Source organism: Variovorax sp. 05L425 (genome assembly GCF_056397705.1).
In genome coordinates, this window is the sequence record NZ_JBFTNY010000011.1 from 1 (window position 1) to 114,471 (window position 114,471).

The window sequence follows — 114,471 nt, forward strand, 5'->3', positions numbered from 1 at the left end:
CGAAGCGCGCAGCCTCAGGCGGATCAGGGCCGCGTGTGTCTGAGCGCAGCGAGTTTCACGCGGACCCCGCCTGAGGCGAGCACTGCAGGGAAGCCCGAAGGGCCGGCGCAGCGGGGTCGCACAGCCCGCACCGCATACCGGGCGGACCTTCAAGAGAACCCGAAGAACCGCCTAAATCATCCCGCCATTGATCGAGATCACCTGCCCCGTGATGTAAGCAGCGTCATCACTGGCAAGAAACCCCGCCAGCGCCGCCACTTCCTCCGGCTTGCCTGCGCGTTTGGCAGGAACCATCTGATTGATCATCGCCGCGTCGAACACCCCGTCAGCCATCGGCGACGCAATGATCCCCGGCGCAATCGCATTCACCGTCACCCCGCGCGCAGCGACTTCCAGTGACAGCGCCTTGGTCGCACTGTTGAGTGCACCCTTCGCAGCCGCATAGTTGACCTGCCCACGATTGCCGGTCAAAGACGCCACCGACGAGATGTTGAGGATGCGCCCCCATCGCGTGCGCAGCATAGGCAACAACAAGGGCTGCGTCACACGGAAGAATCCGTTGAGCGACACATCGATCACCTTGTGCCACTGCTCGGCCTGCATGCCCGGCAGAACGGCGTCGTCGTGCACACCGGCGTTGTTCACGACGATCTGCACCGGTCCGCTTTCGAGCATGCGCTCGCAGGCGGCGCGTGACGCCTCATCGCTGCGGAGGTCGAACACCACGCACTCGGCGTTGCCACCCCCTGCGGCGATGGCGGCGGCCAACTGCTCGACCGATTCCGGCCGCGAGTTCGCATGCAGCAGAACGGTGGCTCCGTCGCGGGCAAGACGTTGGGCAATGGCCGCGCCGAGCGCGCCGCTGGCGCCGGTGATCAGCGCGCGTTTTCCTGTGAGACTCATGATGTGGCTTCCTTGGCGAGCGGTGTGTTGAGGACGACGACCGCCCGCCCCTCTGCGAGCGATCGGCCGTCGGCGTCCTTCACCGCGAATTCGTAAAGAATCTGGCTCGCATCGCCAGAGATCCGCTGAGCATGCACATGCAACGCGCCGGCGATGTCGTCAATACGCTCGACAGCCAGGCGGACATTGCGCGCACTCGCCAGAAACCCGGCCGAAGGCTCGCTGCCCTCCACCGCGAGCAAACCACCGTGCAAAGCCATCGCCTGGGCGGCGTATTCGATGAGATTCGGCGACAGCAGGCCGCTCGCAGTACGAAGCGGATTGTCGTCACGCGCATGCGTGGTCGTCGTGCAATGGATGGCGTTTGCATCCCATGACTCCAGCAGCTCCAGCAGACACATCGTGCCGCTGTGCGGAATTCGCCGGGCGATACCTGCCTGGTCCAATGTTTGAGGTGCGGTCATTCGACTTCCTTGAGATCGGCCACCAGCAGAACATTGGCAAAGGGCGTGCCCTTGCTCATCGGGATGCTCTGCACGGAAAAACCCAGGCGCTCCAGCAGCGCCATCCAATCCATGAGCGTGCGGCCCCACGTAGGCGACACGCGATGCCCCCGAACACGCGTCACCGTTCGATCGACCCACTGGCTGATCGCGAAGCCGCGACGGCTGGCCGCGTCGCCGACGCGCAACAGCAGTCGGCCACCCGGCTGCAACGCATCGCGCACTCGGCGCAGGACGCCTTCCTGGGCTTCGAGATCAACGTAGTGCAGCACGTCGAGGATGACCACCAGATCGCTCGGCGGCAACTCGGCCTTGCACATGTCGGCGCAGACAAACCGCGGCGCAGGCTGCAGATGCCCCACCGAAGCTTCGGCGCGCGCGACATCCTTCGGCATCAGCTCGATACCGGTGTAGCGGGCATCTTTCGCCGTGGCAGGCCATGACACAGGCCATTCGCCCGGCTGCGCCTGCATCGTGCTCATGGCCGACAGCAGACTCGCAAACAGTCCCTGCCCGCACCCGATGTCGACCACGCGACCGCGCGCTTCACCGATCAGGCCGAACTCGACGAGCCCACGAAAAACCGGATCGCGACCCAGCTTGCCGCGTGCGAAATGCCATGCAAATTTGCCAGCCTTCCTGTACGGCTCGGTCGCGCGCTCGTGCAATCGACGCCACGCGGCGTCCGTCGGGGTCCCCGCGCTCATGCGGACAAACCTTCCGGCAAAGTCACAGCGCGCAATCCCTCAGTGCGGATACGCGCCAGCAGCGGCGGCAGGACCTCCAGCACGACAGCGCGCCCCGCCGCGCTACGAGCGGCATGGCCGTCGTGCAACAGCAGGATGTCGCCCGCCTTCAAATCGTTCGTCAACCTGCCGAGCACCGTCGCCGCATTGCCTTCGCGTGTGTCGAAGCCACGCCGCGTCCAGCTGACCAATGACAGCCCCATGCGATGCAGCACCGGCGCCAGGAATGGATTGCGCAAACCCGCAGGCGCCCGGAAACACGTCGGGCGCTGCCCGATGACCTCTTCCAGGACCTGCTGCGCCTGCGATATCTCCGCAGCAAAGCCGCGAGGCCCGAGCAGCGAAAAATTGTGGCGATGCCGCGCCGTGTGGTTCTGGATGCTGTGGCCGCGCGCAACGATCTCGCGCGCCAATGCCGGATGTTCGAGCACGCGTTCGGCAATGCAGAAGAAGGTCGCGCGCTGTCCATGCGCATCAAGCAAGTCGAGCACCTGCGGCGTCACTTCCGGATCGGGACCGTCGTCGATGGTGATGGCAACTTCCCGCCGATCGACGGCCGCCTGCGGCAGCCGCGTGACATTCGGCCCCAGAAGGCTGCTGCGCGGCGTCAGCCCGGCCGCGGTGATCACGACATGGTTCAGCACGATCGCACCGATCGCCCAGGGCGCCGCGCCGGGAACAAACAAGGCTGCACCGATGGCAAGAAGATGCCAGCCGATGCTGGCGCGAATGATCGGCGGCCAAGGCCAGGATCCGGGGACTGATGCAGGAAGAACTTGCGGCATGAATCTCACGAGCGTAACGCGGGGCTGTGCGGATTTTCCCATCAGCGCTGTGCCGCAGGGCCCGCCACCTTCGGGCGCATGAACGCCGCCGACAACAGCAACGCCAGGAACGCGCCAGGAGCAACCACGCGGCCGATCGACGACAGCGCCGGGATGTTCGAGATCGCGATCAATCCGAACGAAATGACCGTGGTGAGATTGGCCAGCATCAGCGAGGCCAACGTGTCTTCGTCGGCCCGGCCGGTCTCGCGCAACTGGTCGAAGAAGAGCGCGTAGTTCGAGCCCACGGCCACGATCAGCAAGAGCCCGACCAGATGCAGGATGCCCAGCGGCACCTGCAGTGCCGCCATGCCGCCCAGCGTGAGCACCACCGCGACCACCAGCGGTTGGCACACCGCGAGCAGGCGTCGTCCCGAGCGCAGATAGGCGGCCAGCAGGACGACCACCGCCAGCGCACCCAGCATGACCTGCATGAAGGCTTCGTGCAGGTAGCGCTTGTAAAGGCTCGAAAGCTCCTGTCCCACATTGACCACCTGCACGTCGGGCAGCCCGTCAAGCGCGGATGCGAGGCGGCCGGTGTCGAAGCTCGCACCCGGATGCAGGGCGATCAAGGTCGACCATCCGCCGGCCTGCCGCTCGAACATCAGCGCGCCGACGACGGCATCGAGCGGGCCGCCCTTCAAGTCGGTCCGCTGAATGACGGGCTGCTTCCTGGCCACCTGAACATCCGCGATGAAAGGTTCGAGCCGCGACGCCGACAACGGCAGACCGCGCGTGGCCTCGACCAGGCGCGCGCGCAAGGTCTCTGCATCCGGAAGACTTGCGATGCGCGCTTTCTGCGCGGCCTCGCTCGGCAACAGCCGGGTGACGGATTCGAAGCCGGCGAGGTCGCCCTTGTCCACCAGTGCTTCCAGGCGCGCCCCGGCCGCCTCGGCACTGCGCAGCGTGGCCTGGATGTCCGCGCCGTGAACCACGATCAGCGTGCCGCCGTCGCTGGCACCGATGTCGCCGCGCAGCTCGGCATCGAGTTCCTGGGCAGCCTTGGGCACGGGGCTCATCGCGCCGAGATCGGCCCGCCACAGATGCCCGCCCTGCCACACGACCAGCGCCAGCGCGGCCACGCCAAGCCCGACGAACACATAGCGCAGACGCGGCAGGCCGCGCACGAGGATGCCAGCGATCCTGGCCATCTGCCCCCGCATCCCCATGCCAGTCGCGCCGTCCGGCGCGAGCACCGGCAGCACATGGCGCGCGACGAGTGCTGCCGCGATCAGCCCGGCCAGCGAGAACACGCCCAGTTGCGCCAACCCCGGGAACCCGGAGAAGACCAGCGCTGCAAAGCCGCAGACCGACGTCAGGAGCCCCAACCGTACCGTAGGCCAGTGAATGTCGCGCCAACGTTGCCAGCCCATGCCCGGCACAGCGGCGCCGCGCGCCTGGATGAGGTAGTAGATCGCGTAGTCGACGGTCTCGCCGATCAGCGTGCTGCCGAAGCCCATGGTCAAACCATGCACTTCGCCGAACACCAGGCTCACCGTTGCAGTGCCCGCGACCACGCCGGTCGCGACCGGCAGTAACGCCACGACCAGCGCGCGCGGCGAGGCAAAGGCCAGCAGCAGCAAGGCACCCATCACGATGCCGCCGATCAAGGCGAGATGAATCGCTTCGGACTTGATCTGGTCGCGGCTTTGCACCGAAAAGACCGGCGCCCCGGTCATCTGCAGTTGCGGGCCGGCGCCCGCAAGCCCCTGCGTGGCGGCATCGAAGGCGCCTTGCACCTGCTCGATCGCTTTCGCGACGGCATCGAGGTCACTGCCCGCCGCGTGCGTCGTCGCCAGAATCAGCGCACGCGGTGCGGTACGCGACACCCATACGCCCTCCTCGCTGCGCGGCGAACTCGCCGGGATCAGGCTTTCGGCGATGCGCTGCGTCTCGCCGGTCGGGTCACGCTCCAGCAGCGGCTTGAGAGCGTTGCCGGCAGGTGTGCCGAGCATCGACAGCGCGTCGAGGATCGCGTCGCGCAGGCCATCGGCTGTGAATCGCTGCGGCGTCACGTCGGTCGCGATCAGGTAGCGATGATCAAAGATCCAAGTGCCCGACTCCTTCCACTCGCTGGTGTCGCCGTTCTGCACCTGGTCGAAGAGATGGCTGTCGCGCATCGCCGAAGCCACGGCGCGCGAAACGACGGCGCGTTGCGCGGCGTCCTTCCCGCCTTCGATGCCGATGAAGATCGTGCGTGACGCGATACCGCTCTGCAATTGCTCGATCAGCACCCGCTGCCGGGCATCGGGGTTCGCCGGAAGAAAGGCCGAGAGGTCCGCGCTGAAATGCGTACGCGCGATCAACACGGCACCGGCCAGCATCAGCGCCAGCCAGATCGACAACACCAGCGCGCCACGGCGCTGGCCGGATGCTGCGATGGTTCGCGTCACGGGGCCGACCGCGCCGGCGTCCGGGCGGGACCGCCTGCGCCGCGTTCGGGCGTGATGTTCATCACCGAGCGATCGCCGCCGATGAACTCCATTTCGATGCCGAGCACTTCGCCGTCGCGGCCGGTCAGGCGCATGGAGCGCACCTGAGCGGCCAGCCGCTCGTCGATCGGCTTCAGTTCCAGCGCCCAGTTGTTGGTTGAGCCGGTCAGCGTGCTGCGGAAATAACGCTCCAGATTCTGCGAATTCCCGGTCAGAGTGCCCCGCATGGCTTCGACCATGCCGAGAAGCTCCGGCATGCTGTCGAGCGTCACCGTGCGGGTGCGACCGCCGCGCGACAAGGTCAGCGTGTTGCCTTCCACCGACATCGATTCGGGTCGCGGTGTGAGGGTGCGGCGCACCAGCCGGTCCGGCGCGGTGAAGCTCAGCTCGCCGCTCGCATTCAGCGGGCCGTCGAGGCCGCGCACGAAACGCTGCTCGGTGAAGGTCGCGTCGCCGCTCTTCTGCCGCGCCAGAAGGCCCATCAGTTCGGGCAGATCGAAGGCCCAGGCCGGCGAAGTCGACAGCGCGAGCGCCGCCAGCACCGTCCTGCACCAGCGGTCAAACCGAATCTTCGAGCCAGAAATCATGAAAATTGAACCAGTTGTGCGGATACGCGTGGCACAGCGCTTCGAGTCGCGCGACATAGCTTTCGAGGGCGGCCCGAATGCGCCGTTCCCGCTCTGCCGGGTCGCTCACGCGTTCGCTGAAATCGGCCAGCGGCTCGAACAGCACATCGTAGCGGGCGCCACCCACATACAGGCCCGCCATGAAAAACACCTTGCGTCGCAGCAGGGCCGCGAGACGGAATGGCCCGTCGTTGAAAAGCGCCGGATGGCCCAGGAAGAGAATCTCGATGCTGCTGCCGCGCTGCTGCCCCGCTTCCTCCGGACCGGCCAGCGTGCGGTCCGCCAGCAGGCCCGCCAGACCACCCGAATCGAGCCAATCCCGCAATTCGAGCATGGCATGCGGCCGGCCGAGGCCGATGATGTGCGGTCGCAGTTCGGGCAGGCTGATCGCCTCGAGCACGGCGTTGATCTGCTGCGCGTTCTCCTGGTACATGAGCATCGCGAGCCGAAGGCCGGCCGGCGCGCCGCTGTGCTGCCTGGTCGCGCCCAGCGCCTCGAAGCTGCCGACGTGCGCACCGAGCATGAAGGCGCCTCGGCCCGCATACACCTCGGCGTCGACCGGCTCCTGACCCAGCACCCGGATGTCGAAGAGATCCATCCGCCCGCGCAGGAAGTAGAGGCGATCGAGCACCGTCGAAGCGAATGCATGCAAAAGTCGGTAGCCATCGCGCCACCCCGCATGCGGTCCTATGGCGCGAAACAGATAGCGCTTGATGTGACGGCGCGGCGTCGGCGAGAAGAGCAGGAAATAGAGTGCGATCGGGTGCAGGATGAGCCGCGTCACCCTGCGACCGCACTTGATGGCGATCCAGCAGATGACACGCAGCGCGAGCATGTTGCTGCGCTCCGGCGCGCGCAACCACTCGGCCTGGCGCGATTTCGCGTCGCCGCTCTCTGGCGGCGAACCGCTCATGACGTGGCGCCGACGCCGGGAGTCCAGCGCCCGCTTGCGGCGACGACGTTTCCGCAGCGCACTTCGAAACGCAGCCCGCGCGCGGCGCCGGTTTCGGGGGTGAGATCGATCAGGAGCGTGCTGCCCGGACGCACCGGCGCGAGGAACTTGGCCGCTGCGAGCGTCGGCTGCCGGCCAAGACGTGCCGCCAGCGCAGGTACGCCATGAATGGCCTCCAGGACTTCCGACACGAGGAGCGCCCCGGGCAGGAGCGGCTGGCCGGGAAAGTGGCCGGCGAACGCCGGATGATCCTCGGGCACTTCACGCGTCAACTGGACCGGCGTGTTGTCGGAGGCCAGATGCGCCAGCGCGAACTCGCGCAGCGATCGCGCAGTGAGCTTGCCGGTTCCCTCGCGCGGAAACGCGGCCACGTGCACCACGCGCCGCGGCACGAACACCGCTTCGACGCGCTCCCGCAGCGCCGCGATGATGGCGTGCGCATCGAGCGTCGGCGCCACGACGAAGGCAACAGGCCGCACCACGCCGTCGGCCACATCGTCAGGCAGCCAGAAGGCGCCGTCCTCGATGCCGGGAATGCTGTTGAGGTGGTGATTGAGATAGCCCAGCGAACTGCGCCGTCCCGCGACGTGGATCAGGTCGTTGGCACGGCCCAGCAGACGGAAGCTGCGCGCGTCGACCAGTTCCAGGATGTCGGCCATCGGCGTCGGCTCGGCAATGTAGTCGCCCGAGAAGATGAAGCGCTCGCCGTCGTCTTCGTCGTGTTCGACGTGCACGCGAACGTCGCCGAAGGTCTCCCAGACTTCCCCTTGCGTCGGTCGTCGCGTCGCGACCTGGCCGGATTCGGTGCTGCCGTAGATCTCGATCAGCGCGCCGCCCATCGCCTGCTCCGCCTGTGCGGCAAGCTGCGGCGAAAGCGGTGCGGTCGCCGACAGGATCAGGTCGACCTGCGGCAGGTCGATGCCGGAGAGCAGCAGCGTCTTCAAATGAAACGGCGTGGTCACCAACGCGCGCGGCTGCGGAACCGACGCCAGCGCCTCCGCCACGTCGGCCGGGAAGAACGGCCGGCCGCTGTCGAAGGAAGCTCCGCCCAGCAGGGCCAGCAGGACGGATGATTCCAGTCCGTAGCTGTGTTGCACCGGCACCGTCGCAACCAGTGTCAGCCCGGACAACGAGGGGCGGCCCAGCAGGCCGGACAGACGCTTCACCGCCGCCTCCACGCAGGCCACCAGCGCGCCCCAGCTCTTGGCGTGAGGCTTGGGAGCGCCTGTCGAACCGGAGGTCAGCAGGCTCACGGCGTGCATGCGCCGATCGAAAGCGGGCACGGCCGTATCGGACAAATCTGCCGCGACGCGACGGTGCTCGAACAGGACACGCGGCAACCCGGGCGTCTCGACCGCCATGCTGTCGACGACAGCGAACGCGGGGTCTCCCACCTCGTGCAGCCGCGCCAGGGTATCGGCGCGCGCATCGGGCGGCAGGAAGCTGGTCTCGCCACGGACCAGGGCGGCGGCAAGGCTCACCGCAAAGGCGTAGCGATCGACGCAAAGATTGACGACCGGACCGCCGTCACGCAGTTCGGGGGCGAAGCGTGCGACGTCGGCGAGAAACTCGCGCGCGCTCACGGGTACGCCGGCGCGCCAGGCGACGGGCCGGTCGAGATCGCGATCTGCAATCAGCGGCAGGAAGGAAGAAAAACTCACCGTCGGGTCCGGTTTATCGCCGGGCGGTGCTCTTGACCGGGGCGCTGTAGAAGGCACGTACCGCGTCGACCAGACGGGTGCGTTCGAATTCAGGATGCAGCCGATAGCGCAACAGATACTCGCCGAGGAATAGCGCCCCGACCAGCAACGGCGTCATGAGATTGGCCAACACGGACCATGCGGCGAACGAGAAACTCGCATACACCACGATCGAGGCCACGACCATCGCCGCGAAATAAAGCGTCCAGACCAGCGTGACCTGAGCCGTGTACTTGACCATGGCCGGCGAAAGAGGATGCACACGTTCGGCGAATTGGCCGATGAGCGAAAGCCGGCCGCCGCGAAGCGAACCGCCGAACCATCCGCACAGCAAGGCGTTGATGCCCACGTGCTGGAGGACATAGAGCCGGTTCGTGTCACCCGCCTCACCGAGCATGACGAGTGCGAACAGCGCCACGCCGATCAGGCTTGCCACTGCGAGCCCAGCCTTGCCGAAGCGGCTGCCAGCGAGACCCAGCGCCGTCAGCCATAGGGGCCCCAGCAGCACCGCGATCGCCCACGGCTCCGCCGCGTGGTAGAGCATCATCCAGTGGGAAACGCAGGCATAGGTCACCCCCGCGAGCAGCAGGAGCGCCATGCGCCATCGGGACATGGATCAGGAAGCGCCGCGATTCTGCGCGACGTGCGTGGCCAGGCTGCGCAGCGATTCGAAGATCTGCTGATTGCGCTCGTCGTCCGAACGCAGCTGGAAGCCATACTTGCGGGACACCTCGAGCGCTACTTCAAGGATGTCGATCGAATCGAGCCCCAAACCCTCCCCATAGAGCGGCGCCGTCGGCACGATGCCGGAAGGCGCGACTTCCAGATTGAGCGATTCGACCAGGAGGACGGCCAATTCATTCTCGAGAGGTGACTGTTCGGAAGCGTCGCCAGCGGCGGGAATGGGGGATTGGGCAGTCGAAGGCAAGTCAAAACTCCGGATACTGAAGGGAACTATCACACGGGCCGGAGATTATAGGAGTCCGGCTTCGCTAGACTTGTCACCTGCCAACGACCGGAATTCACCCATGGCCGACCCTCTCTTGATCGCCCGCCACGACACCATCGAATGCAGCCTGCTGCCGGGCCTCATCAACCGCCACGGCCTGATCACAGGTGCGACCGGCACCGGCAAGACCGTCACCCTTCAAACCATCGCCGAGAAGCTCTCCGGCATCGGCGTGCCGGTGTTCATGGCCGACGTCAAGGGCGACCTGACCGGCGTCAGCCAGAAAGGCTCCATCGGCGACAAGATGGCCGCTTCCCTCAAAGAGCGCGGCATCGACGCACCGGCTCCCCTCGCCTGCCCCGTGACCCTCTGGGATGTCTTCGGCGAACAGGGCCATCCCGTGCGCGCCACGGTGTCCGACATGGGGCCGCTGCTGCTGGGCCGCATGCTCGACCTCAACGACACCCAGGCCGGCGTGCTGAACCTGGTGTTCAAGATCGCGGACGACAACGGACTCCTGCTGCTCGACCTCAAGGACCTGCGCGCGATGCTGCAGTACGTCGGCGAGAACGCCAGCCAGTTCACCACGCAGTACGGCAACATCAGCGCGGCCAGCGTCGGCGCGATCCAGCGCGGCCTGCTGCAGATCGAAAGCCAGGGCGGGGACAAGTTCTTCGGCGAGCCGATGCTCAACATCGCCGACTTCATGCAGACCGAAGGCGGCAAGGGCGTGGTCAACGTCCTCGCGGCCGACAAGCTGATGAACTCGCCGCGCCTCTACGCGACCTTCCTGCTGTGGCTGCTGTCGGAACTGTTCGAGCATCTTCCCGAAATCGGCGACCCCGACCAGCCCAAGCTGGTGTTCTTCTTCGACGAGGCCCACCTGCTCTTCAACGAAGCGCCCAAGGCGCTCGTCGAGCGCATCGAGCTTGTCGTGCGACTGGTGCGATCCAAGGGCGTGGGCGTGTTCTTCGTGACGCAGAACCCGCTCGACATCCCTGACTCCGTGCTGGCCCAGTTGGGCAACAGGGTGCAACATGCGTTGCGGGCCTTCACGCCGCGCGACCAGAAGGCGGTCAAGGCCACGGCGACCACCATGCGGCAGAAGCCGGGCCTGGACATCGAGAAGGCCATCACCGAACTGGCCGTCGGCGAAGCGTTGGTGAGCTTTCTCGACGACAAGGGCCGGCCGTCCATCACCGAGCGCGTGTATGTGCTGCCGCCCGGCAGCCAGATCGGACCGATCACGACGGACCAGCGGAAGGCGCTGATCGCCAATTCGCTGGTGGCGGGCGTGTACGAAAAGGCGGTGGACCGGGAATCGGCCTACGAAAAGCTCAAGGGACGATCCGAGTCGGCGCCCGACGCGCCCACCATTGCCGGCAAACCCGGCGCGGCAGGTCCGCAGGCATCGGGCGGCGTGATGGGCAGCCTCAACGAGATCCTGTTCGGCACAACAGGGCCGCGCGGCGGCAAGCACGACGGACTGGCGCAGACCATGGCCAAGTCGGCTGTGCGGACGATGGGAACGACCATGGGCCGGGAAATTCTGCGGGGCGTGCTGGGCGGAATCTTCGGTTCAAAAACCAAGCGCTAGGGACCCGTTCACCACCGGAGCAGTTTGGGCCCCAGCAACGCTCCGGCAATCGCCGGCACCGCGATCCCGATCACATACCAGACCGCCAGGAACGGCGCCGCCAGCTCCTGGCAATGCAAGGCATAGACGGCCGCGCCAGCCGCGCCCGCCATGGCGCCTGCGGCAGCGCCCGTCAACGCAGGCCTCGTCGGCGCAAGGCCCTTCAGCGCCACGAGCATTGCCGCGAAGACCGGCACTGAAATGAAAGCGATATTCATCGTGCAGGTTCGCCAGGTCTGCCCCATGACCAGTGCCGGCCGCTGCTCGGCGGGTGCCGAAGCGAGCATCATCAGCGCCATCGACCAGATGACCAGCACAGGCAACACCAGCCCCAGCCACGCGAGGTGCACATGCGCACCCGGGCGCGCCAGCCGCTGCACGATCACAAAGCCGGCGACCACCATGCAGACGGGAAACGCCAGCCGCACCCAGAACATCGGCAGCGACATCACTTGCACCAAGTCGCGCCGCACCCCGTACACCAGCAGCATGCAGGCAAAGGACAACGGCAGCCCGATCAACAGCGCCGCCGAGAGCCGGAGCGACGTCGCGCGCTGCGGCACCGGCGCGGTCCCGGTGGCGAGCATGGCGATGAGGTCGTCGGTTTTCACATCGTCTCCTTGATCTTGAGCGCCAGCGCCTTCAGGCCGCGATGGATGCCCACCTTGACGGCGGATTCGGACATGCCGGTCAGCTTTGCCGTCTCCGCGACCGAAAGGCCCTCCAGCTTGACGTGCACGATGGGCAGCCGGTGCCGGTCAGGCAGCGTGTCGAGCAAACCCGCGATGTCGCGGCGCGCATCGCTCGCCTCGGTGGCCGACTCGGCGAACACGGCCAGGTCGTCGTCCAGCGGTTCATGCAGCGCCTCGCGACCGGCCTTGGCGCGCAGCAGATCGATCATCTTGTAGCGCGCGATGGCATGCACCCAGGCCGTCAGCGGCTGGTCGCTCTGATAAGTGTGGCGCTGGTTGTGCATGGCGAGAAGGCATTCCTGGACGAGGTCTTCCACTTCATCGGGCCAGCCGAACAGGCGCCGGCCCAGGAACGCGCGCAGGTGCAAGCTGAGTTTCTGCAGGAACGCGCGATAGGCCGCGGCGTCCCCGCCGAGCCCACGCATGAAGAGTCCATGCAGTTCGAGCTCGGCCTCGCTCTTCGCCGACGGGCCCTCTTTGGTCATTCGTGCTTTCGGTTCAGCCGGTTACAGGCATCGCAAAAAAGAATTCCGGCGGATTGTGCCGCCAGCTTCAACTTGGGGGGCGCATCAAGAACGACTGCGCAGCAGGCCCGTCGGGAGTTACGGCGAATGGCGTATGCCCCTGCTTGCCAGTTCTGAAAGCCCTCGATACATTGTGTTTTTTGAGGGCCTGCAATGTCTGTCGACACCGTTCCGACTCCGTCTTCCCTGCCTGTCTCCCCCGCTTCTTCCGAGCCCTCCTCTGCGCGCAAGCACATCCGGCTGACCTCCCACGCCGGCTTGTTTGGCGCGCTGCCGATCCACTGGGGTGCAGCCACCGCCATCGAGCGTGGCCCCGTCGTCGGCACCACCACCAAGCGCGCGCATCGCAACGTCATCGGCACGCACAGCGGCTCCTACAGCGTCTATCGCGCGCTCGCCGTGGCCGCAGGCGCGCTGTCGCCGCACCACAAGGCCGATCTGACGAACACCGCGCCGACCGACGTGATCGGCCCCTATCCACAGTGGAGCGAACCCGGACGGATCGTGTCGCTCGACCCCTGGGGCGCGGTGGTCGCCGACGCCTTCGCCACCGAACTCGCGGCGGGCTACGACATCCGCCCGACGATCGCGGTCACCAAGGCGCACGTGATCCTGCCGGAGGTGATCGAGGCCCTGCAGAAAGGCCGCCTCAAGGCCGACGGCAAGTTCCTCACGGCGGGCGGCGCGGCAATGGTCACCAAGGCCGCGATCGAACCGGTGTGGTACCTGCCCGGCGTCGCGAAGCGCTTCGGCTGCTCCGAAACGGATCTGCGCCGCGTGCTCTTCGAGGAGACGGGCGGCATGTACCCCGAACTCGTCACGCGCTCCGACCTCGAAGTCTTCCTGCCGCCCATCGGCGGGCAGACGCTCTACATCTTCGGCAACGCACGCGACCTCGCGAATCCGGAGGTCGAATTGACCGCGCGCATTCACGACGAGTGCAACGGCTCGGACGTCTTCGGCTCCGACATCTGCACCTGCCGGCCCTACCTCACGCATGCGATCGAGGAATGCATCCAGGGCGCGCAACGGGGCGGCGTCGGGCTGATCGCCTACTCGCGCAAGGAAGGCCGGGCGCTCGGCGAGGTGACCAAGTTCCTGGTCTACAACGCCCGCAAGCGCCAGGTCGGTGGCGATACCGCCGACCAGTATTTCGCGCGCACCGAATGCGTGGCCGGCGTGCAGGACATGCGCTTCCAGGAACTGATGCCGGACGTCTTCCACTGGCTCGGCATCCGCAAGATCCATCGCCTCGTGTCGATGAGCAACATGAAGTTCGACGCCATCACCGGCTCGGGCATCGAGATCGGCACGCGCGTGAACATCCCCGACGAACTGATCCCGGCCGACGCACGCGTGGAGATGGACGCCAAGATGGCAGCCGGCTACTTCACGCCCGGCGCGGTGCCCGACGCCGAGGAACTCAAGAAGGCCAAGGGCCGCGGGTTGGACCAATGAGCAGAGACAACTACGGACTGGACCCTGAACGGCCGACGGCGAATCCGGCCGTGCGGAGCGCCGATGCCGAGGGGCATGTCGACCCGGCCGCCGAATTCGTGGACGACACGACCCACCCCGCCGGCGCGGCCGCTCACCTGCGGACGACGCGGGAGGTGCGCAGCCGTGCGGCGGCGCTGCTCGCCAGGGCGCGCGCTGGCGACTCGCCCTGGTTCCTGATCGGCAACGACAACGTGCTCGAAGACACCGCGCGCACGGTCGCGGAAGTCACGCGCGACCGCTACCCGTGGAGTCCCATTCCGTACCACAGCCGCTGGCGCCACTTCGAGGCCGGCGGCGTCAACCGCATCAAGACGCTGGACGAACTGCTCGGCAATGCCAATGCCAGCCAGCGCGCGCGTGCGCACATCGATCTCGTCCTGGTGAGCGTGCTGCTCGACGCCGGGGCCGGACCCGACTGGCACTACATCGAGCCCGCCACCGGCCAGCGCTTCTCGCGCTCCGAAGGCCTGGGCATCGCCAGCTTCCATGCGTTCACGAGCGGCCTTTTCTCGTCCGACCCCGACCAGCCTCTGCAGGCCGACGCCGCCGGATTGCGCGCGCTGGTCACCGACCGGCTGGGTGACGCCTTCCAAGTCAATGCGGTCAATCCGCTGGTCGGCCTCGCGGGGCGCGCCACGCTCTTGCGCCGCCTCGGCGAGGCGATGAGCGAGCAGCCCGAGGTGTTCGGCGACGATGGCCGGCCCGGCGGATTGTTCGACGCGCTGGTCGGCCCCTACGGCCCGGCCGCGCCGCCCACGGCCGAAATCACCGCGCACGAGATCCTGTCGCTGCTGCTGGACTCACTGTCGAGCATCTGGCCGTCATCGAACGCGATCGACAGCATCGCGGCCGACGCCAGCGACGTCATCGGCACCGGCGATCCCAGGTTCGCGCTGGGCGACTGCTGGCGCCACAGCGCGGTGCAAGGGCCGGGTCTGACCAATGGCTGGATGCCATTCCACAAGCTCTCGCAATGGCTGACCTACTCCCTGCTCGAACCTTTCGAGTGGGCGGGCGTCAAGGTGCGCCATATCGAAGCGCTGACCGCGCTGCCCGAATACCGCAACGGCGGCCTCTTGATCGACAGCGGAATGATCGTGCCCCGCGATCCGGCCTTTCTCCAGCGCGAATGGAAGGTCGGCGACGAGTTCATCGTCGAATGGCGTGCCCTGACCGTCGCCCTGCTCGACGAACTTGCGCCGCGCGTGTGCAAGGTGCTTGGCCGCAGCGAGGAAGACATGCCGCTCGCCCGCGTCCTCGAAGGCGGCACCTGGGCCGCGGGCCGCGTATTGGCACAACGCCTGCGTCACGGTGCACCGCCCCTTCGTATCGAAAGCGACGGCACCGTCTTCTAGACTTCGGTTCTTCTCGGTTCTTCTCTTCTACCAACAACGCCAATGAGCAACGTCCACCTCGTCGACCATCCCCTCGTCCAGCACAAGCTCACGCTGATGCGCCGCAAGGAGGCCAGCACCAACAGCTTCCGGCGGCTTCTCAACGAGATCAGCATGCTGATGGCCTACGAAGTCACGCGCGACATGCCGATGCAGGACATCGAGGTCGAGACGCCGCTGGAAACCATGAATGCCAAGGTCATCGACGGCAAGAAGGTCGTGCTGGTGTCGATCCTGCGCGCGGGCACCGGCATCCTGGACGGCATGCTGAGCGTCATTCCGGGCGCGCGCGTGGGCCACATCGGCCTGTATCGCGACCCCAAGACGCTGACCGCGGTCGAGTACTACTTCAAGATGCCCGGCGAGATGGAAGAGCGCGACGCGATCGTGGTCGACCCGATGCTGGCGACCGGCAATTCGGCCGTCGCGGCGGTGGAACGGCTGAAGGAGCTCAACCCCAAGTCCATCAAGTTCGTCTGCCTGCTGACCTGCCCCGAAGGCGTCAAGACGATGCAGGACGCGCACCCGGATGTGCCGATCTACACCGCGGCGATCGATCGCGAGCTCAACAGCCATGGCTACATCCTGCCGGGCCTTGGCGACGCGGGCGATCGCATCTTCGGAACGAAGTGACGCTCGCCCCCAGGTTGGCCGCACTTCGTGTCGGCCGCCCACCCCCTGACGGGGGCAACACCAGCGGCCCGGCTGAGCCGGTTCCGCGGTGTTTCGCGAATTGGGTTGTTGTTGGGTTGAGAATATTTAACTGAGGAGAAGGCTTTGAAATCACGTCGTCAGTGGGTTGTTCGTTCGGTCGCGCTTGCCGCTGCCTTGGCGGCGGGGGCGCCTGGACTTGCGCTTGCACAGGGCAAGCTGAAGGTGGCCGCGGTTTACACCGTGCCTTTCGAGCAGCAATGGGTGGGGCGCATCCACAAGGCGCTGAAGGCCGCCGAGGCCCGGGGCGAAATCGAATACACGGCGACGGAGAACGTCGCCAATGCCGACTACGAACGCGTGATGCGGGAGTACGCGACGGCGGGAAATCAGCTGATCCTGGGCGAGGTGTTCGGCGTGGAGGCGGCGGCGCGCAAGGTGGCGAAGGACTTTCCGAAGACGGCCTTCCTGATGGGGTCGTCGCTCAAGCCGCAGGCGCCGAATTTCTCGGTGTTCGACAACTACATCCAGGAACCGGCCTACCTCTCCGGCATGGTCGCGGGGGGCATGACCAAGACGAACAAGATCGGCATGGTCGGGGGCTTTCCGATTCCCGAGGTCAATCGGCTGATGAACGCCTTCATGGCCGGGGCCAAGGAAGTGAATCCGAAGGTGGACTTCAGCGTGAGCTTCATCAACAGCTGGTTCGACCCGCCCAAGGCCAAGGAGGCCGCCTTCGCCATGATCGACAAGGGCGCGGACGTGCTGTATGCCGAGCGCTTCGGCGTCAGCGATGCGGCCAAGGAAAAAGGCAAGCTCGCGATCGGCAACGTGATCAACACACAGGACAAGTACCCCGACACGGTGGTCGCTTCGGCGCTGTGGAATTTCGAGCCTTCGGCCGATCGCGCGATCAAGCTGGTGAAGGAAGGCAAGTTCACCGCCGAGGACTATGGCCAGTATTCGATGATGAAGTACAAGGGCTCGGAACTGGCGCCGCTCGGCACCTTCGATACCAAGGTGCCGGCCGATATCGTCGCGAAGGTCAAGGCGAAGCAGTCCGACATCCTGGCCGGCAAGGTCACGGTCAAGGTGGACGACAGTCAGCCCAAGTCGACCGCGAAGTGAGACCCGCCGGAAGCCGCCGGTGACAGTCCTGTCCCTGCGCGGCATCACCAAGCGCTTTGGTGCGCTGGTGGCCAACGACGACATCTCGCTCGACCTCCAGGCTGGAGAGGTGCTGGCGTTGCTGGGCGAAAACGGTGCGGGCAAGTCGACGCTGATGTCCATCCTTTTCGGCCACTACGTGGCCGACGAAGGCAGCATCGAGGTGTTCGGCCGACCGCTCGCAGCAGGCAACCCGAAAGCCGCGCTGGCTGCAGGCATCGGCATGGTGCATCAGCATTTCACGCTGGCCGACAACCTCAGCGTGCTCGACAACGTGTTGATGGGCACCGAGCCGCTGTGGCAGCCCTTCTCCGCGCGCAGTGCCGCACGCGCACGGCTGCTGGATGTGGCGCAGCGCTTCGGCCTTGCGGTCCAGCCGGACGCGATGGTGGGCAGCCTGTCGGTCGGCGAGCGGCAGCGGGTCGAGATCGTGAAGGCGCTCTACCGCGATGCACGCATCCTGATCCTCGACGAACCGACCGCCGTGCTCACGCCGCAGGAGAGCGAGGCGCTTTTCAATACCCTGGCGCAGATGGTGGCGCAGGGGCTGTCGATCATCTTCATCAGCCACAAGCTCGCCGAAGTACTGCGGGTGTCGCATCGTGTCGCGGTGCTGCGCGGCGGCAAGCTGGTGGCCGAAGCGCGCACCAACGAAACCACGCAGGCGCAGCTTGCTCTTTGGATGGTCGGGCATGCGATCGAGGGCACGGTGCGGCGCCCTGCGCAACGCGTCGGCGATGCGGTCTGTGTGCTCGACCATGTTGGCACTGGCGGCGACGGGCATGATCGCCTGCACGATGTGACGCTCACGCTCCGGGCCGGCGAGATCACCGCCATCGCGGGTGTTTCGGGCAACGGGCAGGTGGCGCTCGCGGAGCTTCTGAGCGGCACCCGGCGCGCGACGGCCGGTACGGTCAAGCTGATGGGGCGCGCGCTGCCCGCCTCGCCTGCCCGACTGGTGCATCGCGGTGTCGCGCGCATTCCTGAAGACCGGCATGGCATCGGCGTGGTGGGCGATCTGCCGGTGTGGGAAAACGCCGTGTCGGAACGCCTGCGCGGACGCGCTTTTTCGCGCTGGCTATGGGTCCGGCGCGCAGCCGCGAAGGACCACGCGCGCAGTGTCGAGAAGGCCTACGACGTACGCGGCGGCGGACTCGATTCGCCCGCACGGTCGCTTTCGGGCGGCAACATGCAGAAACTGATCCTGGGTCGCGCATTGCTGGCGCCCGCGTCGGCCAGTGCGCAGAGCCGGGTCGCGCGACTCATCGTGGCGCATCAGCCGACATGGGGGCTGGACATCGGCGCCGTCGCGTATGTACAGCAGCAGTTGATCGCGGCGCGCGATGCCGGCGCTGCGGTGCTCCTGATTTCGGACGATCTCGACGAGGTGCTGACGCTCGGCGACCGCGTTGCCGTCATGCATGGCGGACAACTCGGCGAGCCCCGCGCGGCTTCGTCCTGGACGCGCGAGGCGATCGGGCTGGCGATGGCGGGGACGCCGGCATGAGGCTCGAGCGACGCACCAGAACTTCGCGCACGGCGCTGGTACTCGCACCATTCGGCGCCGTCGCGTTCACGCTGCTCGTGAGCGCGCTGCTCGTGCTCTGGGCCGGCGCGCCCGTCGGCCGCACGTATGCGTTGCTGCTGCAAGGCGGCTTCGGCTCGGTCTTCGCGTGGAGCGAGACGCTGACCCGCGCCATTCCGCTGATCCTGACCGGGCTGGCGGCGACTGTGGCGTTCAAGGCGCGGCTGTTCAACATCGGCGCTGAAGGCCAGCTCTACGCGGGCGCACTGGCCGCCGTCGCCGTGGGCGGCCTGCATGGCGGCACCGGATTCGATCTGCCCACTTGGCTTCTGTTTCCGCTGATGATGCTGGCCGCCGCGACGGCGGGCGCCCTGCTGCTGCTCGGCCCCGCACTCATGAAGAACAAGCTGGGCGTGGACGAAGTCGTGACAACGCTGCTGATCAACTTCATCGTGCTGCTCGGCGTATCGGCCATGCTGGACGGGCCGATGAAGGACCCCAGCGCGATGGGATGGCCGCAGAGCGTTTCGCTGCAACCGGATCTGGAGCTCGGCAAGCTGATCGCGCAGACCCGCGTCCATACCGGCCTGCTGTGGGCCGGCGCGCTGGCCGTGCTCGTCTGGGTGCTCTTCAAGTACACGGTGATCGGCTTCGATATTCGCGCCGTCGGTGCGAACGCGCGGGCTGCGGAGTTCGCGGGCGTGCCGGTCACCCGCACGGTGGTGCTGGTCGCGCTGCTGTCCGGCGCGCTGGCCGGGCTGGCGGGTGCGATCGAGGTGGCCGGCCGCACGAGCTATGTCACGCTGGACATGTCACCGGGCTATGGCTACAGCGGCATCGTGATCGCGATGCTGGCGGGGCTCCATCCACTGGGCGTGCTGGCCGCGGCGGTGTTCGTGGCAGGCGTGCTGGTCGGTGCGGACACGATGAGCCGCGCGATCGGCGTGCCCACCTACATCGCGGACGTGATCGTCGCGGCCTCGCTGATCGCCGTGCTGGTGGCGACCTTGCTCACTCAATACCGGATGCGCTGGAAATGAGCGACGTGCTCGACATCCTTTCGAACGCCGCCTTCTGGGTGGCGGTGCTGCGCATTGCCACGCCGCTGATTTTCGGCACGCTGGGCGTGCTCCTGTGCGAGCGGGCGGGCGTGCTGAACCTCGGCATCGAGGGCATCATGGTCGCGGGCGCCTTCGCGGGTTGGCTGGCGGTGTATGCCGGTGCGCCGCTGTGGGTGGGCGTCGGCGTGGCGGCGCTCACGGGCGCAGTTTTTGGGCTGTTGCATGCGTTTCTCACCGTGGGGCTGGCGTTGTCGCAGCACGTCTCCGGGCTGGGCATCACATTGCTCGCGACGGCATTGAGCTACTACGGCTATCGGGTGAGCTTTCCCAAGGTCAACACGCCGCCAACGGTCACGCCGTTCGCGCCCATGGAGTGGCTGCATATCCCGGTGCTTTCGGCGCAGACGCCGCTCACGCTGTTCGGGCTGCTGCTGGTGCCCGTCATCGCGTACATGCTCTATCGCACGCCCATGGGCCTGGCCGTTCGCATGGTCGGCGAGAACCCGCAGGCGGCTGAAGGCCAGGGTGTGTCGGTCGCGGCCACGCGCACAGGCGCGATCGTCGCCGGATCGGCGCTGATGGGCGTGGCTGGCTCGTTCCTCACGTTGTCGGCGTTCAACGCGTTCTTCTTCAACATGATCAACGGCCGTGGCTGGATCTGCGTGGCGCTGGTGGTGTTCGCGTCGTGGCGGCCGGGCAAGGCGCTGCTCGGTGCGCTGCTTTTTGCATTTTTCGATGCGCTTCAATTGCGGCTGCAGCAGTCGGGTGACGCCTTCCTGCCCTATCAGCTCTACTTGATGCTTCCCTATCTGCTGTCGATCCTTGCGCTGGTGCTTGTGGCTCGCAAGGCAAGCTATCCGCAGGCTTTGATGAAACCCTACAGAAAAGGAGAGCGCTGATGCTCGATCTCCTCATCCGGAACGCTGCCCTCCCCGACGGCCGCACCAACATGTCGATCGCCGTGCAGGATGGCCGCATTGCCGAAGTGACCGCCGGGCTCGACGCGCCCGCCGCGCAGAAGTTCGACGCCGGCGGCCTGCTCATGGCGCCGCACTTCGTCGACCCGCACTTTCACATGGACGCAACGCTCAGCTACGGCCTGCCGCGCGTCAACGAAAGCGGCACGCTGCTCGAAGGCATCGCACTGTGGGGCGAACTCAAGCCGCTGCTGACCGCGGATGCGCTGATCGAGCGTGCACTGGCCTACTGCGACTGGGCCGTCGCCAAGGGACTGCTCGCCATCCGCAGCCACGTGGACACCAGCGACCCGAGCCTGCTCGCGGTCGACGCACTGCTCGAAGTCAAGCGGAAAGTGGCACCCTACCTCGACCTGCAACTCGTCGCCTTTCCGCAGGACGGCGTGCTGCGCACGCCCGGGGGCGTCGACAACCTGAAGCGTGCACTCGACAAGGGCGTCGACGTGGTCGGCGGCATTCCTCATTTCGAGCGCACCATGGCCGACGGCGCTGCCAGCGTGAAGCTGCTGTGCGAAATCGCTGCAGAGCGCGGCAAGCTGGTCGACATGCATTGCGACGAGTCCGACGATCCGCTGTCGCGCCACATCGAGACCCTGGCCTTCGAGGCGCAGCGCCTCGGTCTGCAAGGTCGGGTGACGGGCTCGCACTGCACCTCGATGCACTCGATGGACAACTACTACGTGAGCAAGCTGCTGCCGCTCATTGCCGAAGGCGGCGTCAGCGTGATCGCGAATCCGCTCATCAACATCACCTTGCAGGGCCGGCACGACACCTACCCCAAGCGCCGCGGCATGACGCGCGTGCCCGAACTGATGGCCGCGGGCGTCAACGTCGCATTCGGCCACGACTGCGTGATGGATCCGTGGTACGGCATGGGGTCGGGCGACATGCTGGAGGTCGCTCACATGGGCCTGCACGTGGCGCAGATGACCAGCCAGCGCGGCATCCGGCAGTGCTTCGATGCAGTCACCGTCAATGCCGCCAAGGTGTTTCATCTCGAAGGCTATGGGCTCGAGGCGGGATGCGATGCGAGCTTCGTGCTGCTGCAGGCGCGCGATCCTGTCGAGGCGATCCGCCTTCGCGCGACGCGGCTCAAGGTCTATCGCAAGGGACAACTGGTGGCGGAAACGCCGGCCGCCACGGCGACACTGCACCTACCCGGACGAGAATTCGAAACGTCCTGGATGCCCCAGTCCAGAAACCCCGCGGAACCGGCTTAGCCGGGCCGCTGGGGTTGCCCCCGGAAGGGGGTGCCCGAGCCACACGAAGTGGGCGAGGCTGGGGGCGAGCCCATTCCGACGCTGAAGCCGACCGTCGTGATGCCGTCGTCCGATCGCGCAAACACGGTTCCGTTGTGCATCACCGCGACCGCCTTGACGATCGACAAGCCGAGCCCGTGGTTCTCGCCGCTGTTGCGGCGCGAGGTGTCGACGCGGTAGAAGCGGTCGAACAGCCGCGGCAGCTGGTCTGCCCCGATCGGCGGGCTGGGGTTCGAAAAACTCACCTGCGCCGAGTGATCGTGCTGCCCGATCTGCACGACCACTTGGGTGCCAGGACGCGAATGCTGGATTGCGTTCTGCAGCAGATTGGTGAGCGCGCGCCGGAACAACGATTTCTCGATGGGCGCCACGGCGTCGCCCTCGACCTGCACCGTCATGCCGGCCTCATCAAGCAACATGTCGAGAAACTCGACCGTCTTGCCCACCTCCTGCGCGATCGACGATTCGACGAGACCGCGCGCGCGAACGCCCTGCTCCGCGCGGGCCAGGAAGAGCATGTCGGCGACGATGGCCCGCAGGCGCTCCAGCTCTTCGAGGTTCGATTGCAGCACCTCGCGCAACTCGGCGGCATTGCGCTCGCGTGCCAGCGCCACCTGCGTCTGGCCGATCAGGTTCGCGAGCGGCGTGCGCAACTCGTGCGCGACGTCGTCGCTGAAGGTCGCCAGTTGCCGGTAGGCTGCATCGAGGCGATCCAGCGCGGCATTGAATGAACCGCCGAGCTTTGCCAACTCGCGCGGGAGGGCCGGCAATTGCAGGCGCTGGGCGCGGTTGTCGGGCCCGATCTGCTGGGCGTCGGCCGACAGCCTCTCCACCGGGCCAAGCCCGATCCGGGCGATCCAGTAGCCGAGCGCCGCGGACAACGCCGTGCCGGCCAGCGTCAGCATTGCGAGCGCCGTCTCGAACGTGCGCAGCGTGCCGCGGAACGGCGCCGCGTCGACCCCCGCGATGAATCGCACCGCCGGCCTGGCTGCCGTCGCGGGGAGCACCATCCCGTGCACGCGGATGCGCTGGAGTTCCTGTGACTCGCCCGTGCGAAGCTGAACGGTGTCCTGCCCCGCATCCACCGCCTTGACGACCTCATCCAGATCGTCGCCGTAGCGGAACGCCGGGTCTTCACTCCACATCCACGAACGCGTGCGCGGATCGTCAGCACTCAGGGTGTCCAGCTTCTCGCGGATGCGCTCGCCGAGATTGACCGCCCGGCCGTGCTGCAGCATGTACGACATGTCTTCGAGCCGCGCGTCGACCTGCGCCTGCTGATGGCGCGCGAGCTCGTTCGAGAGCACGCGGTGCAGCGCACCGCCCAACAGCGCGAACCCCGCCAGTGCCGCGGCGGCGAACATCAGCGCCAGCCGCGTGGCGATCGAATTTCTCATTCCGACTCCCGGCCGCCGCGGTCTTCCAGGACATAACCCATGCCCCGGATGGTGTGCAGCAAGCTGTGACCGAAGGGTGCATCGATTTTGGCGCGCAGGCGCTTGATGGCCACTTCGACCACGTTGGTGTTGCTGTCGAAATTCATGTCCCACACCAGTTCGGCGATCACAGTCTTGGACAGGATCTCGCCCTGCCGGCGCGCCAGCACCGCAAGCAGCGCGAATTCCTTGGCCGTGAGATCGATGCGCTGTTCCCGCCGGAACGCCTTGCGGCTGAGCAGATCGACGCGCAGGTCGCCGACGCGCAACAGCGTCGATTCATGGGTGCGTCCACGCCGCGTGAGCGCCTGAAGGCGCGCCAGAAGCTCGAGAAACGAAAAAGGCTTGACCAGGTAGTCGTCCGCGCCGTCCTGAAGGCCGCGCACGCGGTCGGCGACGCCATCGCGCGCCGTGAGCATGATGACGGGCGTGTTCTTGACGCTGCGCAGCGACTTCAGCACCGAAAAGCCGTCCAGTCCCGGCAGCATCACATCGAGCACGATGACGTCGAAGTCGTAGTGCAAGGCCATATGCTGGCCGTCGATACCGTCGAAGGCGAGGTCCACGGCACAGCCTTGCTCGGTCAACCCCTGGTAGAGGTAGTCCGCCGTCTTGCGCTCGTCTTCGACGATCAGCACTTTCATTCCGCGATGGCTCCTGCCGGTGTGTCAGGGATGGCTTGCTGGCTGCGCGCGGCCTTGCGGCGCACATACCAGTGGTGGGCGCGGTCGAGATAGAGGTAGATGACCGGCGTCGTGAAGAGCGTGAGCATCTGGGAGAGTATCAGTCCACCCACCATGGCGTAGCCCAGCGGGCGGCGCAGTTCGGAGCCGGAGCCATGGCCCAGCATGAGCGGCAGGCCGCTCAGCAGCGCGCACATGGTGGTCATCATGATGGGCCGGAAACGAAGGATGCAGGCCTCGTAGATGGCGTCGCCCGGCGACATGCCCTTGTCACGCTCGGCGTGCAGGGCAAAGTCCACCATCATGATGCCGTTCTTTTTCACGATGCCGATCAACAGAATGATCCCGATCAGCGCAATCACGCTCAGATCGTAACCGCCGACCATCAGGATCAGCAAAGCGCCCACGCCGGCCGACGGCAGCGTCGAGAGAATCGTCAGCGGGTGGATGTAGCTCTCGTAGAGCAGCCCCAGCACGATGTACACCGAGATCAGCGCGGCCAGGATGAGGTACGGCTGCGTCCGCAGCGAATCGCCGAACGCCTGCGCCGTGCCCTGGAAGGTGCCGCTCAGCGTGGCGGGCACGCCCATCTGCGCCTGCGCCGCGTTGATCGCGTTCACTGCCTGGCCGAGCGACGTGCCAGCCTTGAGGTTGAACGAGATCGTCACGGCCGGGAACTGGCCCTGGTGGTTGATGGCGAGATAGCCGGTCTTGCTGGTGTCCAGCTTGACGAAGGTCGACAGCGGAATCTGCTGGCCGTTGATCGGCGAAGTCAGGTACAGGTGATCGAACAGTGTCGGATCGCGCTGAAGCTCCGGCGTGACTTCGAGCACCACGTTGTAGCTGTTGAGTTGCGTGAAGTACTGCGCCACCTGCCGCTGCCCGATGGCATCGTAGATCGTGGCGTCGACCATCGCCGGGGTGATGCCGTAGCTCGACGCGCGCTGGCGGTCGATGGTGACCATCGCCGTGGGCGCGGCATTCTGCTGGTCCGAGGTCACGTCCGTGAGCTCCGGCAACTGACGCAGCCGGGTGAGCAGCTTGGGCGCCCAGGTGTTGAGCTCGTCCAGGTTCGAGTCTTGCAGCGTGTATTGGTACTGCGTTCGCGAGAGACGCCCGCCGACGTTGATGTCCTGCCCGGCCTGCATGAACAGCGTGATGCCCTGCACCGGCGCCAGCTTCGGCCGCAGCCGCCCGATGATTTCGTCGGCACTGGCAGTGCGGCCTTCGTCCTTGGGTCGCAGGCCGATGAAGAAATTGCCGGAATTGAAGGTGCTCGCGCCGGCCTGCATGCCGAAGCTTGCCACGTCGGGGTCGTCGCGAATGATGTCCGCGAGCTTGAGCATGCGGTCGTGCATCGCCTGCGACGACGAATCCTGCGCCGAGTCGGCCGAGCCGAAGATGAAGCCCGTGTCCTGCTGCGGGAAGAAACCCTTGGGGATGGTGATGAACAGGGCCACGGTCGCCGCCACCGTGATCAGGAAGCTCATCAGCGTGATGAACGGATGCCGCAGCACCACCTTCAGGCCGCGCTTGTAACCGTTCAGCATGGCGTCGAAACCGCGCTCGAACCAGAGGTACATCTTTCCGTGCTTCTCGTTGGCGGTATGCGGCTTGAGGAAGCGCGCGCACAGCATCGGCGTGAGCGTCAGCGAGATCAGGACGGACACCGCAATGGTGAGCGTCACAGTCACCGCGAACTCCCGGAACAGGCGCCCCACGATGCCGCCCATGAGCAGCAGCGGAATGAACACCGCCACCAGCGACACCGAGATCGAGATGATGGTGAAGCCGATCTCGCTGGACCCCTTCAGCGCCGCCTCCATGGGCGACATGCCTTCCTCGATGTGTCGGTAGATGTTCTCCAGCATCACGATGGCATCGTCCACCACGAAGCCGACCGCAATGGTCAGCGCCATGAGCGAGAGGTTGTCGAGGCTGTAGCCCACGACGTACATCACCGCCGCCGTGCCCAGCAGCGCGAGCGGCACCGTCAGGCTCGGAATCACCGTGACGGTGAGGTTGCGCAGGAACACGAAGATCACCGCCACCACCAGCGCGATCGACAGCAGCAGCGTGAACTCCACGTCCTTGACCGACGCGCGAATGGTCTGCGTACGGTCGATGAGCGTATTGACGGTCACGCTCGGCGGAATGGCGGCCTTGAGCTTGGGCAGCGCGGCCTGGATGCGGTCGACCGTCTCGATCACATTGGCACCGGGTTGCTTGGTGATGGCCAGCATGATCGCGCGGCCGTCGCTGATGTCGCTGCCGTCGTGCGCGGCCTTGCCCGCGTAGCCCCAGGCCGCGACCTTCGCGTTTTCCGGGCCGTCGACGGCGACCCCCACATCGCGCACGCGAATGGGCGCGCCGTTGCGCCACGCGAGCACCATGTCGTTCCATGGCGCCGCCTTGAGCAACTGGTCGTTGGTGTAGACGTTGAATGCCTGCCGGTCGCCGTCTAGCGTGCCGGTCGGCTGGCTTACCGTGGTGTTGGCAATCACGCCACGCACGTCCTCCAGGCTCAGGCCCACCGCCTTGAGCTTGGCCGGGTCGATCTGGACGCGAACCGCCGGCTTCTGCACGCCAAAAATGTTGACCAACCCCACGCCGGAGATGCGCGAGATCTGCTGGGCCAACACGTTGTCGGCGTAGTCGTTGACCTGGATCAACGGCAGCACCTTGGACTGCACGCCGAGGATCAGCACCGACGAGTCGGCCGGATTGATCTTGCGGAAGCTCGGCGGGCTCGGCAGGTTCTGCGGCAACTGGCCGCCGGCCGAGTTGATCGCGGACTGCACGTCGAGCGCTGCCGCATCGATATTGCGGTCGAGATCGAACTGCAGCGTGACCTGCGAGAGGCCGAGCGAGCTGCTCGACGTCATCTGGGTCAGCCCCGGGATCAGCGAGAACTGCCGCTCAAGCGGCTGCGCGACGTTCGCGGCCATTGTTTCCGGACTCGCCCCCGGGAACCGGCCCGTGACCTGGATCGTCGGAAAGTCGACCTGCGGCAGCGGCGCCACCGGCAGCATCGGCCACGCGACAAGGCCGATCAGCAGCAACGCCGCGGCGAGCAGCGAGGTGCCGATCGGGCGCTTGATGAAGGCGGAGGAAATGCTCAAGACTGACCTCCATCCACGGTCGCAAATTGCGCCTTGCTCTGCTTCTCGACGATGCGCGCGCCGGGGGTCAAGCGGTACTGGCCGTCCGTCACCACGCGATCACCGGCCGCCAGGCCCTTGACGATCACGGCCTTGCCGTCGACGGTGTCGGCCACTTCGATGGGCTGCACGCGCACCTTGTCGTCCGGCCCGACCACGTAGGCGAAAAAGCCGTCCTGGCTGCGCTGCACCACCGCCGACGGCACCGTGAGCGCATCGGAACGCTCGCCGAGCACGACACGCGCGTCGACCGACTGGCCCGGCCACAGTTTGTGCTCGGCATTCGTGAACTGTCCCTTGAGCGAAATCGTGCCGGTGGTGGTGTCGATCTGGTTGTTCAGCAGCACCAGCTTGCCGGTCGCGAGCACTTCGCGCGTATCGCGGTCGATGGCCTCGACCTGCAGCGGCTCGTGCGTGGCGTTCAACGCCCGGTTCACGGCCTGGAAGCTGCTCTCGGGCAGGGTGAACTGCACCGCGATGGGGTCGATCTGATTGATGACCAGCAGGCCGTTCGCATCCGTCGCGTGCACGATGTTGCCGGGGTCGACGAGCCGGGCACCCACGCGCCCGCTGATCGGCGCGGTGATGGTGGTGAAGCCGAGCTGTACCTGCGCGAGATGGATCTGCGCGTCGTCGCTCTTGATCGCCGCCTGGAGTTGATTGACCAGCGCGCGCTGCGTGTCCAGCGTCTGTTGGGTGGTCGCGTCTTCCTTGATGAGGTCGCCATAGCGCTGGAGGTCGGACCTCGCGTTGGCGAGTTGCGCCTCGTCCTTGGCTTTCTGCGCCAGGCTTTGTTCGAGTTGCGCCTGGAAGGTGCGGGGATCGATGCGAACCAGCACCTGACCGGCCTTGACGTCCTGCCCTTCCTTGAAATCCACGCTGTCGAGCTGACCGTCGATGCGCGGGCGCACAGTGACCGATGCGACCGTCATGACCGTGCCCACACCGGTGCGGGCGATCGGGATGGTTTCCTGCACCACGCGGGCGGTCGTCGCGGGGACCGACGGCGGCCCGGCTGTGGGCGCAGGGGCCGGCGACCACACCTTGCGCCATGCGCCGGTGGCGAAGACCAGAACGACAATCAGCGCAATGGCGCCGGCAATCAACCAGCGTTTGCCCTGGCGGGGGGTCGATGCAGAGGTGTCCATCTTGTTCATTTGTCTGTCGAGGCCACGGGGCCGGTTGCGCCGGGGCTGGCGCCTGTGCTGGCCTGCAGTTGGCTGGTGTTCCAGCCGCCGCCAACGGCCTTGATCAGCCCGACGCTGGCGGCAAATTGGCGGCCTTGCAATTGCAGGGCCGTGCGTTCGTTCGATAGCGCAAGCGCTTGCGCGGTGATCACTGCGAGGTACGGCGTCGTGCCGGCGCGGAACTGGGTCAGCGTCACCCGTTCGGCGTTGCGCGCCGAAGCGACCGCGCCTTCCTGCACGCCGCGCTCCTGGGCCAGGAGGTTGAGCGAGGCCAGGTTGTCCTCGACCTCCTGGAAGCCACCCAGCACGGTCTGCCGGTACGTGGCGGCGGAGGCATCGAAAACGGCGCGCGCCTGGGCGACCTGCGATTCGCGCAGACCGCCGTCGAAAATCGGACCGGCCAGTGCGGCGCCGAGCGCCCAGACACGATCAGGCGTCGAAAGCCAGCTGCCAAAACCTGCCCCGCTGAATCCGCCTGCGGCGGTGAGCGCCAGCGTGGGATAGCGCGCAGCTTGCGCAACGCCGATGCCTGCGTTGGCGGAGGCGACGCGCCGTTCGGCGGCGGCAATGTCGGGGCGGCGTTCCAGCAGTTCCGACGGCAGGACCGTCGGCACTGGCGGTTGGGTGAGCGCCAGTGCATCGGGCGGAATGGAAAGCTGCGATGGCGTCTTGCCTAGCAGCACCGCGATCGCGTGCTCGGCCTGCCGGCGCGCGATCTCGATGTCGATCGCCTGCGCCTGCGTCGACTGCAAGGTGGTGTTGGCAAGATCCACGTCAGCACGCGTCGCCACGCCGGCGCGGTACTGGCTCTGCGTGATCTGCAACGACTTCTGGTAGGCCTCGACCGTACGCGTGAACAACTGCTGCTGTGTGTCGGCCACCCGCAGCAGGATGTAGTCGTTGACCACCTCCGCCTGGATGGCAAGCCGGGCCGCCGCCAGATCCGCATCGCTGGCCTGGGCGCTGTCGCTGGCACCTTCGACACCGCGCCGCGCACGACCCCAGAGATCGGCCTCCCAGCCGGCCTGCAGCGCCCAGGCGTGGGAATTGCCGACCGACGGGCCGAGGACCGTCTGGCTTCGCGAGCGATCTACCGACGCGGCGCCGTTGAGCGTCGGAAACAGCGCGGACCGAGCGTTCTGGACCAGCGCTTGCGCCTCGCGGTATTGCGCCTCGGCGACGCGGATATCCTGATTGGCGCCATTGGCCTCTTCCACCAGCGCATTGAGCCGGGCGTCGCCGAAAGCGGTCCACCAGGGTTGCGAGGCATCGACGCTGGCGGGCGTCGCGGGTTTCCAATCGCCACTTTCCTTGAAGGCAGGCGCGTCGACGCCTTGTGGCGGGGAGGGCCGCTGGTAGTCGGGCCCGACGGCACAAGCCGTCAGTGACGCGGCCAGGGCCAGACACAGTATTCGCATGCCGTCGACTCTAGGTAGCAGGCCGGGACGCCAGCCTGTCGGGCAGATGACATTCCTGTCAGGCAGCGACGCCGGATTCTCCCCGTTGTTCGGACATCACGAACAGTGGGCACCCCTGGACGATCGCCATATGGCGGTTCCACCCCCAGCGTGGTAATTTGCGTTGCCGTGGATCGAGGTCGGGCCCGACCCGATCCGTTGCGCGTAGGAGGAGTCCCCATGACGGCCGCGATGATGCATCCTCTGGCGCCGGGCGACCCGGCCCCGTATTTCGAACTGCCGGCCGTGGCCGGATCCGACACCGTATCGCTGGCGGACTACACAGGGCGCAGCCCCCTGTTTCTCGCGCTGATGGTCGGCCTGTGGTGTCCGTTCTGCCGGCGGCAACTGGTCCGGCTCGGCGCTTTCGAGGACAAGCTGAAAGCGCTGGGCGTCGAAAGCCTGGCCGTGGTGGCGACGGAGCCGGAAAACGCACGACGCTATTTCAAGTTCAGGCCCACCCGGCTGCGCCTCGCAGCCGATCCCGAACTGTCCATACATCGCGCTTACGGGGTGCCGAAGCCCGAGGCGACCCCCGAATTGATCGAAGCGCTGGAAACCGTTCGCGTCAATCCCTTCGGCGACCTTCCGGAACCGCTGCCGATCTCCGAAGCCGCAAAGATCCTGGGGGAACTGGACGGCTACACCGGCACACCGACCGACCAGGGCGATGTGGAGCGGCAATGGCCGCAGTTGAAGGCGCTCTTCATGATCGACCGCGAAGGGATCGTGCGCTGGGTCGATATCGAGTGCAGTTCCGAAGGCCTGGCCGGCATCGGTAAGCTCGCGTCGGAAGACGAGATCCTCGGCGCGGCGCGCGCCTGCCTGCATTGATCCTTCAGGCCTGAGCGGCCAGGGGGCCCACTGCGCGCCACATGTGGACCTTTGACAGGAACGCATCGCCCAGGGCGACGGCGAAAGGTTCGACACCGAAGGACTGGAAGCCACAGCTTTCGTACAGCGCCTGCGCAGCGACGTTGCCTTCGGTCACGGTCAGTTGGACGACCTTGACGCCTTCCCGCGACCCAGCCTCTTCCAGGATGGCCTGCACCAAGCGGCGGCCGAACCCGCCTTGCCTCGCTACCGGCAGCACGTACATGCCAAACAAGTTCGCCTTGTGGCGCGCCTTCTCGCGCGGCTCGAATTGAAGTCCGGCGGCGCCGACAAGTCTTTCGCCATCGAACGCGCCAAGCACGACCTGATCGGCCAGCGGCGCAGGATCGAGCCGCTTCTGCCACCATGACAGCGGCAAGGCCGCGCGCTCCGCCACGCTGGAAGTGAAAGCATCGGGATGACGCTCGTAGCCCTCGAGCATCAAGGCCCGGTAGGCTTCGGCATCCGTGGGCAACAGGCGTCGTACGGTCATGGCGTCACTCAAATGGCCGGCGCGATGGCCTCGGCGTATTCGTACAAGGCGCCGAGAATCTCTTCTGCGCGCTCGTCGGCGGTTTCGGCGAGCGTGTCGATCTCGGCGAACAACTCGTCCACGTTGCGCGCCCCGCCCTCTCCTTCGAGCAATCGGGCGACGCGGTGCGCCTCCCAGCGTTCGGCTTCATCCTCGGTCAGGGTCTCGACGAAGTTGCGCGCACGGTAGCGGAAAAGCAGTTCTTCGAGGCGGGGGTCGTCAAAGCCGGTCCGCGCCTGCGCAAGTTGGACTGGCGAAAGGCTTCGCAACTGCGTCAGGCGCCGGCGGTCGCCGTTGCCGACGAAACCGCCGTAGAGATCTTCATCAACATCGGGCGCGCCCTCCTTCGGACGTTCATAGACCTGAGACCAGATGGCGCTCATGTCAGGCAGCGCGGCGGCGATCGCGGCGTTGCGCATCGCGGCTTCCATGTCGATGCCCCAGCGCATGGCCATGGCCGGTGCGAGCGTCCTGAGGTTGCCAACCACCATCGGCGACTTGTTCAGGTGCACGCCCTTGATCGGCAGCCGCGCGATGCCTTCCGGCAGAGCGGCGCTGCGCGTAAAAAGCCGAAGGCGCAGCGTTGCCACGTCGAGATCGCGCAATTCGCTCGGGTCATGGGCCAGGTCCCAGGCAAGCAGTTCGTTCCTGTTGGTCGGATGGCTTGCCAGCGGCCACATGACCGCGAGGCACCCGCGTTCGGCCGGGAACATCCCCGACACGTGCAGAAACGGCCGCGCCGTTTCCCGGGTCGCCGGCAGCCCGAGTTCACTGGCGACGCGGTCCTTGCGGTGCAAGCCGAAAGCGAAGTCGAACAGCTTGGGCTGCCTGTCGCGGATCAGTCGCGACAGCGCGATGGTGGCGCGAACATCCGACAAGGCATCGTGGGCAGATTCATGCAGCAGGCCGTTCGCGCGAGCCAGATCCTCCAGCTTGAAGCTCTGGCTGCCGTCTTCCTTCTTCGGCCATTCGATGCCGTCCGGACGCAGCGCGTAGGTCAGGCGCACGACGTCGAGCAGGTCCCACCGGCCGCAGTCGTTCTGCCACTCGCGCGCATAAGGATCGATGAGATTGCGCCAGAACAGGAAGCGCGTCACCTCGTCGTCGAAGCGGATCGTGTTGTAGCCCACGCCGATGGTGCCCGGCCGCGAGAAGGCCTGCTCGATCTGCGCTGCGAATTCATGCTCGGCAATACCGCGCTCCAGGCACTGCTGCGGCGTGATGCCGGTGATCAGGCAAGCCTCCGGGCTGGGCAGGTAGTCAGGCGCCGGCTTGCAATAGATCATCAGCGGCTCCCCGATCTCGTTGAGTTCGGCGTCGGTGCGGATCGCCGCGAACTGCGAAGGTCGATCGCGTCGGGGCACGGTGCCGAAGGTCTCGTAGTCGTGCCAAAGAAAGGTGTGAGGTGTCATAACAAGGGAGAAAACAAACGGGCCGAGGCATCGCCCAGACGACGCAGAAAACTCTGGTGTCGCTGGGCATGCACCGGGGACGCGTTGGCGAGATCCGTCTCGAACTGCGCGACCAGCGGCTTGGCGAGCGTCGGGCCGTAGATGACGGCACAGACCTCGAAGTTGAGCCGGAAGCTGCGATTGTCGAAATTGGCGGTGCCGATCATCGCGCAGTTGTTGTCCACCACCAGCGTCTTGGAGTGCAGCATGCGGGCCTTGTACTCAAAGACTTGAACGCCGGACGCGATCAGCTCGTCGTAGTACGAGCGCGCCGCCGCGCTCACAACGAGCGAATCGCTGCGCCGCGGCACCAGCAGCCGCACATCGACGCCGCGCAACGCAGCACTGGTGAGCGCCATCAGCGCAGGCTCGCCGGGCACAAAATACGGCGTGGTGAGCCAGGCCCGATGCACGGACGCGTGGATCGCCGCAATGTGCATGCGGTGGATGGGTTCGAGTGCATTGTCCGGCCCGCTGGTGATGATCTGGACGGGAATGTCGCCCATGCCTGCCTGCTGCGAGAGACGCGGCAGCAGGCTGCCGATGGCCTTGTGCATCTCGCGGGGGTTCTCGCCGGTCGCATAGGTCCAGTCCTCGATGAACGTGGTCTGCAGCCAGCGCACGGCGCTCCCCTCGATGCGCAGATGCACGTCGTGGTAAGCATCGGCACGCGTGCGGGCGTCCTCTTCATCCGTGATGTTGACGCCGCCCGTGAAGCCGACGCGGCCGTCGCAGACGACGATCTTCCGGTGAGTCCGGTAGTTGGTCACAGGCCGCAGGCGCCGGCCGATGCGCGTGTCGTGAAACAGCGCGGTGCGAATACCGGCGTCGTGCATCGGCGCCATGAACTTTTGACCGATGCGCTTCGAGCCGAGCGCATCGAGCAGCAGCCGCACCGTGACGCCCTCTCGCGCCCGCTCGATCAGCAGGTCGCGCAGCGCGGTACCGATGCTGTCAGGCTCGAAGATGTAGTACTCGAGGTGCACGTGATCGCGCGCCTGACGGATCGCCTCGAAGATCGCATCGAAGGTCCGCGCCCCGCCTGACAGCAGTTCGGCGGACGTCGCGCTCGACACCGGCAGGCCACAGGCGGCCATTCCCAGCGCCGCCATCTGCCGCAGGGAAGGCGGCGCGCGCTCGGCCGCGTCGCGCAGCATGACCATGTCGCCCGGCGCCTGCGCGATCGCCCGGTTGCGCAGCCGCTTCAGACGTTGCTTCTTCAGCCGTTGCGGCCCCAGGAAGTAGTAGATGACGAACCCCACGAACGGCAACAGCGCCAACGAGAGGATCCAGCTCATCGTCGACACCGGCGCCCGCTTCTGCATGACGATCCACACGGAAAGCACCGCGATGTAGCCGCTCCATGCAAGCGAGAGTCCGGTACGCCATTCCTGGCTGAGCTCGGGAAGAATCAAGGGAGAAGGGTTCTGAAAAAAAAGGCCAGTAGCCCGATGCTACCGACCTTTGTTCATTCACCAGAAATACCGCGGAACCGGCTTTGCCGGGCCGCTGGTATTGCCCCCGGCAGGGGGTGGGCGGCTACACGAAGTGAGCCAACCTGGGGGCGAGCCTAATCAGCCTGTGGCCGCTTCTTCGGCTTCCGGCTTGGCCTTGCCTTCCTTCTTGGCCAACGGCTGGATGTCCAACTGCACTTCTTCCTTGTCGTCGAGGTCGACGGTCAAGCGACCGCCCTCCTGCAGACGCCCGAACAGCAACTCGTCGGCCAAGGCACGACGGATCGTGTCCTGAATCAGGCGCTGCATCGGTCGCGCACCCATCAACGGATCGAAGCCCTTCTTCGCGAGGTGCTTGCGCAATGTGTCGGTGAACGTGACGTCGACCTTCTTTTCGGCGAGTTGCGTCTCGAGTTGCAGCAGGAACTTGTCCACCACACGCAGGATGATTTGCTCATCGAGTGCCTTGAAGCTCACCGTCGCATCCAGGCGGTTGCGGAACTCCGGCGTGAACAAGCGCTTGATATCGGCCATTTCGTCGCCCGCCTGACGCGGGTTGGTGAAGCCGATGGTCGCCTTGTTCATAGTCTCCGCACCCGCGTTGGTGGTCATCACGATGATCACGTTGCGGAAGTCGGCCTTGCGCCCGTTGTTGTCGGTCAGCGTGCCATGGTCCATGACCTGCAGCAGCACGTTGAAGATGTCCGGGTGCGCCTTCTCGATTTCGTCGAGCAGGAGAACCGCATGCGGCTTCTTCGTGATCGCTTCGGTCAACAGACCGCCCTGGTCGAAACCGACGTAGCCCGGAGGCGCACCGATGAGGCGGCTCACGGCATGGCGCTCCATGTATTCCGACATGTCGAAGCGAATCAGCTCGATGCCCATGATGTAGGCCAGTTGCTTCGCCGCCTCGGTCTTGCCGACGCCCGTGGGACCGCTGAACAGGAATGAGCCGATCGGCTTGTCCTCGCGACCCAGACCGGAGCGCGCCATCTTGACCGCCGAGGCGAGCACTTCGAGGGCCTTGTCCTGTCCGAACACAACGCTCTTGAGATCGCGTTCGATGGTCTGCAGCTTGCCGCGGTCGTCATTCGACACATTGGCCGGGGGAATGCGCGCGATCTTCGCGACGATTTCCTCGACTTCGGTCTTGCTGATGGTCTTCTTGCGCTTGTTCGCAGGAAGGATGCGCTGGGCGGCCCCGGCTTCGTCGATCACGTCGATTGCCTTGTCAGGCAGATGACGGTCGTTGATGTACTTCGCGCTCAACTCGGCAGCAGCCTGCAATGCGGCCACGCCGTACTTCACGCCATGGTGTTCTTCGAAGCGCGACTTCAGGCCCTTCAGGATGTCCACGGTTTCCTGAACCGTCGGCTCGACCACGTCGACCTTCTGGAAGCGGCGTGACAGGGCCGCATCCTTCTCGAAGATGCCGCGGTATTCGGTGAAGGTGGTTGCTCCGATGCACTTGAGCTGACCGCTCGAGAGTGCCGGCTTGAGCAGGTTCGACGCATCGAGCGTGCCGCCCGACGCTGCGCCCGCACCGATCAGCGTGTGGATCTCGTCGATGAACAGGATCGCGTTGGGCTTGTCCTTGAGCGACTTGAGCACGCCCTTCAGGCGCTGTTCGAAATCGCCGCGGTACTTGGTCCCGGCAAGCAGTGCGCCCATGTCGAGCGAGTACACGTTGGACTCCGCCAGAATCTCCGGCACGTCGTTCTGGGTGATGCGCCATGCGAGGCCTTCGGCGATCGCCGTCTTACCCACGCCGGCCTCACCCACGAGCAGCGGGTTGTTCTTGCGCCGGCGGCACAGGATCTGGATCACGCGCTCGACCTCATACTCGCGGCCGATGAGCGGATCGATCTTGCCTTCCTTGGCAAGCTGGTTGAGGTTCTGCGTGAACTGCTCCAGCGGAGAAGATTTTTCGTTCTTCTCGCCGCCGCCCTCTTCGCCTTCGCCCGAGGACGCATCGTTGTTGCCCTTGGCAGCTTCCGGGGGATCGCTCTTCTTGATGCCGTGCGCGATGAAGTTCACGACGTCAAGACGTGTCACCCCCTGCTGATGCAGGTAATAGACGGCGTGTGAGTCCTTTTCGCCGAAGATCGCGACCAGCACGTTCGCGCCGGTGACTTCCTTCTTGCCGTTGCCGGTGGACTGCACATGCATGATCGCGCGCTGGATCACGCGCTGGAATCCCAGCGTCGGCTGCGTATCGACATCGTCGGTACCGGCGACCTGCGGCGTGTTGTCCTTGATGAAGTTCGTCAGCGACGCTCGGAGGTCGTCGACGTTGGCCGAGCAGGCCCGCAAGACTTCCGCGGCACTCGGGTTGTCCAGCAAAGCGAGCAGCAGGTGCTCCACCGTGATGAACTCGTGGCGCTGCTGCCTGGCCTCGACAAAAGCCATGTGCAAGCTGACTTCCAGTTCCTGGGCAATCATGTGATTTCCTTTTGCCTTGCTGTAAATAATTTGTCAGATGGGTTGGAGGGCGATTTATTCAACCGGTTCACTGACGCATTGCAGTGGGTGCCCGGCCTGGTGCGCTGCTTCCATCACCTGGTTCACTTTGGTCGCCGCCATATCGCGGGAGTAGACACCGCACACGCCACGCCCGTCGAGGTGGATCTTGAGCATGATCTGCGTGGCGGTCTCGCGGTCCTTGTTGAAGAACTCCTGGATCACGACGACGACGAATTCCATCGGCGTGTAGTCGTCGTTCAGCATCACGACCTGGTACATCTGGGGCGGGGCTGTCTTCTGCGGCCGACGTTCGAGAACGACCGAGTCGCCATCGTCCCGTCCCGGCTTGGCAGCCGGCGGCGTCTTGGGCGTCGAGGGGATTCTGGTAGCCATGAAAATCATTTTATAGAGCAGCCGCGCGTTGCACTCGCTGTAGTGGCACAACTGGTGGCAGCTTTGTGACATTCAAGATGGATAGCCCAGGAACTGGCCACGACACCATGCAAGCCTCGTGCCTTCGCGCCACGAAAAAGCCCCGGCACCTTGCGGCCCGGGGCTCTGTTCGGCGAAGCGTTCGGGAACGCTTCCGACAACGTTTACATGTTGTCGATCATCACCTGGCCGAAGCCGGAGCAGCTGACCTGGGTCGCGCCTTCCATCAGGCGGGCGAAGTCATACGTGACCCTCTTGCTCTCAATGGATTTTTCCATCGAGCTGATGATCAGGTCGGCCGCTTCTTTCCAGCCCATGTGGCGCAGCATCATTTCGGCCGACAGGATTTCGGAACCGGGGTTCACGTAATCCTTGCCCGCGTATTTGGGGGCGGTTCCGTGCGTGGCTTCGAACATGGCCACCGTGTCACTCAGGTTCGCGCCGGGGGCGATGCCAATGCCGCCGACCTGCGCGGCCAGGGCGTCGGAAACATAGTCACCGTTCAGGTTCAGGGTGGCGATCACGCTGTATTCGGCCGGACGGAGCAGAATCTGTTGCAGGAAAGCGTCAGCGATCGAATCCTTGACGGTAATTTCTTTGCCGGTCTTCGGGTTCTTGATCTTCATCCAAGGGCCGCCGTCGATCAGTTCGCCACCGAATTCCTTGGCGGCCAGGCCATAGGCCCAGTCGCGGAAGGCGCCTTCAGTGAACTTCATGATGTTGCCCTTGTGCACGATGGTGACGCTGGACTTGTCGTTGTCGATGGCGTACTGGATCGCCTTGCGAACCAGGCGCTCGGTGCCTTCACGCGAAACAGGCTTGATGCCGATTCCGGACGTGTTCGGGAAGCGGATCTTCTTGACACCGAATTCGTCCTGCAGGAACTTGATGAGTTTCTTGGCCTTTTCGCTTTCGGCTTCGAACTCGATACCGGCATAGATGTCTTCCGAGTTCTCGCGGAAGATCACCATGTTCGTCTTTTGCGGCTCCTTCACGGGGCTGGGCACGCCTTCGAAGTACTGGATGGGCCGCAGGCACACGTACAGGTCGAGTTCCTGGCGCAGCGCGACATTCAGCGAGCGGATACCACCGCCGACGGGCGTGGTCAGCGGACCCTTGATTGAAACGACGTAGTCGCGCACCGCGTGGAGCGTTTCTTCGGGCAGCCAGACGTCGGGACCATAGACCTTGGTCGATTTCTCGCCGGCGTAAACCTCCATCCAGTGAATCTTCTTCTTGCCGCCGTAGGCCTTTGCAACTGCGGCGTCGACCACCTTGAGCATCACAGGGGTGATATCGAATCCCGTGCCGTCGCCTTCAATGAACGGAATGACCGGCTGATCAGGCACATTCAGCGAGTTGTCGGCATTCACGGTGATCTTCTGGCCTTCGGCCGGAACTTTGATGTGCTGATAACTAGACATGAGAACAAGAACTCCGCGAAATGTGGGGGCCAGAAGACACTGCGTTTCCAGCCGGCTGAATGGCTTTAGAATTTTAGACGCAACCGGAGGAGCCTGAGGAATCTGTCAACCACGGCCGCATTCGCGCCGTTGTGGGCTAACCTTCTGCTGGCCGGGAGGCGTTTTCAACCATTTCCAATGAGGATCCTGTAATGAGTAAAGTTCTCGCAGTCATGATGGCCGGCCTGTTCGTAGCAGGTGGCGCATTCGCCCAGGGCGGCTCGACCTCGCAAGAAGCCGCCCCCCCGACCAACACCAAGCCGCAGCAGCGCGCCACCGAGCGCCGCTCAACCAAGCCGCAAGGTGAAGTCCGTCCGGCAGGCGGCGATCAGCGCCAATCTTCCGAAGGTACCGGCGGCGTAGTGCCGAGCAAGGCAACCGCGGCAGGCCAGGCTCGCGCCGACACCCGCAGCGATCGCCGCCGCGATCGCCATGGCAATGTCCGCAAGATGAACCCGCAAGGCGGCACCCCCCAATAATCGGGACTCTTCCCAATGTAAAAGGCGTTCCTCCGGGGGCGCTTTTTTTTCGCTTGCCCGGCCTAACTCGTCAGTCAGGTTCAGATCGGATAATTGGCCCAATAGGGGCCGAAGCTCCTTGGCCGATTTGTGGTCTTGCCCGCATGCGCGGGCATTCTTGTTTCTATAGCCGCCCTGAAAGAGTTGCCCATGTTTCAGCGTTTTTTCGCCTTTATTGCCTTGTCTCTTGGATTGCTGGGCCTGGCGCATGCCCAGGAACCGCAAAGCGGTCTTCCGCGTACCCGGATCACTGCGGGCATGTATCAAATCGACGCACAGATCGCGAACACGCCCGCACAGCGCGAGACCGGACTCATGTTCCGCAAGGACATGCCCCAGGCCGAAGGAATGATCTTTGTCTTCGAGCAACCGGCCACACAATGCTTCTGGATGAGGAATACCGTGCTGCCACTGACGGCTGCTTTCGTGGCGGAGGACGGCCGCATCGTGAACCTGGCGGACATGAAACCCATGACAGAGGATTCACATTGCTCAAAGGAGCCGGTGCGGTTCGTGCTGGAGATGAACCAGGGATGGTTCGCCCGCAAGAACATCAAGGCAGGCGCGAAGCTCGGCGGGGAACTGTTCGCCCAACGGCGCTAGGCGCACGCGCAGGAAACAAAAAGCCGACCCCAGGTCGGCTTTTTGTTGCTGCGGAAGATCGGATCAACCGAAGTTCTTCGCCGCGAAATCCCAGTTCACCAGCTTCGCGAGGAAGGTCTCGACGTACTTGGGACGCAGGTTGCGGTAGTCGATGTAGTAGGCGTGCTCCCAGACGTCGACCGTCAAGAGCGCCTTGTCGGCGGTCGTCAGCGGCGTGCCGGCGGCTCCCATATTGACGATGTCCACCGAGCCGTCGGCCTTCTTCACCAGCCACGTCCAGCCGGAACCGAAGTTGCCCACGGCCGATTTGACGAATGCTTCCTTGAAGGCTGCATAGTTGCCCCACTTGGCATCGATGGCCTTGGCGAGTGCCCCCGTCGGCTCGCCGCCGCCGGCGGGCTTCATGCAGTTCCAGAAAAAGGTGTGGTTCCAGATCTGGGCCGCATTGTTGTAGATGCCGCCGCTGGACTTCTTGACGATTTCCTCAAGCGTCATGTTCTCGAACTCCGTGCCCTTTTGCAGGTTGTTCAGATTCACGACGTAAGCGTTGTGGTGCTTGCCATAGTGGTACTCGAGAGTTTCCTTGGAGTACTCGGGCGCGAGCGCGTCCATCGGGTATGGCAGGGGAGGAAGAACGTGTTCCATGTTTTAGCTCTCGGGTTGGTTGTGGGATGGCCGATTCTAGAAAGGAAATCAGACACCCGACGTCGGACGCCTTCCTTTCATTTCCGTCTTCAACACCGTCAATTCGGCCGAGCCGTCGGCCAGTTGCGCCCGGACGTCCTCGCCGGGCGAAAGGCCCAGGACGCTCGTGACAGCGTTTCCCTGTGCATTGGTGATCCACGCATAACCACGTTGAAGCACCAGCGCCGGATCGAGCAATTGAAGTCGCAGTTCCGCGCGGTCGAGACGCTCGTGGTGCCGGCCGAGCACTGCTCGAAACCTCGACGGCAGTTCGACCTGCAACGCTTGTTGAGCCTGGGCAAGCCGTTCCGTCCGCGACAACACGGCAAAGTGCAGCCGCTGCGCATGGTGCGCGAGGCGCAATCGCTGACGACCCACCAGTGCCGACGGGCGACCGAGCCGCCCGGCTGCCAAGTCGAGGCGCTGGCTCGACGCGTCGACCCTCATCAGGATCGCTTCGCGCAATCGCTCTTCCAGCAGTTCGAGCGCGTCGAGCCACATGTCGCGCGGAGCGGCGACCATTTCGGCGGCGGCGGTCGGCGTGGGGGCACGCACGTCGGCGCAAAAATCGGCGATCGTGAAGTCGGTTTCATGGCCGACGCCGCTGATCACCGGAACCGGACTCTGCACGATGGTGCGCGCGAGCGATTCATCATTGAAGGCCCACAGGTCCTCGATAGAGCCACCTCCCCGCACCAGAAGGATGACATCGACCCGGGGCTCCAAGGCGTACAGCGCCTGCAGCGATCGCACCAGTTCGGCGGGCGCACCCGCGCCCTGCACCGCCGCAGGCGCCAGCACCACCGGGATCTGCGGCACGCGACGGCGCAGTGCCGTGGCGACATCGTGGAGCGCTGCAGCACCCAGCGAGGTGACCAACCCAATGGCGCGCGGCAGCGTTGGCAATGGTCGCTTGCGCGACGGATCGAAGAGGCCTTCGGCCTCCAGTTTCGCCTTGCGCTGGAGAAACTGTTCGAACAGCGCACCCTGCCCTGCCCGGCGCAAGCTCTCGACCACGAGTTGAAGATCGCCACGCGGCTCGTAGACTGTCAGCCGGCCACGCACTTCGACCTGGTCGCCGTCGCGCGGCGAGAAATCCAGCAAGCTCGCCGCACGTCGGAACATCGCGCAACGCAGTTGGCCGGCTTCATCCTTCAGGGAGAAGTAGCAGTGCCCGCTGGCCGCGCGCGAGAAACCTGAGACTTCCCCGCGAACCGCGACCGGATTGAAGCGCGCATCCAGGGCATCGGCGACCGCCCGACAAAGTGCGCCGACCGCCCAGATGCGCGCGCCCGACGCAGGTGTTTGCTCACGTTCGTTCATGACGCATCCGCGTGACAAGGTGCGAATCTTCCACAACCGGGAGTGCCGGGGCCCTGCTCGACCCTCCATGCACACCACAGGCGCATGTTCTCGTGCAAGGCATTGATTTCATTGAGAAAAGTGCTGCTCAAATATCGCTCGATCTAAGGGAAAGCCCATCTGGCGCGGGTCCGGACAACTTGCTCAGCGTGTTAGTCACAAAGTTATCCACAGATTCTGTGCGTCGTCGCCTACATGAAAGACGTCGCCGAAATACGCGTCGGCAAGGTGGATAATCGCCGCGCATTTGCAGTCCATGGGCTGGAGGAATATTTGTTTTCCATCATAGTTGCTGCGGGTTGGCCGATCTGGCCGTTGCTCGCTTGTTCGGTTATCGGTTTGGCACTCGTCATCGAGAGATTCGCCAGCCTGAAGACCTCCAAGGTTTTGCCTCCCAAGTTGCTCGATGAAGCCATTGCGGTGTCGCGCAGTTCGATTCCCGGCCCCGATGTGGTGACGAAGCTCGAAAAGAACTCGGGCCTCGGCGAAGTGCTGGCCGCGGGCTTCCGCGCGCTCAACAGCAATCCGACGTCGAGCGAGGACGATTTGCGCGTCTCGATGGAAGCGGCCGGGCGCGTCGTCGCCCATCGACTCGAACGATACCTGCCGGCCCTCGCGACGATTGCATCGGCCGCGCCCTTGCTCGGTCTGCTCGGCACGGTGATCGGGATGATCGAGATCTTTGGTGCGCAGTCCGTTTCCAGCGGTGCGGTCGGGTCCGGAAATCCGGCGCAACTTGCGCACGGCATTTCAATTGCCCTCTACAACACCGCGTTCGGGCTCATGATCGCGATTCCGGCGCTCATTTTCTGGCGCTACTTTCGCAGCCGGGTGGACGAATACCTGCTGAATCTCGAACTCTCGGGCGAGCGCTTCGCACGCCATCTGAACACGCTGCGCCGATGAGAATGCACTTTCGCCACGGCTCGCGCGACGAACCCGAGATCAACCTGATCCCGTTCATCGACGTCCTGCTGGTCGTGTTGATCTTCCTGATGCTGTCGACCACCTACAGCAAGTTCACCGAAATGCAGTTGCGCCTTCCGGTGGCGGACGCGGAAGCACAGCGCGACTATCCGAAGGAACTGATCGTTGCGGTCTCGGCCGACGGACGCTATTCGATCAACAAGACCGTTCTACCGGATCGCAGCGTCGAGGCTGTCACGTCGGCGCTGGCCGCTGCCGCCGGTGGCGCCACTGACAACGTCGTGATCATCAGCGCCGACGCCAGCGCGACACACCAGTCCGTGATCACCGTCATGGAGGCAGCGCGTCGCGCGGGCCTCATGCAGATCACCTTCGCAACACAGTCGGCCGCGCAGGCGGGGCGATAGCCTTGGCATCGTTGCAGCAGGCCTGGCTGCAACGCGGCGCGCTGGCTCGGCTGCTGTGGCCACTGTCGCAGGTCTATGGCGCGTTGACGGCACTTCGACGCTCTCTATACCGATTCGGGCTTCTTCGCACCGAACGCGTCGGCGTTCCGGTCGTGGTCGTCGGCAACGTCATCGCCGGCGGTTCGGGCAAGACGCCGGTCGTCATGGCGATCGTCCGGCATCTTGAAGCACGCGGCATCAAAGCCGGCGTGGTGTCGCGCGGCTATGGCAGGGTCACCGACGACTGCCGGGAGGTGCTCGACGACAGTGACCCTCGCGACGTGGGCGACGAACCGGCGCTCATACGCCGCTCGACCCAGGCACCGGTCTTTGTCGCGCGGCGGCGCGTCGACGCCGGCCGCGCGCTCCTCGCCCGCTATCCGGCCACCAAGGTCGTTGTCAGTGACGACGGCCTGCAGCACCTCGCCATGGCACGCGACGTCGAGATCTGCGTCTTCGATGACCGCGGCGTGGGAAACGGGTGGCTGCTCCCGGCCGGTCCGTTGCGCGAAAGATGGCCGCGGCCTTGCGATGTCATCCTGCACACCGGCGAGCGACCGGCGTTCGCCGGCTTCACTGCCCGACGCGCGCTGACCGACCATGCCGTTCGAAAAGACGGAACAACGATTCCGCTTGGCGATCTGGCTGGTCGCGCATTGGTCGCCGTTGCGGCCATCGCAAAGCCCGAAGCCTTCTTCGACATGCTGCGTCGACGCGGCTTGCGCCTTGAGCAGTGCGTCGCGCTTCCGGACCATCACGACTTCCACAACTGGAATGCACCCATGGCCGACGGCCAAACGCTGGTCTGCACCGAAAAGGACGCCGTGAAACTCTGGCGCCAATCGCCCGACGCACTGGCCGTGCCCCTCGTTTTCGAACCGGAAGATGCCTTCTTCGCAGCGCTCGACGCAAAGCTATCATCCGTCGATGGACACCAAGCTGCTTGAACTGCTCGTCTGCCCCGTGACCAAGGGGCCGCTCACCTGGAACGCCGAAAAGCAGGAACTGGTCTCGCGCAGCGCCCGACTTGCGTACCCCGTGCGGGACGGCATTCCGGTGCTGCTCGAAACGGAAGCGCGGACACTTTCCGACGAAGAGCTGGGCCTTTGAATTGAATACTGCGTTCGTCGTTCTGATCCCTGCGCGGCTCGCCTCGACCCGCTTGCCTGACAAGCCCCTGGCCGATATCGCCGGACTGCCGATGGTCGTGCGCGTCGCCCAGCGTGCGGCGGCATCGGGGGCCGAGCGTGTCGTGGTGGCGGGAGACGATCCCCGCATCATTGCCGCATGCGAGGCGCACGGGGTGCAGGCGCTCCTGACTCGCACCGATCACGCCAGCGGAAGTGATCGCCTCTCCGAGGCCTGCACGCAACTCGGCCTTGCAGACGACGCCATCGTCGTGAACGTACAAGGCGACGAACCATTGATCGAGCCGGCCTTGATCGACGCAGTCGCGCAAGCCTTGGCAGATCATCCCGACGCGGCCATGAGCACCGCGGCACATGCCATCGATTCACCTGAAGAATTCGCCAATCCCAACGTCGTCAAGACGGTTCTCGATGCCAAGGGATACGCGCTCTACTTCAGCCGTGCGCCGATCCCCTGGTGGCGCGACGGCTTCGCGGCCCATGGTCCGAAGGCGCTGCCGACCGCTCCGCCTGCGCTGCGGCACATCGGAATCTACGGCTATCGCGCCAGCTTCGTCCGGCAGTTTCCCGGACTTCCGCCGGCGCCTGTCGAAGCCACCGAAGCGCTCGAACAGCTTCGAGCCCTTTGGCATGGCTACAGGATCGCGGTCCACATCACCTCGGATGCCCCGGGTCCGGGGATCGATACGCCGGAAGATCTGGCGCGCGTTCGCGCCCTTCTCGCCGCCGACTGACTTCGGGCGGTCGGGTAGCGCGTGCTATCCTCGACGCCATCTCCGCCTGCGAATTCCCTTGAGGGCCGCATGGCGCGACACAAATTCAAAGAACCTTCCGAGGACACCATGAGACTGATATTGTTGGGCGCCCCCGGGGCGGGCAAAGGCACGCAAGCGGCCTTCATTTGCCAGAAGTACGGAATCCCCCAAATCTCGACCGGCGACATGTTGCGCGCCGCTGTCAAGGCCGGTACGCCGCTCGGCCTGCAAGCGCAGTCGATCATGGCATCGGGCGCCCTGGTGAGCGATGACCTGATCATCAACCTCGTCAAGGAACGCATCGCGCAGCCGGATTGCACGCAAGGATTCCTGTTCGACGGCTTTCCGCGCACCATCCCCCAGGCCGAGGCGATGCGTTCGGCCGGCGTCAAGCTCGACTACGTGCTTGAAATCGACGTCCCCTTCTCCGACATCGTTGAACGCATGAGCGGTCGTCGTTCACATCCGGCGTCCGGGCGCACCTATCACGTGAAGTTCAATCCGCCGAAGGTCGAAGGCAAAGACGACCTGACGGGCGAAGACCTGATCCAGCGCGAAGACGATAAGGAAGAGACCGTTCGCAAGCGACTCGAGGTTTACAGCCAGCAGACGCGGCCGCTGGTCGACTACTACTCCCAGTGGTCCAAGTCCGAACCGGCCGCTGCGCCCAAGTACCGTTCGATCAGCGGCGTCGGAACGGTTGACGACATCACTCTGCGCGCGCTTGCGGCATTGACCAGCTGATCATCGGTCTGCTGGCCGACCGGCCAGCAGTTCCAGCATGAGTTCGACGCGCGCCTTGACCGGTGTCAGCGCGCCCGCATCTCGAAGAAGCTCGTCCTGCCTCGGCAAGATGTGCCCTTGGGAACAACGCGTCGCACGAACCACAGCCACCCCTGCCGCCTGAGCCCGCAACGCTGCGGCCTCCAGCGCGTGATGCAAAGTTCCGTTTCCGGTCGCGGCCAGCACAAGACCTTGTAGCGGTTCAGCGGAGCCCGATTCGCGCTCTCGCAGCAGCGCATCGACGATGCTGCCGCGTGCCTCGGCGTGACTCAAGAGAATCTCGACGCGTGGCCACTCCCCGGCAGAAGCGACCCGATCGAAGACATGCTGTGTGGCGGACGTGGCAGACGGCCAGTTCCTCAAGACCCGGACGCTCCCTTCCTCGACATAACCCAGCGGTCCGGCATCGCCGGAGTCGAAGGCGTCCAGCCTGTAGGTATGCACTTTCTGGACTTCGACCGCACTGTGCAACGTCCCCGCGCACACGACCACGACGCCGCTCGCGCCCGGTGTCGCGGCAACGACGATGGCATCCCGCACGTTCTGTGGCCCATCGGGCGCCAGCGCCGTGGCGGGACGCATCGCACACGTGAGCACCACTGGCTTCGAGGGTGCCAGAACCGAATGAAGAAAGAACGCCGTCTCTTCCAGCGTATCGGTCCCGTGCGTGATGACGAGACCCGCCACGTCGGGCTGAGCCAGCCAGTGCGCGCACCGCAGTGCCAGCTTCTGCCAGATGGCGAAGCTCATGTCCTTGCTGTCGACCTGGGCGACCTGCTCCGCCAACAGGACGACACCAGGCGGCGCATCGATGCCGCCCAGCAATTCCTCCACGCCGACCTGGCCGGCGGTGTAGCCAATGTTGTCATCAGAGGACTTGGCACGGCCTGCAATCGTCCCGCCCGTGCCAAGCACGATGACCTTGCGCTTGTCGCCTTGATTGATTTCGTCCATTGCTTGCCAACCACCGAAAACTGGTTAAAAATACAGGTACTGGATATTCAGCCAGTTCCCTGAGGAGCCACCATGCAGTTTGCAGTCAAGCTTACCGCCCGTCAGCAGCAGATTCTGGACTTGATCCAAAGCGCCATCGCGCGCACCGGAGCGCCACCCACGCGTGCCGAGATCGCCACAGAGCTGGGCTTCAAGTCTGCCAATGCCGCGGAAGAGCACCTCCAGGCGCTGGCGCGCAAGGGCGTGATCGAGCTCGTGAGCGGCACTTCGCGTGGTATTCGCCTCAAGGGCGATGCGTTGCGCGCGCTCAATGAATCTCGAAACAATCAGTTTTCACTGTCCCTGCTCGGCATGGCGCAACTCGCTCTCCCGCTGATCGGCCGCGTGGCGGCCGGTTCGCCGATCCTGGCGCAGGAACACGTCGATCAAACCTACTACGTCGAAAACACGCTGTTCCAGCGCCAGCCCGACTACCTGCTCAAGGTGCGAGGCATGTCCATGCGCGACGCCGGCATCATGGATGGCGACCTGCTCGCGGTCCAGGCCACCAAGGAGGCCCGCAATGGCCAGATCGTGGTCGCCCGCCTGGGCGATGAGGTCACGGTCAAGCGGCTCAAGCGCAACAAACAGGTCATCGAGCTTCACGCCGAAAACCCCGACTACCCGACCATCATCGTCCAGCCCGGCGAGCCCTTCGAAATCGAAGGCCTCGCCGTCGGGCTGATCCGCAACACGATGCTGATGTAGCCCACTCTGGCAAGCGAACACGGTTGCAACCGCTTTCGCCTCATTGACGGCCGCGACAGGTGGCGGGCGTATGGCATAGAGCCATCACCCTGTCGAGGCCGATGAAAGCAATCCTGCCTGTGTTCAATCTCTGACCTTTCTGGAGTTCACATGGGAATCGCTCTTCTTAGCATCGTCGACCTGATCACGCCTTTGCAGACATTGGCCAACCGGTGGATGCCATCACGCCGTTCAGGCCACATCAGCACGTCGGGCCTGCGGTATGTGGGTGTTCGCCCGAGTTGCGGGTCGCGCCAGAGCCCGGCAACCCGGGCCGATGCGCCTGCCGCCGCGCGGCCGCTGCGTGTCGTGCGCATGGTCGATGCTCAGCAACCCGGTCGGCATCCGAGCCGCGTCGTGATTTCAGGTCGCATGGCCGACGTATGCGCCGAGCTCGACAGGCTGGTTGCACTTGAAGCGGCCGATGCGTCGGCTCATCGCGCCCACTTGCATTGAAAGCGCAAGACCGTGGTCCGAGGCGCTCGTCTCGACCCACGGCGACGACGGCCCCCCGGTAGCGCCGCAAAATTGTTCGAGATGAGCGAAGGCTGAGCAACGCGCCGACACAGCATGCCTGTGGTGCGAGGCACAATGGCACGCCATGAACATTGTGATCCTCGACGACTACCAGGACGCGGTGCGCAAGCTGCAGTGCGCTGCCAAGCTCGACGCCTATGCTGCCAAGGTCTACACCAACACGGTCAAGGGCATTGGTCAGCTCTCGGTGCGCCTCAAGGACGCCGAAGTGATCGTGTTGATCCGCGAGCGCACCCAGATTTCCAGGCAGCTGATCGAAAAGCTGCCCAAGCTCAGGCTCATTTCCCAGACGGGCCGGGCCGGGAGTCACATCGACGTGAACGCCTGTTCGGAGTTTGGCATCGCCGTGGCCGAAGGCACAGGCTCGCCACTGGCGCCAGCCGAACTGACGTGGGCGCTGATCATGGCCGCCATGCGCCGGTTGCCTCAATACATCAGCAACCTGAAGCATGGCGCCTGGCAGCAGTCGGGCCTCAAGTCGGCGTCGATGCCGTCGAATTTCGGGCTGGGCTCGGTGCTCAAGGGCAAGACCCTCTGTATCTGGGGATACGGCCGCATCGGGCAACTGGTCGCGCGCTATGGCCAGGCCTTTGGCATGCAGGTGGTGATCTGGGGCCGCGAGCAAAGCTGCGCGAAGGCACGGTCCGATGGTTTCCAGGTGGCGCCGGACCGTGAGACCTTCTTCGCCGCAGCCGATGTGTTGTCGGTCCACCTGAGGCTGACGGAAGAGACCCGCGGCCTCGTGACGCTCGAAGACCTCTCGCGCATGAAGCCGACAGCCTTGTTCGTGAACACCTCGCGCGCAGAACTTGTGGAGCAGGACGCCCTCCTTGCCGCCCTCAATCGTGGTCGGCCCGGTTTGGCCGCCATCGACGTCTTCGAGAGCGAACCACCGCTGCAAGGCCACGCCCTGCTCCGGCTCGAAAACTGCATCTGCACCCCGCACATCGGCTATGTCGAGCAAGACAGCTACGAACTGTATTTCGGGCAGGCCTTCGACAACGTCGTCAGCTTCATCAAGGGCAATCCGACCAATATCGTGAATCCCGGCGCGCTGCAGGTCCGCCGTTGAGACAACCTGCGCCGCCAGCCGCCCTATGGGCCCTGCTGGCCGGCAATTTCGTGATCGGTACGGGCGTGATGGTCGTGCCCGGCACGCTCAACGAACTCAGTGGGTCACTGCAGGTCAGTGCTGCAACGGCAGGTCAGTTGATCACCGCAGCAGCGGTCGTGATGTGCCTCGGAGCCCCGTTGCTTGCCGCCGTGGTCGCGGGCTGGGACCGCCGTGTGCTGCTGACCTGCACGATGCTGTGGTACGCCTGCGGGCACCTGGTTGCAACGCTGATGCCGAATTTCAGCGGACTGCTCTTCGTCCGGATGTTGACGGTGGTGTCGCCGGCCATCTTCACGCCGCAAGCAGCGGCCTGCGTAGGCCTGCTGGTGCCGGCCGAGGAACGTGGGCGCGCCGTCACCTTCGTCTTTCTTGGATGGTCCATGGCGTCCGTGCTGGGCCTTCCGATCGGCGCGCTGATCGGGGGCCACTTCGGATGGCGGGCGGCATTCATGCTGATCGCGCTGTTGTCGGTCGTGAGTGCTGTCTGGATCTGGCGCCAGCTGCCCTCCGGAATCCGGCCCGCCGCGCTGTCGCGCGAATCCTGGGGCCGGGTGCTCAAGAGCCCATTGCTGATGGGCGTGGTGTGCGTGACCGCCCTGCAGGGCTCCGGGCAATTTGTGCTGTTCAGCTACTTCGCGCCGGTGCTCAAGCAGCAGTTGGGTGCGAATGCCACGGAACTGGGCCTCGTGTGGGCCTGGTTCGGCGCTTGCGGCGTCGTGGGCAACGTGGTTGTAAGCCGGTACATCGATCGCGTGGGAGCACCTCGCATGGTCTTGTTCACGACGGCCTTGATCGCGCTGAGCTTGCTGCTCTGGCCGCTTGGCGTCACGCTCGCGTGGCTGGCACTCTTGCTGACACCGTGGGGACTGGGCTGCTTTGCGACCAACTCAGCGCAACAGGCGCGACTGGTATCGCTCGCTCCTTCGCTGGCGCCGGGCTCGGTTGCACTGAACAGCTCTGGGATCTACATCGGACAGGCCATCGGCGCCGCGGCCGGAGGCTGGCTCCTCGCCAACGAGGCAGCCGCCTGGATGAATTGGGTTGGGTTCGCGACGATGCTCGTTGCCATGGCGCTCAGCGTCACCGTCGAAAGGGCGCAGCGTCGCGCCCCGGTATTCAGCGCTTGATCGGCCGCGGGGCGATCTCCGCCTCGGTGCTCGGGTCGAAGAGTTCGAAGTCGATGACGTGAGGGTCGGTCGAGGGCGCGGGCGGCGGCTTGGGTTTTTCGAGCGGCGTTGGCATCGTTTCGTAGGCCGTCTTGTCGAATTCGGCGAAATCCATTTCGAGCGGAGGTCTCTCGGCCGGCGGCGCCGGCGTTTCGACCTCTGCCGGCAGCGTCGGCGGTGCATCCGGGACCAATACCGTGTCATGGTGCAGCCGGTCGTCGATCGACCCGTAGATCGAAGGCGGCAAGACAGGACCTTCCTTCATGACAGGAGGCTCCGTTTCGGGACCGAGCAGCGCAGTCGCCGTCGGCTCGCCTTCGTGCCCATAGGTATCGGCGAATGCTTGCGGCGTGGCCAGGGACGGCGGCACGACGTCCGGCTCGATCACTTCCTTCGCGAGCGAATACAGCAGCAGAAGCTCCTGGTACGCCGCAAGATCGAAGGCACCGTCCTCATGGACACCGGGCTTGCGGAATATCAGCTCTTCGATCAACGCCAGCGTGCTCGGCGCAGGCCATTGCGATTCGATGCGTGCCAGGGCGCTGCGATAGTGCTCCAGGCCTTTGCCCGCGTCGGTGAATTTCTCGAATGCAGGCACATCTGCGTTGAATGCCCGCTCGAACTCTTCGGCGACGCGCGTGTAGTCCTCCTCGCGCCCGAGCGAATGGTAGATCCGCAGGAGGTCAAGGTAGGCCAGCGCGCTTGTGCCGGGATTGGCGGCAATGTGCTCTCGCAGGACCGCGATGGCCTGGTCATGCTGGCCGAGGGAGAGAAAGAAGTCCGACTGCTGCTGCACGTCGAACAGCTCTTCGGTATTGACGGGTCGCGCGGGCGTGGCGTCCAGGGCGCGCGGCGGATGCGCAGGCTCGCCGTATCTGTCATCGTCTTCCGACGAAGCGAACGGCTTTGCACCAAACGTCGACACACCGAGGCTTCGTTTTCGGGGCGGCCCGTCCGGTTCGGAATCCGCATTCTCATCGTCGTCCAGCAGCCCACCGTGCCGCTGAACACGCTTGCGTCCAGCGCCGCGCTCCTTCAGTTCCGACTCGCCCCACCATGCAGGCGCAGCGGCCCTCCGCGTCGTGCGCCACAGCAGCAAGATGCCGATGAGCGCCAGAAGCAAAGCAGCAATCAGCGCGTAGATCAGCGGATTTCGGTACTGGCTTTCGCGCGCCTGCGCCAGCTCGGTCCGCAGTTCGGCCAACGCGCGCTGGTTCTGCGCGGTCTGCTGTCGTAAGGCGACCAGGGCGGCATCCAGCTCTTTCGTACGCTGGGCCTCGCGCTTTGCCTGCTCGGCTGCAGGATCCAGTGCACCCCAGAGCGCGGCGGCCGCAGCGCGCCGGGCGGGATCCTCGACGGGCGGCAGGGTCAATTGGGTCGTGGACTTGAGACCGGCATCCTTGGCGGGCTCCGGCTCCAGTGCCTCGACCCGAAGCCGCGGCCCTGTCGCTACAGGATCGGCCTTTGGCGTTTGGACAGGCGCCGCCTGCGCGATAGTCGGAGCGCGAGAAGCAACCGGCGCCTGTACGGCTGCAGCGCGACGCGGCGCGGCGGCAGGAGGCGTTCTCCGTGGCGGCTGCGCACCTGGATCGCCCTCGGACGTGGGATCGCCCGGAGGCGCGGCGCGCCTCGCCGTCGCGACCGACGCGCCATTGATGCCGGATGCCCCACCGGAGCCCGCGGCGCGCGACACTGTGCGTGCGGAAGGTCTGGTCGGAGGCATCACTTCCGATGAGGGGCGCGCACCTGCAAAGGCCACGCCGGGCGGCGTGACATCGGAAGGCACATCCGCAAGCAGCACATAGCTCCGGGTCGACTTCATGTCGCAACCCGCGCGGACGGTCACCGTGACGACGGGTTCTTCCACGGGCACTGTCGAACGTACCCGCATGTTGGAATTGCCTGGGCTGCCACCCGATTCCAGGGATACAGTCACTCGACGGTCCAGCATGGGTGTGTCCCCTTGCAAGACATCGGCACCGAGGCAAAGCGACCCTCCGGCTTCAGCGGTATCGAGCGAAAGCGGGATTACCACGTCCATCGGCTTGCCGATCCAGACAGCCCCTTGGGGCCGACCGATCGTCAAGGCGGATGATTCGAGGGCGAACCCGAAAAAAAGCAGGCTCGCCGCAAGACGTGGGAATCGCAAAATGGGCTTCAAGAAGCAATCAAAAGTTGACACATTCTGACATGTGGGTCAGGGACCCCGACTCACGGAGAGACAATTATCAAATGACTGTGAACTTTTCCAACACCGCCGTGATCGGCGCAGGCGCCATGGGTCGAGGCATTGCCCAGATCGCGGCACAGGCCGGCAGCAAGGTATTGCTGCTGGACAGCTTTGAAGGCGCCGCGATTCGCGGTCGCGACGCCATCCTTGCCCAATGGCAAAAGCAGCATGAAAAAGGCAAGCTGGATGCTGCGCAGCGCGATGCGTTGTCGAGCCGCGTGTTTGCCGTCGACTCGATGCAGGACCTTGCCAACTGCGATCTGGTGATCGAGGCAGTCGTCGAAGACCTGGAGGTCAAGCGACGTTTGTTTGTCGAACTCGAAACCATCGTCGCTCCCTCGGCAACGCTGGTCACGAATACATCGTCGCTGTCCGTCACTTCGATTGCCGCCGCGCTGAAGCATCCCGAGCGCATGGCCGGCTTCCATTTCTTCAACCCCGTCCCGCTGATGAAGGTCGTGGAGGTCGTGGCCGGCTTCAAGACGGACCCGGAAGTCTGCCGCCGGCTCTCAGGCTACGCCACGCAGATGGGTCACAGCGCGGTGCAGGCGAAGGACACGCCCGGCTTCATCGTCAACCATGCGGGCCGCGGCTACGGCACCGAGGCGCTGCGCATCGCGGGCGAAGGCGTCGCGGACTTCGCGACGATCGACCGCATCCTCAAGGACCAGGCTGGCTTCCGCCTCGGCCCATTCGAGTTGCTCGATCTGACGGCGCTCGACGTCTCCCATCCGGTGATGGAGTCGATCTACCGCCAGTACTACGATGAACCGCGCTACCGCCCGAGCGTGATCACCGCGCAGCGGCTGGCCGCCGGCGCACTGGGCCGCAAGACGGGCGAAGGCTTCTATCGCTACGCCGATGGCGCCATGCAACAAGTCCCGGAGCCAGCCACGCCCACAGTCGATACCGTGCCAGCGGTCTGGGTGTCGCCTCGCGCGGCCCGGCGCCCCGAATTGCTGAGGCTCGTGCATGCGCTCGGCGCGCAACTCGAGAGCGGCGCAACGCCCTCGCCCTCCGCTTTGATCCTGGTTGCACCGCTCGGCTTCGATGTCACGACAGTGGCGGCGGTCGAACGGCTCGACGCCACCCGTACCGTCGGCATCGACATGATGGCGGACGACGCCGCGACCAAGCGCCGGGTGCTCGCGACCAACCCCGCCACGCGGCGCGACATGCGCGACGCGGCCCATGCACTGTTCGCGCGCGACGGCAAGGCAGTGAGCGTGATCCGCGACAGTGGCGGCTTTGTCACGCAACGCGTGGTCGCGACCATCGTGAACATCGCCTGCGACATGTGTCAGCAAGGGGTCTGCACGCCGGCGGACCTCGACTTGGCTGTACGGCTCGGACTTGGCTATCCCCAGGGTCCGTTGGCCATGGGGGATCTGTACGGCCCCACCAACATTCTGGAGGTCCTGTTCAATCTACAGACCGTGTATGGCGACCCGCGCTACCGCCCCAGTCCATGGCTGCGCCGACGCGGCGCGCTCGGCCTGAGCCTCACCCATCAAGAAGAGTAAGAGACAGAGACGCAAGAGACAGCCATGACAGCAGAACTCAAGAGCACCACAGAAGGCAGCACGATGGTGCTGACGCTTTCCAACCCATCGCAGCGCAATGCACTCGGGCCCGAGATGTACGCGGCCGGTATCGAGGCGCTCAACGGCGCCGAGAACAGCAACGAGATCCGAAGCGTCGTCTTCGTCGGCGAAGGCAAATGGTTCTGCGCCGGTGGATCGCTGCAACGGCTCCAGAACAATCGGGCGCTCGATCCCTCGGTGCAGGCCGAAAGCATCGAGGCGCTGCACACATGGATCGACACGATCCGCACCTTTCCCAAGCCCGTCATCGCCGCGGTCGAAGGGGCCGCTGCAGGTGCCGGCTTTTCGCTGGCGCTGGCCTGCGACTTGGTCGTTTCGGCGCGTGACGCAGTGTTCGCGGCGTCGTACAGCAATGTCGCGCTCTCGCCCGATGGCGGCCTGAGCTGGCACCTCGGCCGGGCGCTGCCCCGACAACTGGCCAGCGAGTGGCTCATGCTGGGCGAGCGCCTCGATGCGTCGCGCCTGCATGCGCTCGGACTCGTCAACGAGATCACAGAAAACGGCCAGGCACTGTCGGGTGCGCTCGCGCTTGCCGCAAAGCTCAACGCGCGCGCGCCGAACTCGATGGCAAGCATCAAGGAACTGCTCGGCGAGGCGCGCGGCTCGACACTCGTTTCTCACTTGTCGCAGGAACGTGATCACTTCGTCCGCAACCTTCATCACCCGAACGCGGGTATCGGCATTGCCGCCTTCCTCGGCAAACAGACGCCACGCTACGAATAGTGGGGGTCGCTCTCGCGACAACCCCAGCCCTTTCAGTCACCGACAGGACAGTCCATGGACGACCCCATTCTTACCATCGAAGAACGAGAAGCGATCAACGGTGGTCGCTGGTTTTCTTCCCTTTCCCCTTCACTGCGCCACGACATCCTCCGATGTGCATTCGTCAAACGCTACAAGGACGGCGACCTGATTGCGGCTCGCGGCGATCCGCCCGAGCAGTGGATCGCCTGCGCGAAGGGAGCGGTGCGCGTGAGTTCGACCGCCGTGTCGGGCAAGCAGGTCACGCTGACCTACGTGGAGCCGGGCATCTGGTTCGGCGATGTGGCGATCTTCGACGGAGACCGGCGCACGCACGATGCCTATGCGCATGGCGACTCGACGATCCTTTGCGTGGCGCGCGCGGACTTCCAGAAGATCCTGGCCAACCACGTCGAACTCTACGAGGCGCTCATGCGGCTTCAGGCGCGTCGCATTCGCCAGTTGTTCGGATTGGTCGAGGACCTCAATACGCTGCCCTTGCGCGCACGGCTCGCCAAGCAGCTCATTCATCTGGTTCGCAGCTATGGCGTGCCGAATCTCGAGGACGGCAGCCAGATGCGGATCGGGCTGCAGCTCGCGCAGGAAGAACTCGCACAGTTGCTCGGGGCGTCGCGTCAACGGGTCAATCAGGAACTCAAGGCCATGGAGCGCGAGGAAGCGATCCGCATCGAACCAGCCGGCCTGGTGGTGCTCGACCGCTCCGCGCTGATGCGCATTTCGGAAGCCGACGACCAATAACACCTCACATCAGAGACATGACCCAGGACTTCGACAAATTCGTCGGCACGCGTGCCGTCTCTCCGCAACACCTCGTCGACATCGACGCGCTGACCGCTTGGCTCGAAAAGAACCTCGACGGATTCAAGGGTCCGCTCACGGTCGAGATGTTCAAGGGCGGCCAGTCCAACCCGACCTACAAGCTCATCACGCCTACGCAAAGCTACGTGATGCGCGCAAAGCCGGGTCCGGTCGCCAAGCTGCTGCCGTCCGCGCATGCCGTCGAACGCGAATTCAAGGTCATGAGCGGCCTTGCAGGCACCGACGTGCCGGTGCCGCGCATGTATTGCCTGTGCGAAGACGAAGCCGTGATCGGCCGCGCCTTCTACGTCATGGAGTTCATGTCGGGCCGGGTGCTGTGGGACCAGGCCCTGCCTGGCATGAGCAACACCGAACGCGCCGCGATCTACGACGAGATGAACCGTGTGATCGCTGCGCTGCATTCGGTGAAGTTCGCCGAACGTGGCTTGGCCGACTACGGCAAGCCCGGCAATTACTTCGAACGCCAGATCGGCCGCTGGAGCAAGCAGTACGTCGCGTCGATCACGCAGCCGATCCCCGAAATGGACCGGCTCATGGAATGGCTGCCGGCGCATATTCCGGCCAGCGCCCGCGACGCGAAGATGACATCGATCGTCCACGGCGATTACCGCCTCGACAACCTGATGTTCCACGCCACCGAGCCGCGCGCAATCGCGGTGCTCGACTGGGAACTCTCCACGCTCGGACATCCGCTCGCCGACTTCAGCTACCACTGCATGTCGTGGCACATCCCGCCCGGCTCGTTCCGCGGCATCGGCGGCCTCGACCTCAAGAGCCTTGGTATCCCGACCGAGAGCGAATACATCCGCAAATACTGCGACCGCACCGGCATCACGACGCCCGAAGCACTCGCACCCGACTGGAACTTCTACCAGGCCTACAACCTGTTCCGCATGGCCGCGATCCTGCAAGGCATTGCCAAGCGGGTCGAAGCCGGCACCGCGTCGAGCGAGCAAGCCGTGGCCTCAGGCCGCGGTGCGAGACCGATGGCCGAAATGGCATGGCAATTCGCTCAGCGCGCATGAGCCCGGCGATGAAAGCCTGAACCCTTACCCACCCAGGAGACGAAATGGACTTCGAATACTCGGCCAAAACCAAAGACTTGCAGAGGCGCGTCACGGCCTTCATGGAAGACCACATCTACCCGGCAGAAGCCGAGTACACGGCGGAGCTGGCGGCCAACACGGCGGCCGGCAAGCGCTGGACTGCGCTCAACACCGTCGAGAAGGTCAAGACGAAGGCCAAGGCCCAGGGCCTGTGGAACCTCTTCCTGCCGGTCGACAGCGCCGCTGCATCGGGCTATGAAGGCGCGGGCCTGACCAACCAGGAATACGCGCCCCTGGCCGAAATCATGGGTCGAGTGCCATGGGCGAGCGAGGCTTTCAACTGCTCGGCACCCGACACCGGCAACATGGAGACCATCGCGCGCTACGGCTCCGATGAGATCAAGGCACGCTGGCTCAAGCCGCTGCTCGAAGGCGAGATCCGCTCGGCGTTCGCGATGACCGAGCCCGAAGTGGCATCCAGCGATGCCACCAACATCTCGACCCGCATCGAGCGCCAGGGCGACGAGTACGTCATCAATGGCCACAAGTGGTGGATTTCCGGCGCTGCAGACCCGCGCTGCGCGGTCTACATCACCATGGGCAAGACGGAACCCGATGCACCGAAGCACTCGCAGCAGAGCATGGTCATCGTGCCGGCCGACGCCAAGGGCATTCGCATCGTGCGGCCGCTCAATGTCATGGGCTACGACGACGCGCCGCACGGCCACGTCGAGATGTACTTCGAGAATGTTCGCGTCCCCGTCGGCAACATCCTGCTGGGTGAAGGCCGCGGCTTCGAGATCGCGCAAGGCCGCCTTGGCCCGGGACGCATTCACCATTGCATGCGCCTGATCGGCCTGGCCGAGCGCGCCTTGGAACTGATGTGCAAGCGCGCCTCCTCGCGCGTGGCTTTCGGCAAGACCGTGGCATCGCAGACCGTGACGCAGGAACGCATCGCCGAAGCGCGCTGCAAGATCGACATGGCGCGACTGCTGACGCTCAAGGCGGCATGGCTCATGGACGTTGCGGGCAACAAGGTCGCCAAGACCGAAATCGCGATGATCAAGGTGGTGGCGCCGAACATGGCCTGCCAGGTCATCGATTGGGCCATGCAGGTCCACGGCGGCGGCGGCATGTGCGACGACTTCCCGCTCGCCTATGCCTACGCCGGCGCGCGCACGCTGCGTTTTGCGGACGGCCCGGACGAAGTCCACCGCAATGCCATCGCGAAGTGGGAACTGGGCAAGTACGCGCCCAGCAAGGCCGACGACGCAATGCCGGTCACGAGGTTTTAAAGCTCGCCCCCAGGTTGCCCGCACTTCGTGTCGGACGCCCACCCCCTGCCGGGGGCAACACCAGCGGCCCGGCGAAGCCGGTTCCGCGGTGTTTCACCAACGGGCCGGGTTTCTCCGGCCATTGATCTCGGTCCCGATCAAAGCTTCTTCTGCAGGAAGACGGCGGTGCCGAAGGCCGGGTCGAGTTGGTAGTTCGCAAAGCCTTCGCGCTCATACGCCCGAAGCGCGCTCCGGTTTCCCGAAAGCACTTCCAGCGTAAGCTTGCACGCGCCCCGAGTTCGCGCCTCGGCCTCCACGTGGGTGAGCATCTGCTGGGCGACCCGCTGCCCCCGATGCGTGGCCAAGACCACGACGTCATGGACGTTCACGAGCGGCTTGCACGCGAAGGTCGAAAAGCCCTCGATGCAATTGATGAGGCCGACGGGTTGCTCTCCGTCGTAGGCCAGCACGCTGAAGGCTTGCGGCCGTGCTGCCAACGCTTCGGGCAATTCGGCAAGTACGCTGGAGGCAAGCGCCGTGCCGCCTCCTGCGGCGTCGCGCGCGTAGGCGTCGAGCAGGTCGACAAGGGCGCGTGCGTGCACAGGATTGCGGTAGTCCGCCATCAAGACGTCAATCATGGCGAGCCTCAACCCGCTTCGACCGCTGCGACCAGCCGTCGGGCGCAAGCCTCGGCCTGCGCGGCGTCCTTGGCCTCGACCATCACACGCAGTAGCGGCTCGGTGCCACTGGCCCGAATCAGCACGCGGCCCGAGTCGCCCAGTTCAGCCTCGGCGCGCTCGGTTTCGGCCGCGAGCGTCCGGTTGGCCTTCCAGTCCTGACCTTCGGTCAGGCGCACGTTGATGAGGGTTTGCGGAAAGAGCGTCACGCCGACCAGCAGATCGGCCACGCTGCGACCGCTGCGCACGCAAGCCTGAAGCACCTGCAGTGCGCTGACGATGCCGTCGCCCGTGGTGTGGCGGTCCAAGGCCAGCAGGTGGCCGGAGCCTTCCCCGCCGAGCAGCCAGTTGCGCTTGTCGAGCTCCTCGAGCACATAGCGGTCGCCCACGCGGGCTCGCACGAACTCAATCCCTTGAGCCTTCAGGCCTACCTCGACGGCCTTGTTGGTCATCAGCGTGCCGACCACACCAGCAGGCTTCTCGCCGCGCGCGATGCGCTCCATGACCATCAGGTACAGCAGTTCGTCGCCGTTGAAGAGCCGCCCGCTCGCATCGACAAGTTGCAGGCGATCCGCGTCACCATCGAGCGCAATGCCGTAGTCGGCACCCTGCGCCTTCACGGCGTCGATCAGGGCCTGCGGATGCGTCGCGCCGAAGCCCTTGTTGATGTTGAGTCCGTCAGGCGCGCACCCGATGCTCGTCACTTCCGCACCCAGTTCGTGGAAGACGGCGGGTGCCACCTGGTAGGCCGCGCCATGCGCCGCGTCGACCACGAGCTTGTGATTCCGCAGCGTCAGATCGTTGGCGAACGTACTTTTGCAGAATTCGATGTATCGCCCGGGCGCGTCATTGAGCCGGCGCGCCTTGCCGAGATTTTTCGAATCCACCCAGACCGGTGCCTCATCGAGCACAGCCTCGACGGCCAATTCCCAGTCGTCGCTGAGCTTGGTGCCATGCGCACTGAAGAACTTGATGCCGTTGTCCGGATAGGCGTTGTGGCTCGCGCTGATCACGACACCCAGGCTCGCGCGCTGCGCACGCGTCAGGTAGGCCACGCCCGGCGTCGGCAGCGGGCCGAGCAGAACGACATCCACGCCAGCCGAATTAAAGCCCGATTCGAGCGCCGACTCGAGCATGTATCCAGAGATGCGCGTGTCCTTGCCGATCAGCACGGTCGGCCGCGCCTCGGATTTCTTTAGCACGCGCCCCACGGCATGCGCCAGACGCAACACGAAGTCGGGCGTGATGGGCGCTTGGCCGACCGTCCCTCGAATGCCGTCGGTGCCGAAATATTGTCTTGTCATCGTTGTACTTCCTGTCTTTGTTGTTCTTGCTTCATCGCGCGCCAGACGGACAGCGCCGCCACGGTTTCACGCACATCATGCACGCGCACGATCGAAGCCCCCTGCTCCACCGCCAGCACCGCAGCGGCCACGCTGGGCACCAGGCGTTCGCCAGCCACCTCGATGCCGGTCACGGCACCCAGCGACGATTTTCGAGACCAGCCCGCGAGCACGGGCCAACCCGAGGCGAGCAGTTCGCGTTGACGACCCAGAAGGGCGAAATTCTGCGCGACGGTCTTGCCGAAGCCGATGCCCGGATCGAGCACGATCCGGTCGGCCTGAACGCCCAGCGCCGTCAGCGCCATGGCGTGCTCGGCCAGGAACGCATGCACGGCAGGAACGACATCGCCGCTCATGGGTGCGACTTGCATGGTCTGCGGATCGCGGTGCATGTGCATCAGGCAAACACCGCATGACGGATGAGCCGCCACAGCCCCCATCGCGCCGGGCCGCCGCAGCGCCCAGACATCGTTGACGATATCCGCACCGAGGTCCAGCACCACACGCATCACCTCGGACTTGTAGGTGTCGACAGAGATCGGCACTCCGAGCTTCACCGCTTCGCGCACCACGGGCACGACGCGCGCCAACTCTGCATCGAGAGGGACGGCAGGACTGCCCGGACGGGTCGATTCGCCCCCGATGTCCAGGATGTCCACGCCCTCCTCGACCAGCTGCGCGCAGTGACGCACCGCCGCATCGGCCGACGCATGGGCGCCGCCATCGGAGAAAGAATCGGGCGTGACGTTGACGATGCCCATCACCTTGGGCTGCGTCAGATCGATCGCGAATCGCGAGGTCCGCCAAATCGCTGTCATTCCGCGGCTCCATGAAAAAACGGGGCCAGAGGCCCCGTTGATCGCCAAAGCGCCATGCTCAGGCCGCGGTCGGCGTCGGATCGGGATTCACCGCCGGCGTCCCGCCGCTGCCGCCGCCACTGCCGGACGGCGGAATGCGCGGCGTCCAGTCCTTGGGCGGACGCGGCGCACGACCAGCCATGATGTCGTCGAGTTGCTCCGTGTCGATGGTTTCCCATTCGAGCAGCGCCTTCGCCATCGCGTGCATCTTGTCGCTGTTCTCTTCGATCAAGCGACGCGCCAGAGCGTACTGCTCGTCGATGATGCGGCGAACTTCGGCATCGACCTTCTGCATGGTCGACTCGCTCATGTTGGTGGTCTTGGTGACCGAGCGGCCGAGGAACACTTCGCCCTCGTTCTCGGCATAGACCATCGGACCCAGCGATTCAGTCATGCCGTAGCGCATCACCATGTCGCGAGCGATTTGGGTTGCTCGCTCGAAATCGTTGCTGGCGCCCGTCGTCATCTGGTGCATGAAGACTTCTTCGGCAATACGACCACCGAACAGCATGCTGATCTGGTTGAGCATGTATTCGCGGTCGTAGCTGTAGCGGTCCTGCGCAGGCAGGCTCATCGTCACGCCGAGGGCACGGCCGCGCGGGATGATGGTGACCTTGTGCACCGGGTCGCACTTGGGCAGGAGCTTGCCGATCAGCGCGTGGCCGGACTCGTGATAGGCCGTGTTGCGGCGCTCTTCCTCGGGCATGACCATGCTCTTGCGCTCGGGGCCCATGAAGATCTTGTCCTTGGCCTTCTCGAAGTCCTGCATCTCGACCACGCGCGCATTGCGGCGCGCGGCCATCAGCGCGGCTTMATTGCAGAGGTTGGCCAGATCGGCACCCGACATGCCGGGCGTGCCGCGCGCAATGATGCTTGGGTTGACGTCCTGCCCCAACGGCACTTTGCGCATATGGACGTTGAGGATCTGTTCGCGGCCCCGAATGTCCGGCAAGGTCACATAGACCTGACGGTCGAAGCGGCCCGGACGCAGCAGCGCGGCGTCGAGGATGTCCGGACGATTGGTCGCGGCGACGACGATCACACCAAGGTTGGTCTCGAAGCCGTCCATCTCGACCAGCATCTGGTTGAGGGTCTGCTCTCGTTCGTCGTTGCCGCCGCCCAAGCCAGCACCACGCTGGCGGCCGACTGCATCGATTTCGTCGATGAAGATGATGCAGGGGGCGTTCTTCTTGGCGTTCTCGAACATGTCGCGAACACGCGCAGCACCCACGCCGACGAACATTTCGACGAAGTCGGAACCGGAAATCGAGAAGAACGGAACCTTGGCTTCACCGGCGATGCTCTTTGCCAGCAGCGTCTTGCCGGTGCCCGGAGGGCCAACCAGCAGCAGGCCACGCGGGATGCGACCGCCGAGCTTCTGGAACTTGGCCGGGTCCTTCAGGAAATCGACGACTTCCTTCACCTCTTCCTTGGCCTCGTCGCAGCCCGCGACATCGGCGAAAGTCACCTGGTTGTTGTTCTCGTCCAGCATGCGCGCCTTGCTCTTGCCGAAGCTGAATGCGCCACCTTTGCCGCCCCCCTGCATCTGTCGCATGAAGTAGACCCACACGCCGATCAGGAGCAGCATCGGCCCCCAGCTCACCAGCAGCGTCATGAGGAGCGAGCCCTCTTCGCGCGGCTTGACGTCGAACTTGACGTTGTTGGCGATCAGGTCGCCGACCAGGCCCCGGTCGAGATAGGTGGCCGTCGTTCGGATCTTGCGGTCGTCATTGGTGATCGCAACGATCTCGCTGCCGCCTTGGCCTTCCTGGATCGTGGCGCTCTTGATGCGGTTATTGCGCACCTCCTCGAGGAAGTCCGAATAGCCGATGTTGCCTGCGCCGGCAACGCCGCGGGTGTCGAACTGCTTGAACACAGTGAACAACACCATCGCAATGACGAGCCATACGGCAACTTTGGAAAACCACTGATTGTTCAAACGAAGCTCCAGTCGAAAGCGCGTGGCTGAAAAACTAAAAACGCGCTGTGGGCACGCAATTGGCGGCTATTTTAGGCTTTTCAACCTGCGAAACAGGCTGATTTCCCTATAGCAGCCATAGGAGGCAAGCGGTTTTAGGGGGTGGCATCCACAACAGCCTGCGGTATCAATTCGTATCCAGGGCCTTGAGCCCGATGCCCACCATGAAGGTTTCCGCGGACTTATCGCGCGAAGCCTTGGGTTTAAAGGGTTTTACGACGCGAAAGTTGTCCTTGAAAAGCTTCGTCAGGTCGTTATAGCCGCTGCCGTGAAACAGCTTGGCGACCAGCGTTCCTTCAGGCTTCATGTGGTGACGGGCGAAGTCGATCGCAAGTTCGATCAGGTGCGCGATGCGTGCGGTGTCAGCGGACGCGATGCCGGAGAGATTCGGCGCCATATCGGAAACGACCACATCCGCCAGCCGTCCGGACATCGCCTCGGACAACCGCTCCAGCACCTCGGCCTCACGGAAATCTCCCTGCAGGAAGGTCACTCCCTCGATCGGCTCCATCGGAAGGATGTCGAGCGCGATGATGGTGCCGGCAAGTTCTCCCGCAGCCGCTCCGCCGGGCGACAGCCGCCGCCGCACATATTGGCTCCAGGCTCCCGGCGTCGAGCCCAGATCGACCACCAGGTGGCCAGGTTTGATCAGGCTCAAGCTTTCGTCGATTTCCTTCAATTTGTAGGCCGCGCGAGCTCTGTAGCCCTCTCGCGCGGCGAGTTTGACGTAGGGGTCATTCACATGGTCGTGCAGCCACGCTTTGTTGACCTTCTTGGCTTTCGGTTTGGGATTCATTGACACTCGATAATACGGGGATGCCCGCCATTCAACTTACCCCTGCGCAGCGCAAGGTGCACCGCTCCGAAGCGCACCATCTGGACCCGATCGTCATGATCGGCGGTGACGGGCTGACGCCAGCCGTGAAGAAGGAAGCCGACGCCGCGCTCAAGGCCCACGGCCTGATCAAGGTGCGCGTCTTCTCCGACGACCGAACCGCCCGCGAAGCCATGCTCCAGACATTGGCCGACGAGTTGGGCGCTGCGCCGATCCAGCACATCGGCAAGCTGCTCGTCCTCTGGCGGCCCATTCCGCCGAGAGAACGTGAAATCGACGAAGACCGCATGCCCGGCCCGCGCGACGTCAAGGTCATCAAATACAGCAAACGCGCCGGCCAACGCCCTGAAATCAAGACCCTGCGGGTGCTTGGCAATCAGCGGCTCACTCCTGGCGGCACGATCAAGCGCGCCAAGGCGAAGAAGCCCCTGTCCGACAAGAAACGGCGCCAGGCGGATTGAGGATGCAGCCCGAGACCGCGGCAGGACCGCAGCGACACATCCTGTGCATGAAATGGGGCACCAAGTACGGGCCCGAATACGTCAATCGCCTCTATGCCATGGTGCGCCGGCACCTGAGTGGGGATTTCAAGTTCGTCTGCCTGACTGACGACAGCCAGGGCATCCGGAGCGAGGTCCAGTGTTTTCCGATTCCGCCCCTGGATCTGGAATTGGCGCCGGGCCAGGTTGATCGGGCCTGGAAGAAGCTGACCACTTTCGAGCAAGACCTCCACGGGCTGCGTGGTACGGCGCTCTTCGTCGACCTGGACGTTGTCGTGGTCGGCAGCCTCGACGAATTCTTCGAATACCCGGGTGAGTTCCTGATCATTCACGACTATGAACGCCCGTGGCGGCGACGGCGAATCACCGGGAACTCATCCGTGTACCGCTTCGAACTGGGTGCGCACCCCGACGTTCTCGCCCACTTTCGCGAGAACATGGACGCGGTGCAGGACCAGTTCCGCAATGAGCAGACCTACTTGTCGGACTTCATGTACCGCAAGGGCACACTGGCTTACTGGCCGGAGGCGTGGTGCCCGAGCTTCAAGTACCACGGGATCCCGGCCTGGCCAACCAACTATTGGCGCGAGCCTTTCGTGCCGGAGGGCGCGAAGATCATGGTTTTCCATGGGGAATGCAATCCGCCCGATGCGCTGGCGGGACGACGCAATCGCCGCTTCCGGTTCATCCGGCCGGCGCGCTGGATCACGCAGTTCTGGAAGGCCTGATCGCAGGCCGGCGCTCCGCGGGGGCTCTGATCAGCCGCGGCGCGGGCCCATGCGCCAGAGCAAGGCGCCCGCACAGGCCCATTGCCCCAGGTACATGGCACTCCCCAGGGAATGCCAAAGCTTGAGGTTTTCGCGCGCCATGATGTGCGGTGCGACCGCGTATTGCTGCAACAGGGCGAGCAGCATCGCAGTGATGACCAGGAAGACGGCGGTTCGCGCGGCTGGCGTTACGCGCTCGTCGGCCTGCGAGCGAAAGTGCATCAGCAGTATCAGGCCGCACGTCAACGCCACCCAAGTCTGCGCCGCGAACAATTGCCCCGCGAAATTGCCCGCGACTGCCAGGCTGTCGAGCTTCGCAAAAAGCATCGGCACGACAAGAAAACCGATCGTCGTCAGGCTTCCCCACCAAAAGGCAGCCAGCAAGAGCGCGACGCGATCCTTCATCCAACCCAAGCTCAGAGGTAGCTGACGGCCACGATTTCGTAGCGTTTCACGCCGCCGGGCGCCTGGACTTCGGCGGTATCGCCCTCTTCCTTGCCGATCAGCGCGCGGGCGATCGGGCTCGAGACATTGATCAGGCCCTGTTTCAGGTCGGCCTCGTCCTCGCCCACGATCTGGTACTTGACGGCTTCGCCGGTCTTCTCTTCTTCCAGTTCCACGGTGGAACCGAAGACGACCTTGCCCCCCGCATCGAGCTCGGACGGATCGATGATCTGCGCCGCCGACAGCTTGCCCTCGATGTCCTGGATGCGACCCTCGATGAAGCCCTGGCGGTCCTTGGCGGCTTCGTATTCAGCGTTTTCGCTGATGTCACCCTGCGCGCGGGCTTCCGCGATCGAATTGATGACGCCGGGGCGGTCGACGGTCTTGAGCCTTTGCAGCTCTTCGCGCAGCTTCTCGGCGCCGCGCTTGGTGATGGGAATGGTTGCCATGGGGTTGCTCCAGAAAGCGAAACCGCCGAACGCTGCCGTTCGGCGGTTGAAGGGAGAGAAAAGATCAGACGAGCTTGCGTCCGGTCAGCCGGCTCAGAATGGCGAGCGGGCTCGATTCGGGATTGTATTGCCTTGCGGCGGGCAGATGCAGCGTCTGTTCGAGCATGTACTGTCCGGACATGACGGCGTGGGAAGTCTGGTCCGAGAAGCAAACCCAGACCGAACCCGCCGGAAACGGCACCGTTTCCTGCTCGGCGTTCTTCTGGTATTCGAGGTCGGACTTCATGCCGTCGTGCAGTTGCAGCATGAGGTGGTCGTATTCGCTGCGCAGCGACTTCGTCACGCGCAGGGCGCGGAGCAGCTTCGCCTGCAAAGACGAATACGGCTTGGCTCGCGGAAGGAACCGCCGGGCAACCGTCTCGAAAGGCTCACCAACCCGCCAAACGCGCGGTGCGCCATCTGGGTTGGCGTTGGTGAACACGCGCAGGATTCTCTCGCCGTAATTCGGACGCGAAGGAAAGGCGTCCACGTGCAGTCGACGGTCATCGGCCCGCCATGACTGAACCCGCGTTTCAACTTGCGCCGGGCGATAGCTGGTCGGCGCGAGCCGCAAAGCCGGTGTGTAGTGCGGCAGCAGGCCGTGAATCAACTGCTGGGCCTGTGCACGGAAACGTCCGATCATCGCGGCGACCGCGCGCTGGCGCTCTTCGTCGCCCGCCACGCCCTTCAGACGTCCATTGGCATCGAGGCTGATGTTGCGAACATCGGGCGACAGGACCGCCGGTGTCAGCAACGACCGCTCCTGCGGCAGCAGATCAAATCCGAGTCGTGGGAAATACAGAACCTTGCCGGCTTCAAGCGCGGCGATCCACGCTTCGTTCGCCGAAGCAGCATTCCAGTCCGCCAGATCGAGTTCTACGAGCTGGGTGTCCATACAAAGTCTCCTTCGACTGCATTCTGTGGTCATCTCGATCGCAAAGCCTTGCGCTTCATCAGAAACCAAGCGCAGCGAGGCCCGTTCCAGGAACACCGCGGAACCGGCTCCGCCGGGCCGCTGGTGTTGCCCCGGCAGGGGGTGGGCGGCTACACGGAGTGAGCCAACCTGGGGGCGAGCAACTGGCTATGCATCTCCTGGACTGAAATGACGTCGAGGTCATTCATGTGCCGCATGCCCTCGACGGCCGCTTCAGCGCCGAAGATGGTCGTGAACGTCGTCACACGCGCCAGAAGCGCAGAGGTGCGAATCTGGCGCGAGTCGGCGATCGCATTGCGCCGCTCTTCCACCGTGTTGATGACCAGCGCAATCTCATTGTTCTTGATCATGTCGACGATGTGCGGACGGCCTTCGGTGACCTTGTTGACGACCGCGCAAGCGACACCCGCTGCATTGATTGCCGCCGCGGTGCCCTTGGTCGCAATGAGCTCGAAACCCAGCGCGGCCAGCCCGCGCGCGACATCCACTGCGCGCGGCTTGTCGTTGTTCTTCACCGAAATGAAGACACGGCCGGACTTCGGCAGGTGCGTGCCGGCGCCCAGTTGCGACTTGACGAAGGCTTCGCCGAAGGTCTTGCCCACGCCCATCACTTCGCCGGTCGACTTCATCTCGGGGCCGAGGATGGTGTCCACGCCCGGGAACTTCACGAACGGGAACACGGCTTCCTTGACGCTGAAGTACGGCGGCGTGACTTCCTTCGTAACACCCTGCGAGGCCAGCGACTGGCCGGCCATGCAGCGAGCGGCTACCTTGGCCAGCTGGATCCCTGTCGCCTTGCTCACGTAAGGCACGGTGCGGGAAGCGCGCGGATTCACTTCGAGAACGTAGATGACGTCCTGGCCGTCCTTCTCCTGGATCGCGAACTGCACGTTCATCAGGCCGACCACGTTCAGCGCCTTCGCCATCGCAGCGCTCTGGCGCTTGAGTTCAGCGATGGTCTCGGCCTTCAGGCTGTAGGGCGGCAAGGAGCACGCGGAATCGCCCGAGTGCACACCGGCCTGCTCGATGTGCTCCATCACACCGCCGATGAGCGTATTGCCTTCCGCATCGCGCAGGCAGTCGACATCGCATTCGACGGCGTCGTTCAGGAAGCGGTCCAGCAGCACCGGCGAATCGTTGCTCACTTTCACGGCCTCGCGCATGTAGCGTTCGAGGTCGCGCTGCTCGTGGACGATTTCCATAGCGCGGCCGCCCAGCACGTAACTCGGACGCACCACCAGCGGATACCCCAGCGCAGCAGCTTTCTCGAGCGCCTCGGCTTCGGTGCGAGCGGTGGCGTTCGGCGGCTGGCGCAGCTTGAGCTCGTGGAGCAGCTTCTGGAAGCGTTCGCGGTCTTCGGCCGCGTCGATCATGTCGGGCGAAGTGCCAATGATCGGCACGCCGTTGGCTTCCAGGTCGAGCGCGAGCTTGAGCGGCGTCTGGCCGCCGTACTGCACGATCACGCCGGTCGGCTTTTCCTTGTCGACGATTTCGAGCACGTCTTCGAGCGTGAGCGGCTCGAAGTACAGGCGGTCGCTGGTGTCGTAGTCCGTCGATACCGTTTCGGGATTGCAGTTGACCATGATGGTCTCGTAGCCGTCCTCGCGCATCGCCAGCGCGGCGTGCACGCAGCAGTAGTCGAATTCGATGCCCTGCCCGATGCGGTTGGGACCGCCGCCGAGCACCATGATCTTCTTCTTGCTGGTGGGTTCGGCCTCGCACTCGTCCTCGTAGGTCGAATACATGTAGGCGGTGTTGGTCGCGAATTCGGCCGCACAGGTGTCGACGCGCTTGTAGACCGGGCGGACACCCAGTGCGCGGCGCTTTTCGCGGATCGCGGTGTCGGTGGTCTTCAACTGGCGCGCGAGGCGGCGGTCGGAGAAGCCCTTCTTCTTGAGCGCAAGCAGCGTATCGCGGTCGATATCGTCGAGGGACTTGGTTTCGAGTTCGAGCTCGATCTTCACGATTTCCTCGATCTGCACGAGGAACCAGGGATCGATCTTCGTCAGGGCGAAGACTTCGTCCACGCTCAGGCCCATCGCGAAGGCATCGCCGACATACCAGATGCGGTCGGGGCCGGGCTCGCCGAGTTCCTTTTCGAGAACCTCGCGGTCCTGCGTCTTCTCGTTGAGACCGTCCACGCCGACTTCGAGGCCACGCAGGGCTTTCTGGAACGACTCCTGGAAGGTGCGGCCCATGGCCATCACCTCGCCCACCGACTTCATCTGCGTCGTCAGGCGCGAATCGGCCTGCGGGAATTTCTCGAAGGCGAAGCGCGGGATCTTGGTGACCACGTAGTCAATGCTGGGCTCGAAACTCGCAGGCGTGGCGCCGCCGGTGATCTCGTTGCGCAGTTCGTCGAGCGTGTAGCCCACCGCCAGCTTGGCGGCAACCTTGGCAATCGGGAATCCCGTGGCCTTGGAGGCCAGCGCAGACGAACGCGAGACACGCGGATTCATCTCGATGACGACCATGCGGCCGTCCTTCGGGTTGATCGAGAACTGGACGTTCGAGCCGCCAGTATCGACGCCGATTTCGCGCAGCACGGCCAGCGAGGCATTGCGAAGGATCTGATATTCCTTGTCCGACAGCGTCTGCGCGGGCGCGACGGTGATCGAGTCGCCCGTGTGCACGCCCATTGGATCGAGGTTCTCGATCGAGCACACGATGATGCAGTTGTCGGCCTTGTCGCGCACGACTTCCATCTCGTACTCTTTCCAGCCGAGCAGCGATTCTTCGATCAGCAGCTCGTTGGTCGGCGAAGCCTCGAGGCCGCGCTTGCAGATGGTGTCGAACTCTTCGGGGTTGTAGGCAATGCCGCCGCCCGTGCCGCCGAGCGTGAAGCTCGGGCGGATCACGACCGGGAACCCGACGGTCTTCTGCACCGCCCAGGCCTCATCGAGCGAATGCGCAATGCCGGAGCGCGCGGAGCCCAGGCCGATCTTCGTCATCGCATCCTTGAACTTCAGGCGGTCCTCGGCCTTGTCGATGGCCTCGGGCGTGGCGCCGATCAACTCGACCTTGTACTTGTCGAGCACGCCGTTGCGCCAGAGGTCCAGCGCGCAGTTGAGCGCGGTCTGACCTCCCATGGTCGGGAGGATCGCGTCGGGACGCTCCTTGGCGATGATTTTCTCGACCGTCTGCCAAGTGATCGGCTCGATGTAGGTCACGTCGGCCGTGGCCGGGTCGGTCATGATCGTTGCGGGGTTGCTGTTGATCAGGATGACCTTGTAGCCCTCCTCGCGCAACGCCTTGCAGGCCTGCACGCCGGAGTAGTCGAATTCGCACGCCTGCCCGATGATGATCGGGCCGGCACCGATGATGAGGATGCTCTTGAGGTCTGTGCGCTTAGGCATTCTTCTGTCCTTCTTTGTGACTTTGCATGAGTGCCGTGAAGCGATCGAACAGATAGCCGATATCGTGCGGACCCGGCGAAGCCTCCGGGTGGCCCTGGAAGCAAAAGGCCGGCTTGTCGGTGCGTGCCAGCCCTTGCAGCGTGTTGTCGAACAGGCTGATGTGCGTGGGGCGCAGGTTGGCGGGCAGGCTCTTCTCGTCGACCGCGAAGCCGTGGTTCTGGCTGGTGATGCTCACTCGGCCGTTGTCCAGGTCTTTCACCGGATGGTTGGCACCGTGATGGCCGAACTTCATCTTGAAGGTCTTCGCGCCCGAAGCCAGCGCCATGATCTGGTGGCCGAGGCAGATTCCGAAGACCGGGATGCCGGTTTCGATCAGTTCGCGCGTGGCGTTGATCGCGTAGTCGCAAGGCTCCGGGTCGCCCGGGCCGTTCGCCAGGAAGATGCCGTCGGGACGCAGCTTGAGCACGTCGGCGGCCGGTGTCTGTGCCGGTACGACGGTGATTCGCGCGCCGCGCTGGGCGATCATGCGCAGGATGTTCTTCTTGACGCCGTAGTCAAACGCGACGACGTGGAACTTGGGTGTGATCTGCACGCCGTAGCCGGCACCGAGCTTCCACTCGGTCTGCGTCCATTCATAGGTTTCCTTGACCGACACGACCTTGGCGAGATCGAGCCCTGACATGCTCGGCGCCGCCTTGGCTGCAGTAACCGCCTTGTCGATCAGTGCCTGGGAGACTGCTTCACCTTCGGCCAGCCCGAGGATGCAGCCGTTCTGCGCGCCGTGCGTGCGCAGATGACGGGTCAGCTTCCGGGTGTCGATGTTGGCGATGGCGACGGTGTTGCCGCGCACGAGGTACTCGTTCAGTGTGGCGGTCCCGCGGAAGTTCGATGCAACGAGCGGCAGGTTCTTGATGATGAGGCCTGCGGCATGGATCTTGTCGGCCTCGATATCTTCCTCGTTGACGCCATAGTTGCCGATGTGCGGGTAGGTGAGCGTCACGATCTGCTGGCAGTAGCTCGGATCGGTCAGGATTTCCTGGTAACCGGTCATGGCGGTGTTGAACACCACTTCGCCAGTCGTGACGCCGGTGGCGCCGATCGAGTTGCCGAGAAAGACCGTGCCGTCTGCAAGCGCCAGGATGGCGGGCGGGAATTTTCCCTTGAGAGACAAAAGCACTGGGATCTCCGGATGGATGACGCCCAAAGCGAACCCAAGAAATGACTTTGGGCTGCGACTTTCGTCGAGGAGTTGGCTTGCGTGCGCTGAGGGCGAGGGTGTGAGCGGGAAAGCCCTTGATTATAGCCGTCGCCTGCTCAAGAAATGGCTCCGGCCGCGCTTGCATGCAAGCAGATCGCAGCAGCAGCAGCCACGTTGAGTGACTCTTCGCCGCCCGGTTGCGCGATCCTGATGTGCCGAGATGCGCGCGCCTCCAGTTCGGCCGAAACGCCCTGCCCTTCATGGCCCATCAACCATGCGCACGGGTGGGGCAATTGGGCTCGATGAAGCCAGTCGCCGCTGTGCGAACTGGTCGCGATGCAGGGCACAGTCAGCGTGTCCAATGCATTGATCTCTGCCGACTCGATCAGCCTGAGGCCGAAATGGGCACCCATGCCGGCGCGTAGCACCTTCGGCGCCCAGAGCGCGGCCGTTCCCTTCAGCGCGATGACCTGTGTAAATCCGAATGCGGCCGCGCTCCGCAAGATGGAGCCGACGTTGCCCGCATCCTGCAACCGGTCGAGCACCACGGTGGGCGCAGAAGGCTCGACGCCGGAGGGCAATGGCAAATCGAGCACGAAACCCATGGGCGCAGGCGACTCCAGGCCACTCACGCCGGCCAACAGCGCATCCGCGACCACAACGGTTTTCGCTGCCGCATTCGTCCATTCGCGTCCTGCCGATGGCCATTGCGACTCGACAAATACCGCAATCGCTGCCCGGACGCCGCGATCGCGGGCCGCCCGGCAAAGGTGATCGCCTTCGAGCCAGACGCGCCCCGTCTTCCGGTAGGCGCCAGGCTCGTGCGAAAGCTTCCGCAGTTCCTTGAGTAGCGGATTGTCCCGCGATGTCACGTGGCTGACTTCGGAAGTCACGAGGTCATCCGTATCTCGATACGAGCCGCCTGCACCACCATCTCGCTTGCGACGGGGGCGGCGGGCTCGACCGAGTTGGCCGTACGCATCAGGGCTGCTGCGACCGGGCTGAACGATTTCCGGTGATGCACGCAGGCGCCATGTCGCATCAACGCATCCAGGTGCTCGGGCGTGCCGTAACCCTTATGCCCTGCAAAGCCGTACTGTGGGAATTCAGCGTGCAGTTGCTCACACAGGCGATCGCGATGAACCTTCGCCAGGATCGACGCGGCCGAGATCGCCTTGACGCGGGCGTCGCCCCTGACGATGGCTTCTGCCAGCACGTCGAGCGTGGGCAGTCGATTGCCGTCGACCAGCACCTTGGCCGGCTTCAGCCGCAAACCCGCGACGGCACGCCGCATGGCAAGCATCGTCGCCTGGAGGATGTTGTGGGTATCGATTTCCTCGACGCTCGCCTGCGCCACGGAGCAGCACAAGGCCTTGGCGAGGATCTGGTCGTTGAGGCGCTCGCGCTGCAAGGCGGTCAGCGTCTTCGAGTCGGCGAGTCCGCGGATCGGACGCTGGTCGTCCAGAATGACCGCCGCGGCGACGACAGGCCCCGCCAGCGGGCCTCGGCCAGCCTCGTCGACGCCGGCGAGCAAGCCCGGCGCATCCCATGCCAGGGTGGCCTGTTCAGCCTTCAAGAACTTTCTGGATCGCATCGGCGCACAGTGTCGGCGTATCGCGGAGCAATTCTGTATGCAGCGCGCAAAAACGTTGTTGCAAGGCGTGAACCTTCTCGGGCGCAGCAAGCCACTCAAGCGTCGCTTCGGCCAGCGCCTGGGGCGTCGCGTTGTCCTGCAGCAGTTCAGGCACGACGAACTCGCCGGAGAGGATATTTGGCAGCCCGACCCACGGTTGAAGTTGCTTGTGCCGCATGACCAAGTTCCACGTCAGCGAGTTCACGCGGTATGAGATCACCATCGGCCGCTTGAACAGCGCGGCTTCGAGCGTGGCGGTGCCGCTGGCGATCAAGGTCACGTCGCAGGCGGCCAACGCGGGGTGCGATTGACCATCGAGCAACTTTACGTTCCCCGCCATCGCGCTGTCCTGCAGCAGTTGTTCCATTTCGGCGCGCAAGTTCGGAAGGACAGGCAGGATGAACTGAAGCGACTGCCGGGATTTGCGCATCAGCGCGGCGGCGGCAAAGAACAGCGGAGCGATGCGCCGGATCTCCGAACGCCGGCTTCCGGGGAAAAGCGCGACCACGGTCGCATCTGCGTCCAGTCCCAGGGATGTCCGGGCGGCAGCTTGGTCGGGCGCCATCGGAATGACGTTCGCGAGTGGATGGCCGACATAAGTGGCGGCCACCCCGTGCCTGGCGAGCAGTGCCGGCTCGAACGGGAAGATGCAAAGGACGTGGTCGGCAGCGGCGCGCAGCTTCTCCACGCGCTCCGGCCGCCACGCCCAAATCGAAGGACAGACGAAATGCGCCGTCTTCATGCCCCTGCTTCGCAGTGCCACCTCGAGGTCCAGGTTGAAATCCGGCGCGTCGACACCGATGAAGATGTCTGGTTGTTCGCGAAGCACTCGCGCCCGCAATTGCCGCCGGATGCCGGCAATCTCCGGATAGTGGCGCAGAACCTCCACGTAGCCACTGACGGCAAGCTTCTCCTGTGGCCACCAACTCTCGAATCCACGCGCGAGCATCCGCGGGCCGCCGATGCCGACCGATTTCATGTCGGGCCAACGTGCCTGCAGTCCGTCGAGGAGCAGGCTTGCAAGCAGGTCGCCCGATGCCTCTCCTGCGACCAGCGAGAAGCGTCGCGATACAGCCGCTGTCGTCATTGCCTTCAGCGCGCGATACCGCTAACTGCGCTGCCGAGGAACGCATGCATGTGCGTCACGTCCGCCGCTGCGGCAGGCATCTCCGCCGCCAGGCGGGCGATTCCTTCCCGGGCCTCGTCGAGCGTCTTGCCCTGTCGGTACAGCAACTTGTGCATCTCGCGAATGGCCGTGATCCGCTCTGCTGAAAAATCGCGCCGACGCAGCCCGACGAGGTTGACGCCTCGCACGACCAGCGGGTTGCCGTCCACCACCATGAATGGCGGAACGTCCTTGCCCACGTGGCTTGCAAAGCCGACCATCGAATGCGCTCCAATCCGCATGCGCTGAAGCACGCCGGTGAGACCGCCGACGGTGGCCCAATCCCCGACTTCCACATGACCCGCCAGTGTCACATTGTTGGCCATGGTGATCTCGTTGCCGAGCTGACAATCGTGCGCGATGTGCACGTACGCCATGATCCAGTTGTCATCCCCGACCCGCGTGGTGCCGACGTCCTGCGTGGTACCCAGGTTGAACGTGCAGAACTCGCGAATCGTATTGCGATCGCCGATCACCAGTTCCGTCGGCTCACCCGCATATTTCTTGTCCTGCGGCACCGCGCCGAGCGAGGCGAACTGGAAGATGCGGTTGTCGCGTCCGATAGTGGTCCGACCTTCGATCACGCAGTGCGCGCCGATCGTGGTCCCGGCCCCCACCCGGACGTGCGGTCCGATCACGGCATAGGGCCCGACACTCACTGTCGGATCGAGCTCAGCCTTGGGGTCGACGATGGCCGTCGGATGAATCAGCGTCATGCCCACCGCAGGTTCAATTGATCTGGCGCATTGCGCACATCAGCGTGGCCTCGCATGCCAGTTCGGCCCCGACCAACGCGCGCCCCTTGAATTTCGAGATGCCAGCCTTCATGCGCTCGATCTCGACTTCCAGCGTCAATTGATCGCCCGGCTCCACCGGCCGCTTGAAACGCGCGCCATCGATGGCCGCGAAGTAGTAGACGGTGTTGTCATCCGGAATGATGTCCAGCGAATGGAACGAGAGCAACGCGGCCGCTTGCGCCATCGCCTCGAGCATCAATACGCCGGGCATCACGGGTCGATGCGGAAAGTGGCCATTGAAGAACGGCTCGTTCATGGTCACGTTCTTGAGCGCCTTGATGTGCTTGCCCTTTTCCATTTCGAGCACGCGATCCACAAGCAGAAAGGGATAGCGGTGAGGTAACAGCTTGAGGATTTGATGGATATCGAGCGTCATGATTTCTTGTCCTGCATCGTCATTTTTTCCAGCGCCTTCAGGCGCTCGCGCAGACTGTGCAGTTGCTTGAGCGTGGCTGCATTCTTCTCCCAGGCGGCATTGTCGTCGATGGGAAACACGCCGGTGTAATGGCCGGGCTTGTGAATGGATCGCGTCACCAACGAGTTGGATGAGATGTGCACGTGATCGGCGATCGTGAGATGCCCCAGGACCCCCGCCCGGCCACCGAGCGTGCAGTACGCGCCAATGGTCGCGCTGCCGGCGACTGCGGCGCAACCGGCCATGGCCGTGTGCTTGCCCACGCGAACGTTGTGGCCGATCTGGATGAGGTTGTCGAGCTTGACGCCGTCCTCGATCACAGTATCTTCGAGGGCACCTCGATCGATGCAAGTGTTGGCGCCGATCTCCACATCGTCCCCTATGCGCACAGCACCAAGTTGCTCGATCTTGATCCAGGCACCCTCTTGCGGGGCGAGGCCGAATCCATCCGCGCCGATCACGACGCCCGGATGCAGGAGACAGCGGTCCCCGATGACGCAATCCTCACTCACCGTGACTCGGGACTTCAGGACGGTGTCCGCGCCGATGCGCGCCCCTCGCTCGATGACGCACAGCGCGCCAATTCGGGCGGTCGGGTCGATCGAAGCGTCTGGATCGATGACGGCACTCGGATGAATGCGCACCGCGTCGGGTCGTGCATGCGTTTTCTTCCAGAGCTGCGTCAGCCGGGCGAAATACAGGTATGGATCCGGCGTCGAAATGAATGCTCCGCGCTCGGCGGCGGCGTCCCGCATGGCAGGCGCCACGATCACACAGCCCGCCTTGGAGGCAGCTAGCTCCTTGCGATATTTGGGATTGCTCAGAAAGCTGATGGCGTCTGCTTGTGCCACCGAAAGCGGCGCCAGCCGCTCGATGGACAACGCCGGATCGCCCTCAAGCTCGCCCCCGAGGGCATCAACGATTGCACCTAGCCGTAGTGACACGCCGATTTGCGGCGCTACTTGCCGCCGTTCGAGGTCGACGCGTTCAGCGCCTTGATCACCTTTTCGGTGATGTCGTGCTTGGGGTTGATGTAGATCGCTTCCTGCAGGATCGCATCGTACTTTTCAGCTTCAGCCACCTGCTTGACCACGCGGTTGGCGCGCTCGTAGACCTGTTGCAGCTCTTCGTTCTTGCGAGCGTTCAGATCTTCCTGGAATTCGCGGCGACGTCGCTGGAAATCCCGGTCTTGATCGATCAGCGCACGCTGACGCGTCATGCGTTGCGTTTCGGAAAGCGTCGGAGCCTCTTTTTCGAACTTCTCGGAGGCGGCCTTGAGCGCTTCACCCTGTGCGGTCAAATCCTTCTCGCGCTTGAGAAACTCAGCCTCCAGCTTTGCCTGTGCTGCCTTGGCGGGCAAAGCCTCGCGCAAGACGCGATCAGGATTCACAAAACCGATGCGGAAGGTTTCCTGCGCGTGGGCAGGCATCCCCACCGCCATGAAGGCGGGGATCAGCAGCGCACCTGCGGCACGAAGCAATGGGGTCATTAGAAGGAAGTTCCGATCTGGAATTGCAGGCGTTGGATTCTATCCTCCGGGATACCATTCGCCGGGTCTGCCTTCTGGTAAACGACAGGAATGGCGTACGCCAGGCGAAGCGGGCCGAGCGGCGAAATCCAGCTGATCCCCAGGCCGACGGACGCACGGATCTTCGTGATGGCGTCCCACTGCGCGTTGGTGGAGAACGAGTCACGCTCTGCCCACACGTTGCCGGCATCGAAGAATCCGTAAAGACGCAGCGTCCGGTCGTTGCCAGCACCCGGGAACGGGGTGCTCAACTCGGCATTGAAGATGGCCTTCTTCGTGCCGCCCAGCGCCGCGCCCTCAGTCTGCCCAAGGATTGGCACGTCCTTCGGTCCCAGGGAGTTCTGTTCGAAGCCGCGAACCGACCCCAGGCCACCGGCATAGAAGTTCTTGAAAATCGGATAAGTATTGTCACCAAACGCCTTGCCATATCCCAACTCGCCGTTCAGCGCGAATGTGTACTGCTTGTTGAGCGGGAACCACTGCTGGTATTGGTAGCTGCCCTTGTAGTACTTCATGTCGCCACCGGAACCGACTTCGAGATTGGCCCGCTGCAGGCGGCCACGGGTCGGAACCAGCGCGCTGTCTCGATCATCACGAGCCCAGCCGACGGTCAGGGGAATACCCCAGACTGAATTGTTCTCGCAAAACAGAACAATGCCGTTCGGTCCTGTCGTACACCCGAAGTAGTCACGATACGACTGCGGGGTCAACGCAGAGATCGAACTGCCGGGGTCGAAACGGTAGCGCTCGAGACCCGCACCAAAGAAGACCGTGTCGACTTCGCTGAACGGGACACCAAAACGGATGTTGCCCCCCTCGTTCACCAGCTTGTAGTCGCCGTCGACGGTGTAGTACGGCCGGGTGGTCGTGCTGTAGAGGCTGAAGGTGCGCGAGATGCCGTCCTTTGTGAAGTAGGGATCGGTGGTGGTCAGCGAGATTGTGCGGTTGTACTTGCTCGTGTTGACCTGCACGCCCAGGTAGTTGCCAGACCCGAACACGTTTTCCTGGGAGATGCCAAAGGTCAGGGAAACCTTCTCTGCCGTGGAAAAGCCGGCACCCAACTGCAACGAGCCGGTCGGCTTTTCAGTCACGTTGATCGTCAGGTCGACCTGGTCGGGCGACCCGGGCACTTCCTGGGTGTCGACATTGACATCGGTGAAGAATCCCAGCCGGTCGACGCGATCGCGCGACAGCTTGATCTTGTCGCCGTCATACCAGGCAGCCTCGTACTGCCGGAACTCACGCCGGATGACTTCATCGCGCGTGCGGTTGTTGCCGCCAATGGAGACACGGCGCACGTACACCCGTCGACCTGGATCGGCGTTCAAGGTCAGCGCCACGCGATTGTTGACGCGGTCGATCTCAGGCTCGGCCTGAACGCGTGCAAACGCAAAGCCGAAGGAACCGAAATAGTCTGTGAACGCTTTGATCGTCTCGGTAAGCTGTTCGCCGTTGTAGGGTTCGCCGGGCCTGATCGTCACCAGCGACTTGAACTCGTCTTCACGCCCCAGGAAATTGCCGGTGAGCTTGACGCCGGAGACGACGAACTTCTCCCCTTCGGTGATGTTGACGGTCACGGCCAGGTCCTGGCGGTCCGGCGAGATGGCGACCTGCGTCGAGTCGATGTGGAACTCAAGGTAGCCGCGCGACAGGTAGTAAGAGCGCAGCGTCTCAAGGTCGGCATTGAGCTTGGCGCGCGAGTACTGGTTGGATTTGGTGTACCAGCTCAACCAGCCGCCGCTGTCCTGATCGAAGAGACTGAGCAGTGTGGATTCACTGAAATCCTTGTTGCCAACGATGTGCACTTCGCGAATACGCGCAGGCTCGCCTTCGGTCACGGTAAAGGTGAGATTGACCCGGTTGCGCTCAATCGGAGTGACCGTGGTCACAACCTGCGCGTTGTAAAGGCTCCGGCTCACGTATTGGCGCTTTAGTTCCTGCTCCGCGCGGTCAGCCAGTGCCTTGTCGAAGGGGCGCCCATCGGCGAGACCCACCTCACGCAGCGACTTCAGAAGCGCCGCCTTGTCGAATTCCTTCGTCCCGACAAAATCGACCTCGGCGATGGTCGGCCGCTCTTCGACGACCACAACAAGCACATTGCCGTTGACGTCGATTCGTACATCCTTGAACAACCCAAGATCAAACAATGCGCGGATCGCTGCCGATCCACGTTCGTCGTTGTACGTGTCGCCTACGCGAAAAGGCAGCGAGGCGAAAATCGTACCCGGCTCCACGCGCTGGAGTCCTTCGACGCGAATGTCGCGAACCGTGAAAGGTTCGACCGCCCAGGCCGCCGTAGCGGCAATCGCGCTGGCCACCACTGCGGMGACGCTGCGCAGGCGAAAGCGACTGAATGTTTTGTTCATCTGTGAAATTGCGCCAGCGCGGAACGGGCCGGCAGATAGTTAACCAAAGAGCCGCGTGACGTCGTTGAAGAGTGCAATGGACATCATGACGAGCAACAACGCAACACCGCCGCGTTGAAGCCTTTCCATCCAAGCATCCGAGACACTCCTGCCGGTCAGGCCCTCCCAAAGATAATACATCAGGTGCCCTCCATCGAGGACCGGCAGCGGCATGAGATTCAGCACACCCAGACTGACGCTGATCAGCGCCAGGAACACCAGGTACTGGGTGAAGCCGAGGCTCGCAGACTTCCCTGCATAGTCGGCGATCGTCAGTGGCCCGCTCAGGTTCCTGAGTGACGCTTCCCCGATGACCATCTTGGCCATCATGCGCACGGTGAGCGCAGACACCTCCCACGTGCGGACAAGACCATGCCAGAGCCCGTCTACCGCGCCTTGCCGCACAAGAACCATCTCTGGCGGAGTCCCCACGTAAGCGCCGATACGACCGACCTTGATGGCCCCTTCTTCACGCACCTCGGGCACGACGTCGATCTTGAGCACCTGATCGCCGCGTTCAACTTGCCAAGGTTGGACCCGGGGCTGGCCGCCATCGACCGAAGCGCGGATCACCTCGCGCAATTGCTGACCGTCAACGATCGGCGTGCCGCCCACCGTACGCACCACATCGCCGGAACGCAGCCCAGCATGCTCCGCTGCACTTCCCGGCATCACCTCGCCGATCTCAGGCCGCGTCAATGGAGCGACGACGCCGATCTTTCGGAACATCTGCGCATCGGCATCCTTGGCTTCGATGCGACTCAGCGGCAATACGAGTTCGCGAGACGGGCGCCCGCCCTCACCCGCGATTTCGAGGGTGAGGTCGCGCCCGTCGAGCGCGCCGCGCGTCATGCGCCACCGCAAGTCCTCGAAGGACTGCACCGGCTCCAGTGCGCCGTCAAACCCTGCCCGCGTGACGTGCTCGCCGCCACGCAGCCCCGCGGCTTCCGCCAGAGATGCGGCCACGGGGTGCGCAAGCTTCGCTGCCGGCTCCTGCACGCCGATCCAACTGACGAGCGTGTAGAGCAGTACCGCCAGAAGCAGATTTGCGATGGGACCTGCCGCGACGATGGCGGCGCGCGACCGCAAGGGCTGCGTATTGAACGCGCGATGCCGCTCCTCAGGGAGCACCGGGCCCTCGCGCTCATCGAGCATCTTCACGTACCCGCCGATCGGGAACATACCGATCACGAATTCAGTGGATTGCCCTGGATGCTGACGCTTCGGCTGCCAGCGATAGAGCGGCGCGCCGAAACCGACTGAGAAGCGCAGCACCTTCACGCCGCACGCTACCGCTACGCGGTAATGACCATACTCGTGGACTGCAATCAGCAAGCCGAGCGCGACAATGAAGGCAACGACTGTGAGCATGGAGTATCCGAAAGTTGGTGGTCAGACAGCGAAGCGCAATGCGGCTGCGTTGGCTGCGGCACGGGCGCTGGCGTCCAGGGCGAGCAAGTCCCCGAGTGATTGCGGCTTGGAGGGGCGCACTGCCTCCAAAGTTTCCATGTTCACCGCATGAATTCGGTCGAAGCGAAGTCGGCGATCCAGGAAGGCCTCGACGGCTACTTCGTTGGCAGCGTTCAGAATCGCCGTCGTACCGGGCGCGGCGCGCAGTGCGTGCCAAGCCAACTCGAGACCGGGGAATAGCGCCGAATCTGGCGGGTCGAAGGTCAACGCCGCCATCTGGCGGAAATCGAGTCTGCTGGCACCGCTCTCGATGCGTTCGGGCCACGCGAGACCCACGGCGATGGGGACCCGCATATCCGGCGTGCCGAGTTGCGCAATCACCGATGAGTCGGTGAACTGAACCATCGAATGCACCACGCTCTGCGGATGAATCACGACCTCTATCTGCTCCGGTCGCACGCCGAACAGGTGGCGGGCCTCGATCACTTCGAGAGCCTTGTTCATCATCGTCGCGGAGTCCACCGAGATCTTTCGGCCCATGACCCAGTTGGGATGGGCGCAGGCCTCCTCCGGGGTCACGCTGATCAGCGACGCTGGCTCGCGGGTGCGGAACGGCCCTCCGGATGCGGTCAGGATGATCTTGTCGATCCGCCGGGCCCACGTCGCCGGATCCTCCGGAAGTGATTGGAAAATTGCCGAGTGTTCGCTGTCAATCGGCAAAAGCGTCGCCCCACCCTGTCGCACGGCGCTCATGAAGAGTTCGCCGCCGACGACCAGCGCTTCCTTGTTGGCAAGCAAGAGACGTTTGCCCGCTCGGGCCGCGGCCAGACAGGGTCCCAGCCCTGCAGCGCCGACGATGGCAGCCATGACGGCATCGGTCTCCTCATGGGACGCGATGGTTTCGATGGCGTCTCTGCCTTTCAATACTCGCGTCGGCAATCCGTTCTGCTTCAGCTTGTCGGCGAGAAGATCCGCGTGCGGCGCACTGGCCATGGCGGCGAATTTCGGTGAGAAGCGCGCACATTGAGCAAGCATCTCATCGACCTTCGTTGCCGCCGACAAGGCAAAGACTTCAAAACGGTCGGGATGTCGAGCGATCACGTCGAGCGTGCTCACACCGACGGATCCCGTCGAGCCGAGCACAGTGACGCGCTGTCTGATTGTGTTCACAGGAAGGCCAACATCATTGCAATAGGCAGCGTCGGAAGCAACGCATCGACCCGATCAAGCACGCCGCCGTGACCCGGCAGCAAGGCACTGCTGTCCTTGGCGCCCGCACTACGCTTGATCAACGATTCGACCAGGTCGCCCACCACGCTCATCGCCGCGAGGAATATTACGCCGATCAGCAATAGCCACCACCCACGTTCCGCCAGTCGCGTGTAGAGGCTGCCGACACTGGCCTGCAACGCGGCATCGCACCACGTCCAGGCGAACGCCAGAATTACCACGCCGGCCATGCCGCCCCACACGCCCTCCCAGCTCTTGCCGGGGCTGATGGTGGGCGCAAGCTTGTTACGCGTGAATTTGAGGCCGAACGCCCGGCCCGCGAAATACGCGAACACGTCGGCGACCCATACCAGCACCAGGATGGACAGGAGGAAGTTGATTCCGATCATGCGTGCCTGCACTGCAGCGAGCCAAGCAACCCACAGTGCCAGCAATCCCCCGACCAGGCGCAAGCCCTTGGGAACACGTGGCCAGCCCGGCACCGCGACGCGGAGCAGCGCAGCGCCACCGAGCACCCATGAAGCACTGGCCACGATCCAGACAAGGAGCAGCGGTGCGCCGAGTAATCCCAGCCACCATGACAGCGCACAAAGCAAGACGATCTCAGCTCCAAGAAACAACGAGACCCGCTGGCCGTAGCCATTGAGACGACCCCACTCCCAGCCAGCGGCGCCGATCAACGCAAGCATCACGCAACCGAAGGGAACGTACGACGGATAGAAAAGCGCGGGAAGCAGGATCGCCAACAAGACGACCGCTGTAATGATGCGTTGTTTGAGCATGCGCTCAGGCTGCTTGCTGATCGGGCTGCGCAGGAGACCGAACTTGCGCCGAAGTCTGTCCATATCGGCGCTCGCGAAGCTGGTAGGCATCGATCGCCTCGTCCAGCGCTGCTTCGTCGAAGTCAGGCCACAGGCGATCGCTGAAGAACAGTTCGGCGTAGGCGCTCTGCCAGAGGAGGAAATTCGATAGACGTTGCTCGCCACCGGTACGGATGAACAAATCGGGGTCCGGAACGTGCGACAGAGCCATCGCGGCATCGAGGTTGGTCTCGGTCAAGGCCTCGCCTCGAGCGACCAGTTGCGCTGCGGCTCGCGCGATGTCCCACCGGCCGCCGTAGTTGAAACACACGTTCAGGACGAGCCGCGAATTGTGCGCCGTGGCAGACTCGGCCTGGATCAGACCGGCGGTAATTTTCTCGGAGAGACCACCGCGCTCACCGACGAAATGCAAACGAACTCCATCCTGGCTCAGCTTGGGTACTTCGCGGCCAAGTGCGCCGACCATCAAGTCCATCAAACCGGACACTTCTTCAACAGGCCGGTTCCAGTTTTCGGACGAGAACGCGAAGACCGTCAGGACAGCAACGCCGCGCGCCACACAGGCCTTCACGCATCGCCGCAAGGACTCGACGCCCTGCTTGTGCCCGGCAACTCTCGGCAGGAAGCGGCGCGTCGCCCAGCGTCCATTCCCGTCCATGACGATGGCAATGTGGTGAGGAATGGCGCGTGGGGTCTTCATCTCAGACTGCCATGATCTCGGCTTCCTTCGCGACCACGAGACGATCGATCTCGGCGATATGGCGATCGGTCACTTTCTGGATCTCGACCTCTGCGCGCTTCTGGTCGTCTTCGGATGCCAGTTTGTCCTTGACCAGCTTCTTGATCGCGTCATTGGCATCGCGGCGCAGATTTCGCGTCGCGATCTTCGCGCTTTCGCCTTCGTTGCGGACGAGCTTGGTCATTTCCTTGCGCCGCTCCTCGCTCATGGGAGGCATCGGAATGCGGATCAAGTCACCCATCGAAGCCGGATTGAGGCCCAGATCGCTTTCGCGAATTGCCTTCTCGATCTTGGCGCCCATGCCCTTTTCCCAAGGTTGGACGCTGATGGTCCGCGAATCAAGCAGCGCGACATTCGCCACCTGCGACAGCGGTACCGACGAGCCGTAGTACTCGACGTGGATGGAGTCCAGAAGTGCTGGATTGGCGCGGCCCGTGCGAATCTTGGTGAGGTTGCTCTGGAACGCCGCGAGCGATTGGTTCATCTTGGCGTCGGTTGCGTTTCGGATGTCTGCAATGGTCATAGATACTTTCTCCACTCAGGCATGCACCAGCGTGCCTTCGTCCTCGCCCATGACGACCCGCTTCAGCGCGCCGTTCTTGAAGATCGAGAACACCTTGATCGGCAGATTCTGGTCGCGGCACAGCGCGAAGGCCGTGGCGTCCATGATGCCGAGATTTTGGGCGATGGCTTCGTCGAAGCTCAACCTGGCATAGCGGGTCGCACTCAGGTCCTTCTTGGGGTCTGCGGTGTAGACGCCGTCAACCTTCGTAGCCTTGAGCACCAACTCGGCGCCGATCTCGGCACCGCGCAATGCGGCGGCGGTATCCGTCGTGAAGAACGGGTTGCCGGTACCGGCGGCGAAGATCACCACCTTGCCTTCCTCCAGATATTGGAGGGCCTTGGGGCGGACGTAGGGCTCGACGACCTGTTCGATCGCAATCGCGGACATGACGCGCGCAATCAAGCCTTGTTTGTTCATGGCATCGGCCAGGGCGAGAGCGTTCATGACGGTCGCCAGCATGCCCATGTAGTCGGCAGTGGCACGATCCATCCCGACGGAACCGCCGGCAACACCCCGAAAAATGTTCCCGCCGCCGATCACGACGGCGACTTCGACGCCCATGTTCACAACTTCCGCCACCTCGCCAACCATGCGGACGATCGTCGCGCGATTGATGCCGAAAGCGTCGTCGCCCATCAATGCCTCTCCCGACAGCTTCAACAAGATTCGCTTGTGGGCTGGGCGGGCTTCAGGCATGGATGGTTCCTTTGAGAGTTGGCGGGTGCGAGTGTATGACGTGATAGCGGGGAGGCAACGGTGCGATGCGCACCATTGCCTGGTAGCGACTTAGGTCGCAGCCTTGGCCGCTGCGACCTGGGCAGCCACTTCGGCCGCGAAGTCGTCAACCTTCTTCTCGATGCCTTCGCCCACGACGTACAGCGTGAAGGCCTTGATCGAAGTGCCGGCCGCCTTGAGCATCTGCTCCACGGTCTGCTTGTCGTTCTTCACGAAGGCCTGGTTGTGCAGCGAAACTTCCTTGAGGTACTTCTGCACACCACCCTCGATGCGCTTGGCAACGATGTCAGCCGGCTGGGGTTGCTTGCCGGCGGCCTCGGCTGCCTTGCGGTCTTCTTCGGCCTTGCCGGCAGCGACAGCACGCTCTTTTTCGATCAGCTCGGCCGGAACGTCCGCTGCCGAGATTGCTACCGGCTTCATGGCCGCGACATGCATCGCCACGTCCTTGGCGGCCGCGTCATCGCCTTCGAACTCGACCATGACGCCGATTCGCGTGCCATGCAGGTACGAGGCCAGCTTGCCGTTGCCGGCGAAACGCTTGAAACGACGGAAGCTCATGTTCTCGCCAATCTTGCCCACCAGACCCTTGCGCACGTCTTCGAGGGTGGGGCCGAAACCGTCCTGCTCGTACGGCAGAGCACCGAGGGCAGCCAGATCAGCCGGGTTGTGCTTTGCGACGAGCATCGCCGCTGCATTGGCCATCGCAAGGAAGCTGTCGTTCTTGGTGACGAAATCGGTTTCGCAGTTGATTTCGATCATCGCGCCGGCCTCGCCTTCGACAAAAGCAGTGACCACGCCTTCAGCGGTAATTCGACCCGACGCCTTGCCGGCCTTGTTGCCCAGCTTGATGCGAAGAAGCTCTTCGGCCTTTTCCATGTTGCCGTCGGCCTCGGTCAAGGCCTTCTTGCATTCCATCATCGGTGCGTCAGTCTTTGCGCGCAGTTCGCCGACCATGCTTGCGGTGATTGTTGCCATGTGTACTCTCCGTTCGGTTTGTCAATTGCGGTCGCCCATACCGGGCACCACGAAAATCAGATTAAAAAAAAGGGGCTTTAAGGCCCCTTCTTCAGGCTCGAACGAGCGTCAATCAGGCGGAAGCGCCCTCTTCGACCTCGACGAACTCATCGGCATTGCCCTCGGACACCGCCTTGACAACATCGCTGACGGCGCTTGCGCGACCTTCGATGATCGCGTCCGCAATACCGCGGGCATACAACGTGACAGCCTTCGACGAGTCGTCGTTGCCAGGAATCACGTAGTCAATGCCTTCGGGCGAATGGTTGGAATCGACCACACCGATCAGGGGGATGCCCAGCTTCTTGGCCTCGGCAACTGCGATCTTGTGGAAGCCCACGTCGATCACGAAGATGGCGTCGGGCAATGCAGTCATGTCCTGGATGCCGCCGATGTCCTTTTCGAGCTTTTCGATTTCGCGCGTGAAGGTGAGTTGCTCCTTCTTGCTCAGGCTTTCGAGGCCGGCTTCAAGCTGGGCCTTCATGTCCTTGAGACGCTTGATCGAGGTCTTGACGGTCTTGAAGTTGGTCAGCATGCCGCCGAGCCAACGGGTGTCGACGAAGGGCACGCCGGCGCGGCGCGCCTCGGCGGCCACGATCTCGCGAGCCTGGCGCTTGGTACCCACCATCAGGATGGTGCCGCGGTTGGCAGTGAGCTGCTTGGCGTACTTCATCGCGTCCTGGAACATCGGAAGCGACTTTTCCAGGTTAATGATGTGAATCTTGTTGCGATGGCCGAAGATGTACGGGGCCATCTTGGGGTTCCAGAAGCGCGTTTGGTGACCGAAATGGACACCGGCTTCCAGCATTTCGCGCATGGTGATCGACATAGGAATAACTCCAAAGGTTGGGTCTAAAATCCAGCCCGTTTTGTGCGTCTTCTTCCGATGAAATTCGAAGACTCACAACACCTTGAGTGGGCTGGTTTGCGGATGTGCTTCGCCCTGGAAAAACACCCGGGAAAGTGAGTAAAAGTACCCGGAGCGAAACCCAACGAGTATAGCACCGCCCCATTTGGCCTCCCAATCCACCATGCGCCCTGACCTGCACGCTACCCGCATCGCCCTGATGACGGGCACCTCTGACGTGCGCACCGAAATGGAGCATTCCGTCGCCGTCGCGGAATCGCCCGCCTGCAATGACACTTTTACGCGCACGCTTTTTGACGAAGCACGCCGTGAAGCGGTCGCGGCCGCCATGCAAAAGCCGATGTCCGGCCTCGCTTTTTCGGTCAAGGACCTGTTCGACATTGCCGGCCAGCCAACGCCGGCCGGATCCGTCGTACTTGCCCATGCGCCTTCGGCCAAGGCTGATGCGGTTGCCGTTGCCCGGCTCCGCGCCGCGGGAGGCGTGTTGTTAGCCCGGACAAACATGACCGAGTTCGCCTTTTCGGGTGTGGGCATCAATCCGCACCATGGAACGCCGGCGAACCCAAGCGATCCCGCGACACCGCGAATTCCCGGAGGCTCGTCCTCTGGTGCGGCGGTCTCGGTCGCGACTGGCGCCGTCTTCGTGGGACTCGGCTCCGATACCGGTGGCTCGATCCGGATCCCGGCGGCGCTGAATGGCATCGTCGGCTTCAAGAACACGGCGCGGCTCGTCCCGACCGACGGCGCACTTCCGTTGTCGACGACGCTTGACACCGTTTGCGCCCTGACCCGATCGGTCCGCGATGCGATCACGGTCCACCAGATCCTGGCGGCCCGCCGGGTGACGGCCGGCAATGCGCCATTGGCGAACTACCGGTTCGCCGTGGCCCAGGATCTGTTCCTGGACGAACTCGACCCCGTCGTGGCCGGCGCCTTCGAGCGAACGCTCAGGACGCTGCGAGGCGCCGGCGCGCGCATCGAAGAGATCAGCCTGCCCGCACTGGCGGACCTTCCTGCAATCAACGCCACCGGCGGCTTTTCTGCCGCCGAGTCCTATGCCTGGCATCGCCTGCTGTTGGAACGCAGTGGTGCAGGCTATGACCCCCGCGTGGCGCAGCGCATTCTGAAGGGCGCGACGATGAAGGCCCACGAGTACATCGAACTCGGCAACGCCCGCCGAGCCTGGATCTCCCGCATGGAGCAGGCACTCGCGCCATTCGACGCGGTCTTGTCACCCACGGTGCCGATCGTCGCACCGACGATTGCCAGCGTTGCTCCCGGGGAAGAGCGGGACGCCGCCTTCTTCAAGACCAATGCGCTGCTGCTGCGCAATCCCTCGGTCGTCAACATGCTCGACGGCTGCGCGATCTCCATTCCCTGCCATGTCGCGGGCGAGTTGCCCGTCGGACTCATGCTCTGGCACGCCGCCCTGCGCGACGATGCGGTGCTGGCCGCCGCGCTGCAGGCCGAACGCGCGCTCGAAGGACGATAGTCCTTCCCAACGAATCAAATCACCACAAAGTAACGAATGAAAGTAGCGATCGTGGGAGCCGGCATCATCGGCGTCACCACTGCATGGGAGTTGGCCTGCGACGGCCATGAGGTCGTCGTCTTCGAGCGTCGCGGCGCTGCGGCCGAGGAATCCAGTTTTGCCAACGCCGGTGTCGTCGCGCCAGGTTACGTGACGCCATGGGCCGGCCCGGGAATGCGTGGAAAGGTCCTCCGCTCGCTCCTGTCGACGCACGGCGCCATCAAGTTGCGCTGGCCCTTGTCCGCACGCGACGTGCGCTGGATGGGCCATTGGCAGCGCGCCTGCAAACTCGAAACTTACCTGGCCAACCGCGCACGCATGCAGCGCCTCGCGTTCTACAGTCGCGCCCGCCTGCACGCGATCACGGAGGCATGCGAGTTGGAGTATGAGCGCAGCGACGGCTATCTGGTGCTCTTGCGCTCCAAGCGCGAGAAGAAGTTGGTGCAAGCGGGTCTCGATGTCCTGCGCGCAGCGGGAACAACGTTTCGCGAGGTCGACGCCGACGAAGCACGAAAGATCGAACCCGCGCTCAGCAGCGATACGGCGCTCGCCGGCGCCATCCACCTGCCCGACGACGAGGTGGCCAATTGCAGGCAGTTCGCGCTGCTGCTCAAGTGGGAAGCCGAGGCGCTGGGAGTGCAGTTCCATTTCAATTGCGACCTGGCACCCATGAAGCGTTCGGCTCCAACCGAACTGTCACTGGCGAGCGGCTCCGAGGGCCATCGCTTCGACGCGGTGGTGGTATGCGCAGGGGTTGCCTCGGCAGACCTCCTGAGGCCGCTGGGACTGCGCGTTCCGCTGGCGCCGGTCTACGGCCACTCCATCAGTGCCAGCATCCGAGAACCGCTCAATGCCCCACGCAGCGCCGTGATGGACGAGCGCTACAAGGTCGCGATTTCCAGACTGGGCCTGCGCGTGCGCGTGGCGGGAAGCGCCGAGCTGGGCGGCTCGCTCGGAACGCTCAATCCCGCGTCGCTGCAGACGCTCTACAAAGTTCTGCAGGACTGGTTCCCAGGCGCGGTGACGCTCCGCTCAGGCGTCCAGCAATGGAAGGGTGCGCGGCCGATGCTGCCGGACGGACCTCCCATCATCGGCCCGAGCGGCGTGCCCGGCGTTTGGCTCAACCTGGGACATGGATCGAGCGGCTGGGCGCTCTCCTGCGGTAGCGCGCGGGTGCTGGCGGATCTCATGTCCGGCCGCGATGCGGGTATCGACCTCGAGGGGCTGGGCATCGAACGCTTGCTGCAACACTGACGCTCGGAGCGTCGACTCATGTATCGCATCACCTCCGCCACCGCTGCCGACCTCTTCGATATCTCGACGATTCGGCGGATCGAACAGGCCGCTGCGGCCACGTTGCCGCCTCATGCATTGATGAGACGCGCAGGCCTCGCAGTGGCGCAGTTGGCGATGGCCATCGCGCCCCACGCGCGCGTCATCTGGATCGCTTGCGGCCCCGGCAACAACGGCGGCGACGGCTTCGAGGCGGCGTCCCAGTTGCAAAGGCGCGGCTTCACTGCGGTTGTGACGCGAATCGGCGACGACAGCCACCTGCCCGCGGATGCACAAGCCTCGCTTCAGCGCGCGCACGAGGCCGGCGTTGAGTTTGCCGAGATTCCCCCCTCGAACTACGACCTCGCCATTGACGCATTGCTGGGCATCGGTGCCGCGCGGCCGCCCGATGGATTGATGCTGGATTGGCTCCGGCGGATGAGCGGCGGTCACGCGCCCGTGCTCAGTGTGGACACGCCTTCCGGGCTGGATGCCGATACCGGTACCCTGTCGGCGAATTTCCTGACTTCTCCCGCGTTGGGCGCTACGCCCCCCCACCGCGTGTGCCTGAGCCTCCTCACACTCAAGCCCGGTCTTTTCACCGCGCAAGGCCGCGATGCGGCTGGCGAAGTGTGGCTTGACGACCTCGGCGTGTCCGCAGGCTCCGAACGGCCGACGGCCAGGTTGCCCGGCGTCCCGGCCGAGTCACCGCGCTGGCAGTCCTCGCATAAGGGAAGCTACGGCGACGTCGCAGTGATCGGCGGCGCGCCCGGCATGGCGGGAGCTGCCCTTCTCGCAGCGTCCGCCGCACTTGCCGCTGGCGCGGGGCGCGTGTTCATCGCTCCGCTGGACGCCGGCACCGTTCCGCTGGATGTTCTTCGACCGGAGCTGATGTTCCGCCGCCCGGACACTCTGGATCTCGCAGGCATGACCGTCGTCTGCGGATGCGGTGGCGGGACGGCCGTGGGAGACGTGTTGCAGCGCGTTCTGGAAACCGCCGCGGCATTGGTCCTCGACGCGGATGCACTCAATGTCATCGCGGGCGACAACGCATTGCAGGGTTTTCTGACCGTACGCACACAGTCCGAACGGCCAACCATCCTCACCCCGCATCCGCTCGAAGCGGCTCGTCTGTTGGGTGTGGCCACCGGTGACGTCCAGGGCGACCGCATCGCTGCCGCCAACCAGCTTGCCGCGCGCTTCGGGGCCACTGTCGTGCTCAAGGGCTCGGGCACTGTGATCGCCGCCCCCAAGGAAGTGCCGGTGATCAATCCAAGCGGCAACGCACGATTGGCTACCGCCGGGACTGGCGACGTCCTCGCCGGGATGACCGGCGCCGCGCTGGCAGCCGACCGGCCCGCCATGGCCGCCGCCTGCGAAGCCGTCTGGCGTCACGGCGATCTAGCCGATCGCTGGCCTGCCGATATTCCGCTGACAGCGGGTGCGCTTGCCTGCGGTAGCCCTCCCGTCACGCCTCGCTGAACGCGCGTCAGCCGCGGCCGACGAAGGGCATCTTGGTCGCCATCACCGTGTGGAAAAGCACGTTCGCCTCCAGCGGCAGGTTGGCCATGTAGAGCACCGACGACCCGACGATGGACACATCCATCACCGCCTCGATCGCGATCTCGCCGTTGGCTTGAGGAACGCCCTTCGCCATGCGGGCAGCGAGTTCGGTCAGCGCATTGCCGACGTCGATCTGACCCACTGCGATGTCGTACTTGCGACCGTCCAGCGACGCCGTCTTGGTCAACCCTTCGACCGCGTGCTTGGTGGCGGTATAGGCGATCGAGTTCGGCCTGGGCGTGGTCGCGGAGATCGACCCGTTGTTGATGATGCGTCCACCTTGCGGCGTCTGCGACCTCATCGTGCGAAATGCCTGCTGAATGCAATAGAACATGCCGCTCAAATTGATATCGACCACGCCTCGCCATTGCTCAGGCGTCCAGTCCTCGAACGGTCCCGGCGGATTGCCCACGCCCGCGTTGTTGAAGAGCAGGTCCACACGACCGAATTGCTTCACAGCCGCAGCGAACAGCGCCTGCACCGATTCGGAGTTGGCAACGTCGGTCGGCACAGCAAAAGCCCGTGCGCCGGCGCCAGATTCCTGCGCCACCTTCTCCAGGGGCTCAATGCGGCGACCGGCCAGCACGACGCTCCAACCGTCCCCCAGCAATGCCAGCGCAGCAGAGCGGCCGATGCCCGTGCCGGCCCCGGTGACGATTGCGATGCGGCTCTTTTTCTCAACGCTCATTCATTTCTCCTTGGATCAGCGGCGCGGCTTGCGCCCTTTCATCTTGTTCGCCGCCTTCTTGACTGCTGTCTTGAAGGCTTGCATCGCCGATTGTGACCCTCGGCCGGACGACCGATCGTCGCGCTCCGCAACGGCTTCAGGCTTCTTGCGCGCGCTGCGCTTGGCTGACGCCTTGACTGGCACGCCGCTCGGCGCGACGCCCTTGTCCTTCATGGCGCGGGCACTCAGTTCCTCGCCCTCCCGCACCAGCCTGAAGTCGATCTTGCGACCATCCAGGTCCACGCGGCTGACTTGCACCCGGACGCGCGTACCAATGGCATATCGAATGCCCRTACGTTCGCCGCGCAGTTCCTGTCGCTGCTCATCGAACTTGAAGTATTCGCCGCCGAGTTCGGTGATGTGCACCAGGCCCTCGACGTACATCGCATCGAGCGTGACGAAGATGCCGAACGTGGTGGCCGCCGTCACGACGCCACCGTATTCCTCGCCGAGATGTTCGCGCATGTACTTGCACTTCAGCCACGCCTCGACGTCACGGCTGGCCTCGTCGGCACGGCGCTCGTTGGCGCTGCAATGCAGGCCGGCGGCTTCCCAGGCCTGCACTTCCTTGCTCGGCGCCACGGTGGCCTTCTGCGGCTTGGCCGTGGGCGACTTCACGCGCGAAGCCAACCGCTTGGCGAGCTTGGCATGCGCCTCGCCGGGCGTCGGCAACATCGGCAGCTGGTACTTGGTCTTCCCGAGGATCGCCTTGATGACGCGATGCACGAGCAAGTCGGGATAGCGCCGGATCGGACTCGTGAAGTGCGTGTAGGCCTCATAGGCCAGTCCGAAGTGCCCGCTGTTGATCGGCGTGTAGATCGCCTGCTGCATCGAGCGCAGCAGCATGGTGTGGATCTGCTGCGCGTCGGGGCGCTCTTTTGTCGCGTCGGCGATGGCCTGGAACTCGCCCGGCTTCGGATCGTCGGTGATCGAAAGACCGACGCCCATGGCCTTGAGATAGCCGCGCAGGATCTCCTTCTTCTCGGGCGTCGGGCCTTCGTGCACGCGATACAGGCCCGGGTGCTTGCCCTCGGCGATGAAGTCTGCGCTGCAGACGTTGGCCGCAAGCATCGCCTCTTCGATCAAGCGGTGCGCTTCATTGCGCGTGCGGGGCACGATCTTCTCGATGCGGCCGGCCTCGTCGCAAATGATCTGCGTCTCGGTCGTCTCGAAATCGACTGCACCGCGCTTCGAACGCTGCTTGAGCAGCGCGCGGTAAACGTCGTGCAGGTTCAGCAGATCCTTGACGCGCTCCTTGCGCTTCTGCGCTTCCGGTCCGCGCGTGTTGCCGAGGATGGCGGCCACTTCGGTGTACGTGAATCGCGCATGGCTGAACATGACGGCGGGATAGAACTGATAAGCGTAGATCTCGCCATCTGCCGCGACCAACATGTCGCAGACCATGCACAGTCGCTCGACCTCCGGGTTCAGCGAGCACAAGCCGTTGGACAGCTTTTCCGGCAGCATCGGAATCACGCGACGCGGAAAGTACACGCTCGTCGCCCGGTCGTAGGCATCGATATCGATGGCCGAGCCCGTCTGCACATAGGCACTCACGTCCGCGATCGCAACCAGCAGACGCCAGCCCTTGCCTCGGCCCACCTTGGCCGGCTCGCAGTACACCGCATCGTCGAAGTCGCGCGCGTCTTCGCCATCGATGGTGACCAAGGGAATGTCGGTCAGGTCGATGCGCCCCTTCTTGTCGGCGGGGCGAACCTTGTCGGGCAACGCTTTCGCTTCTGCAAGACAGGCCTCGGAGAACTCGTGAGGCACGCCGTACTTTCGCACCGCGATCTCGATCTCCATGCCTGGGTCGTCGATCTCGCCGAGCACTTCCTTCACCCGGCCCACCGGCTGCCCGAAGAGCGCCGGCGGTTCGGTCAACTGAACGACGACGACCTGGCCGACCTTCGCTGTGCCCGTCGCGCCTTTGGGAATCAGGACGTCCTGTCCGTAGCGCTTGTCTTCCGGCGCTACGAGCCAGACTCCGCCCTCGTGGAGCAGTCGGCCGATGATGGGCTGCTCGGAGCGCTCGACGATCTCGACCACGCGCCCCTCAGGCCGACCGCGTCGATCCTGCCGCACGACGCGCGCCTTGACGCGGTCCTTGTGCAGCACGGCGCGCATCTCGTTCGGGGGCAGATAGATGTCGGCTTCACCGTCGTCGCGCTGCACGAACCCGTGCCCATCGCGATGTCCTTGGACCGTTCCTTCAACTTCATCCAGCAAGCCGCTGGGATGGCCAATATTTTTGATATGATCTCCTTCTTTCCTGAAATTCAAAACATAACTGCTTCGGCAGGTATGTGGGCCCAGATGGCGGAATTGGTAGACGCACTAGTTTCAGGTACTAGCGAGTAACATCGTGGAGGTTCGAGTCCTCTTCTGGGCACCAAGTTTAAGTACACCCTTTCCGGGTTTTTCGATTCAAGCCACCGGTCTCCGGTGGCTTTTTCGTTGGGGCTGCCCAACATCAGATGGGCAGCGCAATCAGGTCGTGTCCCTCAGCGCCGACGATGCGCGCGCGAGTGAATTCACCGACCTTCAGTGTCTTGCTGATTTTTTCCGGTGGCAGCAGTCGCACGATGCCATCGATCTCCGGCGCGTCCGCATAGCTTCGGCCGACGCCGCCCTTGCGCCCCATGCCCGGCGCGGAATCCACCAGCACCTGCATCGTCGCGCCGATGCGCTTGCGCAGTTTCGCAATCGAAACCGCCTCTGCGACTTCCATGAAGCGCGCGCGTCGTGTTTCGCGCTCTGCCTCGGGCAGCATGCCCGGAATATCGTTCGCAGCGGCGCCCGCCACCGGGCTGTAGGCAAAGCAACCGGCGCGGTCGATCTCGGCCTCGCGGATGAAATCGAGCAGGTGCTCGAACTCTTCCTCTGTCTCGCCAGGAAAGCCGGCGATGAAGGTGCTGCGAATCACGAGTTCGGGGCACACCTCACGCCAACGCGCGATGCGCTCCAGATTCTTTTCACCGCTTGCGGGCCTCTTCATCCGGCGCAGTACGTCCGGATGACTGTGCTGCAAGGGCACGTCGAGGTACGGCAGCACCTGGCCACTCGCCATCAACGGAATGATCTCGTCGACGCTGGGATACGGATACACATAGTGCAAGCGCACCCAAGCACCGTAGGGTGCAGCGATTTCGCCGAGCGTGCGCACGAGTTCGAGCATTCGCGTCTTGACCGGCTTTCCGTCCCAGAAGCCCGTCCGGTACTTCACGTCCACGCCATAGGCTGATGTGTCCTGGCTGATCACGAGCAGTTCTTTGACCCCGCCCTCGAACAAGGCCTTGGCTTCCGACAAAACGTCGCCAACAGGCCGCGACACGAGATCGCCGCGCATCGACGGAATGATGCAGAAGGTGCAGCGGTGGTTGCATCCTTCGCTGATCTTCAGGTAGGCGTAGTGCCGCGGCGTGAGCTTCAGGCCTGCAATTCCGAAGGCCTGCGGCACCAGGTCAATGAACGGATCGTGTGGCTTGGGCAGGTTCGCGTGCACCGCATCCATCACTTCCTGGGTCGCGTGGGGGCCGGTCACTGCCAGCACGCTCGGGTGCATCTGACGCACCAGATTGCCGCCCTCCTCGCCCGTCTTCGCGCCGAGACACCCGGTGACGATCACGCGGCCGTTTCCGGCCAAGGCTTCACCGATGGTGTCGAGACTCTCCTTGACGGCATCGTCGATGAAGCCGCAGGTGTTGACGATCACCAGGTCGGCGCCTTCGAACGTCTTCGAGGTCTGGTAGCCCTCGGCACTCAACTGCGTGAGGATCAGCTCGGAATCAGTCAGGGCCTTGGGGCAGCCCAGGCTGACAAAACCGACTTTGGGGGTGGCCGGCGCGGCAATTCGTTCGGGGGAGGCAACTTCACTCATATGCCCCTATTGTCCCAGCTATCGGCCGGCCTGCCTCGTTCAGGGGCGCTTGATGCCAAAGGCGCCCAAAACCTGCTCAGTGTTCTTCTGCATCTGCTCCTGCATCTGCAGGAAGACATGCTTGGACTGTTCGACGTAATTGCCCATCAATCCCTGAAGCACCGGCGACTGCAGGGTCATGAACCTGGACCACATCTCCGGCGTCAGGCCTTCGGATTTTTCGGCGAGTTGTGCCTGCACCTCGGCCATTGCCTGGATATTTTTTTCGAGATACGGCCCCATGTAGCTTTGCATCGCCTGGCCATAGAACCGGATGATGCTGGCCAGAACCTGCTCCGTGAACATCGGCGCACCGCCGGCCTCTTCCTCGAGGATGACCTGCAGGAGGATGCTGCGCGTGAGGTCGTCACCGGTCTTGGCATCCCGCACCACGAAAGACGCCTGGTTCATGACGAGCTGCTTCACCTCGGCGAGGGTGATGTAGCTGGAGGTTTCCGTGTCGTAGAGCCTTCGGTTCGGATACTTCTTGATCACCCGCTGGACCGGCTTCACACCGGACTTCTTGCTCTGCACTAGGAACTCCTTCGGTTTCGCGATATTGGCGCGCGAACAATTCTAGGGAGCGCCCATATTGCACCGCGCCAAGGTTTACCCTGACCGGAGGAGAAGGCGGAGGCGAAGACTTCAGTCCAGCGAGGTCGCGTACTCGGCGCCGCAGGCCTTGCACGTTCCGGTCTCGGGGCGCGCGTCGGTTGCTTCGCGGTATTGCAGAGGGCTCTTGATGCCGTTGAAAACCCAGCAACGGGGACAGTGCTCCTGGCCCGCCACCGGCAGGTAGCCGCGGGCGCGCTGCTCGGCGCGCTCACGCGTGACGGGAGATCCCTGCCGGACGGTTCGCGCGACATCTTCCGCCGCCATGGTTCCCGCGCGACCGTTGGCACGGTCGTTGAGGCCGTAGACCACGCGCGCGAATTCGAGCGGCGCCTGGCGCACCAGCGCCGCGATGCGGAGTTCTTCCAGCGATGGATCGATCTCGGCGGCAGTATTCATCGGTTCCTGGACCAGGTGCTTTGATGTGAATGCGGTCAAGGTACCACAACTGAGGCGGCAGCCGCCAGTCGCCCGAAGGCCATAGAACTATGGCTGAGCTATGCCGAAGATCCGAGGGAGGAGGAGAAGGAGGTTTTGATCAGCTGTGCATCTGGTGGTTAATCAGATGCTGTGACCAAAAAATTGGTAGGCGCGATTGGACTCGAACCAACGACCCCCACCATGTCAAGGTGGTGCTCTAACCAGCTGAGCTACGCGCCTAGGTTGTATTCGAGAGGCCGAATTGTAGCAGGCTCCGAAAGCACTTTTTCAGCGACGTCGCGCAGAACGCACACCGGTCACCGCGGACACCACGCCTAACACCTGTGTGAGTCGCGCAGCGTCTGCAATTTCGATGGTGAAAGTCATCCACGCAGTGCCCTTGACCGATTGCGTCTGCACGCCGATGACGTTCATCTTCTCGCGCGCGAAGACATCCGAGATATCCCGCAGAAGCCCTTGCCTGTCCGCCGCTTCGACAGCGACGTCCACTGCGTAGACCGAGCCCGCCTCGCTCTTCTGCGCACCCCACTCGACGTCAATCACGCGTTCGGCGTTCTGGCTGGCCATCGTCCGGAAGTTGCTGCAGGTCGCGCGATGGATGCTCACGCCGTGGCCCTTCGTCACGAAGCCGCGAATCGCGTCGGGCGGCGCAGGCTTGCAGCACTTGGCGAGCTGCGTCATCAATGACGACACACCCACCACCAGCACACCACCGCGACCAGCCTGCTCGCTGCCGCGCGCCTTCTTGATGATGACGCCGTCGTCCGGTCCGGGCGCGGGCTCTGGCGGACGCAACAGTACCTCGATGTTCCGCAGCGAGAACTCGTCCTTGCCCACCACTTCGAAGAGGTTGTCCGCGGACTTGAAGCCCAACTGCGACGCAAGGTCGTCGAGCTTCAGCGCAGTCTTCCCTTCTCGTTGAAGAAGTCGCTCGACCGCTTCTCGGCCACGCGCCACGGTTTCGTGGGTGATCTGTGCGTTGAACCAGGCCCTGACCTTGGCACGCGCGCGATGGCTCGCCAGGTAGCCGAGCTCCGCGTTCAGCCAATCGCGCGAGGGACCGCCTTCCTTGGCGGCAATGATCTCGACGGTCTGCCCGTTCTGGAGCGGCGTGTTGAGCGGCACCATCGCGCCGTCGACACGCGCGCCGCGACAGCGATGCCCGAGGCTGGTATGGACCGTGTAGGCAAAGTCGACGGCGGTCGCGCCCTGGGGCAATTCGACGATCGCGGCATCGGGCGTCAGCACGTAGATGCGATCGTCGAAAAGGCCCTGCCCTTGCTGACCGCCGGACAGGTCCCGTTCCCACGCGAGCAGTTGCCTGAGCACCGCGATCTTCGCGTCGTATTCGCCGCTCGCCCAAACGCCCGCATAGCCCTTCTGCCCCGCTTCCTTGTAGGCCCAATGCGCAGCCACGCCGTGCTCGGCGTGATCGTGCATCTCCTCGGTCCGGATCTGGATCTCGATCGGCTTGCCCGCATGCCCATCGACCACTTCGCGCACCACCGTGTGCAGCGACTGGTAGCCGTTCGGTTTCGGGCGCGCGATGTAGTCGTCGAACTCCTCGTCGATCGGCTGGAAATGCGAGTGCACCCAGGCGAGCGCCGCATAGCAATCCTTGACGTCGGCGACGACCACGCGCAGCGCCATGATGTCGAAGACCTGCGCGAAGTCGAGCGACTTGCCGCGCATCTTCTTGACGATGCTGTAGATGTTCTTTGGCCGCCCCTGCACCTTGGCCTTGACGCCCTCGGCGGCCAGATCGCGTTCGAGGCGCGCCCTCAATTGCTCGACATAGCCTTCGCGCTCGACGCGCTTCTCATCGAGTAGGCGTGCGATGAGCTTGTAGGTCTCCGGCTCGAGGAAACGGAACGAAAGGTCCTCGATCTCCCACTTGACCTGCCAGATGCCCAGGCGGTTGGCCAGAGGCGCGAACACCTGCAGCGACTCGCGAGCGACGTTCTCCGGCGGCGGCCGCTTGCTGGCCGCTGCATAGCGCAAGGTCTGCAGTCGCGAGGCCAAGCGAAGCATCACCACGCGCAGATCACGCGAGAACGCGAGCAGCATCTTGCGCACGTTCTCGGTCTGCGCGCCGACGCCATCCGCCAAGTGAGCGCTGGCGGTGGCCGAACGCGCCTGCTTCTGCACATGCACGAGCTTGGTGGTCTCGACGGCCAACGCTGCGAAGTTGTCGCCGAACACCTTGGCGATCACTTCCTGCGGACGGTTCAGGTGCTGGCACGAGTAGACCAGGTAGCTGGCGGCCTGCATGGCTTCAGAGCCACCCATCGACGCGACGATGCCTGCAACGGCATCGGCGTGCGACAGCGTGTTCTCGCCGGTGTCCAGCGTTTCGTCGGCTATCAAGGGTTCGGCGAACGCCCGCGCTCGCGCGAGCATGTTCTCCATCACCGGCGTGCGCTCAGCAGTCGCTGCCGACAGCGGGTAGTCGACCACCAGCGATTCCGAAGCAGGCGGGACGTGCAGATTGGACTGTTCGCGCTTCACTATGCTGAATGCCGAAGTAGCGAACGCGGGGCCTGCCGGCAAGCCTCACGGACGACGTGACGAAGGGCGAGCACGGTCATGGAAGAAGCGAATTCGCGGTGAAGATAATGGTCTCGTTGCATCCTAATTCATTCGGAGATCGTCATCATGCTCAAAGGCAAAACCGCGCTTGTCACGGGGTCCACCAGTGGCATCGGCCTTGCTGTTGCAAAGGCCCTTGCGCAACAAGGCGCGAACATCGTGCTCAATGGTTTCGGCGACGCGGAAGGCCCGCGCGCTGAGATCGCGGCTTTCGACGTCAAGGTCGAATACCACGGCGCCGACATGAGCAAGCCGGCAGAAATCGAGGACATGATGAAGTTCGCAGCCACCCACTTCGGCCGCGTCGATGTACTGGTCAACAACGCCGGCATCCAGCATGTAGCCAAGGTCGAAGACTTCCCGCCGGAACGTTGGGACGCAATCATCGCCATCAACCTTTCGAGCGCCTTTCACACGACGCGACTGGCAGTTCCGGCGATGCGCAAGGCCAACTGGGGCCGCATTGTCAACGTCGCTTCAGCACATGGCCTCGTCGCGTCGGCGCAGAAGTCCGCCTACGTTGCAGCCAAGCACGGCATCGTCGGGTTCACCAAATCGGTGGCGCTCGAAACCGCCACGACCGGCGTCACCTGCAACGCGATCTGCCCGGGTTGGGTGCTGACGCCGCTGGTGCAAAAGCAGATCGATGATCGCTCCGCACGCGAAGGCATCTCGGTCGCACAGGCGCAAAACGATCTGCTCGGCGAAAAGCAGCCTTCGCTGCAGTTCACCACCGTCGATCAGTTGGGTGGACTCGCCGTGTTCCTGTGCTCGCCGGCGGCCGACCAGGTACGGGGCGTGGCCTGGCAGGTCGACGGCGGCTGGACCGCGCAATAAGCGCAGCGACCTCTGCGCCCACCGAGGCGCTTATTTCAGCTGCACCGAGCCCGAGACGTTGACGACGACGCTCGTCATGCCCGCTTCGATCGGCACCGGTGCGTCTGCGGTCGCCATCTTCGCCGAGGCTTCCATCGCCATCATGCGCGGGCGGATCGGCCCGCCCATGTGCGCATTGACCGACACCTCCCGCAGCGTGTAGCCGGTGAAGCCGAAGCGCTTGGCAAGTTCGTCGGCGCGCTTCTTGAAGTTGTCGATCGCCAGCGCCTGCGCTTCAGTCTCGGATTTGGCCTGCTGCTCACGGCTCAGGCTGAAGCCGACATTACTGACGGTCAGGGTCGAGATCTTGGCCGCCGTCTGCGCGATGCGCGGGAAATCCCTGCCTTCGAGCACCAGTTCGGCCGTGCCTTGCCAACCCGTCAGCTTGCCGTCACGGCTGCGCCGAGGAAAGAGGCTGAAGTTGCCGGTGTGGACATCGAGCTGGCCGGACTGTGCGTTCTTTCGCGCCTCTGTCAGCGCAGCATCCAGCGCTGTCTTGAGCTGCGTCTGCACGCTCGCCGCATCGTTGCCGTCGCGCGTCGTGGAAAGCGTCATGCTCAGTTGATCCTGCTGCACCTCGACCGTCGACATGGCCGAAAGCTGCAGAACATTCTGCGGTGACGGGAGTGTGACGGTCTGCGACCATGCCGCCGTGGCGCTCATCAAGACGGCACAGGCCGCGAACCATTTGGCTTTGTTCAATTCAGGAATCCCTCAGGTCAGGTAGTTGACAATGCGCCCGCGGGAGCGCCGCTCAGCGACGCGGCCGCCCCGGCGAGTCCAGCGTCGCGCCCTTGGTAGCGGGTGCGGGGACGATACGCTCAGCCGGCTGGGATTCTGCCGACTTGGCGATCTCCTGCCGCGGTGCCCATTGCTGGCGCACCTGCTGCCTCAGTTCGGCCAACTCTGCCGCCGTCAACCGGCGTCCGCCAGCCACTTCGTTGCGCTTGACATCGGAACCTGTGGTTGGCCGTTGCCCGTCGACCGAATCGACCCGCCGGTCGTTGATCTTCAGGAAGTTGAAGCTCCCCGCCCAACCCGTCAGGCAGAAAATCGTGAGCAGGAAAGGCAACGCGAATTTGTTGGGTTTCATAACGATTGCAGGACATCCAACCCGACTTTGCCATCGCTGCGCAATGCGGGAACGTCCCGAAGGCTAGTGGCCGCAAGTTTTGTAACTTAGTGTCAAACCTTTGGATAAACCGCTCAACGACTTCGCAACACCCTCAAAATTGGTGCTGTTACAAATTTGGCGTTGTAAAAATGAATCAAGCTCCAGCTCGCACAGACAAGATCGTGATCGTTGACGACGATGCACGCATCCGGGACCTGCTCCGCCGCTACCTCACCCAGGAGGGTTTCGAGGTGATCGTGGCGGAAGACGGCAAAGCGCTCAATCGCATCCTGCTTCGCGACACGGTCGACCTGATCGTGCTCGACCTGATGATGCCGGGCGAGGACGGCCTGTCGGTCTGCCGCCGCCTGAGGGCGGCCAACGACCGCACGCCCATCATCATGCTCACCGCCAAGGGCGAGGATGTGGACCGCATCGTCGGCCTCGAAGTCGGCGCTGACGACTACCTGGGCAAGCCCTTCAATCCGCGCGAACTGCTGGCCCGGGTGCACGCAGTGCTCCGCCGCCGTCCGCCGCTGGAAGCGCCGGGCGCCCCGTCGACCGACAACGAGACGGTCAATTTCGGTCCCTTCAGCTTTGACCTCGGCTCGCGCACGCTCAAGAAGGACGGCGAAGAGCTGTCCCTGACCACCGGCGAGTTCGCGATGCTGAAGGCGCTGGTGCGCCATCCCAGGCAGCCGCTGTCGCGAGAGAAGCTGGCTCAGCTGGCGCGCGGCCGCGAGTTCGAGCCTTTCGACCGCAGCCTGGATGTCCAGATCTCGCGCCTGCGCAAGCTGGTCGAATCCGATGCCGCGGCGCCGCGCTACATCCAGACCGTCTGGGGTGTCGGCTACGTGTTCGTGCCGGACGGCACGACCTGAAAGCGCTGAGACCCGTGGCCGCCACGATCGGCCCCCAGACCACCCAGCCGAGCCCGCTCGCCGAGGACAGCTCCCAGGGCACCCTGCCGAGCCCGCTGGATGCCCTCGGCCATCGCAGGCGCCGGACCCGGCTGCAGCTCGGCCTGAGTCTTTTCTGGCGGACCTTCTTCCTGCTCGTGCTGCTGCTGGTCGGCTGCACGGTCGCGTGGCTGCAGACTTTCCGCGCGCTCGAATATGAGCCGCGCGCCATCCAGACCGCGCACCAGATCGCCTCGCTCGTGAACCTCACCCGGGCAGCACTGGTGTATTCGGATGCGATCACCCGCGTCTCGCTGATCAAGACGCTGGCCGACCAGGAAGGCGTGCGCATCCTGCCGCGCGAGCCGGGCGACCGCTTCCTGCCCTACACCAGCGGCGCGCTGGACCAGCGCGTCACCGAGGAACTGATTGCCCGCCTCGGTGAAGGCACGACTGTGGCGAGCCGCGTCAATGATGAGCCGGGCCTCTGGATCGGCTTCACCATCGAGAGCGACACCTACTGGCTGCTGGTCGACCCGACCCGCTTCAGCAGGCTCGACCGGCGCACCTGGATGATCTGGCTGGCGACCACCATGGCGCTGTCGTTGGCGGGCGCGGCGCTCATCACCCGGCTGATCAACCGGCCGCTCAAGCAGTTGTCGCAGGCGACGATGCAGGTGCGCGAAGGAGAGTACGAGGCGCACCGGCTCGACGAACGCGCCCGCACCAACGAAATCCGGGCGGTGAACGTCGGCTTCAACCGCATGGCCGACCAACTCGCCAAGATCGAGCAGGACCGCGCCGTGATGCTCGCCGGCATCTCGCACGACCTGCGCACACCACTGGCGCGGCTGCGGCTCGAAACCGAAATGAGCGTCGCCGACGAAGACGCGCGCGACCACATGGCCGCCGACATCGCGCAGCTCGACGCGATCATCGACAAGTTCCTCGACTACGCTCGACCCGACCATGTCGACTTCAAGCCGGTGCTGCTGCGCGACGTGATCGATGCCTGCACCTATGCCGTTCAGGATCACGAGGACATCAAGATCACCGTCGACGTGCCGACCGACCTGCGGGTCATGGCCGACGAGGTCGAGTTGCAGCGCGTGATTTCCAACCTCGTCGAGAACGCGCGCCGCTACGGCAAGACGCCCTCGACCGGCGTTGCCGACATCACGATCCAGGCGCAGGCCCACAACGACGCGGTGCTGATCAAGGTCCGCGACCACGGCGCGGGCGTCGCCCCGGCCCTGCTCTCCCAATTGAGCAAGCCCTTCTTCCGCGGCGACGTGGCACGAACCTCGGCGGCGGGTGCCGGCCTGGGGCTCTCGATCGTCACCAAGAACATCGAGCGCATGGGCGGGACCTTTGCGCTCACCAGCACCCCGGGACGCGGGCTGGCGGCACACATCCGCATGCCGCGCGCCGCGTCGACCAGGCCCGATCCCTCCAAGGACAAAGACAAGGAGCGGGAAAAGGAGAGGGAAAAGGAAAAAGAGAAGTAGCCGCTCAGCGGTGGATCAGCGCGACGGCACGCGCTTCCATCGCGCGGCCCTCGCCCACCGGACCGAGTTTCTCGGCCGTCTTGGCCTTCACGTTGACTTGGCCGACTTCGATTTCGAGCGCGGCCGCGATGCGCTCGCACATTGCCGGAATGTGAGGCGCGAGTTTGGGCGCCTGGGCGATCACGGTGCTGTCGACGTTGCCGATCTGCCAACCCGCCGCACGCACCCGCCGAGCCGCCTCGGCCAAGAGCACGGTGGAATCCGCGCCACGAAACTGCGGATCGGTGTCGGGAAAATGCCGCCCGATGTCGCCGAGCCCCGCCGCGCCGAGCAAGGCATCGGTGATCGCGTGCAGCAGCACGTCGGCGTCGGAATGACCGAGGAGCCCCGTCACATGCGGCACCTCGACGCCACCGAGCACCAGCTTGCGGCCCGCCACCAGTTGGTGAACATCCCAGCCCTCGCCAATGCGGAAGTTGAAATCAGTCATGGTGCATCCGTCGGCTGCGCAGAATCGCTTCCGCCAGGGCGAAATCCTCCGGGAATGTGAGCTTGAAGTTCTGGCCGCTTCCCGGCACGAGCAGCGGCGCCAGGCCGACTGCCTCGATGGCGCTGGCTTCGTCGGTCACCGAATCGCCGGCGCGCTCCAGCGCGTCGAGCAGCATACCGATCCGAAACATCTGCGGCGTCTGGGCCAGCCACTTGTCGGCGCGGGTCGGCGTGCTGGCGACCCGCCCGTCGGGCGACGCGACCTTGAGCGTGTCGGCCAGACGATGCGCCAGCAGGCCGCCGACGGCGTCGTGCTCGCAGGCAGCGATCAGGGCTTCGATCTGGGTCGGCGTCACGAGGCAACGCGCCGCGTCATGCACCAGAACCCAGTCGTGCGGCCCCGCACCGGCCTGGCGTAGCGCCCGCAGACCATTGCGCACCGTGGCCGCGCGGGTCGCACCGCCGACGCGCAACAGATGCTCGCCCGCCGCCGGGAAGCGCGGCAGCACGATCCCCACGTCGGGGTCGTCCGGCGCAACCGCCAGCGCGATGCCCTCGAACAGCCCCTTGAGCGAACGGAAGACTTCCAACGTGTGCTCGACCATCGGGCGGCCTGCGATCCGGTGGTACTGCTTGGGTCCCTGTCCGCCTGCGCGGACGCCGGAGCCGGCGCAAGGAATCAGAACAAAAAATCTGGAAGCGGACATCGGTGCAACAGCGGCCTGCGACAAAAGGGCAGCCATTCTAGAATCGGCCTTCACACCCCTCGCCGGCCGGCGCGGGGTGTTCTGCATTTCCCAGGCATTTCATGGACCTCCCTCAACTCACGGCCGGCAAGCGTTTCACGCTGCCGCGCCCACCGCTGTCGGCCGATGCTCTGCTGCTGGCGCAATTGGCCGAGCGCGAAAAGTCGGCTGGGCGCGCCACCGCCGTGTTCACCGCGGATGCGTCCGATGCGCAACGGCTGATCGACGAAATCGCCTTTTTTGCGCCTGAGTTGCGCTGCGCGCTCTTTCCGGACTGGGAGACGCTTCCTTACGACAGTTTCTCCCCGCATCAGGACCTGATCAGCGAGCGCCTCGCCACCCTCTGGCGAATCAGCCAGAAGGAGGCCGATGTGGTGCTTGTCCCGGCGACCACGGCCCTCTACCGCCTGGCACCGCCCGCCTTCCTCGCTGGCTACACCTTCCACTTCAAGAGCGGCCAGAAGCTCGAGGAGTCGAAACTCAAGGCTCAGCTCACGCTCGCGGGTTACAGCCATGTCACGCAAGTCGTGAGCCCCGGCGAGTACGCCGTGCGCGGCGGGCTGATCGACCTGTTTCCGATGGGCTCCCAAGTGCCCTTCCGCGTCGACCTGTTCGACGACGAGATCGACTCGATCCGCACCTTCGATCCGGACACGCAGCGCAGCCTCTATCCGGTGCCCGAAGTCCGCCTGCTGCCAGGTCGCGAGTTCCCGATGGACGACGATGCGCGAGCGCGCTTCCGCAGTCGGTGGCGCGAACTCCTCGAAGGCGATCCCACGCGCAGCCGCATCTACAAGGACATGGGCAATGGCGTCGCTACGGCGGGCATCGAGTACTACCTGCCGCTCTTCTTCGAAGAGACCGCGACCGTGTTCGACTACCTCGGCGCCGAAGCCACGGTCGTTCTGCACGGGGACCTCGAACCGGCTTTCCAGCATTTCTGGCAGGACACCGGCGAACGCTATCGCCTGGTGCGCGGCGACCCCGAGCGGCCTGCATTGCCGCCCGAAGCGCTTTTCCTGAACGCCGAGCAGTTCTATCAGCGCGCGAAGCCATATGCGCAACTCGCCATTCGCGGCGACCTGACAGCCGACGCGCCCTACGCCGAGTTCGACGTGCTTGCGCCCTTTGCCGTGGTCCGCGGCGCGGACGACCCGCTGGTCAAGGTCAAGGAGCACATCCGCGCGACGCCGCACCGGGTGCTCTTCATCGCCGAAAGCGACGGACGGCGCGAAAGCCTGCTGGACTTCCTGCGCGCCAGCGGCGTCGGCCCGCCGGCCTTCGATTCGCTCGCCGAGTTCGAGGCTTCGCCGGACGAGAAGATCGGCATCGCCACCGCCGCGTTGGTCGCAGGCTTCGCTTGGCGCGAACAGGGGATCGACTTCGTCACCGAAACCGAGCTCTTCGCCGCAGCGCCCACGACACGCCGCCGCAACCGCAAGCAGGAGCAGGTCAGCGACGTCGAAGCGCTGATCAAGGACCTGAGCGAACTGGCGATCGGCGATCCGGTCGTGCACTCGGCCCACGGCATCGGACGCTATCGCGGCCTGATCAATATGGATCTCGGCCAAGGCATCGGCCCTGACGGCAAACCCTTGATGCAAGAGATGCTGCATCTGGAATACGCCGACAAGGCCACGCTCTACGTGCCGGTCTCGCAGTTGCATCTGATCAGCCGGTACACCGGCGTCAGCGCCGATGAAGCGCCGCTGCACAAGCTCGGCTCCGGCCAGTGGGAAAAGGCCAAGCGCAAGGCGGCCGAGCAGGTGCGCGATTCCGCCGCGGAACTGCTGAACATCTACGCGCGTCGCGCAGCCCGCGAAGGCCACGCCTTCCGCTTCTCGGCCGCCGACTACGAGGTGTTCGCCAATGACTTCGGATTCGACGAGACAGCCGACCAGAAGGGCGCGATCCACGCAGTCATCCAGGACATGATCTCGCCGCAGCCGATGGACCGCCTGGTCTGCGGCGACGTCGGCTTCGGCAAGACCGAAGTGGCGCTGCGCGCCGCATTCATCGCGGTGACCGGCGGCAAGCAGGTCGCCTTCCTCGCACCCACCACGCTGCTGGCCGAACAGCACTATCAGACCTTGATGGACCGCTTCGGGAAATGGCCGGTCAAGGTCGCCGAGATGAGCCGCTTTCGCTCGACCAAGGAGATCACGGCCGCCGCCAAGGGCCTCGCCGACGGCAGCGTGGACATCGTGGTCGGCACGCACAAGCTGCTCTCGCAGTCGGTCAAGTTCAAGAACCTGGGCCTGCTGATCATCGACGAGGAGCACCGCTTCGGCGTGCGCCACAAGGAGGCGATGAAGGCGCTGCGCGCCGAAGTCGACGTGCTGACGCTCACCGCCACGCCGATCCCGCGCACGCTGGGCATGGCGCTCGAAGGGCTGCGCGACCTGAGCGTGATCGCCACCGCGCCGCAGCGGCGCCTCGCGATCAAGACCTTCGTGCGCAACGAAGGCACCGGCGTCATCCGCGAGGCCGTGCTGCGCGAGCTCAAGCGCGGCGGGCAGGTCTACTTCCTGCACAACGAGGTCGAAACCATCGAGAACCGGCGCCAGAAGCTCCAGGAGATCCTGCCCGAGGCGCGCATCGCCGTGGCCCACGGCCAGATGCCCGAACGCGAGTTGGAGCGGGTGATGCGCGACTTCGTGGCCCAGCGCCACAACCTGCTGCTGTGCTCGACCATCATCGAGACCGGTATCGATGTGCCGAGCGCCAACACCATCGTGATGAGCCGCGCCGACAAGTTCGGCCTGGCGCAATTGCACCAGTTGCGCGGTCGCGTCGGCCGCAGCCACCACCAGGCTTATGCCTACCTGATGGTGCCGGACATCGACGGCCTGACCAAGCAGGCGGCGCAACGGCTCGACGCCATCCAGCAGATGGAAGAACTGGGTTCCGGCTTCTATCTCGCGATGCACGATCTGGAAATTCGCGGCGCCGGCGAGGTGCTGGGCGAGAACCAGAGCGGCAACATGATGGAGATCGGCTTCCAGCTCTACAACGAGATGCTGGCCGAGGCCGTTCGCTCGCTCAAGGCAGGCAAGGAGCCCGATCTGCTGTCGCCGCTCAGCGTGACGACCGAGATCAACTTGCACGCCCCTGCCCTGCTGCCCGACGACTACTGCGGCGACGTGCATCTGCGCCTGTCGTTCTACAAGAAGCTGGCGACGGCGAAGACGCCCGACCAGATCGACACGCTGCTCGAAGAAATCGTCGACCGCTTCGGCAAGCTGCCGCCGCAGGCGCAGACTCTGATCGACGTGCACCGCCTGCGCGTTCTCGCGCGCCCCTACGGCGTGACCAAGGTCGATGCCGCGCCGGGCGTCATCCACATCACGTTCAAGAAGGACCCGCCGGTCGATTCGATGAACATCATCAACCTGATCCAGAAGAACAAGCACATCAAGCTCGCTGGCAACGAAAAGCTGCGCATCGAGCGCGAACTGAAAGAGCCCAAGGACCGCGCACAAATGGTGCGCGACGTGCTTCGCAGCCTGGGCCAACCCAAAGTACAGGAAGCCGCACCGGCATGACCGCCAAAGAAATATCGCCCGGCCTCGTCGTCCAGCGCTTCACGCCACCGCTGGCGCTCGCCGATTTCAAGCTGATCGCGTTCGACATGGACTCGACGCTGATCAACATCGAATGCATCGATGAAATCGCCGATGCGGTGGGCAAGAAGGCCGAGGTGGCCGCGATCACCGAGGCCACGATGCGTGGCGAGATCAAGGACTTCAAGGAAAGCCTGCGCCGACGCGTCGCGCTGCTGAAGGGCGTGCCGGTCGATGCGCTTCAGAAAGTCTATGACGAGCGGCTGCGCCTCAATCCCGGTGCGGAGAAACTCGTGGCGGCCTGCAAGGCGGCCGGCATGAGGGTGCTGCTGGTCTCGGGCGGCTTCACCTATTTCGCCAATCGGGTGAAGGATCGCCTGGGCATCGATTTCGCGCGCTCGAACCTGCTCGACGAAGCCGACGGCCAGCTCACCGGCCAGGTCATGCAACAGTCGTGGGGCGACATCTGCGACGGTGCCGAGAAGCGCCGGACCTTGCTGGAAGTGGCATCGCTGCTCGGCATCTCGCCGGGCGAGACCATCGCGGTCGGCGACGGCGCAAACGACCTGCCGATGATGGGCGAAGCCGGATTGTCCGTGGCCTATCACGCCAAGCCGAAGGTGCGCGAACAGGCGATGGTTGCCATCAACGAGGGCGGCCTCGACCGCCTGCTTGAAATCCTGAGGTGACACCATGAGCGAAGCCAGCGAAGCCAGCGACGACAGGCGCACGCCTACCGCATCCGACATCGTGCATGCCGACCGGCGCTTCGGCACCGAACACGGCAGCATTCACAAGCCGATCCATACTGCGGTGCAGTTCAACTTCGACCGCGTGGAAGACCTCATCGGCGTCTTCCAGGGCACCCTCAAGGGAGCCTACAGCTATGCGCGGCAAGGTACGCCGACCACCGCCGCGCTCGAAGCCAAGATCAGCCTGCTGGAACAGGGCATCGGCACCGTCTGCTTCTCGACCGGCATGGCCGCGCTCAGCGCAATCTTCCTCACGCTGCTGCGCGCCGGCGATCACATGGTGTCGAGCCACTTCGTCTTCGGCAACACCAACAGCCTCTTCGGCACGCTGAATGACCTGGGCGTCGGTGTCACCAAGGTCGATGCGGGCTCCGTGGACAACGTACGCGCGGCGCTACGGCCGGAAACGCGCCTGGTCTTCGTGGAGACTGTCGCCAACCCCGGCACACAGATTCCGGACCTCGAAGCGATCGGCGCGCTGTGCCGCGAGCGCGGCCTGCTCTACGTCGTGGACAACACGATCACCTCGCCCGCCCTCTTCCTGCCGAAAACGGTCGGCGCGGGGCTGGTCATCAATTCGCTGACCAAGACCATCGGCGGGCATGGCGCGGCGCTGGGCGGCGCGGTCACGGATACCGGTCTTTTCGACTGGGCGGCGTATCCCAACATCTCTGCGAGTTATCGAAACCTCGACGCACGGCAGCAGGGTTTGCAGCAGATCCGCAAGAAGGGGCTGCGGGACATGGGTGCATCCCTGTCGCCCGAGCAGGCCCACCGCATCAGCCTCGGCGCCGAAACGCTCGCACTGCGTGTGGCGCAGACCAGCGCCACGGCGTTGACGCTCGCGCGCTTCCTGCAAGCTCACCCCGCCGTCGGTGCGGTCCACTATCCGATGCTGGAGAGCCATCCGAAGCACGCGCTGGCGCAGCGTCATTTCAAGGCGGGCTCGTGGCTGCTGGCGTTCGAACTGCGCGAGGGCATCGACATGCTCGCTGCGCTCAATCGCCTGCGGCTGCCGATCAAGGCCACGGGACTGGGCGACAACCGGACGCTCGTGATTCCGGTTGCGCCAACGATCTACTGGGAGGCAGGCCCGAAGGTGCGCGCCGAGATGGGCATTGCCGACGGGCTCGTCCGCGTCTCGGTCGGACTGGAGCCGGCCGACGAGCTGATCGCGGATTTCGATCAAGCCCTGCATTCCGAATAGACAGGGAGACCTGTCCCGCGAGGCACGAGAATCGCGGGCATGACAAGCCTGCCTGACAGTGTCTGGGTGTGGGACCTGCTCTTCCGGTCAAGCCGCAGGCACGGCCGCACCCACCTGTTGGTACACCGCCGTCTCGAAGCCCATGAGTGTCTCGATCACGGGCATGTCGAAGAATGGCAGCACCTGCGTCATCAGGACGCCGCCGATGCCCTTCGAACGGTCGATCCAGTAGTAGGAATTGAAAACGCCCGCCCAATCGCCGGTCCCGTTGCTGCGCATGCCGGGCAGATCGGCCAGCGTGAGATGAAAGCCCAGCCCCCAGGACTGCGGAACCGGAAGCGAAGGAACATCGTTCGACAGATCCGGCATCGCCGACTTCAAAAGCTCCGGCAGCTTGATCTGGCCCAGGTGGTTTTGCAGTGCCATCTGCACCGTAACGGGCTTGAGGATTCCGGCGCCGTCGTTCAGCCAGGCCTGCACGAAGCGGCCGTAGTCCTGCACCGTTCCGTAGGAGCCGTGACCGGCGGCGTCCCACTCCGAGCTGGGCGGCAAGTCGTACGGCGATGGCGCGAGTGTGCCGTCGGCTTGGCGTTGCTTCACGGGCAGCAGCCGTTCGCGCTGCTCGGCGCTGGGCGTGAAGGTCGAGTCCTTCATTCCCAGCGGCCCATAGACGAATTGCTGCAGGTAGCTGCCGAGGCTCTGCCCCGATAGCTTCTCGACGATGAGCCCGAGCCAGTCGGTGTTGACGCCGTATTCCCACGCGGTGCCCGGATCGTTGACCATCGGCACCGACAGGCTGCGCTTCAAGCCCGACAGGGCGTGGGGCTCCCCCGTCACGGTGTGGTACTTGAGCAGCTTTTCGTTGAGGAAGAAGTACCCCAGGCCGGCCGAGTGCGTCATGAGCTGCCGCACCGTGGCCTTGCTGGCAGGCGGTCGAAGGCGCGGCTTGTCGCCGTCGAAGCCGTCCAGGACGGACAGCTTCCCGAACTCCGGCAGGATGGATTCCACGGTGGCATCGAGGCTCAGCCGTCCCTGCTCCATGAGTTGCAGCGCCGCGGTCGTGGCCACGGCCTTGGTCATCGATGCATTGCGGAACACCGTTCGTTCGCTCGCCTCGCCGGCCGCATGGTGAAACAACTGACCGTTGCGGTCGACCACCACGACCGCAATGCCGTGCACGGCGCCCTTCGATACAACTCCATCCAGTAACGCCGAGATAGCCGAACCGTCGAATGCCATGATCGTCTCCGTTGTGAGTGGGTGAATCTGTGCGCGGGACATTCTGCGCCGAAAGCAAATTGGGCCTTCGCGAGCGAGGATTTTTCATCCTTCATGCATGCGGACCTTCTTTAGACTTTCGGCCATGAATCGCCGAAACATCATCCTCACCGCCCTTGCCGCAGGGTTTGCTCCAGTCGCGCTGGCCGTCCCGCAGTTCCAGGAAAAGGCCGAGTGGTCCCACGTCTTCACGGAAGCGGATGCACAAGGCAGCATCGTCGTGCTCGACGCCCGAGGCAAGTCTGAAAACGCCTATGTGTACAACTCGGCGCGTGCCGAGCGACGCTACTCGCCAGCTTCGACCTTCAAGATTCCGCACAGCCTCTTCGCGCTCGACGCCGGCGTGCTGCGCGATGAATTCCAGGTCATCCCTTGGGACGGCGTGAAGCGGTCCCAGCCGGCGTGGAACCAGGACCAGGATCTGCGTTCCGCCATGAGGAACTCCACCGTCTGGGTGTATGAGCGCTTCGCCAAGCAACTCGGCGATGCGCGCGAGACCGCCTACATGCGCAAGATTGGCTATGGCAATGCGGTCGCCACGGGCGAAAAGCCGTTTTGGGTCGAGGGCGACCTCGCCATCTCGGCCTTCGAGCAGATTGAATTCTTGCAGCGGCTTTACCGCAACCAACTGCCCTTCAAGGTCGAACACCAGAGGCTGGTGAAGGACGTGATGATCAATGAAGCGGGTCCGGACTGGATACTGCGCGCAAAGACGGGGTGGAGCGGAACCATCGGCTGGTGGGTCGGTTGGGTCGAGTGGCCCACCGGCCCCGTCTTCTTCGCCTTGAACATCGACACCCCGAACAGGCTCGGCGACCTTGCAAAGCGGCAGGGCATCACGCGGAGCGTTCTGCGCTCCATCGACGCCCTACCCAAGATGCAGTAACAGATGCAGTCGCTTCAGAGCGCCGACCCGAGCCGGGCAATCCCTTCCTGGATCTTCTCGACGTTGGCCGTGGCGAAGCTCAGGCGCAGCGTCGCGACGTCGGGCTTCTCGGCGAAGAACGGCGCACCCGGCACGAAGGCCACGAGCTTTTCGATGGCGCGCTTGGCGAACACGTTGGCGTCGGCGATCTTGCCATTGGCACCGGTCAGGCGAGTCCAGAAGAAGAGACCGCCACCAGGCTGCGTGAAGGTGATCGCATCGCCGAGTTCCTTCTGCAATGCCGCACCCATCGCCTGTGCACGCTCCCCGTAGACCTTGCGCACGTTGGCCAGCGTCGCCGGCATGCGGCCGCTCTTCAGGTACTGCGCCGCCGTGGCTTGCGCAAACGTGCTGGTGTGCGCATCGCTGAATTGCTTGCACATCGTTGCCTTGGCCAGCAGTTCGGGCGCGCCGATCATCCAGCCGATGCGCAGGCCCGGGCTCAGCACCTTGCTGAGGCTGCCGCAATGCACGACCAGCTCACGGCTGCCGGGGACATCCTTGGTCAACGACATGATCGACGGCGGCGGCGCCTTGTCGAAGTAGAGATCGCCATAGGGGTCGTCCTCGACGATCAGCGTCTGGTACTTCACCGCCATCTCCAGCACCTTCTTGCGCCGCTCCAGGCTCAGCATGGCGCCGCTCGGATTGCCGAAGGTCGGAATGAGATAGACGAATTTCGGCTTGTGCTCGGCGATCAGCTTTTCGAGCTCGTCGGTGCGCACGCCGTTGGCGTCGATCGGCGCGCTGATCAGCTGCGCGCCATAGAGACGGAAGCACTGGATGGTCGCCAGGAAAGTCGGACCTTCGACGATCACCTTGTCGCCGGGAGAAATGAGCGTCTTGCCCAGCAGGTCGAGCGCCTGCTGGCTGCCGGTGGTCACGATGAGGCCGCTCGGGTCGACTTCGACGCCCTTGGTCTTCATGAATGCGCTGAGCTGGGTGCGGAGCGGCTCATAGCCTTCGGTCGCGCCGTATTGCAGGGCGCCGCCGGCTTCTTCCGTCAGGGCCTTCGAGCTGGCTTCTCTCAACCCTTCGACATCGAACATCGCGCTGTCAGGAAAGCCGCCCGCAAAGCTGATGATGCCGGGCGTCCCCAGCAGCTTGAAGAGTTCGCGGATGGCGGAGGTTTCAACATTGTCGAGACGGGAAGCAAATTGCATGACAGGGCCTTCAGTCGGAGAGTTGCAGCCGTCCATTGTCGCAGGCAGCCTAAACTCGCCGCCACGATGAAAAAAGCCGAGATCGAACCTTTCTTCGCGACACTCCAGGCCGCCAACCCCACGCCCGAAACCGAACTCGAATACAGCACGCCCTTCGAGCTCCTCGCGGCCGTCCTGCTGTCGGCGCAAGCGACCGACGTGGGGGTGAACAAGGCGACGCGCAAGCTGTACCCGGTCGCCAACACGCCACAGGCCATCCTCGACCTCGGCATCGAAGGGCTGGAGAGCTACATCAAGACCATCGGCCTCTACCGCAGCAAGGCGAAGCACCTGATCGAAGCCTGCCGAATGCTGATCGAGCGGCATGGCGGCGAAGTCCCGAAGACGCGAGCCGAACTCGAAGCGCTGCCGGGCGTCGGCCGCAAGACGGCCAACGTGGTGCTCAACGTCGCCTTCGGCGAACC

At 64.3% G+C, this 114,471-nt stretch carries 105 protein-coding genes and 2 tRNA genes (1 of these 107 only partly in view); 41 read left to right on the forward strand and 66 right to left on the reverse strand.

The window, feature by feature from the left end; translation table 11 throughout:
* Window positions 1–171: 171 nt before the first annotated feature.
* The 10 genes from fabG to AC1DN9_RS14155 are packed head-to-tail and all read right to left on the reverse strand — an operon-like array spanning window position 172 to window position 9,614.
* On the reverse strand, window positions 172–903 hold the full coding sequence (fabG, locus tag AC1DN9_RS14110; RefSeq protein WP_478101139.1) for a 3-oxoacyl-ACP reductase FabG: 732 nt from the start codon (window positions 901–903) through the stop codon (window positions 172–174).
* Entirely contained in the window at window positions 900–1,367 is a 468-nt protein-coding gene (locus AC1DN9_RS14115) for a hotdog family protein (protein ID WP_478101141.1), read from the reverse strand. Before AC1DN9_RS14115 ends, fabG begins: the two co-directional genes overlap by 4 nt.
* Window positions 1,364–2,113 (reverse strand): class I SAM-dependent methyltransferase, encoded by a 750-nt coding sequence (locus tag AC1DN9_RS14120; RefSeq protein WP_478101143.1) that lies wholly within the window; start codon window positions 2,111–2,113, stop codon window positions 1,364–1,366. The genes AC1DN9_RS14115 and AC1DN9_RS14120 overlap by 4 nt, the downstream gene beginning before the upstream one ends.
* A complete protein-coding gene (locus tag AC1DN9_RS14125) occupies window positions 2,110–2,937 on the reverse strand; it encodes a polysaccharide deacetylase family protein (RefSeq protein ID WP_478101145.1) in 828 nt (275 codons plus the stop codon). Before AC1DN9_RS14125 ends, AC1DN9_RS14120 begins: the two co-directional genes overlap by 4 nt.
* Before the next feature lie 41 nt (window positions 2,938–2,978).
* Window positions 2,979–5,369, reverse strand: coding sequence for an MMPL family transporter (locus AC1DN9_RS14130; RefSeq protein WP_478101146.1), 2,391 nt, complete (start codon window positions 5,367–5,369; stop codon window positions 2,979–2,981).
* Window positions 5,366–5,950, reverse strand: a complete 585-nt coding sequence (locus AC1DN9_RS14135; RefSeq protein ID WP_478101148.1) for a LolA-related protein — start codon at window positions 5,948–5,950, stop codon at window positions 5,366–5,368. Before AC1DN9_RS14135 ends, AC1DN9_RS14130 begins: the two co-directional genes overlap by 4 nt.
* 16 nt (window positions 5,951–5,966) lie before the next feature.
* A complete protein-coding gene (locus AC1DN9_RS14140) occupies window positions 5,967–6,947 on the reverse strand; it encodes an acyl-CoA synthetase (RefSeq protein WP_478101150.1) in 981 nt (326 codons plus the stop codon).
* The gene (locus AC1DN9_RS14145) at window positions 6,944–8,647 is read right to left on the reverse strand and encodes an AMP-binding protein (protein WP_478101152.1); all 1,704 of its coding nucleotides are present in this window, start codon (window positions 8,645–8,647) and stop codon (window positions 6,944–6,946) included. Before AC1DN9_RS14145 ends, AC1DN9_RS14140 begins: the two co-directional genes overlap by 4 nt.
* Before the next feature lie 13 nt (window positions 8,648–8,660).
* Complete coding sequence (locus AC1DN9_RS14150; protein ID WP_478101154.1) at window positions 8,661–9,299, reverse strand: COG4648 family protein; 639 nt, start codon at window positions 9,297–9,299, stop codon at window positions 8,661–8,663.
* Window positions 9,300–9,302: 3 nt separating this feature from the next.
* Window positions 9,303–9,614 (reverse strand): phosphopantetheine-binding protein, encoded by a 312-nt coding sequence (locus tag AC1DN9_RS14155; protein WP_478101156.1) that lies wholly within the window; start codon window positions 9,612–9,614, stop codon window positions 9,303–9,305.
* Between the two features lie 100 nt (window positions 9,615–9,714).
* Here AC1DN9_RS14155 and AC1DN9_RS14160 point away from each other — a divergent pair, with 100 nt between their 5' ends.
* Window positions 9,715–11,232, forward strand: coding sequence for a helicase HerA-like domain-containing protein (locus tag AC1DN9_RS14160; RefSeq protein ID WP_478101158.1), 1,518 nt, complete (start codon window positions 9,715–9,717; stop codon window positions 11,230–11,232).
* Between the two features lie 8 nt (window positions 11,233–11,240).
* Here the strand turns inward: AC1DN9_RS14160 and AC1DN9_RS14165 are convergent, their stop codons facing one another.
* The gene (locus tag AC1DN9_RS14165) at window positions 11,241–11,882 is read right to left on the reverse strand and encodes a DUF1109 domain-containing protein (RefSeq protein ID WP_478101159.1); all 642 of its coding nucleotides are present in this window, start codon (window positions 11,880–11,882) and stop codon (window positions 11,241–11,243) included.
* Entirely contained in the window at window positions 11,879–12,448 is a 570-nt protein-coding gene (locus AC1DN9_RS14170; protein WP_478101161.1) for a sigma-70 family RNA polymerase sigma factor, read from the reverse strand. The genes AC1DN9_RS14165 and AC1DN9_RS14170 overlap by 4 nt, the downstream gene beginning before the upstream one ends.
* A gap of 192 nt (window positions 12,449–12,640) precedes the next feature.
* On the opposite strand from AC1DN9_RS14170, the gene AC1DN9_RS14175 reads away from it, so the two are divergent.
* From AC1DN9_RS14175 to AC1DN9_RS14210, 8 genes are all read left to right on the forward strand, one after another.
* Window positions 12,641–13,945, forward strand: a complete 1,305-nt coding sequence (locus AC1DN9_RS14175) for a GTP cyclohydrolase II (protein ID WP_478101162.1) — start codon at window positions 12,641–12,643, stop codon at window positions 13,943–13,945.
* Window positions 13,942–15,342 carry a URC4/urg3 family protein gene (locus AC1DN9_RS14180; protein ID WP_478101164.1) on the forward strand — a complete coding sequence of 467 codons (1,401 nt, stop codon included), beginning with the start codon at window positions 13,942–13,944 and terminating at the stop codon, window positions 15,340–15,342. The genes AC1DN9_RS14175 and AC1DN9_RS14180 overlap by 4 nt, the downstream gene beginning before the upstream one ends.
* Before the next feature lie 42 nt (window positions 15,343–15,384).
* A complete protein-coding gene (gene upp / locus AC1DN9_RS14185; RefSeq protein WP_478101166.1) occupies window positions 15,385–16,014 on the forward strand; it encodes a uracil phosphoribosyltransferase in 630 nt (209 codons plus the stop codon).
* Window positions 16,015–16,158: 144 nt separating this feature from the next.
* Window positions 16,159–17,160, forward strand: a complete 1,002-nt coding sequence (locus AC1DN9_RS14190; RefSeq protein WP_478101168.1) for a BMP family protein — start codon at window positions 16,159–16,161, stop codon at window positions 17,158–17,160.
* A gap of 19 nt (window positions 17,161–17,179) precedes the next feature.
* A complete protein-coding gene (locus AC1DN9_RS14195) occupies window positions 17,180–18,706 on the forward strand; it encodes an ABC transporter ATP-binding protein (protein ID WP_478101170.1) in 1,527 nt (508 codons plus the stop codon).
* Window positions 18,703–19,764: an ABC transporter permease gene (locus AC1DN9_RS14200; protein WP_478101172.1), complete on the forward strand. Its 1,062-nt coding sequence runs from the start codon at window positions 18,703–18,705 to the stop codon at window positions 19,762–19,764. The genes AC1DN9_RS14195 and AC1DN9_RS14200 overlap by 4 nt, the downstream gene beginning before the upstream one ends.
* Entirely contained in the window at window positions 19,761–20,684 is a 924-nt protein-coding gene (locus AC1DN9_RS14205) for an ABC transporter permease (RefSeq protein WP_478101174.1), read from the forward strand. Before AC1DN9_RS14200 ends, AC1DN9_RS14205 begins: the two co-directional genes overlap by 4 nt.
* The gene (locus AC1DN9_RS14210) at window positions 20,684–21,982 is read left to right on the forward strand and encodes an amidohydrolase family protein (RefSeq protein WP_478101176.1); all 1,299 of its coding nucleotides are present in this window, start codon (window positions 20,684–20,686) and stop codon (window positions 21,980–21,982) included. Before AC1DN9_RS14205 ends, AC1DN9_RS14210 begins: the two co-directional genes overlap by 1 nt.
* Here AC1DN9_RS14210 and AC1DN9_RS14215 read toward each other — a convergent pair.
* Genes AC1DN9_RS14215 through AC1DN9_RS14235 form a run of 5 tightly spaced genes read right to left on the reverse strand, consistent with a single transcriptional unit; the run spans window position 21,979 to window position 29,906 of the window.
* Window positions 21,979–23,418, reverse strand: a complete 1,440-nt coding sequence (locus AC1DN9_RS14215; RefSeq protein ID WP_478101178.1) for a heavy metal sensor histidine kinase — start codon at window positions 23,416–23,418, stop codon at window positions 21,979–21,981. The genes AC1DN9_RS14210 and AC1DN9_RS14215 overlap by 4 nt on opposite strands.
* Window positions 23,415–24,101 (reverse strand): heavy metal response regulator transcription factor, encoded by a 687-nt coding sequence (locus AC1DN9_RS14220; RefSeq protein WP_478101180.1) that lies wholly within the window; start codon window positions 24,099–24,101, stop codon window positions 23,415–23,417. The genes AC1DN9_RS14215 and AC1DN9_RS14220 overlap by 4 nt, the downstream gene beginning before the upstream one ends.
* On the reverse strand, window positions 24,098–27,262 hold the full coding sequence (locus AC1DN9_RS14225; RefSeq protein ID WP_478101182.1) for an efflux RND transporter permease subunit: 3,165 nt from the start codon (window positions 27,260–27,262) through the stop codon (window positions 24,098–24,100). Before AC1DN9_RS14225 ends, AC1DN9_RS14220 begins: the two co-directional genes overlap by 4 nt.
* Entirely contained in the window at window positions 27,259–28,449 is a 1,191-nt protein-coding gene (locus AC1DN9_RS14230; protein WP_478101184.1) for an efflux RND transporter periplasmic adaptor subunit, read from the reverse strand. The genes AC1DN9_RS14225 and AC1DN9_RS14230 overlap by 4 nt, the downstream gene beginning before the upstream one ends.
* Window positions 28,450–28,454: 5 nt before the next feature.
* Window positions 28,455–29,906 (reverse strand): efflux transporter outer membrane subunit, encoded by a 1,452-nt coding sequence (locus tag AC1DN9_RS14235; RefSeq protein ID WP_478101185.1) that lies wholly within the window; start codon window positions 29,904–29,906, stop codon window positions 28,455–28,457.
* A gap of 219 nt (window positions 29,907–30,125) precedes the next feature.
* Here AC1DN9_RS14235 and AC1DN9_RS14240 point away from each other — a divergent pair, with 219 nt between their 5' ends.
* The gene (locus AC1DN9_RS14240; protein ID WP_478101187.1) at window positions 30,126–30,779 is read left to right on the forward strand and encodes a redoxin domain-containing protein; all 654 of its coding nucleotides are present in this window, start codon (window positions 30,126–30,128) and stop codon (window positions 30,777–30,779) included.
* A gap of 4 nt (window positions 30,780–30,783) precedes the next feature.
* Here AC1DN9_RS14240 and AC1DN9_RS14245 read toward each other — a convergent pair whose 3' ends face one another.
* The 6 genes from AC1DN9_RS14245 to icd all read right to left on the reverse strand — a co-directional run bounded on the left by AC1DN9_RS14245 (window position 30,784) and on the right by icd (window position 38,574).
* Entirely contained in the window at window positions 30,784–31,311 is a 528-nt protein-coding gene (locus AC1DN9_RS14245; protein WP_478101189.1) for an N-acetyltransferase family protein, read from the reverse strand.
* A gap of 8 nt (window positions 31,312–31,319) precedes the next feature.
* Window positions 31,320–32,762 (reverse strand): exodeoxyribonuclease I, encoded by a 1,443-nt coding sequence (gene sbcB / locus AC1DN9_RS14250; protein ID WP_478101190.1) that lies wholly within the window; start codon window positions 32,760–32,762, stop codon window positions 31,320–31,322.
* Window positions 32,759–34,216, reverse strand: coding sequence for a cardiolipin synthase (cls, locus tag AC1DN9_RS14255; protein ID WP_478101191.1), 1,458 nt, complete (start codon window positions 34,214–34,216; stop codon window positions 32,759–32,761). The genes sbcB and cls overlap by 4 nt, the downstream gene beginning before the upstream one ends.
* Before the next feature lie 159 nt (window positions 34,217–34,375).
* Window positions 34,376–36,697: an ATP-dependent Clp protease ATP-binding subunit ClpA gene (clpA, locus tag AC1DN9_RS14260; protein WP_478101193.1), complete on the reverse strand. Its 2,322-nt coding sequence runs from the start codon at window positions 36,695–36,697 to the stop codon at window positions 34,376–34,378.
* A gap of 54 nt (window positions 36,698–36,751) precedes the next feature.
* On the reverse strand, window positions 36,752–37,111 hold the full coding sequence (clpS, locus tag AC1DN9_RS14265) for an ATP-dependent Clp protease adapter ClpS (protein WP_478101195.1): 360 nt from the start codon (window positions 37,109–37,111) through the stop codon (window positions 36,752–36,754).
* Window positions 37,112–37,314: 203 nt separating this feature from the next.
* Window positions 37,315–38,574, reverse strand: a complete 1,260-nt coding sequence (gene icd, locus AC1DN9_RS14270) for an NADP-dependent isocitrate dehydrogenase (RefSeq protein WP_478101197.1) — start codon at window positions 38,572–38,574, stop codon at window positions 37,315–37,317.
* A 191-nt stretch (window positions 38,575–38,765) separates the two neighbouring features.
* On the opposite strand from icd, the gene AC1DN9_RS14275 reads away from it, so the two are divergent.
* Window positions 38,766–39,092, forward strand: coding sequence for a cell envelope biogenesis protein TolA (locus AC1DN9_RS14275; RefSeq protein ID WP_478101199.1), 327 nt, complete (start codon window positions 38,766–38,768; stop codon window positions 39,090–39,092).
* A 189-nt stretch (window positions 39,093–39,281) separates the two neighbouring features.
* Window positions 39,282–39,734 (forward strand): DUF192 domain-containing protein, encoded by a 453-nt coding sequence (locus AC1DN9_RS14280; RefSeq protein ID WP_478101405.1) that lies wholly within the window; start codon window positions 39,282–39,284, stop codon window positions 39,732–39,734.
* A 63-nt stretch (window positions 39,735–39,797) separates the two neighbouring features.
* Here AC1DN9_RS14280 and AC1DN9_RS14285 read toward each other — a convergent pair whose 3' ends face one another.
* Window positions 39,798–40,379: a superoxide dismutase gene (locus tag AC1DN9_RS14285; protein ID WP_478101201.1), complete on the reverse strand. Its 582-nt coding sequence runs from the start codon at window positions 40,377–40,379 to the stop codon at window positions 39,798–39,800.
* A gap of 48 nt (window positions 40,380–40,427) precedes the next feature.
* A complete protein-coding gene (xseA, locus tag AC1DN9_RS14290; RefSeq protein ID WP_478101203.1) occupies window positions 40,428–41,741 on the reverse strand; it encodes an exodeoxyribonuclease VII large subunit in 1,314 nt (437 codons plus the stop codon).
* A gap of 312 nt (window positions 41,742–42,053) precedes the next feature.
* Between xseA and AC1DN9_RS14295 the strand changes: the two genes are divergently transcribed.
* From AC1DN9_RS14295 to adk, 6 genes are all read left to right on the forward strand, one after another.
* Window positions 42,054–42,686 (forward strand): MotA/TolQ/ExbB proton channel family protein, encoded by a 633-nt coding sequence (locus tag AC1DN9_RS14295; RefSeq protein WP_478101407.1) that lies wholly within the window; start codon window positions 42,054–42,056, stop codon window positions 42,684–42,686.
* Between the two features lie 2 nt (window positions 42,687–42,688).
* The gene (locus AC1DN9_RS14300; RefSeq protein WP_478101409.1) at window positions 42,689–43,114 is read left to right on the forward strand and encodes an ExbD/TolR family protein; all 426 of its coding nucleotides are present in this window, start codon (window positions 42,689–42,691) and stop codon (window positions 43,112–43,114) included.
* Complete coding sequence (lpxK, locus tag AC1DN9_RS14305; protein ID WP_478101411.1) at window positions 43,111–44,100, forward strand: tetraacyldisaccharide 4'-kinase; 990 nt, start codon at window positions 43,111–43,113, stop codon at window positions 44,098–44,100. The genes AC1DN9_RS14300 and lpxK overlap by 4 nt, the downstream gene beginning before the upstream one ends.
* Window positions 44,081–44,263 carry a Trm112 family protein gene (locus tag AC1DN9_RS14310; RefSeq protein WP_478101205.1) on the forward strand — a complete coding sequence of 61 codons (183 nt, stop codon included), beginning with the start codon at window positions 44,081–44,083 and terminating at the stop codon, window positions 44,261–44,263. The genes lpxK and AC1DN9_RS14310 overlap by 20 nt, the downstream gene beginning before the upstream one ends.
* A gap of 1 nt (window position 44,264) precedes the next feature.
* The gene (gene kdsB / locus AC1DN9_RS14315) at window positions 44,265–45,035 is read left to right on the forward strand and encodes a 3-deoxy-manno-octulosonate cytidylyltransferase (protein WP_478101207.1); all 771 of its coding nucleotides are present in this window, start codon (window positions 44,265–44,267) and stop codon (window positions 45,033–45,035) included.
* Between the two features lie 108 nt (window positions 45,036–45,143).
* A complete protein-coding gene (gene adk / locus AC1DN9_RS14320) occupies window positions 45,144–45,800 on the forward strand; it encodes an adenylate kinase (RefSeq protein ID WP_478101209.1) in 657 nt (218 codons plus the stop codon).
* Here the strand turns inward: adk and AC1DN9_RS14325 are convergent, their stop codons facing one another.
* Window positions 45,801–46,793, reverse strand: a complete 993-nt coding sequence (locus AC1DN9_RS14325) for an asparaginase (RefSeq protein ID WP_478101210.1) — start codon at window positions 46,791–46,793, stop codon at window positions 45,801–45,803.
* Window positions 46,794–46,865: 72 nt separating this feature from the next.
* Here AC1DN9_RS14325 and lexA point away from each other — a divergent pair, with 72 nt between their 5' ends.
* From lexA to AC1DN9_RS14345, 4 genes are all read left to right on the forward strand, one after another.
* Window positions 46,866–47,540: a transcriptional repressor LexA gene (gene lexA / locus AC1DN9_RS14330; protein ID WP_478101212.1), complete on the forward strand. Its 675-nt coding sequence runs from the start codon at window positions 46,866–46,868 to the stop codon at window positions 47,538–47,540.
* A 150-nt stretch (window positions 47,541–47,690) separates the two neighbouring features.
* On the forward strand, window positions 47,691–48,035 hold the full coding sequence (locus tag AC1DN9_RS14335) for a hypothetical protein (protein WP_478101214.1): 345 nt from the start codon (window positions 47,691–47,693) through the stop codon (window positions 48,033–48,035).
* A gap of 145 nt (window positions 48,036–48,180) precedes the next feature.
* On the forward strand, window positions 48,181–49,188 hold the full coding sequence (locus AC1DN9_RS14340) for a D-2-hydroxyacid dehydrogenase family protein (RefSeq protein ID WP_478101216.1): 1,008 nt from the start codon (window positions 48,181–48,183) through the stop codon (window positions 49,186–49,188).
* On the forward strand, window positions 49,185–50,357 hold the full coding sequence (locus tag AC1DN9_RS14345) for an MFS transporter (RefSeq protein ID WP_478101218.1): 1,173 nt from the start codon (window positions 49,185–49,187) through the stop codon (window positions 50,355–50,357). The genes AC1DN9_RS14340 and AC1DN9_RS14345 overlap by 4 nt, the downstream gene beginning before the upstream one ends.
* Here the strand turns inward: AC1DN9_RS14345 and AC1DN9_RS14350 are convergent.
* A complete protein-coding gene (locus AC1DN9_RS14350) occupies window positions 50,347–52,263 on the reverse strand; it encodes a tetratricopeptide repeat protein (protein ID WP_478101220.1) in 1,917 nt (638 codons plus the stop codon). The two genes, AC1DN9_RS14345 and AC1DN9_RS14350, sit on opposite strands and share 11 nt — an antisense overlap.
* A gap of 365 nt (window positions 52,264–52,628) precedes the next feature.
* Here AC1DN9_RS14350 and AC1DN9_RS14355 point away from each other — a divergent pair, with 365 nt between their 5' ends.
* Genes AC1DN9_RS14355 through AC1DN9_RS14375 form a run of 5 tightly spaced genes read left to right on the forward strand, consistent with a single transcriptional unit; the run spans window position 52,629 to window position 58,152 of the window.
* Entirely contained in the window at window positions 52,629–54,149 is a 1,521-nt protein-coding gene (locus AC1DN9_RS14355; RefSeq protein WP_478101222.1) for a 3-hydroxyacyl-CoA dehydrogenase, read from the forward strand.
* Window positions 54,150–54,173: 24 nt separating this feature from the next.
* Entirely contained in the window at window positions 54,174–54,953 is a 780-nt protein-coding gene (locus tag AC1DN9_RS14360; protein ID WP_478101224.1) for an oxepin-CoA hydrolase, alternative type, read from the forward strand.
* Between the two features lie 54 nt (window positions 54,954–55,007).
* Complete coding sequence (locus tag AC1DN9_RS14365) at window positions 55,008–55,730, forward strand: Crp/Fnr family transcriptional regulator (protein WP_478101226.1); 723 nt, start codon at window positions 55,008–55,010, stop codon at window positions 55,728–55,730.
* 17 nt (window positions 55,731–55,747) lie between these two features.
* A complete protein-coding gene (locus AC1DN9_RS14370; protein ID WP_478101228.1) occupies window positions 55,748–56,836 on the forward strand; it encodes a phosphotransferase in 1,089 nt (362 codons plus the stop codon).
* Between the two features lie 44 nt (window positions 56,837–56,880).
* On the forward strand, window positions 56,881–58,152 hold the full coding sequence (locus tag AC1DN9_RS14375; RefSeq protein WP_478101230.1) for an acyl-CoA dehydrogenase family protein: 1,272 nt from the start codon (window positions 56,881–56,883) through the stop codon (window positions 58,150–58,152).
* Window positions 58,153–58,289: 137 nt separating this feature from the next.
* Here the strand turns inward: AC1DN9_RS14375 and AC1DN9_RS14380 are convergent, their stop codons facing one another.
* The 5 genes from AC1DN9_RS14380 to AC1DN9_RS14400 form a co-directional block, all read right to left on the reverse strand.
* Window positions 58,290–58,769, reverse strand: a complete 480-nt coding sequence (locus tag AC1DN9_RS14380; RefSeq protein WP_478101232.1) for a GNAT family N-acetyltransferase — start codon at window positions 58,767–58,769, stop codon at window positions 58,290–58,292.
* 8 nt (window positions 58,770–58,777) lie between these two features.
* Window positions 58,778–60,112 carry a phosphoglucosamine mutase gene (gene glmM / locus AC1DN9_RS14385; protein WP_478101234.1) on the reverse strand — a complete coding sequence of 445 codons (1,335 nt, stop codon included), beginning with the start codon at window positions 60,110–60,112 and terminating at the stop codon, window positions 58,778–58,780.
* Window positions 60,109–60,969 carry a dihydropteroate synthase gene (gene folP / locus AC1DN9_RS14390; protein ID WP_478101236.1) on the reverse strand — a complete coding sequence of 287 codons (861 nt, stop codon included), beginning with the start codon at window positions 60,967–60,969 and terminating at the stop codon, window positions 60,109–60,111. The genes glmM and folP overlap by 4 nt, the downstream gene beginning before the upstream one ends.
* Window positions 60,970–61,027: 58 nt before the next feature.
* Complete coding sequence (gene ftsH / locus AC1DN9_RS14395) at window positions 61,028–62,947, reverse strand: ATP-dependent zinc metalloprotease FtsH (protein WP_478101238.1); 1,920 nt, start codon at window positions 62,945–62,947, stop codon at window positions 61,028–61,030.
* Between the two features lie 166 nt (window positions 62,948–63,113).
* Window positions 63,114–63,782: an RlmE family RNA methyltransferase gene (locus tag AC1DN9_RS14400; protein ID WP_478101240.1), complete on the reverse strand. Its 669-nt coding sequence runs from the start codon at window positions 63,780–63,782 to the stop codon at window positions 63,114–63,116.
* Window positions 63,783–63,802: 20 nt separating this feature from the next.
* Here AC1DN9_RS14400 and AC1DN9_RS14405 point away from each other — a divergent pair, with 20 nt between their 5' ends.
* Both AC1DN9_RS14405 and AC1DN9_RS14410 read left to right on the forward strand, forming a co-directional pair.
* Complete coding sequence (locus AC1DN9_RS14405; protein ID WP_478101242.1) at window positions 63,803–64,282, forward strand: YhbY family RNA-binding protein; 480 nt, start codon at window positions 63,803–63,805, stop codon at window positions 64,280–64,282.
* Between the two features lie 2 nt (window positions 64,283–64,284).
* Window positions 64,285–65,049 (forward strand): glycosyltransferase, encoded by a 765-nt coding sequence (locus AC1DN9_RS14410; RefSeq protein WP_478101244.1) that lies wholly within the window; start codon window positions 64,285–64,287, stop codon window positions 65,047–65,049.
* 30 nt (window positions 65,050–65,079) lie between these two features.
* Here the strand turns inward: AC1DN9_RS14410 and AC1DN9_RS14415 are convergent, their stop codons facing one another.
* The 21 genes from AC1DN9_RS14415 to rpsB form a co-directional block, all read right to left on the reverse strand.
* On the reverse strand, window positions 65,080–65,493 hold the full coding sequence (locus AC1DN9_RS14415; protein ID WP_478101246.1) for a DUF4149 domain-containing protein: 414 nt from the start codon (window positions 65,491–65,493) through the stop codon (window positions 65,080–65,082).
* A gap of 11 nt (window positions 65,494–65,504) precedes the next feature.
* Window positions 65,505–65,981, reverse strand: a complete 477-nt coding sequence (gene greA, locus AC1DN9_RS14420; protein ID WP_478101248.1) for a transcription elongation factor GreA — start codon at window positions 65,979–65,981, stop codon at window positions 65,505–65,507.
* A 64-nt stretch (window positions 65,982–66,045) separates the two neighbouring features.
* Window positions 66,046–66,915 (reverse strand): Kdo hydroxylase family protein, encoded by an 870-nt coding sequence (locus AC1DN9_RS14425; RefSeq protein WP_478101413.1) that lies wholly within the window; start codon window positions 66,913–66,915, stop codon window positions 66,046–66,048.
* A 149-nt stretch (window positions 66,916–67,064) separates the two neighbouring features.
* Entirely contained in the window at window positions 67,065–70,310 is a 3,246-nt protein-coding gene (gene carB, locus AC1DN9_RS14430; protein ID WP_478101250.1) for a carbamoyl-phosphate synthase large subunit, read from the reverse strand.
* Window positions 70,303–71,487: a glutamine-hydrolyzing carbamoyl-phosphate synthase small subunit gene (gene carA / locus AC1DN9_RS14435; RefSeq protein WP_478101251.1), complete on the reverse strand. Its 1,185-nt coding sequence runs from the start codon at window positions 71,485–71,487 to the stop codon at window positions 70,303–70,305. Before carA ends, carB begins: the two co-directional genes overlap by 8 nt.
* A gap of 137 nt (window positions 71,488–71,624) precedes the next feature.
* Window positions 71,625–72,401, reverse strand: coding sequence for a TrmH family RNA methyltransferase (locus tag AC1DN9_RS14440; protein WP_478101253.1), 777 nt, complete (start codon window positions 72,399–72,401; stop codon window positions 71,625–71,627).
* Window positions 72,398–73,102, reverse strand: a complete 705-nt coding sequence (gene rnhB, locus AC1DN9_RS14445) for a ribonuclease HII (RefSeq protein WP_478101255.1) — start codon at window positions 73,100–73,102, stop codon at window positions 72,398–72,400. The genes AC1DN9_RS14440 and rnhB overlap by 4 nt, the downstream gene beginning before the upstream one ends.
* Window positions 73,074–74,228, reverse strand: a complete 1,155-nt coding sequence (gene lpxB / locus AC1DN9_RS14450) for a lipid-A-disaccharide synthase (protein WP_478101257.1) — start codon at window positions 74,226–74,228, stop codon at window positions 73,074–73,076. The genes rnhB and lpxB overlap by 29 nt, the downstream gene beginning before the upstream one ends.
* Before the next feature lie 5 nt (window positions 74,229–74,233).
* The gene (gene lpxA, locus AC1DN9_RS14455; RefSeq protein ID WP_478101259.1) at window positions 74,234–75,022 is read right to left on the reverse strand and encodes an acyl-ACP--UDP-N-acetylglucosamine O-acyltransferase; all 789 of its coding nucleotides are present in this window, start codon (window positions 75,020–75,022) and stop codon (window positions 74,234–74,236) included.
* Between the two features lie 13 nt (window positions 75,023–75,035).
* Window positions 75,036–75,479, reverse strand: a complete 444-nt coding sequence (gene fabZ / locus AC1DN9_RS14460) for a 3-hydroxyacyl-ACP dehydratase FabZ (protein WP_478101261.1) — start codon at window positions 75,477–75,479, stop codon at window positions 75,036–75,038.
* Window positions 75,476–76,462, reverse strand: coding sequence for a UDP-3-O-(3-hydroxymyristoyl)glucosamine N-acyltransferase (lpxD, locus tag AC1DN9_RS14465; RefSeq protein ID WP_478101262.1), 987 nt, complete (start codon window positions 76,460–76,462; stop codon window positions 75,476–75,478). The genes fabZ and lpxD overlap by 4 nt, the downstream gene beginning before the upstream one ends.
* Window positions 76,463–76,476: 14 nt before the next feature.
* Entirely contained in the window at window positions 76,477–77,007 is a 531-nt protein-coding gene (locus AC1DN9_RS14470; protein WP_478101264.1) for an OmpH/Skp family outer membrane protein, read from the reverse strand.
* Window positions 77,007–79,412 (reverse strand): outer membrane protein assembly factor BamA, encoded by a 2,406-nt coding sequence (gene bamA / locus AC1DN9_RS14475; RefSeq protein ID WP_478101266.1) that lies wholly within the window; start codon window positions 79,410–79,412, stop codon window positions 77,007–77,009. Before bamA ends, AC1DN9_RS14470 begins: the two co-directional genes overlap by 1 nt.
* A 39-nt stretch (window positions 79,413–79,451) precedes the next feature.
* Complete coding sequence (gene rseP / locus AC1DN9_RS14480) at window positions 79,452–80,822, reverse strand: RIP metalloprotease RseP (protein ID WP_478101268.1); 1,371 nt, start codon at window positions 80,820–80,822, stop codon at window positions 79,452–79,454.
* A gap of 21 nt (window positions 80,823–80,843) precedes the next feature.
* Window positions 80,844–82,022 (reverse strand): 1-deoxy-D-xylulose-5-phosphate reductoisomerase, encoded by a 1,179-nt coding sequence (gene ispC / locus AC1DN9_RS14485; protein WP_478101415.1) that lies wholly within the window; start codon window positions 82,020–82,022, stop codon window positions 80,844–80,846.
* Window positions 82,023–82,027: 5 nt separating this feature from the next.
* Window positions 82,028–82,873, reverse strand: coding sequence for a phosphatidate cytidylyltransferase (locus AC1DN9_RS14490; RefSeq protein ID WP_478101270.1), 846 nt, complete (start codon window positions 82,871–82,873; stop codon window positions 82,028–82,030).
* A gap of 4 nt (window positions 82,874–82,877) precedes the next feature.
* Window positions 82,878–83,612: a polyprenyl diphosphate synthase gene (gene uppS, locus AC1DN9_RS14495; protein ID WP_478101272.1), complete on the reverse strand. Its 735-nt coding sequence runs from the start codon at window positions 83,610–83,612 to the stop codon at window positions 82,878–82,880.
* A 1-nt stretch (window position 83,613) separates the two neighbouring features.
* Window positions 83,614–84,174 (reverse strand): ribosome recycling factor, encoded by a 561-nt coding sequence (frr, locus tag AC1DN9_RS14500; RefSeq protein ID WP_478101274.1) that lies wholly within the window; start codon window positions 84,172–84,174, stop codon window positions 83,614–83,616.
* 15 nt (window positions 84,175–84,189) lie between these two features.
* Window positions 84,190–84,912, reverse strand: a complete 723-nt coding sequence (gene pyrH / locus AC1DN9_RS14505) for a UMP kinase (protein ID WP_435516945.1) — start codon at window positions 84,910–84,912, stop codon at window positions 84,190–84,192.
* Window positions 84,913–85,002: 90 nt separating this feature from the next.
* Complete coding sequence (tsf, locus tag AC1DN9_RS14510; protein ID WP_478101276.1) at window positions 85,003–85,926, reverse strand: translation elongation factor Ts; 924 nt, start codon at window positions 85,924–85,926, stop codon at window positions 85,003–85,005.
* Between the two features lie 112 nt (window positions 85,927–86,038).
* Window positions 86,039–86,794: a 30S ribosomal protein S2 gene (gene rpsB / locus AC1DN9_RS14515; RefSeq protein WP_478101278.1), complete on the reverse strand. Its 756-nt coding sequence runs from the start codon at window positions 86,792–86,794 to the stop codon at window positions 86,039–86,041.
* 202 nt (window positions 86,795–86,996) lie between these two features.
* Here rpsB and AC1DN9_RS14520 point away from each other — a divergent pair, with 202 nt between their 5' ends.
* From AC1DN9_RS14520 to AC1DN9_RS14530, 3 genes are read left to right on the forward strand one after another with little or no spacing between them, the layout of a single operon-like run.
* The gene (locus AC1DN9_RS14520) at window positions 86,997–88,325 is read left to right on the forward strand and encodes an amidase (protein ID WP_478101280.1); all 1,329 of its coding nucleotides are present in this window, start codon (window positions 86,997–86,999) and stop codon (window positions 88,323–88,325) included.
* 36 nt (window positions 88,326–88,361) lie between these two features.
* Window positions 88,362–89,618: a D-amino acid dehydrogenase gene (locus tag AC1DN9_RS14525; protein ID WP_478101282.1), complete on the forward strand. Its 1,257-nt coding sequence runs from the start codon at window positions 88,362–88,364 to the stop codon at window positions 89,616–89,618.
* 18 nt (window positions 89,619–89,636) lie between these two features.
* The gene (locus AC1DN9_RS14530) at window positions 89,637–91,118 is read left to right on the forward strand and encodes an NAD(P)H-hydrate dehydratase (protein ID WP_478101284.1); all 1,482 of its coding nucleotides are present in this window, start codon (window positions 89,637–89,639) and stop codon (window positions 91,116–91,118) included.
* A gap of 7 nt (window positions 91,119–91,125) precedes the next feature.
* On the opposite strand, the gene AC1DN9_RS14535 is transcribed toward AC1DN9_RS14530, so the two are convergent.
* Complete coding sequence (locus tag AC1DN9_RS14535) at window positions 91,126–91,887, reverse strand: SDR family oxidoreductase (protein ID WP_478101286.1); 762 nt, start codon at window positions 91,885–91,887, stop codon at window positions 91,126–91,128.
* Between the two features lie 15 nt (window positions 91,888–91,902).
* Complete coding sequence (rnr, locus tag AC1DN9_RS14540) at window positions 91,903–94,155, reverse strand: ribonuclease R (RefSeq protein WP_478101288.1); 2,253 nt, start codon at window positions 94,153–94,155, stop codon at window positions 91,903–91,905.
* Window positions 94,156–94,236: 81 nt separating this feature from the next.
* Between rnr and AC1DN9_RS14545 the strand changes: the two genes are divergently transcribed.
* Window positions 94,237–94,321, forward strand: a tRNA-Leu gene (locus AC1DN9_RS14545).
* 78 nt (window positions 94,322–94,399) lie between these two features.
* On the opposite strand, the gene rimO is transcribed toward AC1DN9_RS14545, so the two are convergent.
* The 5 genes from rimO to AC1DN9_RS14570 form a co-directional block, all read right to left on the reverse strand.
* Window positions 94,400–95,806, reverse strand: coding sequence for a 30S ribosomal protein S12 methylthiotransferase RimO (rimO, locus tag AC1DN9_RS14550; protein WP_478101290.1), 1,407 nt, complete (start codon window positions 95,804–95,806; stop codon window positions 94,400–94,402).
* A 39-nt stretch (window positions 95,807–95,845) separates the two neighbouring features.
* Entirely contained in the window at window positions 95,846–96,379 is a 534-nt protein-coding gene (gene phaR / locus AC1DN9_RS14555) for a polyhydroxyalkanoate synthesis repressor PhaR (RefSeq protein ID WP_478101292.1), read from the reverse strand.
* A 111-nt stretch (window positions 96,380–96,490) separates the two neighbouring features.
* On the reverse strand, window positions 96,491–96,856 hold the full coding sequence (locus AC1DN9_RS14560; RefSeq protein WP_478101294.1) for a hypothetical protein: 366 nt from the start codon (window positions 96,854–96,856) through the stop codon (window positions 96,491–96,493).
* Between the two features lie 184 nt (window positions 96,857–97,040).
* Window positions 97,041–97,117, reverse strand: a tRNA-Val gene (locus AC1DN9_RS14565).
* A 48-nt stretch (window positions 97,118–97,165) separates the two neighbouring features.
* Window positions 97,166–99,307 (reverse strand): RelA/SpoT family protein, encoded by a 2,142-nt coding sequence (locus AC1DN9_RS14570; RefSeq protein WP_478101417.1) that lies wholly within the window; start codon window positions 99,305–99,307, stop codon window positions 97,166–97,168.
* Between the two features lie 246 nt (window positions 99,308–99,553).
* Between AC1DN9_RS14570 and AC1DN9_RS14575 the strand changes: the two genes are divergently transcribed.
* Entirely contained in the window at window positions 99,554–100,324 is a 771-nt protein-coding gene (locus AC1DN9_RS14575) for a 3-hydroxybutyrate dehydrogenase (RefSeq protein ID WP_478101296.1), read from the forward strand.
* 30 nt (window positions 100,325–100,354) lie between these two features.
* Here AC1DN9_RS14575 and AC1DN9_RS14580 read toward each other — a convergent pair whose 3' ends face one another.
* The gene (locus AC1DN9_RS14580; protein WP_478101419.1) at window positions 100,355–101,026 is read right to left on the reverse strand and encodes an SIMPL domain-containing protein; all 672 of its coding nucleotides are present in this window, start codon (window positions 101,024–101,026) and stop codon (window positions 100,355–100,357) included.
* Between the two features lie 91 nt (window positions 101,027–101,117).
* The gene (locus tag AC1DN9_RS14585) at window positions 101,118–101,456 is read right to left on the reverse strand and encodes a hypothetical protein (RefSeq protein ID WP_478101298.1); all 339 of its coding nucleotides are present in this window, start codon (window positions 101,454–101,456) and stop codon (window positions 101,118–101,120) included.
* A gap of 170 nt (window positions 101,457–101,626) precedes the next feature.
* On the opposite strand from AC1DN9_RS14585, the gene ompR reads away from it, so the two are divergent.
* Together ompR and AC1DN9_RS14595 are read left to right on the forward strand one after the other, a co-directional pair.
* The gene (ompR, locus tag AC1DN9_RS14590; RefSeq protein ID WP_028250078.1) at window positions 101,627–102,358 is read left to right on the forward strand and encodes an osmolarity response regulator transcription factor OmpR; all 732 of its coding nucleotides are present in this window, start codon (window positions 101,627–101,629) and stop codon (window positions 102,356–102,358) included.
* Between the two features lie 83 nt (window positions 102,359–102,441).
* Window positions 102,442–103,884, forward strand: a complete 1,443-nt coding sequence (locus AC1DN9_RS14595; RefSeq protein WP_478101421.1) for a sensor histidine kinase — start codon at window positions 102,442–102,444, stop codon at window positions 103,882–103,884.
* A 4-nt stretch (window positions 103,885–103,888) separates the two neighbouring features.
* Here AC1DN9_RS14595 and ispF read toward each other — a convergent pair whose 3' ends face one another.
* On the reverse strand, window positions 103,889–104,374 hold the full coding sequence (ispF, locus tag AC1DN9_RS14600; protein WP_478101300.1) for a 2-C-methyl-D-erythritol 2,4-cyclodiphosphate synthase: 486 nt from the start codon (window positions 104,372–104,374) through the stop codon (window positions 103,889–103,891).
* Window positions 104,367–105,080, reverse strand: coding sequence for a 2-C-methyl-D-erythritol 4-phosphate cytidylyltransferase (gene ispD, locus AC1DN9_RS14605; RefSeq protein ID WP_478101423.1), 714 nt, complete (start codon window positions 105,078–105,080; stop codon window positions 104,367–104,369). Before ispD ends, ispF begins: the two co-directional genes overlap by 8 nt.
* Window positions 105,081–105,181: 101 nt before the next feature.
* Between ispD and mfd the strand changes: the two genes are divergently transcribed.
* From mfd to AC1DN9_RS14620, 3 genes are read left to right on the forward strand one after another with little or no spacing between them, the layout of a single operon-like run.
* Window positions 105,182–108,664: a transcription-repair coupling factor gene (gene mfd, locus AC1DN9_RS14610; protein ID WP_478101302.1), complete on the forward strand. Its 3,483-nt coding sequence runs from the start codon at window positions 105,182–105,184 to the stop codon at window positions 108,662–108,664.
* Complete coding sequence (gene serB, locus AC1DN9_RS14615) at window positions 108,661–109,371, forward strand: phosphoserine phosphatase SerB (RefSeq protein ID WP_478101304.1); 711 nt, start codon at window positions 108,661–108,663, stop codon at window positions 109,369–109,371. The genes mfd and serB overlap by 4 nt, the downstream gene beginning before the upstream one ends.
* A 4-nt stretch (window positions 109,372–109,375) precedes the next feature.
* Window positions 109,376–110,641, forward strand: coding sequence for a cystathionine gamma-synthase family protein (locus tag AC1DN9_RS14620; RefSeq protein WP_478101306.1), 1,266 nt, complete (start codon window positions 109,376–109,378; stop codon window positions 110,639–110,641).
* Window positions 110,642–110,728: 87 nt separating this feature from the next.
* Here AC1DN9_RS14620 and AC1DN9_RS14625 read toward each other — a convergent pair whose 3' ends face one another.
* The gene (locus tag AC1DN9_RS14625; protein WP_478101308.1) at window positions 110,729–111,880 is read right to left on the reverse strand and encodes a serine hydrolase domain-containing protein; all 1,152 of its coding nucleotides are present in this window, start codon (window positions 111,878–111,880) and stop codon (window positions 110,729–110,731) included.
* A 139-nt stretch (window positions 111,881–112,019) separates the two neighbouring features.
* Between AC1DN9_RS14625 and blaOXA the strand changes: the two genes are divergently transcribed.
* Window positions 112,020–112,805 (forward strand): class D beta-lactamase, encoded by a 786-nt coding sequence (gene blaOXA / locus AC1DN9_RS14630; RefSeq protein ID WP_478101425.1) that lies wholly within the window; start codon window positions 112,020–112,022, stop codon window positions 112,803–112,805.
* Window positions 112,806–112,819: 14 nt separating this feature from the next.
* Here blaOXA and AC1DN9_RS14635 read toward each other — a convergent pair whose 3' ends face one another.
* The gene (locus tag AC1DN9_RS14635) at window positions 112,820–114,007 is read right to left on the reverse strand and encodes an aminotransferase-like domain-containing protein (protein WP_478101309.1); all 1,188 of its coding nucleotides are present in this window, start codon (window positions 114,005–114,007) and stop codon (window positions 112,820–112,822) included.
* Between the two features lie 66 nt (window positions 114,008–114,073).
* Between AC1DN9_RS14635 and nth the strand changes: the two genes are divergently transcribed.
* A protein-coding gene (gene nth, locus AC1DN9_RS14640; protein WP_478101310.1) for an endonuclease III crosses the window boundary here: on the forward strand, window positions 114,074–114,471 show its 5' portion. 241 nt of this gene lie beyond the right edge of the window; only the first 398 of its 639 coding nucleotides appear in the window; its start codon is at window positions 114,074–114,076; its stop codon lies beyond the right edge, outside the window.

Coding starts and splice junctions, on each gene's coding strand:
- AC1DN9_RS14335 (WP_478101214.1), top strand. CDS start 47,691: ATGGGAATCGCTCTTCTTAGCATCGTCGACCTGATCACGCCTTTGCAG.
- AC1DN9_RS14560 (WP_478101294.1), bottom strand. CDS start 96,856: ATGAATACTGCCGCCGAGATCGATCCATCGCTGGAAGAACTCCGCATC.
- AC1DN9_RS14235 (WP_478101185.1), bottom strand. CDS start 29,906: ATGCGAATACTGTGTCTGGCCCTGGCCGCGTCACTGACGGCTTGTGCC.
- AC1DN9_RS14150 (WP_478101154.1), bottom strand. CDS start 9,299: ATGTCCCGATGGCGCATGGCGCTCCTGCTGCTCGCGGGGGTGACCTAT.
- AC1DN9_RS14200 (WP_478101172.1), top strand. CDS start 18,703: ATGAGGCTCGAGCGACGCACCAGAACTTCGCGCACGGCGCTGGTACTC.
- AC1DN9_RS14205 (WP_478101174.1), top strand. CDS start 19,761: ATGAGCGACGTGCTCGACATCCTTTCGAACGCCGCCTTCTGGGTGGCG.
- AC1DN9_RS14580 (WP_478101419.1), bottom strand. CDS start 101,026: ATGAGCGCCACGGCGGCATGGTCGCAGACCGTCACACTCCCGTCACCG.
- uppS (WP_478101272.1), bottom strand. CDS start 83,612: ATGAAGACCCCACGCGCCATTCCTCACCACATTGCCATCGTCATGGAC.
- lpxA (WP_478101259.1), bottom strand. CDS start 75,022: ATGACGCTGATTCATCCGACGGCCATCGTCGACCCCAAGGCTGAGCTC.
- AC1DN9_RS14245 (WP_478101189.1), bottom strand. CDS start 31,311: ATGACCGTACGACGCCTGTTGCCCACGGATGCCGAAGCCTACCGGGCC.
- AC1DN9_RS14210 (WP_478101176.1), top strand. CDS start 20,684: ATGCTCGATCTCCTCATCCGGAACGCTGCCCTCCCCGACGGCCGCACC.
- fabG (WP_478101139.1), bottom strand. CDS start 903: ATGAGTCTCACAGGAAAACGCGCGCTGATCACCGGCGCCAGCGGCGCG.
- frr (WP_478101274.1), bottom strand. CDS start 84,174: ATGACCATTGCAGACATCCGAAACGCAACCGACGCCAAGATGAACCAA.
- AC1DN9_RS14355 (WP_478101222.1), top strand. CDS start 52,629: ATGACTGTGAACTTTTCCAACACCGCCGTGATCGGCGCAGGCGCCATG.
- AC1DN9_RS14285 (WP_478101201.1), bottom strand. CDS start 40,379: ATGGAACACGTTCTTCCTCCCCTGCCATACCCGATGGACGCGCTCGCG.
- AC1DN9_RS14220 (WP_478101180.1), bottom strand. CDS start 24,101: ATGAAAGTGCTGATCGTCGAAGACGAGCGCAAGACGGCGGACTACCTC.
- AC1DN9_RS14530 (WP_478101284.1), top strand. CDS start 89,637: ATGTATCGCATCACCTCCGCCACCGCTGCCGACCTCTTCGATATCTCG.
- AC1DN9_RS14240 (WP_478101187.1), top strand. CDS start 30,126: ATGACGGCCGCGATGATGCATCCTCTGGCGCCGGGCGACCCGGCCCCG.
- AC1DN9_RS14575 (WP_478101296.1), top strand. CDS start 99,554: ATGCTCAAAGGCAAAACCGCGCTTGTCACGGGGTCCACCAGTGGCATC.
- AC1DN9_RS14300 (WP_478101409.1), top strand. CDS start 42,689: ATGCACTTTCGCCACGGCTCGCGCGACGAACCCGAGATCAACCTGATC.
- AC1DN9_RS14325 (WP_478101210.1), bottom strand. CDS start 46,793: ATGGACGAAATCAATCAAGGCGACAAGCGCAAGGTCATCGTGCTTGGC.
- AC1DN9_RS14585 (WP_478101298.1), bottom strand. CDS start 101,456: ATGAAACCCAACAAATTCGCGTTGCCTTTCCTGCTCACGATTTTCTGC.
- AC1DN9_RS14175 (WP_478101162.1), top strand. CDS start 12,641: ATGTCTGTCGACACCGTTCCGACTCCGTCTTCCCTGCCTGTCTCCCCC.
- AC1DN9_RS14115 (WP_478101141.1), bottom strand. CDS start 1,367: ATGACCGCACCTCAAACATTGGACCAGGCAGGTATCGCCCGGCGAATT.
- rnhB (WP_478101255.1), bottom strand. CDS start 73,102: ATGCGATCCAGAAAGTTCTTGAAGGCTGAACAGGCCACCCTGGCATGG.
- AC1DN9_RS14620 (WP_478101306.1), top strand. CDS start 109,376: ATGAGCGAAGCCAGCGAAGCCAGCGACGACAGGCGCACGCCTACCGCA.
- pyrH (WP_435516945.1), bottom strand. CDS start 84,912: ATGCCTGAAGCCCGCCCAGCCCACAAGCGAATCTTGTTGAAGCTGTCG.
- fabZ (WP_478101261.1), bottom strand. CDS start 75,479: ATGACGCTCGATATCCATCAAATCCTCAAGCTGTTACCTCACCGCTAT.
- AC1DN9_RS14625 (WP_478101308.1), bottom strand. CDS start 111,880: ATGGCATTCGACGGTTCGGCTATCTCGGCGTTACTGGATGGAGTTGTA.
- AC1DN9_RS14180 (WP_478101164.1), top strand. CDS start 13,942: ATGAGCAGAGACAACTACGGACTGGACCCTGAACGGCCGACGGCGAAT.
- adk (WP_478101209.1), top strand. CDS start 45,144: ATGAGACTGATATTGTTGGGCGCCCCCGGGGCGGGCAAAGGCACGCAA.
- AC1DN9_RS14410 (WP_478101244.1), top strand. CDS start 64,285: ATGCAGCCCGAGACCGCGGCAGGACCGCAGCGACACATCCTGTGCATG.
- AC1DN9_RS14275 (WP_478101199.1), top strand. CDS start 38,766: ATGAGTAAAGTTCTCGCAGTCATGATGGCCGGCCTGTTCGTAGCAGGT.
- glmM (WP_478101234.1), bottom strand. CDS start 60,112: ATGACAAGACAATATTTCGGCACCGACGGCATTCGAGGGACGGTCGGC.
- icd (WP_478101197.1), bottom strand. CDS start 38,574: ATGTCTAGTTATCAGCACATCAAAGTTCCGGCCGAAGGCCAGAAGATC.
- AC1DN9_RS14425 (WP_478101413.1), bottom strand. CDS start 66,915: ATGGACACCCAGCTCGTAGAACTCGATCTGGCGGACTGGAATGCTGCT.
- sbcB (WP_478101190.1), bottom strand. CDS start 32,762: ATGACACCTCACACCTTTCTTTGGCACGACTACGAGACCTTCGGCACC.
- AC1DN9_RS14230 (WP_478101184.1), bottom strand. CDS start 28,449: ATGGACACCTCTGCATCGACCCCCCGCCAGGGCAAACGCTGGTTGATT.
- mfd (WP_478101302.1), top strand. CDS start 105,182: ATGGACCTCCCTCAACTCACGGCCGGCAAGCGTTTCACGCTGCCGCGC.
- AC1DN9_RS14380 (WP_478101232.1), bottom strand. CDS start 58,769: ATGATTGACGTCTTGATGGCGGACTACCGCAATCCTGTGCACGCACGC.
- ispF (WP_478101300.1), bottom strand. CDS start 104,374: ATGACTGATTTCAACTTCCGCATTGGCGAGGGCTGGGATGTTCACCAA.
- upp (WP_478101166.1), top strand. CDS start 15,385: ATGAGCAACGTCCACCTCGTCGACCATCCCCTCGTCCAGCACAAGCTC.
- AC1DN9_RS14280 (WP_478101405.1), top strand. CDS start 39,282: ATGTTTCAGCGTTTTTTCGCCTTTATTGCCTTGTCTCTTGGATTGCTG.
- carB (WP_478101250.1), bottom strand. CDS start 70,310: ATGCCTAAGCGCACAGACCTCAAGAGCATCCTCATCATCGGTGCCGGC.
- AC1DN9_RS14635 (WP_478101309.1), bottom strand. CDS start 114,007: ATGCAATTTGCTTCCCGTCTCGACAATGTTGAAACCTCCGCCATCCGC.
- rseP (WP_478101268.1), bottom strand. CDS start 80,822: ATGCTCACAGTCGTTGCCTTCATTGTCGCGCTCGGCTTGCTGATTGCA.
- AC1DN9_RS14170 (WP_478101161.1), bottom strand. CDS start 12,448: ATGACCAAAGAGGGCCCGTCGGCGAAGAGCGAGGCCGAGCTCGAACTG.
- AC1DN9_RS14125 (WP_478101145.1), bottom strand. CDS start 2,937: ATGCCGCAAGTTCTTCCTGCATCAGTCCCCGGATCCTGGCCTTGGCCG.
- AC1DN9_RS14535 (WP_478101286.1), bottom strand. CDS start 91,887: ATGAGCGTTGAGAAAAAGAGCCGCATCGCAATCGTCACCGGGGCCGGC.
- AC1DN9_RS14365 (WP_478101226.1), top strand. CDS start 55,008: ATGGACGACCCCATTCTTACCATCGAAGAACGAGAAGCGATCAACGGT.
- greA (WP_478101248.1), bottom strand. CDS start 65,981: ATGGCAACCATTCCCATCACCAAGCGCGGCGCCGAGAAGCTGCGCGAA.
- AC1DN9_RS14415 (WP_478101246.1), bottom strand. CDS start 65,493: ATGAAGGATCGCGTCGCGCTCTTGCTGGCTGCCTTTTGGTGGGGAAGC.
- AC1DN9_RS14375 (WP_478101230.1), top strand. CDS start 56,881: ATGGACTTCGAATACTCGGCCAAAACCAAAGACTTGCAGAGGCGCGTC.
- AC1DN9_RS14340 (WP_478101216.1), top strand. CDS start 48,181: ATGAACATTGTGATCCTCGACGACTACCAGGACGCGGTGCGCAAGCTG.
- AC1DN9_RS14570 (WP_478101417.1), bottom strand. CDS start 99,307: ATGGAGAACATGCTCGCGCGAGCGCGGGCGTTCGCCGAACCCTTGATA.
- folP (WP_478101236.1), bottom strand. CDS start 60,969: ATGACAGCGATTTGGCGGACCTCGCGATTCGCGATCGATCTGACGCAG.
- AC1DN9_RS14405 (WP_478101242.1), top strand. CDS start 63,803: ATGCCCGCCATTCAACTTACCCCTGCGCAGCGCAAGGTGCACCGCTCC.
- lexA (WP_478101212.1), top strand. CDS start 46,866: ATGCAGTTTGCAGTCAAGCTTACCGCCCGTCAGCAGCAGATTCTGGAC.
- AC1DN9_RS14140 (WP_478101150.1), bottom strand. CDS start 6,947: ATGAGCGGTTCGCCGCCAGAGAGCGGCGACGCGAAATCGCGCCAGGCC.
- AC1DN9_RS14490 (WP_478101270.1), bottom strand. CDS start 82,873: ATGCTCAAACAACGCATCATTACAGCGGTCGTCTTGTTGGCGATCCTG.
- AC1DN9_RS14520 (WP_478101280.1), top strand. CDS start 86,997: ATGCGCCCTGACCTGCACGCTACCCGCATCGCCCTGATGACGGGCACC.
- AC1DN9_RS14310 (WP_478101205.1), top strand. CDS start 44,081: ATGGACACCAAGCTGCTTGAACTGCTCGTCTGCCCCGTGACCAAGGGG.
- AC1DN9_RS14470 (WP_478101264.1), bottom strand. CDS start 77,007: ATGACCCCATTGCTTCGTGCCGCAGGTGCGCTGCTGATCCCCGCCTTC.
- lpxB (WP_478101257.1), bottom strand. CDS start 74,228: ATGACGACAGCGGCTGTATCGCGACGCTTCTCGCTGGTCGCAGGAGAG.
- xseA (WP_478101203.1), bottom strand. CDS start 41,741: ATGAACGAACGTGAGCAAACACCTGCGTCGGGCGCGCGCATCTGGGCG.
- AC1DN9_RS14215 (WP_478101178.1), bottom strand. CDS start 23,418: ATGAGAAATTCGATCGCCACGCGGCTGGCGCTGATGTTCGCCGCCGCG.
- ispD (WP_478101423.1), bottom strand. CDS start 105,080: ATGTCCGCTTCCAGATTTTTTGTTCTGATTCCTTGCGCCGGCTCCGGC.
- AC1DN9_RS14370 (WP_478101228.1), top strand. CDS start 55,748: ATGACCCAGGACTTCGACAAATTCGTCGGCACGCGTGCCGTCTCTCCG.
- AC1DN9_RS14360 (WP_478101224.1), top strand. CDS start 54,174: ATGACAGCAGAACTCAAGAGCACCACAGAAGGCAGCACGATGGTGCTG.
- clpA (WP_478101193.1), bottom strand. CDS start 36,697: ATGATTGCCCAGGAACTGGAAGTCAGCTTGCACATGGCTTTTGTCGAG.
- AC1DN9_RS14120 (WP_478101143.1), bottom strand. CDS start 2,113: ATGAGCGCGGGGACCCCGACGGACGCCGCGTGGCGTCGATTGCACGAG.
- tsf (WP_478101276.1), bottom strand. CDS start 85,926: ATGGCAACAATCACCGCAAGCATGGTCGGCGAACTGCGCGCAAAGACT.
- clpS (WP_478101195.1), bottom strand. CDS start 37,111: ATGGCTACCAGAATCCCCTCGACGCCCAAGACGCCGCCGGCTGCCAAG.
- AC1DN9_RS14525 (WP_478101282.1), top strand. CDS start 88,362: ATGAAAGTAGCGATCGTGGGAGCCGGCATCATCGGCGTCACCACTGCA.
- rimO (WP_478101290.1), bottom strand. CDS start 95,806: ATGAGTGAAGTTGCCTCCCCCGAACGAATTGCCGCGCCGGCCACCCCC.
- AC1DN9_RS14400 (WP_478101240.1), bottom strand. CDS start 63,782: ATGAATCCCAAACCGAAAGCCAAGAAGGTCAACAAAGCGTGGCTGCAC.
- ompR (WP_028250078.1), top strand. CDS start 101,627: ATGAATCAAGCTCCAGCTCGCACAGACAAGATCGTGATCGTTGACGAC.
- AC1DN9_RS14160 (WP_478101158.1), top strand. CDS start 9,715: ATGGCCGACCCTCTCTTGATCGCCCGCCACGACACCATCGAATGCAGC.
- rpsB (WP_478101278.1), bottom strand. CDS start 86,794: ATGTCGATCACCATGCGCGAAATGCTGGAAGCCGGTGTCCATTTCGGT.
- serB (WP_478101304.1), top strand. CDS start 108,661: ATGACCGCCAAAGAAATATCGCCCGGCCTCGTCGTCCAGCGCTTCACG.